We start from the raw sequence: 88,397 nt of genomic DNA on the forward strand, positions 1-88,397 counted from the left end.
CCTCCGCTGCAGCGGAGGCATCCAATGCTGCGGACGCGGATCCAGACGCAGCCGCGGATACGCTTCCGCCTCCGGCAGCTTCCGTCTCGATCAAGCAGACAGGTGTGCCCACCTCTACCGTCTCGCCTGCGCCTACTAGAATTTTCACCAGAATGCCCTTCGCTGTCGAGGGGAGCTCCGCGTTCACTTTGTCGGTCAGCAGCTCGCAGAGCGGCTCATACATGTCTACTTCTTGGCCGGGCTCCTTGAGCCAGCGGTCGATCGTCGCGGAGACGAGCGATTCCGCGAGCTTCGGCATGATGACTTCAATCGTTTGCTTCGGCATGAATTCTCTCCTAACGCCGCTTTAGAATTTGGCCAAGTCCAGCATCGCGGCTTTGAGCTTATCCTTATTAAGCAAGTAGTGCTTCTCTCCCGGCGGATTGATCGGCATTGCCGGCACGTCCGGCGCGCACAGCCTGCGGATCGGTGCGTCCAAGTCGTACAGCAGCTCCTCCGAGATCATCGCTGCCACTTCGGCGCCTACGCCTCCGGTCTTGTTATCTTCATGCACGATCAGCACTTTGCCCGTGCGGGCGGCCGCTTCGAGAATGCCTTCCCGGTCCAGCGGCTGAATCGTCCGCAGGTCGAGAATGTGCGCTTCGACGCCTTCTTCCCGCGACAGTTCTTCCGCCGCCTGCATGGCGAAGTGAAGCGGCATGCTATAGCCGATGACGGTAATATCCGTGCCTTCGCGCATGACGTTCGACTTGCCGATCGGCACCGTATATTCGCCCTCCGGCACATTGTCGGCTATTAGCCTGTAGCACTTCTTGTTCTCGAAGAAGAGCACCGGATCCGGATCGCGGATCGCGGACAGCAGCAAGCCCTTCGCGTCATAGGCGGTCGCCGGAGCGACGATCTTGAGGCCCGGCGTCCCGAAGAAGACGGATTCCGGGCACTGCGAATGGTACAAGCCGCCGAATATGCCGCCGCCGATCGGCGCGCGGATGACGAGCGGACAGTCAAAGTCGTTGTTCGAACGGTAGCGGATCTTCGCTGCTTCGCTAATGATCTGGTTCGTCGCCGGGAACATGAAGTCGGAGTACTGCATCTCGGCGATCGGGCGCATGCCGGCCATCGCTGCTCCGATGGCGACGCCTGCGATCGCGGATTCCGCGAGCGGCGTATCGATCGAACGAAGCTCTCCGAATTGCTGCTGCAGCCCCTTCGTCGTGCCGAACACGCCGCCCTTCAGCCCGACGTCCTCGCCCATGACGAACACGCGGCTGTCGCGCTCCATCTCTTCCTTCATCGCCGTCCGAATCGCTTCGATATATTCCATCACTGGCATATTAGCGCACCTCCCCTGCTTCGGCATCCTCTGCGTATACATAGCGGAAGGCATCCTCAACGGCTTGATAAGGCGCGCGTTCCCCGTATTCGGTCGCTTCGTCGAGCTCCTTGCGGATGTTCGCTTGAAGCTCCTGCTCCTTCTCCTCCGACCACAAGCCGACGCTCTCCAGATAGCTGCGGAATGCCGGGAGCGAATCCTTGGCGCGGTGCGCGTCTACCTCTTCCTTCGTCCGGTAAGCCATGTCGTTATCGGATGTCGAGTGAGGCGTGACGCGGTACGTCATAATCTCGATCAGCGTCGGGCCCTCGCCCGCCAGCGCACGCTCATGCGCTTCGCGGAAGACGCGGTACACCTCGAAGGGATCGTTGCCGTCGACGCGAATGCCAGGGAAGCCGTACCCGAGCGCGCGGTCGCTAATCTTGCCGGCCGATTGCTTGGAGAACGGAATCGAGATGGCATAACCATTGTTCTGGCAGACAAAAATAACCGGGAGCTTCATGACGCCTGCGAAGTTGCAGCCCTCGTGGAAGTCGCCTTGATTGCTTGAGCCCTCTCCGAAAGAGACGATCGACACGGAGGACTCTCCGCGCATCTTGGCCGTTAACGCGAAGCCGACAGCGTGCGGCACTTGCGTCGTCACGGGACTTGAGCCGGTAACAATCCGCAGCCGCTTGCAGCCGAAGTGGCCCGGCATCTGGCGTCCTGCGCTGTTCGGATCCTCCGCTTTGGCGAACAACGAGAGCATCAGCTCTTTGACGGTCATCCCAACAGAGAGTACGAACGCATAGTCGCGATAGTACGGCAGGAACCAATCCTTCTCCTTGTCCATGGCGAACGCCATCGCCACTTGCGACGGTTCCTGGGTAATGCCTGAGATATGAAAATTAACTTTGCCTGCGCGCTGCAGCAACTGACCTCTCTCGTCGAATCTGCGGGCAAGCATCATCTTCTCGTACATCTGAACGACTCGTTCGTCCGTCAAGCCAAGGGCGGCGTGACGGGTATCGTTGGTTACGGAGTTGGTTTGGGTCAAAGCGGCCCCTCCTGTGATTTAGTGTTATAACCTGGTCTTAATACTTGAGACCATTATAACGCTAGCTTCCGCAAAAAGAAACGTCCGATTCGAGAACAGGCGATGAAAGTTCTCTAATCGGACGATAAGTTCCCTAGTCGTTAGCCGTGCCCAGCCGTTCCTTCCAGCGCTGCCATCACTTCCTGCAGCGCTTCCGACAGCGTCGGATGCGGGTGGATCGCTTGGCCGATCTCCCACGGCACCGCGTCCAGCAGCTTGGCGAGCGACGCCTCTGCGATCAGATCCGTCGCGTGCGCGCCGACGAGCGAGACGCCAAGCAGATCGCCGGTCGCGCGATCGGCGACGACTTTGGCGAAGCCGTCCGCTTCGCCATAGACGAGCGCCTTGCCGAAGATACGCATCGGGATCCGCGCCGTCTTCACGTCGAAGCCAGCCGCCTTCGCGTTCTCTTCGTTCCAGCCGACGGATGCCGCTTCCGGCCGGGAGTAGATGCAGCGCGGCACATCGCGGTCGGCGGTGCGCGCAGTCGCGCCCGCACGGCCGAGCAGATGATCAACGGCTACCGCCGCCTCATGCATAGCCGCATGCGCCAGCTGGACGCCGCCAATGCAATCGCCAATGGCATAAATGTGAGGCTCGCCGGTCTGCAAGGTGACCGGATTCACCTTCACGAAGCCGTTCTCCGCGCGCACATCCGTATTCTCGAATCCCATGTTCTCTACGTTGCCTTGCCGACCGATGGAGACAAGCATGCGCTCCGCAGCCAGCTTAACGGAAGCTCCTCCGGCCTCGATCTCGACCGACACCGCCCCTTCAGAGACTGCGCAGCTCCCAGTGTCCAGCTTCGCGCCAGTATAGATAACCACGCCGCGCTTCTTCAGCAGCTTCGCAAGCTCGCTCGATACATCCTTTTCCTCGCCAGGCAGGATGCGATCCGCCGTCTCGACCAGCGTTACCTTGCTGCCGAAGTCGCTTAACATTGATGCCCATTCAACGCCGATAACGCCGCCGCCGACGATGATGGCAGAAGCCGGCAGCGACGGCCATTCGAGCGCCTCGTCGCTCGTCGCGACGTGCGTGTCGTCGTAAGGCAGACCTTCGAGCCGGCGCGGACGGGAGCCGGTCGCAATGATCAAGTGGCGCGGCACGATCGTCTCGGACTCTCCATCCCCAAGTTCAACGGCAACCGCTCCGCTGCGCGGCGAGAAGATGGACGGACCGATAATTCGGCCTGTGCCGCGAACGACTTGAATCTTGTGCTGCGCCATAAGCGCCTGAAGACCTCGGTGCAGTTGCTCCACGACAGCGTTCTTTCGGGACATGACGCCATCCCACTCGACGGCCGTCCCGGCTTCCGGAACCCGTATGCCGTAAGCATGCGCCTCCTTCAATGTGGCGAACACCTCCGCGCTGCGAAGCAGCGACTTCGATGGAATGCACCCCCGATGCAGACAGGTGCCTCCAAGCTTGTCCTTCTCGATCAGGGCGACCGTCTTGCCGGCCTGCGCCGCGCGAACCGCCGCCGTATATCCTCCGGGTCCGCCGCCGAGCACGGCGACATCCACTTCGATTGGCATAATCAGATTCCTCCACATTCCATTCTTCGAACGATCCTAGTCCTCTTAATTATTCTACCTTTTTTTAGCCGCATCGACAAAACGCATTCATGCGGTTCCTCAACGAAAGGCGAGCGAAGCATGCTCTAGCCCCACATTATGGACAGAATACAGGAAAATAGGTATGATATAAAGAACTGAAGGAGGGCCGTTCCCGTGAAGTTGGTCATTACACGTTTGATCGCCATACTGCTTCTCGTTATTCCCGGGATTGCAGCGGCCTACGGTTTCCTGATGATGAAGGACTCCTTATTCGATTATTTCGCTGATCTGGGCAGCGTCGATCTGGCGACGCCCCAATTCGCTTGGCTGAAATTCCTGATCGGATTCGTGCTATTCCTGCTAGGGGTCGGCTTCATCGCCGGCTGGATCTTCTTCCGCGACCGCAAGCACAACTATGTATCGTCCCGCTTCCGCCCGAAGCGGCCTCGTCCTCCTGGCGCCTGAGTCAGCTGTACGAACAGCGCCGACATCCCTAATCCATAGCGGCAATCGATACGAACGCTTTCCCGCCGTCAGGCGAGGAAGGCGTTTTTGCTTGCGCGATATTCCGGGCCTGGCGGCGGTATTCCGAAGGACTGCATTGGAATAACGTCCGGAACATTTTGCTAAAATAACTGAAATTGTCGAAGCCGGCCTCAATTGCCGCTTCGCCTACGTTCATCCCTGACTCGGCCAATCGCAGCGCGGCATGGCGCAGCCTCAGGTGATTGATATAGTCAATCGGCGTCTTGCGCATATACGACTTGAACGTCCGGCTGAAGTGGCCCTCGCTCATTCCCGCGACGACCGCTAGTTCTCCAACGGTCAGCTTCTGCGAGAATCGGGTCTCGATATAAGCCAGCGTCTCCTTCAGCCGTTCGACCGTACGGGTATCCGCAGGCATGTCCGCTTGACGCTCGCTCCATTCGCCGCTGCTCCAAATGTCCGCAAACAGAAGAATGAGCTCCCCCTTAAACCGGGCTTCCCGAGCCGGATCGGCAACGGATTCCATCCCGTACAACCGTCCTAACCGGTCAAGCACCATCGCCCCTCCCTTCGTCTTCGGGGAGAACGGCATCTGCAGCGCAATTCTGCCGCGTCGAAGCGGCTGCAGGAAGCTCGCGGCAATGGCGTCTCTGGCATCGACCAGCCAATCCGCATCGAATACGATCGCCTTGTAGGAACATTCCGAGCCGCCCAGCTCATATGCTCCGTGCAGCTCGCCTCCAGGCACGAATACCGCTTCCCCGGCATGCAGCTCAATCTCTTCCGAGCCGATTCGGAACAGCGCTTGTCCTTCTTCAACGAGTAGAAATTCCGCCTCTTGGTGCCAATGGTTCTCCAGCAACGGCTGTCCTGATTGGCGTTCCATAAAGTAGACGCCGACCGGGAAATGCTTCGTGCCGTGGCTCCGATCCTCGCGCAGATGTCTCAGATCCATGGAAATCGCCTCCGAATATCAGAATTGTGTTAAATTAAAGCGTTATTATGCAAGAGTAAATCAATATTTATCACTATAATGTCATTGTACGCTTTGAATTCAACCTTGCCAAGAAAGGATGTCTTCCACATGAAATTTAGCGATGGCTACTGGATGACCCGCGAAGGATATGAAGTGCTCACTCCCTATGAGATCCATGACGTAAAGGTCCATGCGGACTCGATCACCGTATTCGCGACGCACCGCCATCTCGAGCATAGAGGCAACACGCTGAACGAACCGCTCATGACGATGGAATTCTCCTCGCCCATGAAGGACGTCATCCGGGCGAAAATGTACCATCACAAAGGTCGGAAGCGCTCCGCGCCGGACTCCTTCCCACTGCTTGCGGAAGGGAACGCGCCGGTACGCATCGAGAACAACGAGGAGTTCGTCCGCCTGACGAGCGGCGATACGGCCGTGACCATTACGAAGGCGCATCCTGTCGCGATCTCGTATACGTACCAGGGACGCCCGCTGACCGGGAGCGGCACTCGCCAGACAGGCTATGTCAAGGCTGCCGACGGGAAGCATCACTTCCGCGAGCAATTGAACCTCGCCGTTGGCGAGACTGTCTACGGACTGGGCGAACGCTTCTCCGCATTCACGAAGAACGGTCAGGTCGTCGACATCTGGAACCAGGACGGCGGCACGGCATCCGAGCAGGCTTACAAGAACATCCCGTTCTATGTGACCAATCGGGGCTACGGCGTATTCGTCAACCATCCCGAGCTTGTCTCGTTCGAGGTTGCTTCGGAGAAGGTGTCCAAGACCCAGTTCAGCGTCGCCGGCGAGCAGCTGGATTACTTCATCATCGGCGGCGGTTCGATGAAGAACGTGCTGACGAACTACACGGCGCTGACCGGCAAGCCGGCCTTGCCGCCTGCCTGGTCGTTCGGCCTGTGGCTCACGACCTCGTTCACGACCAACTATGACGAAGCGACCGTGAACAGCTTCATCGACGGCATGGCCGAGCGCGACCTGCCGCTGGCCGTCTTCCATTTCGACTGCTTCTGGATGAAGGAATACCAATGGTGCGACTTCGAGTGGGACGAACGCGTCTTCCCCGACCCTCAGGGCATGCTGGCGCGCCTGAAGGAGAAGGGCCTCCGCATTTGCGTATGGATCAACCCTTACATCGCCCAGCGGTCGCCGCTGTTCGACGAAGGCATGGAGCGCGGCTATCTGCTGAAGCGTCCGGACGGCAGCGTTTGGCAATGGGACATGTGGCAGTACGGCATGGGCCTCGTCGACTTCACGAATCCGGACGCCTGCCAGTGGTTCGGGGATAAGCTGCGCGCGCTTGTCGATATGGGCGTCGATTCGTTCAAGACCGACTTCGGCGAGCGGATTCCAACCGACGTCGCCTACTTCGACGGCTCCGACCCGATGCAGATGCATAATTATTACACGCAACTGTATAACAAGGTTGTCTTCGACGTCCTCGAGGAGAAGCGCGGCTGCGGCGAAGCCGCCTTGTTCGCCCGTTCCGCTACGGCCGGCGGCCAGCAGTTCCCGGTTCACTGGGGCGGCGACTGCGAAGCTACGTACGAGTCGATGGCGGAGAGCCTGCGAGGCGGATTGTCGCTCGGCTTGTCCGGCTTCGGCTTCTGGAGCCATGACATCGGCGGCTTCGAGCAGAGCGCGACGCCGGACCTGTATAAGCGCTGGGTCGCATTCGGCCTTCTATCCAGCCACAGCCGGCTGCACGGCAGCACTTCTTATCGCGTGCCTTGGCTGTTCGACGAGGAAGCCGTCGACGTGCTCCGCCGCTTCACGAAGCTGAAGCTGAGCCTCATGCCGTACCTGTTCGCACAGGCGGTGAAGTCGACCCGCCTTGGCATTCCGATGATGCGCGCTATGGTGCTTGAATTCGGTGATGATCCGGCTGTCGATTACTTGGATCGCCAATATATGCTCGGCGATTCGCTGCTCGTAGCTCCGATCTTCAATGAAGATGGCGCCGTCTCTTACTACCTGCCGAAGGGAACCTGGACGCATCTGCTAACAGGCGAGAAGGCTATCGGCGGCGGCTGGCGCTCGGAAGCATACGATTACATGAGCCTGCCGTTGTTCGTGCGGGAGAATTCGCTCCTTCCGGTCGGCGCGACCGACACCCGTCCGGACTATGAGTATGCGGATGGCGTCTCGTTCCACCTGTTCGAGCTGCTGGACGGCGCTACCGCCGAAGCGGTCGTCACCGATCAGAAGGGCGCAGAGAGGCTGACGGCGACGGCATCCCGCAACGGAAGCGAGATTGCCTTCGAGACGGAAGGCTCCTCCGATGGCTGGCGCTTGGTGCTTCGCGGCGTGAACGCGGTGGCAGCCGTCGAAGGCGGCACGGCCGATACAGCTGCGGAAGGCGTTGTGATCACCCCCGCATCCGCTAACGCGAAGCTTCGCATTCAGCTGTAATTGGCGCCATAATTGACAAAGAGGCTGTCTCTTTAGGTCATTGACCGAGAGACAGCCTCTTTGTATGGGGTAGTACTTAACTTACGAACAGATATTACGGATTGGCCGATGCGGAAGGCGATGCGCTTGGCGATGCAGACGGCTCCGCCGATGCGCTGGCCGAAGGCGCTGGCGTCTCTTCAGCCGCTGTAGCGTCTTCCTTGGTCAGATAGTTCTTGTAGCCGAGCTCCTTCTTCGCCTCATCCATCCAATCGGCAGCACCTGCGTTGATTTGCTCGTCGAGGTACTGGCCTTTCACTTCCGCTTTAGCTTCTTCATAAGTCGGAATAACGGCCTCCTTATGGTCGGTCACTTTGAGAATAACGTAGCCGATCGACGATTCCACGACGTCGGTCATCTCGCCCTTATTCAGAGCGAATACTGCTGCCTCCACCGTCTCGTCGCCCAGCTGGCCCTTGCCGAAGTAGCCGAGGTCGCCTCCGTTCTCCTTCGTCGTCGTGTCGAGCGACTTCTCCTTCGCGAGCTTCGCGAAGTCAGCGCCTTGCTTCAACTGCTTCAGAACGTCTTCCGCTTCTTCCTTCGTCTCCAGTACGATCTGGGACGCTTGAACCTGCTCAGGGCTGGTTGCGAAGGCATCTTTGTTGTTATTGTAATATTCCTGCAGTTGTTCGTCCGTCGGAGCCAGCTTCTGTTCGAAAACAAGACGGAGCTCCAGCTGCGGTACGAGCTGCGATGCTTTGTAAGAATCCAGCGTCATGCCGCTTGATACGAGCGCTTGTTCAAAGTCGGCATCGGTGGCAAAGCCATACTGCTTCTCAACCTGCTTCAGCATCGCGTCAATGTCGGCGTCGGACACTTCCTTGCCTGTCTTCTCCGCCTCAATGCTGATCATCTTCAGCATCATCAAATTATCGAGCGTTGCGCCCAACTGCTCGTCGCCCATCGTCTTCTGCATCTCATCGTACAGCTCGGCTTTCGTAATCTCCTGGCCGTCCAGCTCGCCGACCGCTCCGTTCATCGTGTTGCCGCTCGATTCGCGGACGAGCACCACGATCAGCGCGATGATCGCGATGACGGAGACGATCATCCAAGGCCACGCCTTCATCGGCTGTTTCGCTGGTTGAACGGGAGTTGCTGCGGCTGGCTGTTCTTCTTCCGTATGATTCACCAAGGCTGCCTCTTCAACGGGCTCGCGCTGCGCCTCCTCAGCTGTAGCTTCAACAGGCTTGTCCGCTGTGTTCAGCTCTTCGGACTGGTTCAATTCCAATGGATCTTTCTGAGATTCGCTCATGCTAATAATGTCCCCCTCATGTAATGAAAAAGCTCATTGTTCCACTATATCAAATTCTCCGCAGATTACCTTAATATAACCTAAAAAATAAAAAGCGGACAGAATCCGCTTTTGCTTGTCCCTATTTGACCGCAGAATTCGCAAGCGACGCGAAGCCGGTGATTCGGCATTCGACGACATCGCCCGGCGAGATGACGACTGATCCCGGGGTCCCCGTCAGGATAATGTCGCCTGGCAGCAGCGTCATGACCTTTGACAGGAAGGATATGATGTAGGGAGGGCTATAGAGCATTCGGGATACAACGCTGCGATGCTTGATCGATCCGTTGAGCACCGTCTCCACCTCCAAGTCCTCCCAGGACGGCAGTTCATCGGGCGACAGGAGCTGCGATCCAATGCTGCAGAACGTGTCGAACGATTTGGCTCGGTACATATATCTCGGATTCTCGGCCAGGATGTCGGCGGCGGTCATGTCAAGCGAGCAAGCAAATCCGGCTATGGCAGCTGGGGCATCGGCTTCCGATACGTTTCGGCACCGCTTCCCGATCACGATCGCCAGCTCCGCTTCCGCCGTCACTTTCGCGGACTGCTCCGGCAGCCTGATGACTTCACCGGGCCCGATGAGGCTCGTGTCGGGCTTGGCGAACAAGACCGGGTCGGCGTTTTCGCGGTTGCCCTTCATCTCAGCCAGCTTCTCGATATAGTTCATGCCGACACCGATGATCTTGCGCGGCTGTCGAAGCAACGGAGCCGGCGTCGCAGCCGAGAAGGGAACCGCGTCGTATGCCTCCAACCGCTGCGCTCCGCCCTGTCTAACCCATTCGCGCAGCTGGTCCCACTGGCCGTTCTCGATCATCTCGTGCAATATGCAGCTCCACCCGGCGCTCTCTTGCTCCTGAATGGCCGCTACCGGTACATAGCCGCTGCGCGTCTCGATCGCCGCCGTCTCCCGCCCGTTCCATACGATCGCCGCCGCTCTCATGGCTGTCTCTCCCGTTCTCCGAACCTGCTGTTGATCCAGTTCAGCAGCGCCAAGTCCCGGCCGGGACCGGCGATGAAGCTGAGCCCGATCGGATACCCCGACTTCGAGACGAAGGGAATGGTAACTTGCGGCAATCCCGCGAGGCCCGCGATGCAAGTCAGCTTCATCGTTCGGGAACGCTGAAGCTCAGCCTCTTCTCCGGCCATTCCCAGCGGCGGCGCTTCGCCCGCTGCCGTCGGCACGGACAGCAGCTTGTGACGGCCAAGCAGGGAGACTACGCCTTGGGCAATCTGTCGCTTAATAACATGCAATTCGTTCAGTTTAGAGCCATCCAGCGTGCTGGCCCATTCGAATCGCTCGGCGATCCCCGGCCCGAATGCCGGCTTCGTCTCGCGCACCCACGCTCCGTGCTCGCGCCAGATCTCAATGCCCTGAATCTCGCGGAACAACGCTGCCCATGCGTTCAAGCCTTCCTTCGGCCAATTCGGCTTCGCGACTCGCGCGTGCGCAGCTAGAGAACGAAGGTGCTCCTCCAGAACTTGGCCGGCTTCCGGCTCCGCCAGCGTCCACGCTTCCTCTGGCTGTAGAACCTCCTCGAATGCTTCGCCTTCATCGGCTATCGTCTGGCTGTCGAGCAGGACCTTGCCCACTTGCAGCAGCGTCTTCGCATCCCGGCTCATCCAGCCGACCGTATCGAAGCTGTCCGCCAGCTTAATGACGCCTTCCGCGGATACCGCGCCGTGTGTCGGCCGGAAGCCGAACAGCCCGCAATAAGAAGAAGGAACGCGCACCGATCCGCCGGTATCGGTTCCGAGCGCGAAGTCCGCATCGCCCGCCGCGACCGCTGATGCAGACCCGCTGGAGGAGCCGCCTGGGATGCGGCCAATCGCCTTCGGATTGACGGGCGTGCCGTAGTGATAGTTCTCGCCGAGCAGACTGTACATAATCTCGTCCGTCACCGTCGCGCCGCGCAGCCTGGCGCCGCTGCGGATCAGCAGCTCGACGGCATGCGCATGGCGGCTGGCCGGCGGATGGGTTCGATGCCAATCCGGATTGCCGGCAGTATTCGTATGGCCTTTGATCTGGAAGACATCCTTCACAGCGAACGTTAACTCGTCAAGATTGCCCTTCGCTTCCGGTTCAACCGTCAAATCCTTGCGGATATACGCATTCTGTGCGAACATGTCGGCCTCCTCTCCCTTCTTACCATCCATACGCGGCGCCATCGCAGCGGGGATCGGTTCCGCCGGAGCGGAAGCCGTTCTCTTCCATTCGGATCGCATGCGCATGGCCGACAATCCCGTCATAACCGCCAACCGTTCGCACGGCATGCCCAGCTCTTGCAAGCCTCTCGATCGTCTCCGGCAGCATTCGATTCTCTACCTTCAATTCCTGTGTCAGTTCCCCCCATGTTCTTCCCCACACCCAGCGCGGTTCGGACACCGCCTGCTGCGGATTCATGCCGAAGTCGACCATTCGGGTCAGCAGCGCCGTCTGCGTCTGCGGCTGCCCTTCTCCTCCTTGCGTGCCGTAGAGCAAGTAAGGCCGGCCGTCTCTGCACGCCATCGCCGGCATGAGGGTGTGGAACGTGCGCTTGTTCGGCTCCAGCCGATTGACGTGCTTGGGATCGAGCGAGAAGAAGGAGCCGCGATTCTGCAGCAGGATGCCGGTCTCTCCCGCCGTCACTGCGGACCCGAATTCGAAGTATAGACTTTGGATGAACGATACCGCGTTGCCGTCTTCATCCACCACTGCTGCATAAGCAGTGTCGCTTCCAACCGGCAGGGTGCCGGCGTCTAACGCTCGGTTAGGATCGATCGCTCCCGCAAGCTCGGCCGCGTACTCCTTGCTAAGCAATCGTTCCAGCGGCACTTGAGAAAACGCGGGATCTGTCAAGTAACGATCGCGGTCCAGGAAGCTTAGCTTCAAAGCTTCGATCATCAGGTGATAGTAGTCGAACGTGCCGTGGCCCGCCGCTTGGAGGTCGAAGCGCTCCAGCGCTTGCAGCGCCATTATGCCCGTGAAGCCTTGCGAGTTCGGCGGTACTTGGTACAAGTCGACCCCCCGGTAGCTGCCGCGAATCGGCTCTGCCCAGAAGCCCGCATGATCTGCAAAATCATTCAGCGTCAGCAAGCCTCCGCGCTCGGCGAGATCGTCCGTGATCGCCTTGGCAATCTCGCCTTTGTAGAAGGCGTCCCGCCCCTTCGCCGCCAGCAGGCGCAAGCTCTCGCCTAGCTGCCGCTGCTTGAATCGGCTGCCGACCGTCGGCACACTGCCGCCGGGAAGATAGATGGCCGCTGTACTTGGCTCAGTCCGAAGCACGTCCATCCGGCTGGCTGTATTGTCGTGCTGATCCGGCGACACTGGAAAGCCATCCAACGCGTAGCCGATCGCTGGCTCCAGCACATCGGCAAGCGTCAACCTCCCGTATTGCTTCAAGATGGCGTCCCATCCGTCCGCCATGCCGGGTACTGTCAGCGCGCTGCGCACGCCGCGCCGGGGAATGGCAGCTTCGGATTCGGCTTCGGCCGCGAAGCGGTCGCGGGTCGCGAGCCTTCCCGAACGGCCGCTGGCATTGTATGCGCGGACCGAGCCTTCGCCGCTGCAATACGTGAGCCAGAAGGCGTCGCCGCCAAGCCCGGTCATATGCGGATAGACGACGGCAAGACAGGCGCTCACCGCTACGGCGGCATCGAACGCGTTGCCCCCTCTCTGCAGCATCTTCGCACCCGCAGCCGAAGCCAGATGGTGCGGACTGACCACCATCGTCTTCGCGCCGATCGCGGGTTTGTGGATCGATTGGCCGGACATCACATTCCCTCCTCATGACAGTGCGAGCGCCATCGTTCGTTTTAAGTGCTAATAAGGTAATCCTACTGTAATTAACGAGCTTTGGAGGGTCAATTGATCTGAGAGCAGATTTGCATGATCACGAATGTAAGCGATTTCATCTATTTCCGTGAACAAAGAATATACCAGAGAAAGCGGCCTCTATTTTATTCGTTGGAATGATTTTGCGGTGACGAATGCTTGGTAAATATATCTTAATTGTGATAATATGTATAATACAACTTACTGAACATGAACGGAGACTCCACATGCGAATCATGCATAATCTTCTCGGATTGAACAGTTCAAACATTGCAAATAGAACAAATGGCAAAGCGTCCAAAGCATCCGAGAAGCTTGCTTCCGGACTAAGAATAAACAGAGCGGCAGACGATGCAGCCGGACTTTCCGTCTCGGAAAGCATGCGAGCGAAAATTAGAGGTCTGAATCAAGCGGAGCGAAATGTCCGGGATGGAATTGCGCTCTTCGACGTTGGAGACGGCGCTTTGGATGAAGTCTCAAATATGCTTGTTCGCATGAAAGAACTAGCGGTTCAAGGATGTAATGACACGCTTTCAGATTCAGATCGACAAGCATTGAGATTGGAATCGGACAAGCTCGTCAATCAGATAGATGCGATAAGCAACGATACTGATTTTAATACTTTTAAGATATTTCAGCCCGGCGATCCTGTAACCAAGACGATAACCGTAAATCAATCTGTTGGTGCCTTGATATCTAATTACTCCATCGAAAACCCCACGATAAAAAACATCATCGATCATGCCTCTGTAAACGTAGCCGATGTTCAAAATTTTGATATCACCACAAGCGACGGAACAGACATGACAATCTCATTCGATTTAGGCAAGGCCATAAAGGATAATGTTGACCCGAACTTTGATAGTTTTGCGCATAATATGTATGAGGCTGACGGTACGATTACTCAAGCTAACAAAGACAAATTCTTAGACGAATTTGTCAAAGGCTTGCAAGCTGGATTTGATGCCCAAATGTCGCCATCCATCAACATAGGCGGACATTATGATGCTAACGACAAGATGGTGCTTACCTTCGAAAATATAGCAGACATATCAATGTATTGCGATACGGCATCCAGCCAAAGTTTCGGACACGGTTTTTTGCACAGCATGTTTGACTCTAACAGTTTTCAACAAAGTACAACGGCATCAACCACTACCATAACGGAATATGAGAAGAAACGTCTCCATGTTCAGATGGGAGGACAAATTGAAGAGGGTAAAGACTTGGAATGGGATGCATTAAGTTCGCAAATCTTAGGGGTCGATGATCTAGATTTAAGTACGAGGGCAGGGTCTCAAGAGGCTTTGGACAAATGCGATAAGGCGATGTCATTTGTCGTTAACATTCGGACAACGATGGGCGCTTACACCAATCAACTGGAGCATTCCATGAACTATGTCAATAACTACAACGAGAACCTTACATCCTCAGAGTCCAGAATAAGGGATACCGATATGGCCAATGAAATGATGGAGTTTACGAAAAACAATATTCTTACTCAAACTGCCCAAGCAATGCTTAGCCAAGCGAACCAAACACCTCAATCGATCTTGCAATTATTGAAATAACGTCGATTACCCTTCATCATAATGGGGATCTCTAAAAGTTTGCTCACTTTAAGAACAACTCACCTAAGAAAATGGTTTTTAATTGAAAGATAGCGGCGTCAGGGTACTATCCCTGCGCCGCTATTTCACGTTTTTGGTCCATTGCTGCTTTCTCAAGCAGAAAGCGGCGGAATCCCCGGTTGTTCTTTATTAGCCCAAATAAACTCTCCGGTTCGATCATCCGATAACTCATGGCCTTCCTCACTGCGAAGCTTCTCTCGCACCTGGTTTGTAGTGTATATACCTCAGACTGACGCTAATCTCTCGATTCCCAGCCGCTCTCGTACAGTCGCTCTTGAACGGCAGCCCTCGCAGTTCTCGCTTCGATAATGCCGGCCTCGCCTGCTGCTTCACGGCGGCTTTGCCCCAAACGATCGAATTACGATTGGCGTTTGCCTCGCTTGGTGCCGTCCACAAAATAGTGATCTAACTTCACATAGCCTGATTCCACAAGAAGTTGGAGAACAGAGGTGAAGACGCTTCGAGGATAGACTTCATCCGCCCTGAACGGAACCGGTTGATGGTGCGAAAGTCCAGCCGTTGCCTGCCGGCAATCCACATGAACATAACGTTTACTCTTTTGCGTTTGAATGGTAATTTTTCTTTAAACGGCGATACAAAAAAAAGGGCATGTATCTCCTGTATAGGAGCGAAGCGTTTGCCTTTACCGACGTGAAATCCCCTTGTTATGGGTTCAAATTCAAATTTCACGGCGGCAACAGCAACCGGAAGGAGATACATGCTCTCAAAATTTAATCGCTATTCAAGAAGTAGGGGCCATCCCTAAGTCATCTATGCTTTGAGACAGGTGAAATAATAAAAACCTGTTACTGTAAGGGGAGCTTTTTTATGTCCATAAAAGAACATACAGCTTCAGAAAAATACGCTATCATTCAGGAGATCGAACATGGTTGTATTGGTGTTAAAGCTGCCATTAACAAGTTCGGTATCAGCAAATCAACTATCGCCAAATGGCGACGTCGTTATCGGGTGTACGGATATGAAGGACTAGAGGTTCGTACCCATAACCGCAGTTATTCCGCCGAACTTAAGCTTCAAGCGGTGAATCAGTTTCAGGTCAACAAGTATACGGATGGGTTGAGAAGTATGGAACTGGTGGCCAGGACGCTTTGCGGGACGGCAGAGGGCGTAAGAAGGCGCCAGATAAACCGCAAACGCGTACGGCCTTCGTACAATTGCAAGAAAAACTAAACGGCCTCAGTCCCATGGAATTCAGGACGAAGGCCGCTTAGCTGATTTTTAATTTTTGTACTGTCTACTTGACGGGGTGCAGTTCACTTTTGGGACAGCCCCTTTTTTACGCTAATCCGTCACTCGTCCTTCTTTCACGAAACTTTGTGTTCGATGCGCAGCTTGTCGGCGACCATCGCGATGAACTCGCTGTTCGTCGGCTTCGACTTGCTGATGTTGATCGTGTAGCCGAACAGATGGCTGATCGAATCGATGTTGCCGCGCGTCCAAGCGACTTCGATCGCATGGCGTATCGCGCGCTCGACGCGGCTAGGCGTCGTCTTGAACTTCTCGGCGATCGCTGGATACAGCGTCTTCGTGATGGCGCCAAGAATCTCGATGTTGTTGTACACCATCGTGATCGCTTCGCGCAAATACTGATACCCCTTGATGTGTGCTGGAACGCCGATCTCGTGAATAATGCTCGTGATATTGGCGTCCAGATTCTTCGGCTTGCCGATCGGAACGATATTCGAGCGGCTAGAGCCCATCGCAGAAGACGAAGATGTAGATGAAGTCGTCGATGTTGCCGTGCCAGCCAATTGGCGAATCCGGTTGGCGAGTACATCCATATCGAACGGCTTAAGTATGTAGTAGGAAGCTCCGAGTTGTACCGCTCGTTGCGTAATGTTCTCTTGACCAAATGCGGTCAGCATAATGATCTTCGGACTTGGGGTTAGATTCAGCTCGCGAAGCTTCTCCAGTACGCCAAGGCCGTCCAAATGAGGCATAATGATATCCAAGATCATTACGTCCGGAACAATTCGATTTTCCTCCAATTGGCGGATGACTTCTTCTCCGTTGTACGCCACTCCGATGACCGTCATGTCATCCTGTTCTTCGATATACTCGGACAACAAGTTCGTGAATTCCCGGTTGTCGTCAGCCAGAAATACTTCAATCCGCTGCAAGGCTGGTCCTCCCTTTCTGTTACAAATAAGATGGGTTCGGTAATTGATAAGAACGCTCGAAGTCTCCAGACGTTCCTATGCTAACCGAATTCGACACGGCGAATTCAAATCCTTCTGTCCTGAAAATTTTTTCTTTATTTTTTTGACCTAATCGCATATAATAAATAATTTATGTCAACACACGTGTTTTTTCGAATATTTTCGACAAACTGCACCATTTCCGCTTGCTTGCCAAAAGGCAAACACCCAAGGCATTAAACCGCCTTAGATGTCGCCTGTTCCGGCTGAAGCATAATTCCCGCGTCCTGCAGCATCCATTCGATGAAGCAGCCGTAACCCGAAGTCGGATCGTTCACGAATACGTGCGTCACCGCGCCGATCAGCTTGCCGTTCTGCAGAATTGGACTGCCGCTCATGCCTTGAACGATGCCGCCCGTCCGCTCAAGCAGCTCCGGATCGGTAATCCGGATCACCATACCTTTGGTGGCGGGCGTCGATTGCTTAGACACATGGACGATTTGAATTTGGAATCGTTCAACCTTCTGACCGTTCACGACCGTCAGTATCTCCGCAGGGCCCTCCTGTATTTCTTCTGCGAATGCAACCGGGACAGGATCGACATGAAGTCCGTGATCCGGAAGACGCCCCATTTTACCGAAGATACCGAATGCCGTATTCCTCTCGACGTTGCCAAGTGTCTTGCCTTCTTTGTTAAAGATCGCGCGTTTCTCGCCAGGTTCGCCGCTTTGGCTCTTGGAGATCGACAACACGTTGGATTGCAGAATTTCCCCGCTTCCGACGCTAATAGGAGTCTGCGTATCCATATCGGTAATGACGTGGCCTAGTGCGCCGTACACTCCTTGATCCGGCGCGTAGAACGTCAGCGTTCCGACGCCGGCCGCGGAATCGCGAATGTACAATCCAAGCCGCCACGCCTGATCTTCTTGATCGAACACCGGCGTTAACGACGTCCGGAACATCAGTTTCCCTCTCCGAACATCAAGCTGCAGCGGATGACCTGATTTGCCGGCTTCCTCCGCCAGCTTAGCCACCTTCTTCACGTCATTCAGCGGTTTGCCGTTAATCGCGACAATCAAGTCTCCGAGCTTTAATTTGGCCTTCTCGCCCGGCGATTCGCGCACATTGGAACCGGTCTGGACGAGATGATGCCCGACGACCATAATGCCTGCCGCCTTCACCTTCACGCCGATCGTCTGTCCGCCCGGCACGACCCGAAGATCGGGCACAACCTGAAGCTTGACGGTCTTAAAGGGAATACGGCCGAACAGCTTGAGCTTCAGCTCCGTCTTGCCGCTCTGAAGCGGTTTGATGGACAGCGGACGGTTCAAGTCAACCGGGAAAGTCGATCGGCTGTCCCCGTTCACGGCAGCGACCTCCGGATCTACACTGCCCTGGGCATGAACCGGCATTGCAAAGTGCAGGTGCCTTGCTTGTCCCTGGAACATCCTCAGCTCGTTAGGGAATGCCGCATAATGACGAAGCGGAGCGGAGGTGACGATCAGGCACAAGATAATGACGAGAAGAATGCCGAAGCTGCGTCTTCTGGAGTTTCGGTTCAAAGTCCCACGCTCCCTTACAGTCTTTCCGGCATCGAATACCGCCGGCAACGTACCTATAAGGTAACCGCGGCCCTCCCCTTTTATGTTCCCGAATAGTTCCTTGAATACGGCTTTTTTCGCGTCATTACGCGTTTTTTTGCCGCTGAGCCAGCAACAGCATTTCCTGTGCGTGATGCCGAGTTTTTTCCGTAACTTCCACGCCGCCGAGCATGCGGGCAAGCTCTTCAATCCGTTCCTCGTCCCTAAGCTCCTTAACCGAAGTCGAAGTACGTCCGTCGTTAGTCACCCGTTTGCGGATCTCGTACGAATAATCAGCCATGCAAGCCACCTGAGGCAGGTGGGTGATCGCGAACACCTGACAGGATGAGGACAGCCGCGACAGCTTCTCGGCGATCGCTTGAGCGGCCCGGCCGCTGACCCCGGTATCCACCTCGTCGAACACAAGCACGGGAATGCGGTCGATGCTTGCGAAGATCGCCTTCAAGGCCAGCATCACGCGCGACATCTCGCCGCCGGATGCGATCTTGGCCAGCGGCTTCGGCGGTTCTCCCGGATTCGTAGACAGCAGAAATTCGGCTTCATCCCATCCGGTCGGCGACAAGCTGCCGCGCTCTAGCTTCACTTCAAATACGGAGCGTTCCATTTGAAGCTCGCGGAGCTCGCGCTCGATCGCTTCGGACAGCTGCTTCGCCTCATCGCGCCTAACCATGGTCAACTGCTCGGCAAGCGTCTCCAGCTCCGACTGGAGCGACTGCTCGAGCTCCGTCAGCTCCTTCAGCTTCTCCTCGCGATTATCGAGCCGTTCGGTATCCGCTTGAATTCGGTCCCGATAAGCCATAATATCAGCAACGGTCTCGCCGTATTTGCGACGGAGCCCGAAGATCAGGTCGAGCCTGTCCTCAATCTGTTCGAGACGCTCGGGATTGAACTCGATTCCTTCGCGGTAGCTCCTTAATTGAAAGACAACGTCTTCAGCCGCATAATAAGCGGATTGAAGCTGCTCCAGCAACGGCTGCAGCACGGAAGCATCGACCTTAGCGATCTCCTCCAGCTTAGATACCGCCCGGGAGATGGCAGCGAGTCCCTTCGCGCCGTTCAACAAGTCATAGGCTTCCGTCGCCGTCTCCGCCAGCTTCTCCGCATGGGCAAGCCGGCTTCGCTCTTCCTGCAGCGCTTCATCTTCACCGAGCTTCAGGTTCGCCTCGTTGATCTCCTCCAGCTGGTACCGGTACAGATCAAGCATCTGCATCTGCTGTCGAGAAGTATCCTCCAGCTCGCGCCGTTCGCGGACGACTTGCTGGAATTGCCGGTATTTGTCCTGGTAGGACAGCTTCAGGCTGGCAATAGAGCCGCCCGCGTGCTGATCGAGCCATTCAAGGTGGCGCTCGGTTCGAAGCAGCGATTGATGCTCATGCTGGCCATGAATATTAACCAGATGCTCGCCGACTTCGCGCAGCATCGTAAGCGTAACCGTCTGGCCGTTAATCTTCGCAGTCGACTTGCCTTGTGCTTGGAGCTCCCGCCGAATGAGCAGCGCTTCCTCCTCGTTTGCCTCTACGCCGATCCGCTGAAGCGTCTCCCAGACGGGATGCCCGCCTGGCAGGTCGAAGACCGCCTCTATGTCGGCGCGGTCGCAGCCGTGCCGGATCATATCTGCGGAGCCGCGCCCTCCCGCGATTAGTGCTAGCGCGTCGATCACGATCGACTTGCCGGCTCCGGTCTCGCCGGTCAACACTTGAAATCCTTCGTGAAACCGTACGGATACCTGTTCGATTACTGCCAAATTGCGAATAGACAGCTCTTGCAGCATGCCAACCAATCCCCCCGACAGATCGCGCCATCTCCGAACGAACATGAGGATGGCCGCTCTTTTTACCGTATCATATCGTTGATTTTGCTTACCAGTTGCGGACCCTGCTCCTTGGAGCGGCAGATCAGCAGCGTCGTATCGTCACCGCTGATGGTGCCCATGATCTCGGGCCAATCCATGCCGTCAATAAGCGAAGCGATCGTATTCGCCGTGCCGGGGAGGCACTTAACGACCACCAGATTCTCTGCCGCTTCCGCTTGAATGAAGTGATCCATCAAAGCGCGCTTTAGCTTTAAGGCCGGATTGTACCGCTGGTCCTGAGGCATCGAATACTTGTAGCGGCCGTCCTCCAGCGGAACCTTGATTAACTGCATCTCCTTGATATCACGGGAGACAGTCGCCTGTGTGACGTGGACGTTCTCGCTGCGCAAAGCCTCCACGAGGTCTTCCTGCGTCTCGATCTCCCTGGAACCGATCAATTCCCTGATTTTCCGCTGTCTTTGACCCTTCATCCGTTGTCATCCTCCACTTTGAATCGCACTAATCGAACCCATTGTTCTCTTGGATGGGCAATGAGAATCCCTTCGCATTCCGGGAACAGCAGCGCGTATACGAGCAGCCGGTCCCGCAAGCCGCTGGCCGTCCATTCGATCGGCATGCGGCTCCTCTCCGTTCTCACCAAATAATATTGGTTGTCCTTCACGGCAATATAATCGAAATAAAGCCGGGTCGACTGCATGGTGCCGTCGTCAATCCTCACGCCAAGCGGTATGCGATGCTTGCCTGAGACCGCATCGTATCCGTGCCGTTCGAGCAATTCAACCGTCTCATCGGGCTCCACGCTCCCCGACCGGGCCAGCTTCCGAAGCCGATAACCCGGCGGTTCGTGGAGCCAGCGGTAGATCCGGTGTCCGATCCACCATAGCAACAAGAAGACCGCCGTTAGAAAAACAAACCAATCGCCGAATTTCGCCATCTCCGCCACCTCTTCCAGAGAGAAAGGAGCGGCTTCATGCAGCCGCGAGAATAACTACTTCTAGGCGATGGGCGTTTTTTCCTCTCTAGGTTCAAACCAAAAAAACCGGAGCATGTCGAAAAGAAGCGAACCGATCTCGTTTCGGCCGTTCTTCGGCAGCTCCGGGTTAAGTGGCCCGAAGGGCAATGCTCTGGTTTACGACCCGCTTCCGCGGAAAACGCCGCCGGCTTCCTGAACGACTTGCCGCGCTAGCGCTTCAATCGACGCAGGATCGGCGGGCGCCGCCGGAAGTGCGGCGGGATCGCGAAGCGTCCAATACGCCAAAAATTCAATGTTGCCTTCGCCTCCCGTTATTGGAGAGAAGGTAAGGCCCTGCAGGCCAAAGCCCAGCCCGTCCGCGAAGAGGAGCACCTCCTTGACCACGGAGACGTGAACCGCGGAATCGCGAACGACCCCGGACTTGCCTACCTGATCCCGTCCCGCTTCGAACTGCGGCTTGATCAGCGCGACCGTACCGCCTCCGGGCTTCAGAAGCGGAGCGAGCGCCGGCAGAATCAGCTTCAGCGAGATGAAGGACACGTCGATCGTCGCGAAGCTCGGCGGCGGCCCTTGCAGCTGCTCAGGCGTCACATGGCGGAAATTCGTCCGTTCCATGACGCAGACCCGCTCGTCTTGGCGCAGCGACCAATCGAGCTGATTGTAGCCAACATCCAGCGCATAGACGAACGCAGCGCCGTTCTGCAGCGCACAGTCGGTAAATCCGCCGGTCGAAGCGCCGATATCGAGCATCGTCTTGCCCTGAAGATCAAGGCCGAAGTGGCGAATCGCCTTCTCCAGCTTCAAGCCGCCGCGGCTTACATAGGGATGCGGAGCGCCCTTCACGATGATCGCCGCGTCTCTTGGCACCTTCGTTCCCGCCTTGTCAATCTTCTCCGAGCCGATCAGCACAAGCCCCGCCATAATGGCAGCCTTCGCCTTCTCCCGGCTCTCGAAGTATCCTTGCTCTACGAGGAGAACATCCAAACGTTCCTTAGCGTTAGCCGTCATCGAGAATTCGCTCACGTCGCTTTCTGGCGCACGCGAACCGCCATGGCGCGAATCTGCTGCGCTACATCTTCCGCCGTCAGTCCCACCTCGTCGCGCTGCTCCTTGATCGAAGCATGCTCGATGAACCGGTCCGGCACGCCGGTTAATCCGATCGACAGGTGATGGATCTGATGAGCGGCGTAGAACTCAAGCACCGCGCTGCCGAGACCGCCTGCGATCGCTGTCTCTTCGAGCACGAGCAACGGCAATCTCTCCTGCGCCAGCGACAGCAGCATCTCCTCATCGAGCGGCTTCACGAAGCGCGCGTTAACGACCCGAAGATTGATTCCTTCGCGCTTCAGCAGCTCTGCGGCTTCTTCCGCCACTTGAACCATCGGTCCGATGGCGAGCACAGCCGCGTAATCGCCTTCGCGCACTACCTCCCAGCTGCCGATCGTAAGCGGCTGCGGCTCCTCGTCCATCGGTACGCCTCGCGCGTTCACGCGCGGGTAGCGGATGGCGATGGGGCCGTCATTATAGTCGACTGCGGTCTTCATCATCCGGCGCAGCTCGTTCTCGTCCTTCGGCATCATGAGCACGATGTTTGGAATGTGCCGCAGGAAGGCGATGTCGTAGACGCCTTGGTGCGTCTCGCCGTCCGGTCCGACGAAGCCGGCTCGGTCGATCGCGAAGATGACGTTCGCATTATGGCGGCAAATATCGTGCACGACTTGATCGTAGGCACGCTGCAGGAACGTCGAGTAGACGGCGAATACCGGTTTAAGCCCCTCCATAGCAAGAGCCGCGCACATCGTTCCAGCATGCTGCTCGGCGATGCCGACATCGAACATCCTCTCCGGGAACCGCTTCTGAAATCCGAGCAAGCCGGATCCTCCTGGCATGGCCGGCGTGACGGCGACAATTCGTTCGTCCTTCTCCGCCAGTTCGATCAGCGTGCTGCCGAACACTTCCGTGTACATCGGCGGTCCTACCGACTTCACGACTTGACCGGATTCAATCTTATACGGCGAGATGCCGTGCCATTTGTGCGAATCGGCTTCGGCAGGCGTATAGCCTTTGCCCTTCACGGTCAGCACGTGAATCAGCACAGGGCCGCTCACCTTGTCAGCTTGGCGGAACGTCTCCATCAGCTTCTCGATGTCATGGCCGTCAACCGGACCGAAGTAAGTCAAGCCGAACTCTTCGAAAAGCATGCCGGGCACGACCAGATACTTCAGGCCGTCCTTGAACCGCTCCGCCGTCTTGGCGAGCTTGCCGCCAACGGCTGGAATTTTGCGCAGCAGCGATTCGAATTCTTCCTTCGCCTTGCGGTAAGTCTTGTCTGAGCGAACTTTGCCAAGATAGTTGTGCAGCGCTCCGACGTTCGGCGCGATCGACATCTCGTTATCGTTCAGCACGACGGTCAAATTGCGCTTCTCATGTCCGATGTGATTCAAGGCTTCGAGAGCCATGCCGCCTGTCAGGGCGCCGTCGCCGATCACGGCGATGACTTTATTCTTCTCGCCCTTCAAGTCGCGGGCGATCGCCATGCCGGCCGCTGCCGACAGAGACGTGCTGCTGTGACCAGCTTCCCAGACGTCATGCTCGCTCTCCGAGCGCTTGACGAATCCGCAGAGCCCGCCCTTCTGCCGCAAGGTGTCAAACCGGTCCATGCGGCCCGTCAGCATTTTGTGAACATATGCTTGGTGCCCGACGTCAAACAAGAACTTGTCGCTCGGACTGTTATACAAATAATGCAGCGCAATCGTTAGCTCTACGACACCCAGATTGGGCGCCAGATGGCCTCCTGTCGCCGATAGTTTCTCGATTAGAAATTGACGGATCTCCTGCGCCAATTGCGGCAGCTCCGATAACGAGAGCTTCTTCAGGTCCGCCGGACTGTCGATACGATCGAGCAGCAAATGTGTCACCGCTTTCCCTCAAGCAGGCGCTATCCTGGCAGCCGCCGCTCGCGCGAGACTTGCCGGTGCGTCTTCTTGATGATGGATAATACGCCTATTATAGCATAACCGGATTTTAAAGCCCAAGGGTCCGCCATCCAGTTTCGGGAGGCTTCGACGGCAAGGGCGAACGATTGTCCGGATGTCCCTCGATGCGTCGGGGCGATCTTGGCTTGTAACGCGCGGGCTTTGTTTGATCCCGGCGAAATCTGGAGCGGCAACTTCGTCAGCAGCTCGGGCGTACGAATCTATTTGGACGCGTACTGCGAACGCCTGCAGCTCGGACTGGAATGCGATGGCTTCGTTGCTCACGGAGAGATGCTGACGCGCGACCGCTTCTCATTCGAGCGAATGCGCGTTCGTTCGATGCAAGGGTATCGATAAGCACCGTTCAGCTGTGACGAGTTGGACAAGAAGCCGGAGGCTTGCCAGCGTTTCATGCATGAGACTGCAGGGCAGGTTGGGTCCAACAAAAATTGCCTCCGTGACCCGATTCTATCGGGCGGCGGAGGCAATTGAGGAAGTGTGCGCTGAGTGATGGCGCGGCAGCAGTCTATTCTAGTGATCCCGATTCATGATCGATCGGGCCATGTCGGCCAGCAGATCCGTGCGTGCGAGCGCTGCCGACGCAAGCGCTTCGATTGCTTCGTTCGTCAGATCGTTCACTCGCCGACGGCTCTCCTCCAAGCCGATCAAATAAGGATACGTCACTTTGCCCTGCCGTTCGTCGCTTCCGAGCGGCTTGCCAAGCTTCGCTTCCTCGCCTGTCACATCCAGAATGTCGTCCTGGATCTGGAAGGCAAGCCCGACATTGCGTCCGAACAATCCGAGCGCTTCCAGCTGTCGATCGCTCGCTTCTGCCGCGTGGCCGCCTGCCCGCAGCGCAAATGCGATTAGGTCGCTCGTCTTGTGCAGATGAATGCGTTCGAGCTGCTCAAGAGAGGTAATCCCCTGCTCGCCTTCCATGTCGTCCGCTTGGCCCCCAACCATGCCCGGCAAGCCTGCATAACGGGCCAATTCGGACACAACAGCGAGCGCGCGTTCGGCTGGAACGCCTAAAGCTGCAGCGCGCGACGCTTCGTAGAAAGCATGCGGCAGCAGCCCGTCTCCAGCTAGAATTGCCATCGCTTCGCCGAATACCTTGTGATTCGTCAGGCGGCCGCGGCGGTAGTCGTCGTTGTCCATCGCCGGCAAGTCGTCGTGGATCAGCGAATAAGTATGTACCATCTCCACCGCAACGGCGAATGGCATCGCCTTGCGGTGAATGCTCTCGTCGCCGGCTGCGCACTCGGCCGCGGCGAGAACGAAGATCGGGCGAAGCCGCTTGCCGCCCGCTTCGAGTGAATAGGCCGCCGCTTCCCGAAGCCGCGGCGAGATGTCCCATTCAGCGGGAATCGCTTGCCGCAGTGCGGCTTCCACCCGATCCCGCTGCAGTTGCATGTATGTGCCAATCGCTTGGTGCTGCTTCACTTCGTGATTAGTCCCCTTTGTCCGCGGCGGAATCCTCGCGAGCAGGCGCGAAGGGCTTGTGTCCTACGCCATTCTCATCCTCCACCAGCATCTCAATGCGCCGCTCAACCTGCTCGAGCTTGCGCCCGCATAGCCGGGAGAGCGCCATCCCTTCCTGATACAGCTCGATGGCTGTCTCCAGCGGCACGTCGGAGCTCTCCAGACGGGTCACGATCCGTTCGAGACGCTCCATCGCTTCCTCAAACGAGATGGCGTTCTCTCCTTCGCCGAGAACCGGCTTGTCCATTCCCGCTTCATTCGTCTCCGGATTAGCTTCCATTCGCGATCTCCTCCCCTTGAAGTCCCCATACTTGGCAATCCAGCTTGCCGTCCGCCAGCCGCACCTTAATCAGGTCGCCTGGCTGCACCTCGCTAATGCTGCGGATGAGGCGCTTCTCGTCCTCGTCATATGCGAGGCTGTAGCCGCGCGCCATAATCTTCAGCGGGCTCAGCGCATCCAACTGCCGCAGAATCGCGCCGAAGCCCTTCTGGCGCTCGCGGAGCAAGCCGCGCATCGCCAGTTCCAGTGCGCGCGCGGCGCTGTCCGCCCGCTTGCGCGCATAGGCCGTCTGCTCCGCGGGGCTGACCGCGGACAGCCGGCCATTCAGCCGCGCGAGCCGCTCACGCGTCCGCGCGAGGTGCCCTTCTGCGCGATAGCGAAGCCGGTCGCGCAGTCGGTCCAGCTGCTCGGCTCTCGCGAGCAGCGCCCTTCGCGGCTGCGTGAAGAAGGGCGATCGCGCAGACCGCTGCCAGCGCTCGCGCTTCGCTGCGACAGCCAGCCGCAGCGACTTCGCCATGCGCAGCTCGAACGAGCGCAGCTCCTGGCGCAGCTCCATAGCGTGCGGCACGGCGAGCTCGGCTGCCGCAGTCGGCGTCGCCGCCCGCAGATCCGCCACGAAGTCGGCGATCGTGAAGTCCGTCTCATGACCGACAGCCGAGATGACGGGAATGCTAGAGGCGCGGATCGCCCGAGCGACGATCTCTTCGTTGAACGCCCACAGCTCTTCGAGAGAGCCGCCTCCTCGGCCGACAATGATGACGTCGACTTCAGCAAGCCGGTTCAGCGTCTCAATTGCCTTCACGATTGACGGCGCAGCCGCCTTGCCTTGAACCGAAGCCGGATAGAGCAGCACCGGCACGGACGGTTGACGCCGCTGCAGCGTGATCAGTATGTCCCGCACGGCAGCTCCAGTCGGCGAAGTGATGACGCCGATCGCCTTCGGATAGCGCGGAATGGACCGCTTCGCCGCCTGAGCGAACAGCCCTTCCGCCTCGAGCTTCCGCTTCAGCTGCTCGAATGCCAGGTACAGGCTGCCGACGCCATCCGGCTGCATCGCCGTCACATAGAATTGATATTGCCCGTCCCGCTCGTAGACGGATACGCCTCCCCTGGCCAGCACCTTCATGCCGTCCTTCGGCAGGAACGGCAGGCGCTGGTTGTGGGAGGCGAACATAATGCTCTTCAGCCTTCCGCTCTCATCCTTAAGCGTGAAGTACATATGACCGCTGGAATGACGGGTGAAGTTGGAGATCTCGCCCCGTATCCATATATCCTGAAGATGAACGTCTCCCTCCAGCTTCATCTTGATGTAGCGGTTGATCTCGCGGATGCTGAGCACCTTCGCCGGTTCCATCGTATCACCCCACCACTGCTGATCTTGCCGATAGCCCGCCCGACCGGCCGCCGGATTCGCCCAACTAAGCGGCTCGCCGAGCTTGATGCTAAGATTGTCCGTCACGCCCGATCGGCTTAACCGCTTCAGGCCACCCAACACTGTCCCCTTCTACTGGCCGGACAACGCAGTTCACCTGCCTGCGGGCCAGACAATACCCTGCATCTGCTGCGGGTTAGCCGACGCCGTGCGCCCGCTTCGCTGCCTTCAGCGTATTCTGCATCAGCATCGTAATCGTCATCGGCCCGACGCCGCCCGGTACAGGCGTAATCCAGCCTGCGACGGGAAGAACATCTTCATAGTCAACGTCTCCGCACAGCTTGCCGTCTTCCTGGCGGTTTATGCCGACATCAATGACGGCTGCGCCCGGCTTCACCCAATCCCGCTTCACCAGCTTCGGCACGCCGACCGCAGCGATGACAATATCGGCTTCACGCGCGACAGCCGGAAGATTCGGCGTTCGCGAGTGCGCGATCGTCACCGTTGCATTCTCTCGCAAGAGCAGCATCGATACCGGCTTGCCGACGATATTGCTGCGGCCGATCACGACCGCGCGCTTGCCTGCAGGAGAGACGCCGGAGCGCTTCAGCAGCTCGATGACGCCTGCAGGCGTACACGGCAGCAGCGAGTCGTCCCCAATCATCAGGTTGCCGACGCTGACCGGATGGAAGCCGTCTACATCCTTGTCTACCGAGATCGCGTCGATTACCGCTTTCTCTTCAATATGTTTCGGCAGCGGAAGCTGCACGAGGATGCCGTTAATCTCTGCTTCGCCATTCAATCTAGCAATCAGCGCCAACAAGTCGGCCTGCGAAGTGTCAGCCGGCAGACGATGCACTTCCGAATAGAAGCCAAGGTCTTCGCAGGCCTTGGCTTTGTTGCGAACATAGACTTGCGAAGCTGGATCCTCTCCGACCAACACGACTGCCAAGCCGGGGCGGATGCCCTTCTCTAGCAGATCGGCTGTCTCCCGCTTGATCTCCTCGCGAATCGCATTCGATATGCTCTTGCCGTCGATGATCTGTGCGCTCACTTAAGCATCTCCTCCCCGGTCCCCCATGTCCGAAGCCTTCTCCGCAGGCGCGTGCTGCACCTGCTTCTCTCGAATCATGCGCCCGAGAACGCCGTTGACGAACTTGCCGGACTCCTCCGTGCCGAAGTGCTTGGCCAATTCGATCGCTTCGTTCACGACGACCTTCGGAGGCACATCCGGACGGAACTGCAGCTCATAGGCGGCCAACCTCAGAATCTGATGGTCGACACGCGACAGCCGATCAACCTGCCAGCCCGTCAGTGCGCGCTCCAGCGTCCGATCGATGTCCTCTCGCTTCGCATAGATGTCCGCAACCAGCTCCCGCGTGAAAGCGTCGACAGCCGCAAGTCCTGCTACATCCGCTTCGATCTCATTGTCGTGACGCGCTTCTTCCATGACGGCGTCAACAGCAGCTTGCCCTTCGACTCCGTTCATGTCCATCTGGTACAAGCTTTGTACCGCAATCTCCCTTGCCAATCTGCGCTTCATGAATCCTCCGATCCGATTCCTTCATCCGATTACTTCTTGCAATTATAGTGCCCAATCCAACCCGTTACTCGCTCAACGCGGCCAAGGCCAGCGGCTGGTCAGCCAATCGGTCACGCGCTCCAACGGCAGCAGCGGACCGCGCTTCTCGTCCCGCAGCTTGCCGAACCAATAGCCGATCGCGACAAGAAACCCGCAGAACAGCATGTCCCAGAACCCGGCGAATAAATAGATAAAAAAGAAAAAGAGTCCAGCGACAACGCCGGCGGACCTGCCGCCGTACGTCTCCCACCAAGATTTCCACATGGCGGCGCCCTCCTATTCCACGCGGCTCTTGAACGTGGTCGGCGCTTGTGTCACGTTAGCGATGTAAACCGATACTTCCGCAACGGGGATTCCGGTTGTCTCTTCTACCTGCTGGGCGATCGATTTCTGCATCTCTTCGGACAGGGACGGAATGGCTGTCTCGCCGTCGATGAAGGCGCGAACGACGATCTTGAGACCCGAATCGGCAGCATGGACCCGTGCTCGCAGGTCTTTGACCCCTTTGGTGCGCGAGGCCGCTTTGAGCGCGATGTTCTCCACCGTCTCGACGGAGATGCGAATCTCCCCGTGATCCGTCCTCTGATTAATGGACGGCGCGCTGCTTCCATCGCGCTTCACCGATACGATAAAGAATCGCAGGCTGAAGAGCAGGAGCAAAGCCGCGATCACGATGACCGTCGTCTGCACGCTTACGCTTCCTCCATCGACGTTCGCGACGGCATCCGTCAGGAAGTCTCTCTCGACGCCTCCGCTAGCGACAACGATCGCCACGATCGAGGCGATTCCGATCACGAGACTATACAAGAACAGCAACAGTCGATCCAATACTTTTATCAACGGACGTCTCCTCCAGTCATGACAAACAAATGACCCCCGACCTGCGAAAAAGCGCCTGACAACCGTCCCCTCTGGAGAGGACGGCCATCACGGCGCCGGCATCCGCAGCCGGAGGCAATGCGTCTCGCCGGGACAAGTCCCGAAACGTCCGCCTTATCGGACACGCGTATGCGAATCGTCTTCTTCTGGTTTGTCCGCCGCCTTGAACTGTACATCGTGAATATGTACGTTCACTTCGACGACGTTAAGTCCGGTCATGGTCTCGATCGACCGCTTGACGTTGCGTTGGATCTCTGCGGCGATCTCGGGAACCTTCCGTCCGTATTCCACGACGATATTGACATCGATGGCGGCTTCGCGCTGCCCGACCTCAACCTTGACGCCTTTGGACAAGTTCTTGCGGCCCAGCATCTCGGCGATCCCGGAGGAAATGCCGCCGCTCATGCCTGCGACGCCTTCGACCTCGACGGTTGCAAGACCCGCGATTACTTCGATAACTTCTGGAGCGATTTGAATGGTGCCCATCTCGGTCCGTTCATACTCAGGTACCAAAGTCTCCACTTCTCAAATCCACCTCCTCATGCGATGGATGTCCGGCAAGGACATCCATTTCACTATTCATACTATAGCATTACGCAAGATTTATGACAAACCTCATGCGATTCGATTATCGTTCGGCTTCGGACCCATGCGGCGCATGGATGTCATATTCCTCCAGGAACTTGATATCGAAAGTTCCCTTGGCGAATATCGGGTGCTCCAGCAGCTTCAGATGGAACGGAATCGTCGTCTTGACGCCTTCGATCATGAATTCGCTGAGCGCGCGCCGGCCGCGGTCGATCGCTTCCGCACGTGTCGGAGCCCATACGATCAGCTTCGCGATCATCGAGTCGTAATGCGGCGAGATCATATATTGCGGATAAGCGCCGCTGTCCACCCGGACGCCAGGTCCTCCCGGCGGGAGATAGAAGCCGATGCGGCCCGGAGACGGCATGAAGTTGCGGTCCGGATCCTCCGCGTTCACGCGGAATTCGATGGCGCAGCCGTCGAACCTTACTTGCTCCTGCGTGAAGGAGAGCGGATGCCCTTCGGCGATCGAGATCATCTCTTTGATCAGGTCGATGCCGGTAATCATCTCGGTGACGGGATGCTCGACTTGGATTCTCGTGTTCATCTCCATGAAGTAGAACTGGCCGTCCGGTCCGAGCAGGAATTCAATCGTGCCCGCTCCGGAGTAGTCTACCGCTTTGGCCGCGCGCACGGCCGCTTGGCCCATTCGCTCGCGCAGCGCCGGCGTCATGATTGGGCAAGGCGCTTCTTCGACGAGCTTCTGACGGCGGCGCTGCACAGAGCAGTCGCGCTCGCCTAAATGGCAGACGTTGCCGTGCTTGTCGGCGATAATCTGAATCTCGACATGCTTCATGCCCGTCAAATATTTCTCAAGGTAGACGCCGGCGTTGCCGAACGCCTTCTGCGCTTCCTGCTGCGCCGTCGATATCTCGCGGATGAGCGACTCTTCGTCCTCCGCGAGACGGATGCCGCGGCCGCCGCCGCCGGCCGTCGCTTTGATGATGACCGGATAGCCGATCGAGCGTGCGACGCTGACGGCTTCGTCCAAATTCTCGACCAATCCATCGCTGCCGGGAATGACCGGCACGTCGGCTTCCTTCATCGTCTGCTTCGCGACAGACTTGTCGCCCATCCGGCTGATCGCATCGGCGGAAGGGCCAATGAACGTAACATTGCACGATTCGCAGATATCCGCGAAGTCGGCGTTCTCCGATAGGAATCCGTACCCCGGATGAATGGCGTCGCATTCGGTCAGCGTCGCGACGCTCATAATGTTGGTCAAGTTCAAATAGCTGTCTTTGGAGGCGGTCGGCCCGATGCAGTAGGCTTCGTCGGCCAGACGGACGTGTAGCGATTCGCGGTCCGCCTCGGAATAGACCGCTACGGTCGCAATGCCGAGCTCGCGGCAGGCGCGAATGATGCGAACGGCGATCTCGCCGCGGTTCGCAACCAAGATTTTTTGAATTTTCAAGGCTTGAAATCCCCCTTTGATGTCGCCGGAATTGCTGCTAACTTAGGAAGATTCGGCGATTATTCCGGCTTCACGAGGAACAGCGGCTGGCCGAATTCGACGAGCTGGCCGTTCTCGACCAGAATCTCCACGATCTCGCCCTTGACTTCCGCTTCCAGAGGATTCATGAGCTTCATCGCTTCCAGAATGCAGACAACCGTCTTCTCGGTCACGCGGTCGCCCGTATGCACGAACGGAGAAGCGTCGGGGGACGGAGCCCGGTAGAACGTCCCAACCATCGGGGAGACGATCTTGTGAAGGCCTGCGCGGTCTGCCGCTTGGCTTGGAGCGGATTCGGCAGCTGGCGATTCCTGCAAAGCAGCAGGCGCGGGAGCGGCAGGAGCCGGAACGTATGTATGCGCGATCGGCGCCGACTGCACGTTAACGACCTCCGTCTTGCCCGGCTTGCGAATCGCCAGCTTGGCTCCTTCGTTCTCGAGTTCCAATTCGTGAATGGACGTTTGATCCACCAATTTGATCAGTTCTTTGATTTCGCTTAATTTGAACATTTGTGCGGACACTCCTTGATTTTGGGGTTCCCGTGTACGGCATTATCCAATCTTAGGTATAACGGAACTATTATAACATAGATGAGTTATACGTCCACTGTCCCATCTGTCTATCTTTTCTCATTGCCAAGAGGCGGGATAAACATACTTGCGATAACCGCACAATGCAGAAGAGCCCGGTTGCCCGGGCTCTTGGCTATTGCTCTTAAGGATTGGAAATGTACTGGACGGAGACTTGGCCCGGTCCGACATTGAGCTCCTTCATCGCCGTCTCGACGATGGTGACGGCCTCTTGCTTGTCGAGTTTGTCCGCCTGTACGACGACTTTGTAATTGTTATTCGTCTCTTCAACGACTGCGTTGCCGTATTCGCCGTTCAGCTTCGTCTCAAGGCTGGTGATTCTCTCTTCCGTATCTTCGAGATGATCCAGCTCTGCCCGCGCGTCGGCCGCTTCCTCGAGCGAATATTTGCTCGTATTGCCGATGATGGCGTTCAGCCGCTCTTGCTCTTGAGAGATCTTATTGAGACGATCCAGCTGTATTTGATCGAAGTAGGCTCTACCGGTCTGGCTGTTGTACTGCTCCAGCACGGCCTCATCGCCCGGGCTCAGCGCGGAATCGCCGTCCTCGCCGTTCGCCGCCGCCCCTTGGTCCGTTCCGTCTCCTGTCGAGCTCTCAACTTCGGATACTTCCACATCGCCCGCATTGCCCGTAATGCCGTCCTGCACTTCGTAGCCTGCGTTGTCGGCTGTCTTCGTCGCCGAAGGCGCGTCTTCCGTGAACAGGTAGTACGCAGACAGAATGACCATCAAACTCAGCATCGATACCAGCCAGATCGTTTGTCTTCTGTTATTCATACATTCTCTACCTCCTGTTATGAGTTGATATTGCTGATTATTGCTTGCGAGGAACGACGGAGATTCGATGCGTAGGCACATCCAGTCCCTTCGCCACCGCTTCGACAATGATGCGCTGCACGGTGGCGTTCTCCGCGCCTCGCGCGACGACGAGCACGCCGCGAATCTCCGGGCGCAGCTTCTTGACGACGATCGGCGTCTGCGAGCCGCCAGACACTTCGTACATGGCGACCTGGCCCTCTCTCGTAATCTCGGTGATGTGCCGCTTGGCGCCGTTGCGGTCCGTCTCATCCGTCAGTTGCTGCATCGTCTTCTCGTCCAACTGGACGACTGTCTCCTCGGTCGACTCCACGCTCACCATGACACTCGCCGTTCCAACGCCGACGATCTGCTCCAGCATCTCCTTCAGCCTTGTCTCCAGCGACGACTCAATGTCCAGGAACGGATCCTTGACTTCGCCGTCTCCAGCGGCGAGAAGGGCCGCCTGCTGCGTATCTTCTGACGCGCCTGCTGACGGGACTGCCGGATCCTGCGTCGGAGGGACGGTCTTGATATTCAAGAACGAAGCGATCAGCAGCAAGGCGGCGCCGATAAGCCCGATGAGGATCAGCCACCGGAATGCCTTGACGCGGCGTGGGCCTCCGGGACCTCCTCCGATATACGACTCCAATTGCTGCAGCCACTTGGCCATGCTGCCCACCCTCTCTCTTCCTTGGCCGAATCAATTAGCGGAATCGGAAGCTGCCTTCCAGACGATCACCCGCTCCGGCGCAACTCCGAATCGGGTCTGCAGCAGTGCGGCCACGCGGCCGGACAATTCGGCGTCCTCCGCCTTCGCGCCTTCGCTTGCGGCAGCCGGGACGTTGTCCGGCTTCTCGGAGCCGCCGTCTCCTGCGCCGGCATCGGTTCGCGCTCCTGCGCCTGCACCCGCATCTGCATCCGATCCCGCCATCTCATCGATTCGAATGTCCACCGGCGCGACCGGCTCGACATCGGCGATCGGGGCGCTGTCCTCTTCCGATTCAGAGATGCCAGCGTTCATGCCGGCTTCAGCTTCGGACATGGTCAGCTCGACCCGGGATACCCGCGGAACTCCCGATCCATCCGGCTCCGTCTGTACGTCGACGCTCCTGACAGCCCCGAATCCCGCCTCCTCCACGGCGGCCCGAATCTCGGCTGACAGCCGCGCCGTCGCCAGCCGCGCTGCCTGCTCGTTCCATGCCTCGCTTAGCCTTTGACCTTCTGTCTCGATCTGTGCCAGAGCTTCTTCGTCCCTTCCGTAAGACAGCTGAACCGCGCCGATGTTCGCGGACAGCTTCTCGCTGAAGTCGCTTCTGAACCAGGACAGGACGGGAGTCGCGACGGTCAAGAGCACGAGCAGGCCGGCCACGAGCCGAACGTATCGCTGCATCGTCTGATTCGGCAGGATAAGGTCGACGAGAGACACGAGCAGTACGACCGCGACGATACGTCCGAGCCAGGCGGCCAGTTCCGCCATCATGTCGATTCCCCCTTTGGCTTCGTCAACGCAGCATAATCGAAGCGTTGCCAGCCGTCAGGATGATCGTGACCGCCAGGAAGAACATGAGGCCGACCGAAGCCAGCGCGGCGAACACGAAGATGAGTGTCTTGCCGATCGTCTGCAGGCATTGGACGATCGGCGTATCGCCAAGCGGCTGGAGAACCGCTGCCGACACGTTGAAGATGAACGCCAGCGTCAGTACCTTGACGGCAGGGAACGCGCATAGGAACAGCAGAATGACTACGCCTGCCAAACCAACCGCATTTTTGACCAGCAAGCTTGCTGACAGCACGGTATCGGCCGCGTCCGAGAACATGCGTCCGACCACGGGCACGAAGTTGCCGGTAACGAATTTAGCCGTCTTGAGCGCGATGCCGTCGGCAATCGCTCCCGTCGCTCCTTGAATCGAGATGACGCCGAGGAACACGGTGAGCAGAACGCCCATCAGCCCGACCGCAGCGCTTCGGAGCAAATTCGCCAGCTGCGTCACCTTGTAACGGTCCGACAGCGTGCTGACCAAGTGAAGCACCGCGGAGAAGAACAAGAGCGGGAAGACGACCAGATGAATCAAAGTTCCGACGGTATGGATCATGAACACAATGAGAGGATGAAGCACAGCCACCGTCGTAACGCCGCCCGTGCTCGCCAGCAGCGTCAGCAGCAGCGGCACCATCGCCATCATGAACTGAACCATGTTGCCGATCGCGTCCGCCGCGTATTGGGTCGCTGACCGAAAGCTGTTGACGGCGATGATGAGCAGCACCATGTACGCGACGGCATAAGCGACTTTGCTGACTGTATTGCGTTCGAACGCGTTCTGCATCGTCTCTAGAATCATCGTGAACACCGCGAGCATGACAATTGTCACGACCAGCTTGCCGCTGTACAGCACTTCGTGCAAGAAGAACCGAAGCAAGCCGATCAACGCGCTGCTCGGGTTCCAGCTCTCCCCGGAAGGGAACATCAGCTGCTGCAGGCTTGGCGCTTGCCCGTCCGGGAAGTAGCCTCCGTATTCGGAGCGAAGCTTGTTCCAGAACTGCTCGATCTGCCCCATGTCGACGTCTCCCGCCTGCTGCCGGGCCAGCTCGTCTGTCATTCGCGCCGCGTCCGTACCGGGCGCGGGCGACGGCGTCTGCGCCGGATCGGCGAAGGCGGTCAGCGGCAGCATCGACAGCAGAAAGGCGGAGAGCAGCAGCACGAGGGAGGCAAGACTTGCTCTGCGTTGCGAATCTTGCCGGAGGCGCAAGTCCCTCCCTCCTCTCCTCTGCCACGGACGGGCACGATCGGTCACACCGGCAGCAAGTTGAGCACTGTCTCGATAATGACGCTGATGATCGGGACCGCCATGACCAGAATTAACATTTTGCCGGCAAATTCGATTCGGGACGCGATGTTCTCCATGCCGGCGTCCCGCACGATCTGGGCGCCGAATTCGGCGACGTACGCGATGCCGATGATCTTCAGCATCGTCTTCAGATATACGGAAGGTATGCCCGAGCGATCGGCCAGGTTCTCCAGCACCGAGACGACGCTGCCGATCTTGCCGATCATGGCAAGGAAGATGGCTACGCCGACGAATGCGGAGAGCAGAAACGCAAACATCGGCTTCTGTTCCCGAACGACGAGAATTAGCACGGCTGTCAGCAGCCCGATGCCTACGATCTGGAGAATTTCCACCTTCCTCACCTGCCAAGAAGTTCGCTAGTCGGACCTGTGACTTCCGCTACTGGAACAGGAATATCGTCTTGATCTCCTGGAACAATTCATTCAATAATCGCACCACCATAAACAGCACGACGACGAAGCCGATGACGGTGACCCAATGCGCCATATCTTCCTTGCCCATCTGCTTCAGCACCGTATGAATCATGGCGACGATTATGCCGATGCCGGCGATCTGGAATATCGTGCTGACGTCGATGTTCATCGTTCCGCCCCCTACTACAGCATCAGGATGACGACCAGGGCGGCCCCAAGCACCCCAAGGCTCCGGCTCAGCTTCTCGTACTTCTGCTGCTCTTCTCTGGCTGCTGTCTCTTCCGCCTGCAGCTGCAGCATCGCAAGCCGGACGTGCTTCAATTGGTCCTCCTTGCCGCTGCCGCCGAGCGTAGCGCCGAGACGAAGCAGCGCCTCCCGTTCTCCCCCTCGCATCGAGGTGGACGGCCATCCGTCCGCGAAGGTCCGTTCCCAGCACTCCCGAACAGTGACGCCTGTTCCCGAGCGAAGCGCGGAGGCGACCTGAGCGAAGAGCGCGGAGAGGGGCTTTGGAATGGCTTGCGCGACTCGCTGCAGCGCCTCGGGAAGTGGCGTCTGACCGTAGCCGATCTCGGTCTCGAGCCGTTGCAGCGCGTGGAGCAGGTGCCGGATCTGGCGAGGCCTCTCCGCGAATCTCGCGCCTTGCGCAAAACCGATCATCGTTCCGGCGAACAGCACGAGAGCCGCTCCGATCAGCTTAAGCATGACCGCCTCCGCCGCTGTCAAGCGGGTTCGGCAGCGAGCTTAGCGGCGGATTCGGCGAGCGAATCGGCGGCATCGGCCTTGCTCTGGCCGCGAGCTCGGGCGATGCGCCGGGAGCCCTCCCCGCTGCCGGCGGAACGGCTGCAGGCGCTTCTCTCGGAGTATCTCTTGGCGCATCCCTCGGCGCGGCCCATGGCCGCATTCCGTGGCGACGGCGCATCGCCTCTTCAGCTTCCGCCGAGTTGAATACGCTATGCTCCACGCGTCCGCCGCTGCGGGAGAGCAGCACATAGGCCCCGAACATCCCTTCGTCGGCCAATGCCGCGAGTGCGGGGCGCTTGAAGACATCGGCCAAATCCGAGGCATGCGCCGTCGCGATCACTCTGACGCCGGCGTGGAGCGCTTCCCGCAGCGCCTCCGCGTCCTCCGGCCGGCCAATCTCGTCGGCGACGACGACTTCCGGCGACATGGAGCGGACGAGCATCATCAGACCCTCCGCTTTCGGGCAGGCATCGAGCACATCGCAGCGCGGACCTAAGTCGAACGTCGGTACGCCTCGCTCGCAAGCGGCGATCTCCGAACGCTCGTCGACGATCCCGACTTTGCGTCCACCCCAGCTGCGGGCGATCGGATCATTCCAATCCCCCGAGCTGACGGCTCTCGCCAGATCGCGGAGCAGCGTCGTCTTGCCCTGCTGAGGCGGCGATAGGATCAGCGTATGGCGAACTGTGCGCGCGCTTCTATCCAGCAGCATCGGAAGCAGCTTCGACGAACAGCCGGTTCGCGCCCTTGCGATCCGCACATTAAATCCCGTAATGTCGCGCAGATGACGAACGCTTCCGCCCTCCAGCACGGTTCGGCCGGCCAGTCCGATCCGATGGCCGCCGGCAACGGTCACATAGCCTCGCCGCAATTCTTCTTCCACTGCATACAGCGAATGATCGGTAAGAGATTCGAGCAGCGCGCGGCAATCCTCTCTTGTAGGCTTGTAGCCGGAGCGGTAATCGCCTCCGGCGGTTCCATCGGGTCGGATGAAGGCGAAGCGTCCTCCGTAACCGATCTCTAGCGGCCGCATCTCCCGGATCCGGATCTCTTCCAACTCGCCCTTGACGGACTCCGGAAGCCCGGCGAGCAGCGTCCTGACGGGCAGCGGCATAAGCTCGAACAAGGCGTGCAGCATCGGGATATCCCCCTTCCCCGAGAGTAGTCCATAGCTGTACCATATGTATGCTTGGACGCTTGTTTTATGCCTGCTTGGCCTCTGCCAATCTACTTCTTGAAGATACCGATCAATAGACACGAGACGCCTACCGTCACCCAAATGAACTTCACGGGAGACAGCTTGTCCGCCAATCCCGACAGGCCGATCGTCGTCGTCGTGAGCAGCACGATCGGTCCTACAAGCGCCAGCATGGAATTGACGGCAAGCGCCTTCTGCACTTCGTTGAACTTCAACATGACGAGCGCGGCGGTCAATTCGATGCTGCCGGAGACGATTCGGAGCAGCGCCATGCTAAATACGGTCTTATCCATCCGTCTCCCCCCTTTCACCCCAAGTTTGTCCGTGTTCTACTCTATGCGTCCTTATTGGACAACTTGCCCACTTTTCACCCGGACGGTCTGCCGTCTCGCGGGGCACCCGCCTACCTCGCCGCGCATATATTGACTTTGCGAAGCTTACCGAACGCCATGGACGGTAAACTCAACCTTCATACGAGGAGAGCTGCATCATGGAGATCAGAATTGGCGCCTCTTGGCCGGCCGCATTGCAAGATCCGAGCGAATCCCGAACGTTCAAGCCCCGGTCCTCGGGATTGACGATGGTTATCGACAAAGGGCTCGGTCCGCAAGCCTTCGCGGATATGCTGGCTACCTCAGCGCCATTTATCGATTTCGTCAAGATTGGGTTCGGCACTTCGCCGCTCTATCCCATCCCCCTGCTTCAAGAGAAAATTAATTCGGCGCGGCAGGCGGACATCGCCGTCTTTCCCGGCGGGACGCTGCTGGAGGCTGCCGTCCGGCTGAACGTCGAAGGCAAGTTCTTCGAGACGGTCCTCGACCTAGGCTTCGACGGCGTCGAGGTGTCGGACGGCACGATCGAGTTAAGCCGGAAGAAGCGCGATCAACTCATTCGGGAAGCGACACAGCTCGGTCTTCGGGTGTTCACCGAATACGGGAAGAAAGCGACCGGTTCGCGAGTCGTGCTGGACGATCTGCGCCGAACGGCGGAGACGGACCTGCAGTGCGGCGCGGAGCTGGTGACCGTCGAAGCGAGGGAATCGGGCCTCGGCGTCGGCCTGTTCGACGAGAGCGGCGGCTGCCGGGAGGACGAACTTCGTTCGCTCGTGAACAAGCTGCCTTTCGCGAAGAACTTAATGTGGGAAGCGCCTCGCAAAAATCAGCAGGTCGATCTGCTCATGATTCTCGGATCGGATGCGAATTTGGGCAATATCCCGCCGCACGAGGCCATTCCGCTGGAGACGCTGAGGCGCGGATTGCGGTCGGATACGTTCGCGCTCCATCGCTCGATCTCCGATTATGTCATCTGACCGATCGGACGCCTGATACGGCTGCAATGGAACAAGCCTCCCGTTCTAAGCGGGAGGCTTGTTCCATATCGATAAGAGAGAGGGTTCTCCCCTCGCTCACTCTGCCGGCAGCGGCGAGGATTAGGGGCGTTGCGGTTCATGAACGGGGATATTGTGCTTGTTGCGCTAATCGTCATCGGATTGATCGGCCGCTCACCGATCATTACGACGGCAGCTTGCGTGCTGCTGATCGTCAAGCTGGTTCATCTGGAGCGCTATCTCCCCTCCATCGAACGAAGGGGACTGGAATTCGGCCTGCTGTTCCTGACGCTCGCCGTGCTGGTGCCGTTCGCATCCGGCAAGGTGCAGGCGAAGGATTTCCTCGCGATGTTCACGAGCTGGACGGGCTGGGTCGCGCTGTTCGGAGGAGCCATCGCTACTTACTTGAACGGCAAAGGGCTGGAGATGCTCAAGGTGGACCCGCAATTGATCGTCGGGCTCGTCATCGGCTCGATCGTCGGCATCGTGCTGCTGCGAGGCGTGCCTGTCGGCCCATTGATGGCAGCCGGCATCACGGCTTTCATTCTGAAAATTCTCCAGCTCTTCACGGAGAAGTGAAGCCGGCCGCCGCACGTTAAGCTGCAAACGAAAAACCCGCAAACGACAGGCATTCCAGCCTTCGCTTGCGGGTTATGTTCGATTGGAAGCTATTAGATCGGGAAGCGATTAGCGGCGATCTTGAGGGCCGCCGACGAACGCGGCCTCCGCCGTATCCAGCCCGTAGGCCGTATGCAGCGCTCGCACGACGTCTTGAAGCGACTCGGCGGCAATAACGCAGGAGCACTTGATCTCCGACGTGCTGACCATCTTGATGCTGACGCCCTGCTGCGAGATGACCTCGAACATCTTGGCCGCGACGCCTGGATTCGACACCATGCCGGCGCCGACGATCGACACCTTGACCAAGCCCTCTTCGTAGGTTGCTTCACGATATGGCACGATGCTGCGAATGTTCTCGATTACTTCCAGCGCCTTCGGGCGATCAACGAGCGATACGGAGAACGAGAAGTCGGCCTTGCCGTTCAGCACTCCGCTTTGAACGATAATATCCACGTCGATGCCTTCCTTGGCCAGCGCGCCGAACACGTTCGCCAGCACGCCTGGCAGGTCCTCTACTCCGAGAATGCTGATGCGCGCCACGTTCTTGTCGAATGCGATGCCGCTGACGACAACTCCTTGTTCCATTGCCGGTTCCTCCCTCACGAGCGTTCCTTCATTCTGGGTAAAGCTTGAGCGAACGACGAGATGCACCTGATTGTGCTTCGCGTATTCGACGGCCCGCGGATGCAGAACGGCGGCGCCGAGATGGGCAAGCTCCAGCATCTCATCATATGAGATTACGTCCAGCTTGCGAGCGCATTTGACGACGCGGGGATCGGTCGAATAGATGCCGTCCACGTCTGTATAGATCTCGCATACGTCGGCCTTCAAAGCGGCAGCCAGCGCCACCGCGGTCGTATCGGAGCCGCCGCGTCCGAGCGTTGTAAGCTCGCCGTCTTCGGTCATGCCTTGGAAGCCGGCGACGATCGCAATCTCGCCTTCCTCCAGCGCAGAGAGCAGCCGCTTCGGCGAAATATCCGTAATTCGCGCCTTGCCGTGAACGGATTCGGTCGTGATGCCCGCTTGCCAACCCGTGAACGACTTAGCCGAATGGCCGAGATTGTGAATGGTCATCGCCAGCAGCGCGACGGAGATCTGCTCGCCTGTCGTGAGCAGCATGTCCATCTCCCTCGCAGGCGGTTCTGCGTTCAATTCCTTGGACTTATCGATCAGATCGTCGGTGGTATCCCCCATCGCGGACACGACAACGGCAACCCGGTGGCCCTGCAGCTTCTTGTCGATAATGCGCTGCGCCACGCGTTGCATCCGTTCTGTGCTGCCTACGGAACTGCCGCCGAACTTCATTACGATTAATGACAACGCGGTCTCACTCCCCGATAATACTTCTGCATACAGCAGTATATTATAGCACAAGAAGAATGGCCCAGGAATAGAAAAACACTATCGCTTCACCGCAGCAGCGCATGTACATTTTGTGGCAATAAAAAAAATCCTCGCTCCAGCCATAAGAGGCTAGAGCAAGGATTCCGTTCACCTGGGACTCCCATGTTACGCGCGCGAGACGTATTTGCCTTCGGCGGTGTTGATCGTCAGAACGTCGCCTTCGTTAATGAACAGCGGCACTTGAACGGTCAGGCCCGTCTCCAGCTTGGCGGCCTTCGTCGCGCCGGTAGCCGTGTTGCCCTTGATGCCGGGCTCGGTCTCAACGACCTTGAGGTCGACGGAGTTCGGCAGGTTAATGCCGATGATCTCGCCTTGGTAGCTGGCGATGTTAACGGTCATGTTCTCGGTCAAGAAGTTGATCTCCCACTCAAGCTGCTTCTTGTCGAGATTGAACTGATCATAGGTCTCGTTGTCCATGAACGTATACTCGCTGCCGGAGTTATACAGGTATTGAACCGCGCGGTTCTCGACATGGGCGCGAACAACGTTCTCGCCGGCTCGGAACGTCTTCTCGACGACGTTGCCGTTGCGCAGGTTCTTCATCTTCGTGCGGACGAAAGCGGCGCCTTTGCCCGGTTTAACGTGTTGGAAGTCGACGACGGAACAGAGGTCCCCATCCACTTCAATGGTCAAGCCTGTCTTCAAATCGTTAACGGAAATCACTGCAAAAATTCCCTCCTGTGGAAAACGTGGCTCCCTTAATCCAGAACGATAAGTTCTTTCGGCGAGCTAGTAAGTATTTTAATCCCGTCATTCGTCATAACGACGGCGTCTTCGATGCGAACGCCCCCAAATCCGGGGAGATAAATGCCGGGTTCGACCGTGACAACCATGCCGGGGGTTAAAATCGTGTCGGAGTTGCGGGACAATCTCGGCTCTTCATGGATCTCCATGCCAATGCCGTGACCCGTACTATGACCGAAATATTCACCATAACCATACCTTGTAATGATATCTCTCGTCAAGGCATCGGCTTCGCTGCCCGTCAGGCCAGTGCGCAGATGCTCCAGCGCATACAGCTGCGCCTCTAGGACGATGCCGTAAATCTCGCGGTGCTTGTCGGTCGGCTGTCCGACAACGACCGTGCGCGTAAAATCTGAGACATAGCCTTTGTAATAGGCGCCGAAGTCAAGCGTAACAAAATCTCCCTTGCCGATGACGCGATCGCTCGCGACCCCGTGCGGAAGCGCAGAGCGTTCGCCCGATGCGACGATCGTATCGAACGAGGTGCCGGTCGCGCCATGGCTGCGCATGAAGAATTCAAGCTCAAGCGCTATGTCGGACTCCTTCGCGCCCGGCTTAATGAACTGCAGGATGTGCTGGAACGACTTATCCGTCAGCTCCGCCGCTTCCTGGATGATCTTAAGCTCGTTCTCGTCCTTCACGACTCGAATCTGTTCAACGATTCCGTTCGAGACCTTCAATTCGATCGGCTGAACCTTCTCTTTAAGAGTCGAGTAGGAGGCGAAGTTCAGATCCTGTTCTTCGAACAGCAGCGTGTTAACTCCCCACCCGCGAAGCAGCCCGGCGACGTCCTCGTACACGTTCGTTCCGTGCTCGACGATCTCAAAGCCGACAGCCTGCTGCGGGGCTTGTTCGCGATAACGGAAGTCCGTCAGCAGTACCGCTTCGTTAGCGGTAATTAGCACCACGCCGGACGAACCGGTAAATCCGGTCACATATTTGCGGTTGATCGCGCTAGTCAACAGCAGCGCTTCCTGCCCAAGCTCAGCCAGCTTGGCGCGCAACTTCTTCACTCTGTCGTTAGGCATGTCTCTTGTCCCCTCCTAGTTAAGCGGTCGTCGGCGAAATGCCGAGATGCCGGCACAAGGCCAGCAAGCCTAGCTCGTAACCGAGCGGACCAAACCCGGCAATCTGTCCGATGCATGCCGAGGCGGTCAGCGAGACGTGACGGAACGCTTCCCGCTTATGTATATTGGACAGATGCACTTCGACAGCCGGAAGGCCGACGGCGGCGAGCCCGTCGCGCAGCGCGTAGCTGGTATGCGTCAGCGCGCCCGGATTGATCAGAATGCCGTCATGGCGGCCGTAAGCCGCATGAAGCTCGTCAAGCAGTGCGCCTTCGTGATTCGATTGGAAGAAGTGCAGGTCAACGCCCAGTCCGGCGGCAACCGCGCGCAGCTCTTGCTCGATCTCCTTCAGCGTCTTAGCGCCGTATACGCCGGGTTCGCGAATGCCGAGCATGTTCAAATTAGGTCCGTTCAGCACAAGAATATTAGGCATATCCCGCTCTCCTTCGTCCGTAGTCCGCTACCTCCGGCAGACGGAACGCAGCGCTTCGTCTACCGGCAATGATCGCCAAATCATTGTATCATAGCGGGAGGCGGAGAGGCTAGAGCATCAGGAGGAGGGCTGCGGCTCCCTGCCGCTCTTGCCTGGCTTGCCGATCGGCTCGCGAGCCGCTTCGTCGTTGAATTCGAACGCGATGCTGTATCCGATGAACAGCCCCCATATGATATAGAGGCACAGCTCGGTAATAATCGTCGGCCAACCCAGCGTCTGAACCGGCTCCGCCAAGCCTGTCCGCGGGCCGAGGACGAGGAACAGCAGCGCCCACCAAGCGGCGCCGAACGCGATGCCGGGCCATGGTCCGCGCAATCGGCCGAGGAGCAGCCAGTAGACGAGGGCTGCGACGACGGACATGGCGATGAACAGCAGCAGGCCGATCCATTGCCAACCGGCGCTTGCCAGCACGTTCCGCCGAACGAAGGGGTCGGCCAGGAACGCCTGCGGAACCATCGTGAACTTGAATCCCGCGGCCAGCCAGCGCGCCAATCCCCAGAACAAGCCCGCGAACGCGCCTACAATGACGGAGAAGTAGAATGGATTCGTCTTCTCCGCATATTCTCTTCGGTCATGACGATGCTCTCCCCCATGCTCCCGATGCTTCCGATGATCCTGTCGAACTGCTCGGCGATGAGCCTGACGTCCCTCGCCGCGAATCTCTTCGTTGTCATGCATTTGTTGCAGCGCCGCCTTTCCCTATAGATGTACGCCGGGTTAGTATAATCCCCTAATCGAACGAATAACCGCCTTCCGGAAGAGCGAGAAGCCGTTTCCTGTAGCAATGAGTACGCGAATCCTGTAAAATACAATTATAGATACGCTACTTAAGAAGGTGATAAGCTTGGCACAACAACCAAACGCAGCTTACGGAGGACAGGCCGTCATCGAAGGCGTCATGTTCGCCGGCCGCCATGTGAACGTCACAGCTGTTCGCAGGAAGAACCAGGAGATCGCTTTCTACGAAGTGCCGCGCACAAGCGGCCCGAATATCCTCAAGTGGCTGAAGAAAGTCCCGTTCATCCGCGGAATCATCGGCATTGTCGAATCCGCTGCGAAGGGATCTCAGCATCTGAATTTCTCGGCGGAGGCTTATGCGGAAGACGAATCTTCCCCCGAGGAAGCCGAAGCAGCGAAGCAGAAGGAGAAGTGGAGCCTGTCGATGATTCTCGGCGTCGCGCTTGTCGGCGTCCTGTCCTTCATTATCGGCAAGCTGGTGTTCGTATCGGTGCCGGCGTTCCTGGAGAGCGAGATATTCGGACGTGCATTCGACAATACCTTTCTGCATAACCTTCTGGAAGGCGTCATTAAGATCGGTCTCTTACTCTTCTATCTATGGATGATCTCCAAGACCCCTGTCGTGAAGCGACTGTTCCAATACCACGGAGCGGAGCATAAAGTCATTAGCTGCTATGAAGCCGGCGACGAGTTGACGGTCGCGAACGTGCAGAAGCATACCCGCCTGCATTACCGTTGCGGAAGCAGCTTTATCATTTTCACCGTGCTGGTCGGCGTTATTCTGTACTCGTTCCCGATCTTCACGTGGGATTCGGTATGGGAGCGGATCTGGATCCGCATCGTCCTGCTGCCGGTCGTGCTCGGCATCTCCTATGAGGTGCTGAAATGGACGAACGCGCTTCGGGACATTCCGGTGCTGCGTTATCTCGGCTATCCCGGACTGTGGCTGCAGCTGCTGACGACGAAGGAACCGAATGACGATCAGGTCGCGGTCTCCATCGCCTCGTTCAACCGAATGAGAGAGCTTGACCGGCAAATGGCGACGACGGTCGTCTGAGCTTAAGGTGAGAAGGAACTTCATCCCGGAAGGAGTGATCGCATGCGCAAACGTTTCGGCCCGCTGACTTTTGTTCTGCTCGCGCTATTCTTGATCGGGGTTGGTGCCCAAATCTGGAACGGTTCTACCACCTTGCTAATACCGGTCATTCTGGTCGCCATCGTGTTCCTTCTGTATAAGTTCCCTCCCTCCCGCTTCCGGCGCGGATTCCGGGCCCGTTCCGAATCAGCCCGTTACCGCCAGACGGCGAAGAGCCAGGCTCGCCACCGGCGGGAAGCGGACAAAGCGAAGCGCCGCACCGCGACGTTCCGGGTCATCGAAGGCACGAAGCCGCGGGATGACGAGCCGCCAACTTATCATTGATGGAGCAGCGCTAATAACCTAAAGAAACTCCGATCGGCGATACGGCCGGTCGGAGTTTCTTGGTTTGGCGCTTTATTCCAGATTAGCCGTCTGAAGCTCCTGCAATTCGCCGGCCAAGCGTTCAATCATCTCGACGAATGCGGACAGCTCTTGCGCGCCTGCCGCCTGTTCCTGGGCATAGGTGGTCGTCTGCAGCGATTTGTCCTTGACCTGAGCGACTACGGACGAGATGGATCTCAGCTTGGCATCCACCTGCTGGAGGGCGTCCTTCGACTGCGAAGCCAGCTTGCGAATCTCGCCTGCGACGACTTGGAAGCCAAGCCCTTCTTCGCCTGCTCTCGCCGCCTCGATCGCAGCGTTCAGTCCGAGCAGATGCGTCTGGTCCGAGAATTCCTTCATCAAGTAACCAAGCTGCTTAATGTTCAGAACTTCGCCGTCGAGCTGCTGCAGCTGCCGATGCGACTCTTCTTGCGTCACGGCGGTCTGCTGCGTCGTCAGGGCGATTCTGCCGCTATTCACGCTTAATTGATTGATCATCTCCATCAATTCCTGAACAGCCGCGCCGATTCCGCTTAACAGCTTCGTTTGATTGTCTGCGAGACGCTGAATCTTCATTTTCTCATCATGCTCATACGCTTCCAGAACCAGCTGCGAATCCAGATTAAACATCTTCGTCAGCGAATAGACGATGCTCGCCCAATCTTCGGTGACAGCTTGCAAATGGGCGGCCGACAAATCCAAATATTTCATGTAAGTGCCCAAATACCAGTCGGTCGTCAAGCCGATGCGAGAATGAACATGGCCGATGAATAAACGTCTGCGGATGTATTCTTCGTCGAGAACGCCATCCGCCATCGACAAGTAGTACCAGCGCTGTGTCTCCTTTAGTCGTTCGACGGTGCTATGGCGCTCAATGATTGCAAGCAGAGTCGGGGTCGACGTAATAAACTCGTACAATTCCGAGACAAGCCGATCTACGATCATCTCGAAAACCTCTCGATGGCTCTTCAGCAATGCCAAATCCTGCTCCGTTATGCCGATATAATCGGTTTGCTGTCTACGCTGCTGTGTCAAATCAATCAATACGCTCGGCACCTTTCTCCATGTGGGGTAGTCAACCTATTATAATCTTCCTCTCTGCTATTTGAGAAGGTAACGATTAACATCGAATGGTTCCGGTCTTGCGATCCCATCGCCGGAAGAACCGCAATCCGGAGTCGACGCCGGATTGGTACAGCTTCTCGCTCGTCTCCCGGCTCATCCCGAAGTCGGTCGTGCTGACGCCAAGCGTTGAGATCTTGATCGTGCGGATGCGGTTGTGTTGCTCAATGTACCGTTCGTCGTGCGCGCTAAGCATCGTCTCGAACATCGCTTGGAACATCGAGATCGGTCCGCCAATCCGATGCGCCTTCATATCGCCCCGGCCAACCATCTGGAATCCGATCACAGGACAGACGCTGCCCGGATCGGCCGCGTGGTCCCGTTCGAACACCCATAACGGAAAGTTGCTCAGCAAGCCGCCGTCCACGACATACGTATAGCGAATAACCGCCTTCTTGCGGCGCTTGAAGTAATTCATCCGGTTCGTATGCGCGATAATGACCGGGTCGAAAAAGTAGGGGATGCTCGTGCTCATGCGGATGGCTTGGGCGATCTCCAGACGGCGCGGATCGATGCCGTAATCAGCGATATCATCCGGCAGAACGAGCAGTTTGCCGTTCGTGATGTCCGATGCGATAATCCGCAGCTTGCCGGGAGGCAGATCGGCGAACGTGCGGACATTCTTGGCCGCGAGCAAGCCCCTCACCCACTGCTCCAGCGCATCGCCGGAATAGAGGCCTTTCTTCAAGAACAGGCGCAGGGCAGGACCGATATATTTGATGTTGAATATAGGGGCTCGCCGCAGAAACGACGAGAAGGATGTCGCCTGTATGATCCGCTTCATCTCTTCTGCGGTATAGCCTGTCGCCAGCAGGGCCGCTACGATGCTGCCGCTGGACGTGCCCGCGACATTGTGGAACGACACGTTGCTCATCTCCGCCGCCCGAACCGCACCGACGAGCGAGATGCCTTTGACCCCTCCGCCCTCGAATACGCCATTCACCTTCACCCGCATTCCCCCATTCGCGCGCAGCGTTCGATGAAGCATATGCGAGCCGGCTTGCCCATTAACACAACCGCGGCGAAGCCGGTGAACGAAGAGAGCGCCTGCCGGACTCGGCAAGCGCTCTACCATTTGCATTTTCGGATGATAATCTTATTCGTTGTCCAGGTCCGAGCGAACCCGAAGCAAGTCCTCGACCCGGCCTGCATCTCGGCGGAAATATTCCACGAGCGTCTCGATGCAGGTGATGGAGTCCCAGCTTAGATGGTGCTCAATCCCTTCGACGTCCCGATAGATGTTCTCTTCCTGAACGCCGATGACCTTCAGGAAGGACTCCAGCAGATGATGCCGGTCCACGAGACGTTTGCCCATCTTCTTGCCTTTATTCGTCAGGACGAGACCGCGATACTTCTCGTAGATCAGATAGTCGTCTTTGTCAAGCTTCTGAATCATCTTCGTTACGGAAGAGGGATGCACCTCGAGGCCTTCGGCGATATCCGATACGCGGGCGTAGCCCTTCTCGTCGATCAGGCGGTATATGCGCTCCAGATAGTCTTCCATGCTCGGGGTCGGCAAGACCGGCTCCCCCTTTCCAGCGGTCGTTTAACTATAATATCATACCTCTCGCCGGGAAGAGGGGCAAGTCTAAATCTGGCAAGCTTATTAGAACTTCAGCCACTCCGGCGTCATCCCGTTCAGCCAAATCGTAATATAGGTCATCCGGTCCGTGAAGAGCAGAATGCCCATGACGATCATCAAGGCGCCGCCAATCTTCATGAACGTATTCGAATATTTAAGAATCCAGCGCGTAGAGCCGATGAAGAAGGCCAGTATGAAGAATGGAACGCCAAATCCGAGCGAATAGGACGCCGTCAACTGCGCCCAGGTGCCGGGCTCGCTGGCTGCGAGCATCAGGATGGACGACAGAATCGGACCGACGCAAGGCGACCATCCCGCGGAGAAGCCGACCCCGAAGATGAAGGAGCCGATATATCCCGCCGGCCGCCAGCTGACGTTCATTTTGCGTTCCTTCATGAGTAGCTGCGGCTGGAAGACGCCGAGCAGGAACAGTCCCATCAGAATAATCAGGACGGCCGATATTTGGCGAATCGGGTCCTGGTATTCCCGGAACGTCGAAGCGAACACGTTGGCCGTGTAGCTGAGCGTGAAGAAGACGAACGAGAAGCCAAGCACGAAGAAGAACGAATGCGCGAGCGTCTTCAGGCGGACGTCGCGGCTGGAATCCGTCTTCAATTGGCTGACCGATATGCCGGTTATGTAAGATAAATAGGACGGGTATAAAGGCAGGCAGCACGGCGAGATGAAGGAAGCCAATCCTCCCGCGAACGCGATGCCGATATTGAGATTGCTCATGCGAATCCTCCTTGCTTACACTTTGTATCTTCGTACGACGAGCGAGCCGAGCAGAATGACGATCAGCAGCAGTACGATCGTGCCGCCGGGCGCCAAGTTCCAGAAGCCTGCCATCCATAAACCGGCGAGGACGGCGGCTTCGCCGATGACGACGACGATCGCGATCGCCTGGCGGAAGCTCTTCGACAGCGCAAGTCCGCAAGCAGCCGGTATCGTCAGCAGCGCGGAGACGAGCAGCGCGCCGACAATCTTAATCGACGCGCTGATGACGAGCGCCGTTAGAATGCTGATCAAGATATTGAAGAACTTGACCGGCAAACCGCTGACAGCTGCAGCGTCTTCATCGAACGTAAGCAGGAACAGCTCCTTGCGAAGCAGCATGATTACGCCCAGCACCACGACGGTGACGATCGCGATTACGATCAGATCGCTATTATTTAACGTGTAGATGCTGCCGAACAAGTAGGACGTGACGTCCAGATTATATCCCTTGCCCAGCGTGAATAGAATCGAAGCCAGCGCCACGCCTCCCGCCATGATGATGGCGATAGACAGCTCCGCGAATGTCCGGTATGTGCGCCGAAGCGCCTCGATGGCGAACGATGCGATGATCGCGAAGACGAGGCCCATCGCTACCGGATAGACATTGATCAGGAAGCCGAGCGCAACGCCTGCGATGCTGACGTGGGACAGCGTATCGCCGATCATCGCCAGCCGGCGCAGCACGAGAAATAGGCCCATGAGGGGGGCCGTAATCGCAATGAGAGCGCCGCCGAGCAGCGCGCGCTGGAAGAATTCTGCCGTTAATAAGTCCAAGTCGAGACTACCCTTCTTTCCGCAGCGTATGCAGCAGGTCGGTTTCTGCGCAATCCTCGAGATCGTGGGAATGCCGGACGTGGAACGTCAGCTTGCCGCACGACTCCTTCGGCTGTTCGCCGAGATAAGAGCGCACCATCTCCATGTCATGCGATACCATGAGGAACGTAATATTGTGATGCTGGTGCATATGGCGAAGCAAGTGGAAGAAGTTCTGCTGCGTCTCGGTATCGATGCCCGACATCGGCTCGTCCAGAATGAGCAGCTTCGGGTTGTTGATGAGCGCCCGCGCGAGGAACACCCGCTGCTGCTGTCCGCCGGACAGCGCGCCGATCCGCTTGTCGGCCAAATTCTCGATGTGCAAGGTGCGCAGCGCATCGTCCGCTCTTGCCGCATCCTCCTTCGACACCCGCTTCAGCAGCTTGCGCCGACCGTACATGCCCGATAGAACGACTTCCCGTACCGTAGCAGGGAATAACGGGTTAAATTGATTGCGCTGAGGCACGTAGCCAATGAGATGCCAATCCTTGAACCGCTCGATCGGCGTTCCGAATAGGCGAATCTCTCCCTGCTGCGGCTTCAGCAAACCGACGATCATGCGCAGCAGCGTTGTCTTGCCGGCTCCGTTGGAGCCGATCAGGCCGATAAAATCGCGCTCATGAGCGGTGAACGAGACGTTGTTCATCACCTGCTGCGACCCGAACGAGAAGCCGACGCGGTCAAGCGCTATAATCTCGCGATGGCACAAGACAGGTGCCGCCGCTTCTGCTGTATTCATAACGCCTTCCTCCTTCGCCTGCCGGATGTCCCTTGCCGGCGTATCTTCTGGCGTATCTTCTTATTGTAAAGCCTTCCGCAGGTTTTGCAAATTGCGCTGCATGATCGTAAAATAGTCGTCTCCCGCCTTCTCCTGCTTCGGGGTGAGCCCTTCCAGCGGATTCAGCACATCCGTGCCGACGTTCGCTTCACTCGCGAGCGTCTTCGCCAGTTGATCCGACACCAGCTCTTCGAAGAAAATCGTCGTCACGCCCTTCTCCTTCACGAACTTGGCGATATCGAGCAAGTCTTGGGCTCTAGGCTCCGCATCCGGCGCAAGGCCCATAATCGCCACCTGGTTCAAGCCGTAATCGCGGGATAGATACCCGAACGCTTGGTGCGAGACGACGATGTCCCGCTTCGTGACCGCGGCGAGCCCGTCCGTGAATTGCTGGTCGAGAGCTTCCAGCTTCTCCTTCAGCGCTTGATAGTTGCGGTCATAATCGGCTTGATGCGCCGGATCGATCGAGACGTACGCGTCATAGATGTTCTCCGCCATGATCAGCGCCGACTTGGGACTAACCCACGTATGCGGATCGACGTCATGCTCGTCTGCGTGCTCTTCTGTCTCCTCGCCGGCATGCTCCTCATGCTCGGGATTGCCGTGAATGAGCTGAATCCCGTCGCTCGCCTCCACCGTTTTCAAGGCGCTGCTTGAGCCGACTCCGTGGAGGAAATCGTCCACCCAGCCTTCCAATCCGGCGCCGTTGTAGATGAACAGCTGCGCCTGCGACGCTTCCTGCAGATCCCGGCTCTTCGGCGTCCAGTCATGGGGCTCGACACCCGTCGGAATCAAATTCGTGACGCGCACGTCCTCCCCGCCGATCTGCGTCGCCATGAAATACAGCGGGTAGAATGTCGTCACGACGTTAACTCTGCCGTCTTTAGCCTGCAAATTATCTCCGCTGCTGCCGCAGCCTGCTAGCAATAAAGCCGCCGTAACCGTCACCAGCAACGGGAGCATCCAACGTTTCCTATACAACTTGATACAACTCCATTTTCTTAATCGTATTATTTACGCTTTGGAGTATACCCCTACCTTTTGCTCTCTGTCAAGAGTGTCGGTAACAGGGAGAGCTTGCGATTAAGCAGCAAGAGCGCCAGGCCGGCAGCTAGCCGAGCCTAACGCTCTCATTGGATTCGTTCTGTCAGAAAGGTTATTTCACGATCGCGCCGTTCGGCATGCCTTCGGGAACGGTCGCCAGCGTCAGTTGATCCCCTTCCGACGCTGCAAGAATCATACCGTGCGACCATTCGCCGCGCAGCTTGACCGGCTTCAGGTTCACGACGCAGATGACTTTGCGCCCGACGAGCTCCTCCGGCTTGTAGAACTTCGCGATGCCGGAGACGACTTGGCGCTGCTCATAGCCAAGGTCGAGCTGCAGCTTCAGCAGCTTATCCGCCTTCGGAATTGCCTCGCACGCGAGCACCTGCCCGACGCGCAGCTCGATCTTGGCAAAGTCCTCGATGCCGATCTCGTCCTTATGCTCAATCGACTTCGCCTGCTCAGCGGCCGCCGGCTTATCGGACCCGGCAGACTCGGCATCGAGCTTCTTCGAGGCGGTCTCCGCAGCATCCGCAGCAGAGGCGGATGCTGCCGACCCGCCCATCGATTCGGCGATCCAAGCGATCTCGTCCGACATCTCGAGACGAGGGAAGATCGGCTCTCCCTTCGCGACCCGCGTGCCCGACGGAAAGCCGCGATACGTACGGACGCTCTCCCAAGCTGTTGCCGCCGAACCTTCTGCCAGGCCAAGCTGAGCCCAGATGCGGCGTGGCGTAATCGTCAGGAACGGCTGCAGCAGAATCGACGCGATCCGCAGCGAATCCGCCAGATGTCCCATCACGGAGGCAAGCTCCGGGCGGCTCGCTTCTTCCTTCGCCAGCACCCACGGCTTCGTCTCATCGATATATTTGTTCGTGCGGCTGACGAGCGTCCAGATCGCTGTCAGCGCAATCGAGAATTCCATATCCTCGAGCGCCGCTTCCGCTCGATCTACCGCCTCCGCCGCCGCCTTCTCCAGATCGGCGTCGAACGCTGTCGCAGCGCCGTTGCCGTATTCCGGAATGATGCCGTCGAAATACTTGTCGATCATGGCCACCGTCCGGTTAAGCAGATTGCCCAAGTCGTTCGCGAGATCGTAATTGATCCGCTCCACGAAGCTCTCCGGCGTGAACGTGCCGTCCGAGCCGAACGGCACTTCGCGCAGCAAGTAATAGCGCAGCGCGTCGAGTCCATAGCGGTCGATCAGCGTCACCGGATCGACGACATTGCCTTTGGACTTGGACATCTTGCCATCCTTCATCAGCAGCCAGCCATGCGCGAACACCTTCTTCGGCAGCGGAAGGCCAAGCGCCATCAGCATGATCGGCCAGTAGATCGTATGGAATCGAACAATCTCCTTGCCAACGATGTGTACGTCCGCCGGCCAGAACTTCTCGTACAGCGACTCATCGTCCGATCCGTAGCCGAGCGCGGTAATATAGTTGGACAGCGCGTCGATCCAGACATAGACAACGTGCTTCGGATCTCCCGGCACCGGTATGCCCCAGTCGAACGTCGTGCGCGAGACGGCCAGATCCTCCAGCCCCGGCTTGATGAAGTTGTTGATCATCTCGTTCTTGCGAGACTCCGGCTGAATGAAGGCCGGATTCTCTTCGTAGAAGGCGAGCAACCGGTCGGCGTACTTGCTCATGCGGAAGAAGTAGCTCTCTTCCTTCACCCGTTCGACCGGACGGCCGCAATCGGGGCACTTGCCATCGGCCAATTGGCGCTCTAGGAAGAACGATTCGCAAGGCGTACAGTACCAGCCTTCATAGGAGCCTTTGTAAATATCCCCCTGCTCCAGCAGTTGGGCGAAAATCTTCTCCACCGCCTGCTTGTGCCGCGGCTGTGTCGTGCGAATAAAGTCGTCGTTCGAGATATCCAGCTTCTTCCATAGATCTTGAATGCCGGACACAATGTCGTCGACGAATTGCTGCGGCGTCTTGCCGGCCTTCTCCGCTGACCGCTCAATCTTCTGACCATGCTCATCCGTTCCTGTTAAATAGCGTACTTCATATCCGCGAAGCCGCTTGTAGCGCGCCATCGCATCGCCTGCCACCGTTGAGTAAGCGTGTCCGATATGCAGCTTGTCGCTCGGATAATAGATCGGCGTCGTCAAATAGTACGTCTTGCCCTTGTCCGCCATGCCCCTTCAACTCCTATTCGAATTCGTCTTTAAAATACAAAAAAAGCCCCGTCCCGCATGGGACGAGAGCTCTGCTCACGTGGTACCACCCACATTCCCTCCGCCGTCTTCCGGACGAAGGCTCATGCGCCTGCCTCTTGCCGGCAGGCCGATCCGTTAACGCCGGACACACGCGCCGCTCCCTTGCCGTTCGATCACCGCTGTATCACGGCCGCTCACCAGCTCGAAAGCGAATCCTCCGGGACCATTTTCCCAAGCGTCCTGTACCGGTTCTCAGCTTCTCCGGCTCTCTGCGACAGGGTTAGCCTCGTACTTATCCCTTCATCGGAACAACCCATATTCTACAACCATTGGAGACAATATACCGAACAACGGTGCATGCTGTCAAGCGGCGCCATTCCCGCCCGAATGCTCCTTGCGCGGCGGCACCGGATCGAATCCGCCGGGGTGGAACGGATGGCACTTGCAAATCCGAATGGCGGCTAGATAGGTTCCCTTGAGAGCGCCGTGCACTTCGATCGCTTCCAACGCATAAGCCGAGCAAGTCGGCGCGAAGCGGCACGTCGGCGGTTTAAGCGGAGAGATGAATTGGCGGTAGAACCGAATAGGAGCTTGAACGGCTCGCCTAATCATCGGGATTCGCCTCCGATCGCTTGAATGAGATGGCGCTTGGAGTGCGCCTGCCTACTTCATTCTGAACTCTCTCAGCCGGTTCGTCAAATGAGCGAAAGGCTCCTAAGCTCCGAGACTAAATAATGGCTCATTGGGAGACAATACAGAAAGAGGCGTCCAGAACCGCCGCCGGCGTCCGAACAGCCTCTCTCTTCTCATGCTTTCTTCATTCAGGCAGATTCATTTAGGCTTGCTTCATAGGAATAAACAAGAGATTTACCGGCAAATTAGAGCCTAGCGCCGTCAAGAACCGGATATCTACCGTCTCGGGATTCGGGCCGGTACGATACAGTACGCAGGCCTGATTAGGGTTCAGCAGCAAGCTTGTATTGGATACCATAACGGCGGAACCGTTGATGTCGAATACGCCGGAGTACACGCCGCCGCGGCCGTTCACTGCGATCAGCGTATTCGCCGCTACCTCGACATTCATGTGATACACGACGCCGTAGTTGCCCGAATTGTTCTCGTTAACGCCGCCGGTCATATCAATGCCGTCTAGCGCAGGATCGTTCACATGATCCCCGAACGGCACTCGCTGAGCAATCGTTCCCAGCGTCTCTGTAACCGTCACTTCACGGTCGGCGCCATAGAAGGTGCCGCGAATATGCCTGCCGTCCCGAGGCAGAACGGTGAATTCCTCCGACTTCAAGACTTCAAGCGGATCACGGCCGTCTTGCTTCACCGCGAATAACGTAAATTTGATCGGTGCCGAAGCATTCATATCGGCATATGCGGAGAAGACATCGTTATACTTTAACGGGCTTGCCCCCAACTGCGGCAAGATCAGCTTCGTCTCGCCGGGAGCCAACGTCGTCAGAGCCGTCTGGCCAGCCTTCTTCGACTCCAAATATCTCGCAGCAGCCTGCTTGCCGGTCCACAAGCCAAACGAGTTCGGTCCCGCCTGGCCGTTGGACCCGAGGCTTACCGATGCGTTATACAGGCTCTCGTTCGTCGCGGCCAAATAGATCGTGAGCGGATCGCTGTTAATATTCTGATGGTACAAGAATAGCCGAAAGTCTCCGTTCATCGTATCGCTGTACAGGATGCCTTCCCCGAGCACGTTCTCCGGGCTGTCCGAAGCGATTAGGTTGCGCCGGGAAATCTCGTACGTGTAAGGGACTTGCGAATATCGGAGCACGCTCGAGCCATCCAAATTATAAATCTCGCCAACCGGCGTGAAATTCTGATCATACTCTTCTTTGGTGTACATCACGTCCGAAGAGATCGTGATCTTCTTCGAGTATACCTCCGAGGATAGACCATGCTTGTCGACAACTCGCAGGGTGACGGTCTGTTCGCCGGGTTCGAAGAACGCCGGCTGATTATTGGTCCATTCCCTCGTCACGATCGCATTCTCGTCATCGGACGATAGATTCGTATAGAGAATAGGTTCCCCGATCATGTATGTATCCTTCGAAGTCATGAACAAGGCTACCGGCGGATCGTTCGGCGGCAGCACATTAACAGTAACGGCATAAGGCTCGCTCCACTCGCCGTTCTGGCCTTGAACCCAATGGGTGATCGTATGCAAGCCGGGATCCATAAACAGCGTCTTCAGTCCCTCCTCGCCGTCTGTCTCCCAACGTTCAGCCGTTATCGAGCCGGCATTGTCGGAGAGACTGGCATAGACGAGAGTCGTCTGTTCGGCGAAGATCTCTGTCGGGCTGACCGAGAAGTCGGCGGTCACCGTCTCATCCTCAGCCCAATTCAGGAACACTTGGCCTTTCGCTGCGCTTACGATCGATCCCGTTGCATTCGCCCAAGCGCGAACCGGAATCATGAGGCTGCCGTTCTTGATAAATGGCTTTCCGGTGAAATTCGCAGCGACTCCGTTCACCTGGTAGCTGGAAGAACCGCTCTTCCAACGAATCTCCGTGTCGCCTTGTTTGACAATCGATTCTCTCGTCTTCGTATCATAGCTGACAGCATAACCGAACCTGGCGCCCAGCATGCTGATCGGCGCGTAAGACGTTCCCCCGACGATGACCGTCGGCTGCGCGGCCGGATAGGATACACCGTCGAGCGATACGTTGGCTTTGTTCACGAACATCGTCAACGTATGATTTCCCGCCCTCGATTCTGCAGCTTGAACCTGCGTCCAAGTGCCTGAAGCAGCAAGCAATGACAGCGATAAGAGCAGGGTGATGCGCTTCTTCATTGGTACATCTCCTTTGGACCCATCGAGCAAAAAAGGCTATAGTGCGATAGGTTTAATCATCAATACTTATAACGTCATTCGGCTATTAAAAGTTGCGTTTCTTCATAGTCCTATTCAGCCGACTTAAGCACACGCAGCCGCCTGGGAACAAGCCCTGGCGGCTGTGTATGCTTGTATGAATCATTGGGCTTGCAATTTAAGCTTGTCCGCTATAGTCAAGCAAACCAACGGTTCACCACGAGCACCATGACGACAAACGATACGACGCTTCCTGCCATATACAGAAAGCCCTGACGCTTGCGTTGCTGGAAGAATCGAAGAACGCCGACGCTCAGAAGGCCTCCCACCAGCAATATAAATACGATGCCGACGATGAACAGCCCTGCTGATACACCCGACACGTCTGTTAATTCGCTCAAAGCTAGAATCCCCCTCATATCCGCTATTTCAGCCGTCCGAGCTTCGGAGCGGCGCTTGTCTGAAATATTATAACGGAATCAGGTAGGAATAAACAATTCAACTTCGCGCCGATTGGCCTTCCGGCGCCGAAATCGGACGATGATTCGCCCTTCTCTCCTGTAAGCGCGGCCGGATTCAGGAACGACGAGACAAGGGAAAGAGACAAATTGCTTGCGTTCCAACGATAGTCCCGATATTGTGAGCCGGTCGGCAGCAGCGAATAGACGCAGATCCCGTTGAGTGACGTGAGGAGGCAGTACGATCGTGACGGTTAAATGACTGCCGCCCTTAGCCGTACTGGTCTGCAGACGCTTGCCGCGGCCGCTTGGCTTCGCAGGCTGATCGCTGTTATCGAACATCGTCCGAATGAACTGATTCAACCAGGAGCCGTCTCTCTGCTTGGTCATCTGTTCGGCCAGCTTCCATGGAAAGTCCGGCCCGAACCAGTTCTTCAGTTCCTTGAAGTCGGGTAATGACCCGTTATTGAAAAAAGATGGCATTCGTCTCGACCTCCGCGGCATCGATCTCGGCTCGTAACAGATTATGCCTGCCCGCGAATTCGGTGTTAGCCGATTGAAGTCGGGGCTCTATCGCCGTCCGGCCACGGCGTTCATGAACCTCTAGGCTCCCGCCTTCATACAATGAACCATGACCCAGCAAAGGAGTCGTTGCAGCCATGCCATCTATCGTCGGGGCTGTTAAAGTGGTCAGCGTCGGTTCCGGTGCGATCGTTCAATTCGGCGATTGCCTGCTGATCAGCCCGTCCAGCACCTCCAAATCTTATGCCGGAGCGGGTTCATTCGTCACCGGCGATCTTCCGGTCACCAACAATGCCGTCAGCGGAACCCTTACGAATGATCCCGACGTAAGCGATGCTTCCGCGTCCAAAATCATATGATTCAGTGGAATGTTTATCAGCAAATCACCATTCAGCAGCTTCGCGTCGGCTCTGTGAGCAACTCCTCCGTCCTTCAGATCGGAAGCGCGGGCAGCATCCAGTCGCTGTCACAGCTGTACAACACCGGGGGATACACCGAGCCTGCACCTCAACTGGGAGGAGAATTCCCCAACCTGCAGGCCGAAGTTCCAGAGGAGAGCACGCAGCTGTCGCTTGTGCCTTTTCCCAATCCGAACAGACCTTAAGACGGGAGATCGCTTGCTGCGTCTTGTCTCCCTTGGTCCGGTGAACATGGTTAAAGGAGCGTATCGCCATGACCCAGACTTGGTATGGTCCGCCGCAGCCGTTCGATTGGCAGGCCTGGTTCGAACGATTCCGGCAGCTTGAACAGCAGTTGCAGCAGGCTGTGTCCCAAATAGAGGATATGACGCGGGAGATCGCCGAGCTCAAGAGCAAACCTCCGGTTCATGTCGAATATCATTTCGATCAATTAAAGGTTAGCCGGCTGGAAGGCACGCTGAATATCGGGCTATCGCCGCAAGGCTTGCAGAATATGGAGCCATTCGACGTATCCGGGGCAGGCAATTGGTCTCCGCCTTATGCGCCCGTCCCCGGTACGGTACCCGGAACGGCGCCAGGCGCCGTATCGGGAGATGCAGGGTCGGCGCCAGGAGCCGCAACAGGGCCAGCGGCCGTCCCTCCGCCGTCGGATGCGACGGCTCAACGCATTCGCGGCTTGCAAGCCGAAGCCGCGAGCGAAGTGGAACGTACCATCCCTTCCGCTCTTCATGAACTGGCCGATCAATTGCAAGTGCCGATCAACGAACCGCATCTTCGAGCCATTATCGACGACATCAAGAAGCAGCTCAATCATCGAGTCCATTATTACGCCAGAACGACGCCTTACCCGGAGCAAGGCACTGATGAGGAGCGCACGAATTGGAGCCGAAGCGTGCTCGGACGTACCAAACGAGACGTCGAGGCGGCTATCGCGCAATATTTGCGAAGCTTGGTGCAATCGCAATCGGAGGGGGAACGGGAGAAGCCGTGAGAGCGCCATTCGAGTTGAACGTCAGCAACGGTCCGGTGCAAATAGGTGTCATTCGAGTGACCGGTATCGCCAGCTCTTCATCCATGCTGCTGGGCGATACCGAATCGATCACACAATATTCATATTTCGATACGCCGCCGGAGTCGGTCATTATCGGACCAATGGTTCCGCTTCCTCCGCCTCCCGAAGAGGATGCGACATGACGCTTCCCGATCGGGTGACGGCTATCGGCTGGTTCGGCATGAATACAATGTCCAATGCTTCGCAGCTGCAATTCGGAGACACGTTCGGCAGTGTCCATCTGCAGAACCGGGTTCTGGCGATTCAGCGGGCCATCGCCCGATTCCCTAGAGACGAGCTCCGCTTCGCCTCGTACCCGTTGTTCTTCCTGCCGAACCCCGTTCCTGCGGATCCTAATCCGACGCCGATCTTCTCGGCGTCAACAACCGGCACGATCGAGATCGGGGCCGTGCGGATAATGGCATCGACCGCCTCATCGTTCATTCGCGCCGGCAACGGGTACGGTCCGCAGTATGCGGACACGAGAATCCACCATTTCCGCCACTTCAACGACCCCAATACAGCCGCCCGACTGGGCAATTGGCCGGATCAGGCCGCACAACACCAAGACGCGTAATATTAGCTCGAATGCTCGCTAGCCGGCGTTATTTGACCGAGCTTCAGCGACAGCTGAAGCTGCAGCCGGTCTTCCGGGTCATCGAGCGAGATGCCTAGAATGCTTTGGATTTTGTCCAGCCGATATACGACTGTATTGTAGTGGGCGTATAGTCTCTCGGATGTCAGCTTGATGTTGCCATTGCATCGGAAGAACATCTCCAGCGTCTCCGCAAGTCTTCCGCCGCCGCGCTTGTCAGCCTGCTGAAGAGGCGCCGCGAATCGAAGCAAGAACTGGTCTCTCTCCTCGCAAGACGGGATCAAGTACAGCAAGGAATAGACGCCGAGGCGGTCATATGTCATCGCTTCTCCGCTCAAGCCGCACATCTTCGCCACTTGACGCGCGCACCTAGCCTGCGACAAGCTGGACGGCAGCAGCGCCGGCCGATCCGCCGTCCGGCCGGCGAACAAGCGAAGCCCGGGGTCATCCATCATCATTCGAAGCGCGCCCAACAGCTTCTGAAGCATCTCATTCGTCCATGCGTCTGACGGCTTATCGATGGCTTCTGCTTGGAGGAGAGGAACGATCAATGCCAGTTCGCCGTCGATCGAGGCGGCCAGAACGCCTTCCGGCAGCTTCATCCGGTCCTCCCTAACCTTTCGGACTTGCTCTTGAAGCTTCTCTTCGTTAAGCGCGCTGCCATCAGCGCCGCCCACGACCGCAGCGCACACAGGAGCTTGCTCTGGCAGCGGGCAGCCGCATACGTTCGCGCGCTGCCGCCAGTCGCTCGCAGATGCGATTCTTCCGGACAACCAGTCCTGCAGGAATCGGTCCAAATATTTCTCCTCCACGTCGCGCACCGCTTCCGCATTGGCAAGCTCTAGTCCCGCCAGGACGGATAGACGTTCCGCGCTGAACATATCAAGCGGAGCGAGCGGCCGGTTCCGCTCTACGACGACGAAGACCGCCGGCTTGGCATCCCTGCCTTGAAGCGGACACACGTACCCTCTAATCGAATTGGCCAGCATGACGAGGCCTCCAGCCACGCCTCTGCCGGCTTGCCGGAACGCGAGCGACTGCACGAACGGCCACGTCTGCGGCGTGTCGTCCCCTCTTAAGCCAATCGACATCCAAGGCTTCTCCTGATCGCGGACGAGGGCAACCGGGTTGCCCACTTCTTGTTCGATAGCGTCCAGAAGGGGATACAGCCCGCCTCCATCCAACAGCACGCGCGACATCCGATAAACCCGGCTTTGCAATTCGGCCAGCAGGGCTGATTCCTGTATCAGCACCCGGTCCGCGACGGCGCGCACAACTTCCCCGGAAGCGAGACCGGGAGGAAGCGCGATCAGCGGAACGCCAAGCGCATCCGCTTCCGCCAGCCATACGGAGGGGAGTTCCCGTTCGTGGCCGCTTGCCAGAATGCCGAGAGCGGATGCCCCCCTCCGGGCAAGATCGGCGATCAGCCGGGGGAAGCGATCCTGCTCCTCCCGGAGCATGGCTTCGCTTGCGATCGGAACATCGCCGGGCATTACGCGAAGCGCCGCCTCCGGCGATTCCATCGCTAATGCGCCGGCCACAAACGAATGGATTCCCTTCTCTCCTGCCGCAAGCTTCGCCTTCCCGAATACCGGCAGCTCCATCATCGCCTTGACCGTAACGGAAGATTGCTCTGTACGGCTGCCGCTTAACAGATCCTTCTTAGGCATCGCGACCATGACTATTCCTCCCCAGACTTCGACGCTGCGCCTGCAGTTCTAACGCCGCATAATCGCACAATCCCGGCGAAGTAAGTTTTCATTACATGCAATATAGAATTGCGGTCATTTCTTGTTATATGTAATATATTATAACACTTTAACCCAAAAGTCTTTATTGATATTTTCTGAAATCACAATTTTTAACCTAAAATCTAGAGAGTTTTAGCGCAACCACCATTTAAATGTCATTTTATATAACATATCTTTGATTTAGACGACAAATACAAAAACCGCCAAACCCGGTCAGGTTGGGCGGTTCAAATTCAACTCAATTAGTCGTTCGATTTGACGGGGCTTCCGCAATCGGGACAGAAGCGCGCATCCTGCTTCAGCTCCGCGCCGCAATTGTCGCAGACCAGCATCGCTTCCGCTTCGACGACCACGGCTTCCGGTTCAGCCTCTGGTTCTTCTTCCTCCGCAGCCTCGATCACCTCGACCGGAACGGGAACAGGGTCCGGGAACTTATGCCCGCAGGACGGACAGAACTTCGTGTCGTACGGAACCTCTTGTCCGCAGACGCATTCCTTCTCATTGCGCAGCTCGCGAATCCGTTCCTCGAGCCCCGCGATCTCCTTCTTGATGCCGGAGATCTCGTCGCACTCGGGAATGACGAGCCCTTCCGCCAGCGACAAATCCTTTTTCAAATATGCCTCATAGACCGCTTCTCCGATTCTCGCGTATCGTCTCTCGATCTCTTTGCGTTTCCCCGAGATATGCGTATGCAGCTTCGTGATCTCCACCGTCTGCTGCGCTTTCTCCGTAGCCGTCGACACACCTTTGGATACGGTCTCCGTCAATTTCTTCAGAAAACTCATGTCTGCCGCCTCCCAATTAACACGCTGATTGCCTTCTCTTCGTTGTCGTCACGGTTCCGGGCGCTTCATATGAAGGCTGCTCATGGACAGGTAGACGATCAGAATCAACAAGCCGAACAGAATGGTGAATACCGCTCCATCAGACCCTAACCCTTCTCTGACACCGTCAATCAGCCGGAACGGATTGAATACCGCATCCCAGCTGTTCAGCCGAATGACCCGGCCCAGATAGATGCCGAATCCTCCCAGGAACGAGACGACGAGAACGAACAGCCAACCGGCCGTTCTGCCCGCATAGGTACGAACAAGCGCATGAAAATGATACATCGACAGGTAGCCTAACAGCAAGCCGCACCATGAAAATAACACAAATACGATCAGGTCGTACCATACGAGCAGCGATCTCTCGCCGATGTACCAGTTGTAGGTCGGATCATTGATGAGATGAATCAGATCCGTCGTCAAGTACGGGGCGTTCGGATAGAGAAGCACCCAAGCGATTCCGAGAACCACAATCCCAATCGTCCTAGCCGCTCCGCGAACACCTCTGTGCAATCCCGCCGCCAGCATCGACACGATCAGCGGCAGCCACGCCAGGAACAAGTTCCACAGCAGGAAGCCGAATCGCAGCGTCTCCAACTGGTACGCTCGAACGATGAGCAGCAGGACGCACAGCAGGCTGTTGCCGCACAGGACGAGGAAGATCGGAGCCTGTACGACAGAGGGCCGCGGGCTCGGTGCCGAATGTTTAGCCGATCTTGGTGTCGTCGTCGATGTCGTTCCGATCGAACGATTCATGCGCTGCTCCTTTCCTTATGGGCAATGTTACTCTCGTCTTACGCTTTAATATGCGCCCCGGATCCGGTCATGCACCTTGTCCGCATAGAACGCCCGAAGACGTCCCTTCTCTTCCGAGGAGAACGACGGCGTCCGCTGCGCCGCGAGGTTGTCTTCCACCTGGGCGACGTTCTTGAAGCCCGGAATGACACAGGTGATCTCCGGGAAGTCGAGAATCCAGCGAAGGGCGGCGTGCGTCATGCTGCCGCGGCCTTCGGCGATCCACCCCAGCTCGCGCGACAGCGCCACGCCCGTCTCGAACGGCAGGCCCGCGAACGTCTCGCCGACGTTGAACTGTTCGCCGTTGCGGTTGAAGCTGCGATGATCGTCCGCGCTGAAGCTGCTGTTCTCCGAGAACTTGCCCGTCAGCAGACCGCTGGCCAGCGGCAGGCGGGCGAGCAGGCCGACGCCGCGTTCCGCCGCCTTGGGCAGCACTTCGGCAATCATCTTCTGTCGGAAAATATTAAAGATGATCTGAAGCGCCTGTACGCCCGGACGCTCCAGGCAGATGAGCGCCTCCTCTGCCGTCTCGACGCTGACGCCGTACGCGCGGATCTTCCCTTCCGCCTGCAGCTTATCGAGAATGTCGAACACGGCTCCATCCCGCAGAACGCCGGTCGGCGGGCAGTGAATCTGATAGAGATCGATCCGCTCGCGCTCCAGCCGCTTCAAGCTCGCTTCGCAATAAGCGCGAATCTGCTCTTCCGAATAGTTCGCCGGATCGTGGATGTCCCCCGCGCGGCAGAACTTCGTCGCAATGTGGATACGGTCTTCCCGGCCCTTCGTCGCCTTGGCCAGCAGCCGCTCGCTGCGCCCGTCTCCATAGACGTCGGCGGTGTCGAAGAAGTTCACGCCTTCATCCATCGCCTTCGCCAGCCCGCGAAGCGATTCGGCCTCATTCGTCTCTCCCCAAGCCCCTCCGATCGCCCATGTTCCAAAGCTGATCTCGCTTACTTGCAATCCCGTGCGACCCAACGGCCGGTAGTTCATGTCTTCTTCATCCCTTCGGTCTCATATGGAAGCGTCTCTCTTCTCCCATTCTATCAAAGATACCGCTCCGGATGCCAATCGTTCCCGCTTGCGCAGATATTTGCACACCGCACTGATATAAGTCGCGTGCGACCAGGTGAGCGGCGCGACCGAGAGAGGCTCGCCGTTCAGCGGATGCAGCTGCTCCGGCAGATTGCCGCCTTGGAGCGTATGGCGCGTCACCCGCTTCAGCACGGCCATTGGCTCTTCCAGTTCCTCGAGCCGCTTCGCCGTCTCGATCCGGAAGCTCGCCGCCCACAGCGTGCAGATGATCCAAGGGTTGCCCGGCACGGCTTCCACGTCGTCCGTCTGCTGGAAATAATAATCGTCCGTATAGCGCGCGATGCCCCCGACTTCCGTACGTACGGCGAGCCCTTCCGCGATCGCGTTCATCGTCCGCGCGACCCGATCGTCGTCTGCGGGCAGCACGCCGAATTCGAACAGGCCGAACAGGCTGCTCTCCAGCGTCATGTCCTTGACCCACGTCCCGTCCCGCTGGACGAGCCCTCTCGCGAACCGTCCGGACTCTTCATCCCACAGGTGATTGAGCACCCCCATCTTCATCCGTTCGGCGACATTGCGGTAGCGATCGCTGCGCTCGTAATCCCCGAACAGGTCGGCGAAGCAGGCTGCCGACATGAGCCCGCCGTACACGGACGCCGCCGTGTACGTCCAGATGCCGTAGCGCTCCTCCCACAGATCGTAGCTCGGCAGCGGGAGTCCCAACGACGGCTCGACGAAGTCGCATAGGAACGAAGCCGCCTTGCGCACGAGCGTCGGATAGAGCGCCTGCGGCAGCTCGATCTCGCCGAGCCGCTCATAGTCCTTCCAGAGCGCGAACAGAACGAGCGCTGTCTCGTCCTCTTGGATCGGCAGGCGCGGGTTGCCCTCCACGACATACGGGTGCCAGCTGGAGCCGACGGTTCCGTCCGGATTGTACTTATGATACAGATACCCTTCCGGCGACAGCGCCCGGCTGCAGAACTCGAAGAACGGCGCGATCGCGCCGTGATAGCCTGCCATCGACATGGCGTCGGCGATGAGCGCTCCGTCGCGCGGCCACATATAGCTGTAGTGGTCGCGGTTGTACTGAAGAATGTCGGTGTCGTTCGCTGCCAGTATCGCCCCCCGTTCGTCAATCTGGGTACGCACGATGAGCAGGCTGTGCTTGAACAGCCGGGCGACTTCCGGCGGCAGATCGGCGAAGCCGTCGCCCGCCTTCGCGAGCCAGTTGTTCCAGTAGATAACGATACGGCTGAGCAGCTTCTCCGGATGGCTCTCCAGCACGTATTGATCCAGCCGCTTCACTTCCTCCAGATTCTCTCCGACCGCCATCCAGTAATAATACGTACTCTCGCTGCCCCCGGGCACATCGGCTCGGAAGCTGATTGTGCTGTCGACGGAGCCTTGCGCGATGGCGTTGCCCATCAACTCCCCGTCTTCCGCGTCCCGCCAAGTGCCCTCTGCGGAATGGAACCGCTTGATGCCGGTGGAGAACTGGTAAATCCCGCCATCCGGCGATCGGCCGTTAAACATAAAGTATGAGGATCGCTTGTAGTGGAAAACGGTGCGGTTGCCCGGATAATAAGCCGCCGTATCCCCGACTTCGTTGCCGTCAATCATCAGGTCTTGGTGGAAGAACAGCCGGACCTCCTTCGTCTCGCCCGTCAAATTGCGGACGACGACGCGCTTGAGGTAGATGCTCTCGCGTTGATGGATACCGTCGTTGATAGATAGTTCAAGGCCAAGCTCCTCGTTCCGCGCCGTCACGTTCGTGACGAGCGAGTTCTCGATATAGCCGAGCTGAATGTTCCAGCTCGGATGATCCAGCCAGACGAACTTGCCGCCGCACCAGACGCCGAACCGGCACAGCTGCCCTCCGATATGATTCAATTGGCCAACGTACGGGAAGTACAAATCCCTCAGGAAGCCGTTCTTGTCCAGATTGACCAGCATCTTGCCATTGCCGAGCACTAGATGTCGAGCCATCGCGTCATTCCCCTTCCGTATGAACGAGCTCCTGATACAGCTTCTCGTATTCGCGCGCGGACGCTTCCCAGCCGACATCCCGCTTCGCGCCATTGTCGACGATTCTCTCCCAGGCCGCTTCATCCTTATAGAACGCCAGCGCGCGGCGAACGGTGAATAACAGATCATGAGCCGATGCCGGACCGAAGCTGAAGCCGGTGCCTTCGCCCGTGAATTCATTGTAGGGCTGAACCGTATCCCGCAGCCCCCCGGTCTCCCGGACGATCGGAACCGTCCGGTATTGCAGCGCGATCAGTTGGCTGAGCCCGCACGGCTCGAAGCGCGACGGCATCAGGAACATGTCCGAACCCGCATAGATTCGGCGCGCCAGCCCCTCGTTGAAGCCGAACCAGACGAACAGCTTCTCCTTGTGCCGGACGCTCGCCTCATACAGCTTACGCTCCAGCTGGAGGTCGCCTGAGCCGAGTATGACGAGCTGAATCGACTCAGCCATCAGCCCCGGCAGCGCTTCTAGAATCAGGTCGAAGCCCTTCTGCTCCACAATGCGGGAGACGACGCCGATCATTGGAATGCGCTCGTCCGCCGGCAGGCCGAATTCCTCCTGCAGCGCCTTCTTGTTGCGCCGCTTCTTAAGCAGCGAGAAGCGATAATTGACTGCGAGATGCGGGTCGCGCATCGGATCGTACACGTCGGTATCGATACCGTTGACGATGCCCTTCAGGTCGCCTGCACGCTGGCGCAGGACGCCGTCCAGCTTCTCTCCATACTCAGGGGTTTGAATCTCCTGCGCATAGGCCGGACTGACCGTCGTCAGCTTGTCCGCATAGCGCAGCCCCGCCTTCATGCACGATGCCGCCCCGTAGAACGCCATGCCGTCCTCCGTGAACAGCTCGTCGCCGGCCGACAGCAGATCCTTCAGCTGGTCGCGGGAGAAGACGCCTTGATACTGGAGGTTGTGAATCGTGAAGACGGTGCGAATTCGCTTGAAGGCGGGAATGTGCGAGTAGCGGGTCCGAAGCAGCATCGGAACAAGGCCCGTCTGCCAGTCATGGCAATGCAGAATGTCAGGCAGCTCGTCCTTGCCGAGCCGGAACAGCGCTTCGATGGCCGCAAAGCCGAAGAAGGCGAACCGCTCCGCCTCTTCGTCTCCGTATCCATACAAGTAGCCCCGTTTGAAAAAGTATTCGTTGTCGACAAGCAGGAACCGCACCCCGTCCACGAACGTCTCCAGCAGACCGCAATATTGCGTGCGCCAGCCGAGCGTTACGTCGAAGCTGCCCTTATCCGCCGCTTCGTCTGCAATTGCTGACGGAATCGCCCCATATTTGGGCAGAACGACCGTAACGTCAATGCCCCGTTTGGCAAGCGCCTTCGGCAGCGCGCCGACGACATCCGCCAGCCCGCCGCTCTTCACTAACGGCGCCGCCTCGGATGCCGCGAACCAGACCTTCATCGAATCCCTCCTCGAGCTTGCTAGATCACGTTGCGCTTGACAGCCAGGAATGGCGTATCCGAGGAGCCTCGCAGCCGCTGCAGCGGACGAATCTCCACTTCCTTATCGAGGATGCAGTTCTCCAGCATGCCGCTCTCGCCGATGATGCCGTTCTGCATCACGATGCTGTTCCGCACGACGGCGCCTTCGCGCACCTTGACGCCCCGGAACAGAATGCTCCCTTCAACGGCGCCTTCGATCTCGCAGCCGTTGGCGATGAGCGAATGCGACACCTCCGAGCCTCCGAGGTAGCGGGTCGGCGGCTCGTCTTTGACCTTCGTGTAGATCGGTCCCGGCTGGAAGAAGAGGTCATTCCACACCTCCAAGTCCAGCAATTCCATGCTGTGCCGGTAATAGGCCGGTATCGTATTGACTACGCCGAGATAGCCTTCATGCAGATAGGCGCGGACGTTGAGCTCGCCGAGCGCGGACATGATCGCATGCCGGACGAGATGGTCCTTGCCTTGGGCAAGCGACGTCTCGACCAGCTCGAGCAGCAGCTCCTTGCGCAGGATGTACATCTCCATCGAGACGACGTCGCTGGCCAGACGCCCGTAAGGGTCTTGCATGTCCGTGATTCTCCCCTCCTCGTCCACGAGCACCTTGCGCGCGAGCCCTGTCCGCGCGTTCGGCCAGCGTTTGCAGACGACGGTGATGTCCGAACCCTTGCCGATGTGCTCTTCCAGCACGCGCCCGAGATCGATGTTGCACACCATATGGCTGCGGGCAATGACGACATACTCAAGCGGGCTGCGCGAGAAGTAATCCCGGTTCCGGAAGAGCTGATAGAGGTCTCCTTTGCCGAAGTCGGTCATGTCCTCAATCGCGGGCGGGAGCACGAATAAGCCGTCCTGCTTGCGATGCAAATCCCAATTGCCGCCTGAGCCGAGATGGTCCATCAGCGAACGGTACTTCGTATGCGCGAGCACCGCCACCTTGGAGATGCCGGAGCCCACCATCGAGGACAGCACGAAGTCGACGAGCCGGTATCGGCCGCCGAACGGCACTGTCGCCAGGCACCTGCCGGCGGTCAGCGCCCCCATCTCTTCCTGCTCATGTATTAAGTTAATCACACCCATCATTGGAAGCTTCATAGAGGCTCCACCTCCAGCATCGCGGCATCCGGCAGCGACGGCCTCGTTCGCACGACGTCGCCGCTTCCGACTACGTCGATCTGCTTCGAATCAGCGCTTCCGACAACGCAGCCCTCTCCGACGACGGCCCCTTCGCCTACAATCGCTCGAATGACGGCCGCGCCTCGTCCGATGACGGCGCCCGGCATAATGACCGAATCCTCGATCAGCGAGCCGGCTTCCGCTTTGACCCCATGGAAGAGGACGGAACGATTCACGGCGCCTTCAATGACGCAGCCTTCATTGATGAGCGAGCTTCGAACGCTCGCGCCCGGAGCCATGAACTGCGCGGGACGGTTCGGATTAACGGAGAAGATCCGCCACTTCCGGTCGTTCAAGTTCAAAGCCGGTTCAGCGGCCAGCAGATCCATGTTCGCTTCCCACAGACTCTCGATCGTGCCGACATCCTTCCAATAGCCTTCGAACCGATAGGCGAACAGCCGCGCTTGTTCCCGCAGCAGCTTCGGGATGACATTCTTGCCGAAGTCGCCTTCAGACTGCGGATCTGCCTCGTCCTCGATCAACGCCTGCCGCAGCGCCTGCCACGTGAACATATACACGCCCATCGAAGCGAGGTTACTCTCCGGCCGCTTCGGCTTCTCCGCGAATTCGGTCACGCGGCCCTCCTCATCTACGCTAAGGATGCCGAACCGGCTCGCGTCTGCCCACGGCACCGGAATGACCGCCAGCGTCGCATCCGCGCGATTGCGCTTGTGCGATTGCAGCATGAGTCCGTAATCCATCTTATAAATGTGGTCGCCGGAGATGATCAGCACGTAATCGGGGCTGTAACGCTCGATGAAGCCGATGTTCTGGCAGATGGCATTCGCCGTCCCCTTGTACCAATCTCCGCCCCTCTGGCGAACGTACGGCGGAAGCACGTGCATGCCGCCCTCCCGGCGATCGAGCCCCCAAGGACTCCCAATGCCGAGATATTGATTCAGCTCGAGCGGCTGGTACTGCGTCAGCACCCCTACCGTCTCGATGCCGGAATTCGCGCAATTGCTCAGCGTGAAGTCGATAATGCGATATTTGCCCCCGAAGTGAACGGCCGGTTTGGCCACATCCTTCGTCAGCACGCCCAAGCGGCGTCCTTCCCCGCCGGCCAGCAGCATCGCGATACATTCATTGCGGCGCATAGATCCGCCCCTCCCCGTTCGATTGTAAGCATTCGGCAATCCTCGCGTCCGTCATTCGGCCGCGATCCGTTCCGGCTCCAGCACTAGCGCGCTCAAGGCAGGAAGCGGAAGCTCCAAGCTGAACGGCCGTCCGTGAAGCGGCGTTCGCACCGCCTTGATTCGTCTCGGCATCCGGCACCCGGAGCCGCCATACCCCTCTGAATCGCTGTTGAAAATAATGCAGTGATTCGCGCTTGTCGGGACGCCGATCCGGAATACGGGATAATGGCGGCGCGAGAAGTTGCAGACGACGATCAGCACGCGCCTGCCGTCCCGCGACTTGCGGATGAAGCTAAGCACGGACTGCTCGGCGTTGTCCGCGTCAATCCACTCGAAGCCTTCAGGCGAATGGTCTTGCTCCCAGAGCGCCGGCTCGGCAGCATACAAGCCAAGGAGATCCTTCATATAACGGCGCAGCGCATCGTGGAGCGGATAACGCAGCAGCGGCCAATCGAGCCCGGCTGCATCCTTCCATTCGTCGAACTGGCCGAATTCGCCCCCCATGAACAGCAGCTTCTTGCCGGGATGCGCCATCCAATAGCCGTAGAATAAGCGGAGATTGGCGAACTTATCTTCATAGGCGCCGGGCATCTTATTCAGCAGCGACCGCTTGCCGTGGACAACCTCATCGTGCGACAAAGGCAGAACGTAATTTTCGGAGAAGGCGTACAGCATGGAGAAGGTAAGCAGGGAGTGTCTGGCGGAACGTTCGATGGGGTCGGTCTCCATATAGCGGAGCGAGTCGTTCATCCAGCCCATGTTCCATTTGTAATTGAAGCCGAGGCCGCCGAGGTATGTCGGTGCGGTGACGCCGGGCCATGCGGATGAATCCTCGGCCATCATCAGGGTGTCGGGGTAGTGCAGGAAGACGGTCTCGTTCAGCTTGCGGAGCCATTCCAGCGCTTCGAGATGCTCGGTTCCTCCGTGGCGGTTGCAGGCGCGCAGGCCCGGCGGCTTGTCGAAGTGGAGATCGATCATGCTGGCGACGGCATCGACCCGGAGGCCGTCGATATGGAAAACGTCGAGCCAGAACATCGCATTCGAGATGAGGAAGCTCTGCACCTCGGGTTTGGCGAAGTCGAAGGCAAGTGTTCCCCACTGCGGCTTCTCTGCGATTCGGCTGTCCGCCGGCTCATATAGAGGCGTTCCGTCGAAAAGGCGCAAACCGTGGTCGTCCTTGCAGAAATGGCCGGGCACCCAATCGAGAATAACGCCGATGCCCTTCCGGTGGCAGCGGTCCACGAGCGTCTGCAGCCCTTCCGGCGGCCCGTACCGGCTCGTAGCCGCGTAATAGCCGGTCGCCTGGTACCCCCACGATCGGTCGAGCGGATGCTCGGCAAGCGGAAGCAATTCGATGTGAGTAAATCCCATCGATCCGACGTAGTCGACGAGCTCATCCGCCAGTTCGCGATAAGAACGGAACTGCTCGGGCGCGTCCATTCGCCACGAGCCGAGATGCGCTTCATAGACGAACATCGGCCGTTCGTAAGGGGGATCCTCGCGCTTGCGGGTTCGCCAAGCTTCATCCGCCCATTCGTACCGGCCGAGGTCGGAGACGATGGAGGCGGTGCTCGGACGAAGCTCCGAGCGGAAGGCGAACGGATCGGCTTTGAGACGGGTCGAGCCGTCGCCGCCTACGATCTCATATTTGTAGGCGGCGCCTTCGGTAAGGCCCGGAATGAAGCCGGCCCAGACGCCGGTTGAGCCGATGCGCTCAAGCGGGTGCCGCTCGCCGCGCCACTCGTTGAAGCCGCCGGCGACGCCGACTTGCCGGGCATGAGGCGCCCATACGGCGAAGCGTACGCCGCGAACGCCTTCTTGCTCAAGTATATGAGCGCCGAACGTGCGATAGGCTTGGAACAATTGGCCGCGATGGAACAAATACAGGTCATCCGGGGAGAGGATCGAGGATTGAACGGTCATGCCAGGGCACCTCCAATCGCAGCGAATTGAGCAGGATGCGGCATCGTGGTGTTTGCGTTAACCGCCTCATGATGATTTGTTAGTATTCCTAACACATTTTGTAGGTATATCCCTTATTATAGTGGAAATACCACCCTTTTTCATCTACATTTTCAAATTTATTTTCGCCGCATGCCGTTGCAATTCCAAAAAAAGGAGCCGTCACTCGGCCCCTTTAACAACATTCGACATATTATTTAACAACAATCTGCCTTGCGCTACTCTTTGAAGAAGGACACTTGTTCCCGCAATTCCCAAGACTTCGTCCGGAGCGTCTCCGAGGAAGCGGCGATCTCCTGCATGACGGCGGTTTGCTCCTGCGAGGCAGAGCTGACCTCCTGCGCTCCCGTGCGGATCGACTCGGCAATTCGGGCAACCTGCGTCGCTTCCGAGAGCGTTCCGATCGCTTGCTCGGATTGCTCTGTCAACCGTCCTGCGATCGCTTCAACAATCTCGCTGACGCGATAAGCTTCCTTGGCGACCGTCTCAAGGGACGCCATCGATTGCTCGCCGATGCTCGCCTCCCGCTGGGCGACTGCCGCCTGCTTCTCGATGTGGCCTGCGACGCTCGCCACTTCGCGCTGGATCTGCCCGATCAACTCGCGTATATCCTTCACGGCGCTGCTGCTCTGGCCGGCGAGCTGCTTCACCGCTTGGGCGACCACGACGAACCCCCGCCCTTCCTCGCCTGCGCGAGCCGCTTCGATCGAAGCGTTAAGCGCCAGCAGGTTCGTCTGATCCGCGAAGTCGGCAACCACGCGGGAGATCGAACCGATCTGTTCGGCATACTCGCTAAGCCGCCGGACGACCTCCAGCGTATTCGTGTTCAGCCCGGCTAGCTGGCGCATACCTTCCACCAGCGATAGGAATACCTTCTCGCTCTCCTCGACCGACTCGTTCATCATGCGCGCGCGAATGCGGGCAGCTCCTGCCTGCTCGTCTGCCTCGTGCACCGCGGCGGACAATTGTTCTACCGAAGAGCGCATCGCCATCGCGGACGCCGACTGGCGTTCCGTCCCAGTCGTGATCGCCTCCGCTTGATGCGCGATCTCTTCGATCTGTCTTGCCGCCTCGCCAATCGCTCCTTGAAGCTCCGCCGCATGAAGATCAGTCTGGTGCGAATTGCCGCGGATGCCGCCGATGATCGAGACGAACCGCTTCAGCATGGCATCGAATGCCCGGCTGAGCTTGGTCAGTTCATCATCCGAACGGCCAATCATCACTTCCACGTTCAGGCTCCCTTCCGCAGCTTGCTCAGCCGCCGCTGTCAAGGACAACAAGGGCCGAAGAAGCCATTTGGAGAATATATACCCGAACAGCCCGGTCCAGAACACGCCGACGAAGAGCGTCAGGATTACGAACAGCCAATTCGGCATGAAGTCGAACCATCCTTGCAGCACAAGCAAGAAAAACGCGCTCGTTCCATAAGTAATTGACGAGACCGCGGTAATGCCGATAACCATCTTCTTGACGATGCCAAACTTCACCATAACTTGTCCTCCCGCGATGCATTCTCGATGAGCGAAGCCTGTCTAATTCTTCAGCTATCATAGCATCGCGGAAGCTTCTTCCAGTGTGATCAATATCACACTCCAGCAAAAAAACCGCACGGCAAGCGTGCGGCTGGTCGGTAAATTTGGCTGGTTAACCGAGCGGAGCTAACCTCCTGCGAAGCTCTCATGAATCAGATCGCCGTTCACGCCCATGGCGGCGCGGCTGCCTTCTGCGGCGGCGACGATCAGCTGGGCCGGGGCGATCACCGCCGCATCACCCGCAGCGAATACGCCTTCCACGCTCGTTCGTCCATAGTCGTCCGTCTCAATCCCGCCGCGTTCGTTCAGCTTGCAGCCGAGCGACTCGCCGAGCATCGAGCTCTGTACCCAATCGGTTGCGACGAACCCGCCGCTGCGCGGCACAGAATCCCCATCCTCGAAGACGACCCGCTCCAGCATCCCGTCGCGATGCTCCAATGCCTGAACCGGCGCCTTGCGCCAGACGATTGCGTTCGCCTTCATCTCCCGCTGCCACCGCTCCCGCAGATGCACGCCGTTCGTGCACAGCAACAAATCCTTGCTCCATTGATGTGCCGTCTTAGCCAGATGATAGGCGCTGTCTTCCTTCTCCGCGATGACGACTAGCGGCCTGTCCCGCTGCTCCCAGCCGTCGCAATAGGGGCAGCTGAACAGGCTGCTGCCGTAGCATTCGCGAAGGCCGGGAATGGAAGGCAGATACTCGCGCAGGCCGGTGGCCAGAATGATTTTCCGCGAGCGGACGACTTCTCCTTCCGACGAATGAACCGCGAAAGCGTTCGGCTCCTTGCGGATCTCGGTCACCGCGTCACGATAGAATTGCACGGACGCGTATTTGGCGATATCCTCATGCGCTGCTTGCCGGAGCTGCTCCGGGCTGGCGCCGTCCCTCGTCAGGAAGCCATGGGTCTCCCGCGTGACCGCGTTGCGCGGCTTGTTGTTGTCGAACAGCGCCGTCTTCCTCCGGGCTCTGCCGAGCACGAGCGCCGCGCTCAATCCGGCCGGTCCGCCGCCGATGATCGCGCAGTCGAACAGCATGGCTGTCTAGAATGCCGGAAGGTTATCCAGGTTGTTCTCCGGACGGCCATCCGCATTCGACCGCAGATGCTCATCGCCGTCGCGTCCGCGGAAGACGTTGACGTTCGCGATCTGCCCTTCTTTGGCCATCGCTTGCGCTTGCTTGTAATCGACCACTTGGCCGGACGACAGCTGAAGTTCGACGATGTCTCCGTCTCCGTTCTTGCGAACCGCCGTGACTTCCGGCGGATTGGACCCGTTATTGTTCATCTTGTTCATCCTCCTTCCATTTGGCGTATCTTGCCCATGGAAGGGATAATTATGCATGAAGGCGGATGTCGCCTGCTCTGCTGCTAGGAATTTATGAGCTCGTAACGTCTGCCCGCTTCCGTTCGGAACCGAACAGTGCCGTCGGCGGCCTTCTCGATTGGCACTCGGCAGGCCTCGTCGAGGCGATCCAATGCATCATTCTCCACGCAGATGACGGCAAAGCCCTCGGCGCCGCGCAACGAGCAGACGGAGCCGTTCAGCGACAGCAATTCTGCGCTGGCCAAGCGGCCCTCGCGCCATTGCAGGCTGACCTCGAAGCCTCCGCGGGCGCGAAGTCCTGTGACAGAGCCGCTTGGCCATGCGGACGGCAACGCAGGGAGCAAGGTCAGGCGGCCGTCATGCGATTGGAGCAGCATCTCGGCGATGCCGGCTGTAGCCGCGAAGTTGCCGTCGATCTGGAACGGCGGATGCGCGTCGAACAGATTCGGATAGACGCCTCCGCCATGCGGCGAACCGCCCTCCTCCCCGACGAGCGTCAACAAGTTGGAGATCAGTCGGCGAGCCCGGTCGCCGTCGCGGAATCGGGCCCAGAGCGAGATTTTCCACCCTAGACTCCAGCCTGTCCCCCCATCTCCGCGCCGTTCAAGCGACCGCTTCGCTGCGGCGAACAGCTCGGGCGTCCGGTCCTTGGTCAGCTGGCGCCCGGGATAGATGCCGAACAGGTGCGACACATGGCGATGATGAATGTCCTCGTCCTCGAAGTCGCGGTACCATTCCTGCAGCTGTCCATGCTTGCCGATCTGCATCGGGTGAAGCCGATCGCGGGCCGCACGCAGCTCGGCGGCGAACGCTTCGTCTGCGCCGAGCTCTGCCGCAGCTTCGATGCAGTTCGTGAACAAATCCCAGATGAGGGACAGATCCATCGTCGACGCGACGCTTACCGCGACGAGTTCGCCGTTCTCCGGGCTTCTGAATTTGTGCTCCGGGGAGGTTGACGGCGAAGTGACGAGGCAGCCGTCGGCATCCTCCTGCAGCCAATCGAGACAGAATAAGGCCGCGCCTCTCATCAGCGGATATGCTTGCTCGCGCAGCCACTGGCGGTCTCCGCCGAACGCATAATGCTCCCACAGATGCTGGCATAGCCAAGCGGCGGACATCGGCCAGAGCGCCCATACCGGATCGCCGCCGACCGGCACCGTGTGGCACCAGATGTCGGCGTTGTGATGCGACGTCCAGCCGCGCGCGCCGTAATGGACCTCGGCCGTTCGCGCGCCGTTGGCCGCCAACCTGCCGATCAGGGATAGCAAGGGCTCATGGCATTCGCTTAAATTGCATGTCTCCGCCGGCCAGTAGTTCATCTCCGCATTAATGTTCAGCGTCCAGTTGCTGCTCCAAGGCGGCCGCGTCTCCGCATTCCAAATGCCTTGCAGATTGGCGGGCTGGGTGCCTGGACGCGAGCTTGCGATCATCAGGTAGCGGCCATACTGGAACAGCAGCTCGACCAGACCGGGATCGTTCGCGCCACGCTCGGCGATTCGGCGGTCCGTCGACAGCGCATCCGGCTCGCGCAAGACTGCCTCAGAACCGCCTCGTTCCGCCGCTTCGGCCTTCCCGCCTATATCCAGAACGACCCGGTCGAACAGCGAACGGTAGTCGGCAATATGCGCGGCTCGCAGCTCTTCATAGGATCGCGTTAGAACCGCCTCCAACCGCTCCGCGGCCAGCGCATCCGCATCGGCGTCCGGAGCGCGGTCGTATCCGCGAAAGCTCGTGGCGGCGCTGAAGAGAAGCGTCGCCGAGGTCGCGCCGGTCACATAGAGACCGCCGGCATCGACTTCCGTCCTGCCGTCCTGGCAGACCGCGGCCAGCCGTCCGGCGAACCGGATGCCGCCGCCCTTGCTGCTGCCTGAGCTGCCGGCAGTCACTCCGCCCGTGCCGCCGACCGAGTTAACGCCGCCGCCTTCGCGCGCCAACCGATCGTCCGGATCGTCATTCGGATCCAGATACTCCGGAACCGCTCCTTGAATCCATAAGCGGCCATTCGCTGCCGATGTGCGGTACTTCAGCGGGCTGTCGAGCCGCGCCGCGAAGCTGAGCGCTCCCGGCGCGCTAGCCGTCAGCCGCACGACGATCACTTGATCGGGATGCGATGCGAACGACTCCCGAACGTAACGGACGCCGCCGACCGCATATTCGACGCGCGACACCGCTTCCTGAAGATCAAGCTCCCGGCGATAACCGCGCACGCCGGAATCGCCGTGCTCGAACGCAAGCGTCAAATGGCCGAATGGCATGTATGCTTGCGTATTAGAGCTTAACATCTCCCGGCTGAGCTTATCGGCTTCGACATAGCGCCCCTCTGCCAGCAGCCTCCGCACCTCAGGCAGCACTTCGCGGGCGCGCGGATTGTTGCAATCCTTCGGTCCGCCCGACCAAAGGGTATCTTCATTCAACTGAAGACGCTCGGTCGCGACGCCGCCATAGATCATCGCTCCCATCCGTCCGTTGCCGATTGGGAGCGCCTCGGTCCACTGATTGGCGGGTTTGAAATATTCCAGCTTCACCCGCGCTTCACCTCTTCCGCTCGATGATGCTCACGCCCTTCGCCGCAAGCTTGACGCTGCCGGACACGGCTTCGTCGGTCAGCAGATCGACACCGCCGGCTTCGCTCAATTCGACGACCGCTTCTTCAGCATTATGATTAAGCAGGAATAGGAACGACTTCCCATCCTTAACGCGCTCCGCCGCCTCGACGCCTGCCGGCAGCTTCGCCAGCGGCGCAATGCCTTTGCCCGCTGCCAGGTTCGCCATGAAGTCTTCCATAAACCGCTGATCGGGGCTCGTCGCCACATACCAAGCTTGGCCTTTGCCATAACGGTTCACGGTCAGCGCGGGCATGCCCTTGTAGAAGTCGGAGCCGTATGTCGCCAGCACTTCGGCGCCTTCAGCATGAATCAGATCGCACAGCAGGCCGCACTCGTATTCGCCGTTCAAAGCGCCGATTGGCGACTTCATGACGACTTGATTGCGGGCGTCCGGGAACAAGGCGTCAATCTCCTCCGCCCAGATGCCGAGCACCTTGCGAAGCTCGCCAGGGTACCCGCCCAACGTCACGATATCGTTCTCGTTCACGATGCCGCTGAAGAACGTCGTCACGAACGTGCCGCCGGCTTCGACGAACGACTCAACTTTCAGCGCATAGTCCGATTTGACCATATAGAGAACCGGCGCGATGACGATGTCATAGCCGCTCAAGTCGGCCTCGACGCCGATCATGTCCGTCTGAATGCCGAGCTTGAACAACGCGTCGTAATATTTGTGAACCTCATGCACGTAATTGAGCGCAACGGTCGGTCCGCTGGTCAGATCAAGCGCCCATCGGTTCTCCCAATCGTAGACGATCGCAACCTTCGCCGCCGAGCGCGAATCGAGCAGCCGGTCGCCCAGCTTCTGCAGCTCAGCCCCAAGCTCCGCCGCCTCGCGGAATACGCGCGTATGCTCGTGGCCGACATGCTCGATAACAGCGCCATGATACTTCTCGCACGCGCCGACCGAACGACGCAATTGGAAAAACATGACCGTATCCGCGCCGCGGGCCACCGCTTGATAACTCCACAGCCGCATAACGCCCGGCCGCTTCAGCGAATTATACGCCTGCCAGTTCTGCTGGCTTGGCGTCTGCTCCATCAGCATGAACGGCTGTCCTTGCTTCAGCCCGCGCATCAGATCGTGGGTCATCGCCGTATAGCTGAACGGCGTATCAAGGGACGGGTAGTTGTCCCACGAGACGACGTCCAGATGCTTCGCCCACTCGAAGTAGTCGAGCTCCGGGTAGAAGCCCATCAGGTTCGTCGTCACCGGAACGTTCGGCGTGTGCTTCTTGATCTCTTCATACTCGATCTTGTAGCACTCCAGCAGGCTGGCGGACATGAACCGGCGATAGTCCAGCGAGATGCCTTGGAAGTTCGTCCGGTTGCCGTTCCACTCTTCGCTGATCGCATTCGGAGGAACGATCTCGTCCCAATCATAGAACGTATGCCCCCAGAACCGCGTATTCCACGCTTTATTCACTTCTTCCAGCGTACCGTAGCGCTGGCGCAGCCAGTCCCGGAACGCCGACGCGCAATTGTCGCAGTAGCAGTAGCCGCCGTATTCGTTCGAGACGTGCCAGATGAGCAGCGCGGGATGATCCTTGTACCGCTCTGCCAATTTGCCCGCGATAAGCCGAGAGAAATGCCGGAACACCGGGCTGTTCGGGCACGAATTGTGCCGTCCGCCGAACTTGCGCTTGCGGCCGTTAAAGTCGACGCGCGTCACTTCCGGGTACTTCTTCGCCATCCATGCCGGATGCGCGCCCGTGCTCGTCGCCAAGCAGACGCCGACGCCGTTGCGTTGCAGCCTGTCCATCGTCTCGTCCAGCCAGTCGAAGTCGTATTCGTCTTCGCTTCGCTGCGTAAGCGCCCAAGAGAACACATTGATCGTCGCCACGTCGATGCCCGCCAGCTTAAACATACGATCGTCCTCGGCCCATGTATCCGCTTCCCATTGCTCGGGATTGTAGTCCCCGCCATACCAAATCTTCGGCAATTTGTCGTTGATCAAGAAGGACACCTCTTTTAAGGAATATAAGGATATCCTTATTTTAAGACATCGCTCGATACGGTAAAATATAAACATTGGGCATATGAATATAAGAATATGACAAAGGAAGTGAAGCCAATGCGCAGGTTCGTGCTGCCACTCCCTCTCGGCAAGACGCTTCCCTTATTCGTGGAGACGGTTGGGACGACGATCGAAGCGAATCGAATCGTCCGAACGGAAGGCTATCCTCATTATCATTGGCTTCAGACGGTAGACGGCGAAGGCCGATTCACGGTTGGCGATCACGCATTCCCGCTCCCGGCCGGATCCGGCGTGCTCGTTCCGCCCGGCGTTCCCCACATCTATGAATCGGCTGGCGGCCGCTGGGATACCGCCTATTTGACGTTCGGCGGGCCTGCCGTCCCGAGCATCCTGCAGTCGCTTGGTCTGACCGAGCCCGCGCCGATCCATTGGGAGCCGGATGATTCTTCGCCTATGAACGGGATGATCGATGAGATGATGGACCGATTGGAGAGCGATCTCGATCTGTTCGGGCTGAACGCTTCGGCGGACGCCTATCGCTTCCTGCTGACGCTGCGGCAGCATTGGCGTTCGGGCAATCGTGCCGCGATCATCCGCGGCTCCGAGAGGCTTCGGCCCCTTCTCGATTGGATGGAGGAACATTATTCGGATGCGGAGGTAGGACTCGAGGAGATGCAGCGGGTGCTCGATATGCCGATCAGCACGATGAACGTACTGTTCCGCCATACGTTCGGCGTGTCGCCGTACGCCTACCTCATTCATCTGCGCCTCCGCAAGGCGAAGGAGCTTCTGATCGGATCGCCAAGCCTTACCGTCAAGATGATCGCCGAACGCGTCGGATTTCGCGATGCGAGCCACTTCGTCGCAACGTTCCGCCGCAAGACGGGCTTGCCGCCAGAGCAATTCCGCAAGCTGTATGAGTGAAGACTTAGGAATCGGCGCTATTCGGCGCGATCGAGCTATAACCTTTTCCGACTCTATGATAGGTTTATCCCCGTGACTCAGTTGGTCCGCATCATCGGCCGATCATGAGTTAAAGGGAGGCGATACATCGTTGTTAAGCGAGGTATAATATAGATAGATCTAACGTGCGGGATTGTTTACTAAGGATAGTCATCACTCATCAGAAAGGGGCTTAAATAGCTATGGGAGATGCGCAGATAGCGCTCAGTAATTCTATGGTATTTGCTGTCGCGGCTATTGTAATCCTATACATGATATACTTGTTCATACTACGAGCGGTTGAAAAAAACGATAGAGAGATTACTCCAGAGGCAAAACAGCGGAACAGAGGAGCTTTTTTAAAGAAATTTATCTTTACATTCTTATATTCGGCGATGACTGCTTGTTTAATCTACCTAGTGGTTAGCGATACAATAACAGGCGCCGTTATATATTTCGCAGCTTTCTTCATCATTGGATTGCTGAGACCAGAGAGAGCCTACAAACCAAAGTCCAGACAATCAAAGATTGTTTCTGCAGCGATCATTCTATTGTTGATGTCTTTAACAGCGATCTGGACTGTCAGTATCAGTATTAAAGTCGGCGCTTGGTTGATTTTACTTGCCATGTATTTACTTGAGAAGATTGAAAAAAAAGAATTGGATCTCGAAAAACACGAGCATTGATGATTAATAAACATAACGGTTGTCGCAAGATATAGGGTTGCCACGACATAACATTGGCAATTGCAGCTGCAACCAGAAAGGAGGGTTGTCCGCCAAAGGGGACAGCCCTCCTTCTCTCACTACAACAATCCAGCCCGCGCGGTCAGCGAGTCGTCTCCCGGCTGCCGGCCAGCAGACGCTCCACTTCCGCCAGCTTCGGCAAGCCTTCCCAGTCGCCGCGATATTGCGTCGCGAGCGCGCCCATGAGATTCGCCCGCTCCAGCGCTTCGCTCAAGCGGGGCTCGTCCCCATCGCCCGCATTCGTCAGCCATGCCGACAGGAAGCCGGCAGCGAATGCATCGCCTGCGCCTACCGTATCGACGACATGCTTCACCGTGTGCGGCTTAACGCGCACGGCTGCGAGGGGCGTGAAGCCGATAGAGCCTTCTTCGCCATGCTTCAGCACGACAGCCGACGCCCCCATCGTCAAGAAGTGAGCGCCGTAGTCCTCCTCCGATCGCGAACCGACGAGAAATTCCGCTTCCTCAAGACCAGGCATGAAGATGTCGCACAGCGGGATCAGGGAGAGCAGCGTCTCGCGCGCCTGTTCTTCGCTCCACAGCTTGCGGCGCAGATTGGGATCGAAGGAGATGGTAAGCCCCATCTCCCGAGCCAAGGTCATCGCCTTGCGAACCGTATCCGCGGTGGACGGTCCAAGTGCTGGCGTGATGCCCGTCACGTGCAGATGCTTGGCGCCTTCGAACCAGCTGCGATCGACATGATCCGGCGTCCACCGGCTGACGGCGGAGCCTTTGCGATAGTAGTACACATTCGGATCGCCGTAGCCTTTAAACTCCTTGAAGTAGACGGCTGTGGGGCAGCCGGTGTCGCGCTCGGCCTGCGAGACATCAACGCCTTCCCCGGCTAGTGTCGCGAGCACGAAGTCGCCGAATGGATCCGTACCTAATCGGCTGATCCAACGCGCGCGCAGCCCCAGTCGGGAGAGGCCGATCGCGACATTCGACTCCGCGCCCGCGAGCGAACGAGTGAACAACGGCGCATAAGCCAGCGGTCCGTCGCTCATCGGCTGGAACAACACCATGCTCTCTCCAAACGTTACAACATCGGCAGGACGAATTCCGCTCATGGTCAGTTCGCTCCCTTGACCTCGGCGACGAACGATTGCGCCAGCTTCGTCAGCTCGTCGAACTTGCCTTCCTTCACCAGCTGCTTGTCAACCAGATTGCCGCCCAATCCAACCGCGATAGCTCCCGACTCTAGGACGGTGCGAATATTCGACAGGTTCACCCCGCCGGTTCCGATCATCGGAATGTGGTTCAGCGGAGCGCGCACTTCCTTCAAGTAGTTGACGCCAAGCGCCCCCATCGGAAATACCTTGACCGCGGAAGCGCCGGCCTTATAGGCGCGCACCATCTCGGTCGGCGTCATAGTGCCCGGCCATACGTCAATTCCCTGCTTCACGCCGTAATATACGACTTCTTCGTCCAGATTCGGCGAGATAATATATTCCGCGCCGGCAGCGACGGCTTCCTTCGCTTGGCTCAGGTCAAGCACCGTACCCGCGCCGATGCGCATACGTCCTTCGTACTGCTCCCGGAACCGCGAGATCATGCCGAGCGCTCCGTCCGTGTTCAGCGTCACTTCAAGGAACACGATGCCTCCATCCGCCAGCGCTTTCGCCGTGGCGTCTCCGGATTCCGCCGAGATTCCCCGGATAATGGCAACGATTCTCTCCTGGGATAAGGATTGCAATAAGTTCGTGGACATCTGGTTTCTCCCCCTTCGGCCAAGCCTTCTGATCATCAGCCAAGCCAACGTTAGAATGATACGCGCATTCACTTGCCGCAATCGCTTGCACCTTAACCGCTGAATGCGATTCGCTCGCATGAAGCTCCAACGACTACCAGTGTACCACCATGTGCCTTAGCTTGAAAAGAAACGTTTCCCTAAACTTCTTTCACAATCGACTCCATATTCAACACGCCTGAAGAGGATTGCTCCGCCACCCTGTCGGCGGACGGCTTGGCCTGCTTATACCGCGCTGCCATGCGCTTCGTGCGAGAACTGGCTATTATACAACTCGGCATAGAAGCCGCCCTGTTCAAGCAATTGCTCGTGCGTGCCCTGCTCGATAACGGCGCCGCGGTTCATGACGAGAATGAGATCGGCGTCGCGAATCGTCGACAGCCGGTGCGCGATGACGAAGCTCGTGCGTCCTTCCATCAAGGAGGTCAGCGCCCGTTGAATGTGGATCTCGGTCCGCGTATCGACGCTGCTCGTCGCTTCGTCCAGAAAAAGAATCGCCGGATCGGCGAGAATGGCCCGCGCGATCGTCAGCAGCTGCTTCTGGCCTTGCGAGATGTTCGAAGCTTCTTCGTTCAGCACTGTATCGTACCCGTCCGGAAGCGTCCGAATAAAGTGATCCGCGTAAGCCGCCTTGGCGGCTTCGATCACTTCCGCTTCTGTCGCGCCTTCTCGTCCGTACGCGATGTTGTCCCGGATTGTGCCATTGAACAGCCACGTATCCTGCAGCACCATACCGAACAAGCTGCGCAGATCGCCGCGCTTCAGTTCGGTGATATCCTTGCTGTCGATCGTGATCGATCCGCCGCCGACCTCGTAGAACCGCATCAGCAGGTTCACCAGCGTCGTCTTGCCCGCTCCGGTAGGTCCCACGATCGCGACCGTCTGCCCGCGTTTGACCTCGATGTTCATGTTCTCGATGAGCGGCTCATCTTCTTTGTAACCGAACCTCACGCCGCGGAACGCGACGTCGCCTCTCACGTCGGCGGACGTCAAGCGTCCTTCCCGCTCCGGCACTTCATCCGGTTCGTCGAGCAGCTCGAATACCCGCTCCGCGGAAGCAATTGTCGACTGGATGATGTTCGCGATATTGGCGGTCTGCGTGATCGGCATCGTGAACTGTCTGGCGTATTGGATAAACGCCTGAATATCGCCGACGCTAACGGATCCGCGGGTGACGAATATGCCGCCGACGACGCTGATGGCCACATAGCCGATATTGCCGATCATGCTCATGAGCGGCATCATGATGCCGGATACGAATTGCGCGCGCCAGCTTGATTGATACAGCTTGTCGTTAATCTCTTCGAAGACCGCCTTCGATTGGCGTTCCCGGCCGAACGCTTTGACGATCGCGTGTCCGGTGAACATCTCCTCTACGTGTCCGTTCAAGCGGCCAATCTCCATCTGCTGTCCTTTGAAGTAGCGCTGGGAACGAGAAGCGATCGCCTTGACGACGAGGAAGCTGAGCGGCAGCGTCAGCACCAGAATAAGCGTCAGCCACGGGCTGATCGTCAGCATCATGACAATGACGCCGATCAGCGTCACGATCGAGGTGATCAACTGCGTCAAACTCTGCTGCAGCGTATTGCTGATATTGTCAACGTCGTTGACGACCCGGCTTAGAATCTCTCCGTGCGTTCGGGAATCGAAGAACTTGAGCGGCAGTCTGGCAAGTTTGTCGTTGACGTCATTGCGCAGCTGATTCACCGTTCGCTGAGCGACGCCGGCCATCAAGAACTGCTGAATGTAGGCGAATACCGAGCTGATGACATACAAGCCGGCCAGCAACAGGATGATCTGCCAGATCCCTTGAAAATCGATCACGGCACTCGCGTCTCCGCCCGCCTTCGCCAGAATCCAATCGAACAGCCGGTCAGTCGCCTTCCCTAGAATCTTCGGGCTTAAGATCGAGAAGACGGTGCTGATAATCGCCGTCGCGAAGACGCTGATCAGCTTGAAGCGATGCGGCCGCAAATAGACGAGCAGCCGCCGGAGCGAGCCTTTGAAGTTCTTGGGCTTCTGGCCGGGCATGCCCATCATGCCGGGACCCGGACCGAAGCCGGGGCCGCCGCCTGGTCTTGGCCCGCCGGGCGGTCTGCCGCCTTGCGGCGCTCTCGGTTGCTGGCTCATGCGATCTCCTCCTCCGATAGCTGCGACGATACGATCTCTCGGTATACCTCGCAAGATTCCATCAATTCTTGGTGCGCTCCGATGCCTACGATCTCGCCTTCGTCCAGCACAATTATCCGATCTGCATCCATAATCGTGCTCACTCGCTGGGCGACGATAATGACCGATGCATCCGTCGTCTCAGAACGGAGCGCCGCCCCAGCTTGGCGTCCGTCTTGTAATCGAGCGCCGAGAAGCTGTCGTCGAACAGATACACCTCCGGCCGCCGGACGAGCGCGCGAGCGATCGACAGCCGCTGCTTCTGCCCGCCGGATACGTTCGTTCCGCCTTGCGCAATTGCCGATTGGAAGCCGTCCGGCATCTGAGAGATGAATTCAGTCGCTTGAGCGATGTCGGCGGCATGCCGAATCTCTTGGTCAGACGCATCGTCTTTGCCGTATCGGATATTGTCCTCGATTGACCCGCTGAACAGCACCGCCTTCTGCGGAACGAGCCCGATCTTCGCGCGCAGCTCCTCTTGGGAATATTGGCGGACATCTACGCCGTCGATCCGGATGCTGCCCGATTCGACATCATAGAACCTGGGGATCAGATTCACGATCGTCGACTTGCCCGACCCGGTTCCGCCGATGATCGCGGTCACCTCGCCAGGCATCGCTTGGAACGAGATGGCTTTGACAGCCGGCTGCTCCGCGCCTGGATAGCTGAACGTGACGTTGTCGAATTCAACGGCGCCGCCTCCGGATCCCGGCTTCTGCCGCAGTCCGTATTGGTTCGTATCCCGGATGACGGGCTCCTGCGCCAGCACTTCGTTAATCCGCACCGCGGATGCGGAAGCGCGAGGCACCATGACGAACATCATCGACAGCATTAGCAGCGAGAACATAATCTGCATCGCGTATTGCAGGAAAGCCATTAAGTCGCCGACCTGCATATCCCCTTGGCTGATGCGGAGGCCGCCGAACCAAATGATCGAGATCTGGGCGAAGTTCATAATGAGCATCATAGCCGGCATGAGGAAGGCCATGATCTGATTGACGCGAATCGCCGTGTTCGTCAGATCGCCGTTCGCTTCGCGGAAGCGGCGCTTCTCATAATCGATCCGGTTGAAGGAACGGATGACCCGGATGCCCGTTAGATTTTCACGCAGGACAAGGTTCAGCTTATCCAGCTTCTTCTGGATCTGGCGGAACAGCGGAATGCCGCGGCTCGCGATCAGGAAGATCGTCAGCGTCAGCACCGGAATGACGACTGCGAGCACCAGCGTCAGCTTGGCGTCTTTGGACAGCGCCATGAGAAGGCCGCCGATGCACATCATCGGCGCCATGACCATCATGCGCATCATCATGACCAATACTTGCTGCACCTGATTCACGTCATTCGTCGTCCGGGTAATGAGCGAAGCCGTTCCGACTTGGTCGAACTCCTGCAGGGAGAAGCTCTCGACGTGCGAGAACAGCTTGTTCCTCACATTCCGTCCGAATCCGGAGGAGACGCGTGCCGAGTAGTAGCTGGCGGCGACTGAGAACAGGGCTCCGCCAAGCGTCACCAGCAGCATGAAGCCGCCGATCCGCCAGATATAGGGAAGGTCCTTCGCAATAATGCCTTTGTCCACGATGTCGGACATCAGCGTCGGCAAGTAGAGCTCGGACAGCGACTGAAGCAGCACGAGCGCCATAACAAGAACGACTCCCCAACGGAAAGGCTTCAAATACCGGAATAGCTTCAACATCGATCGATCAACTCCAATAGTTACTTTCTGTCCCATCATCTAACTATAGTTTGCGAATGTGAACTCAGGATGAACCGCAGGCAGAACTGGCGGTTCAATAGATGATTCCGCCGGCCCGGACTCACTTCAGCGCCCCATGCAGGATCAGATCCGCGAGCTGCTCCGTCTTCACGTTCGCAAGCCCCGCTTGGAGATCGCCGCTGCGCCCGATCGGCGTTACGACGGTCAGCACTAACGTCGCCAAGTCAGCAGCCGGAATTCGCAATTGCGCTTCGTCCGGCTTCAGAAGCTCGCATACCGCGGCATGCACAAGCTTCTGCGACTCCAGCCAGCGCCGGCGGCGGTCGACACCCCCGCTCTGGCGGCGGCCCCCTTCACGTTGCTTGACGGTGTTCGGCTTGGACATGAAGGCCAGCCGAATCGCGTTCAGCACCGCTCCCGTTCGTTCGGAGTGAGTGCGAATCGCTTCGATCGTTCGGGTCAAGCGATCGGCCAAACTGGCTTCATGCGTGATTGCCTCCAATTCAATCACCAGCTGATCCGGTTTGGCCACTTCTTCGAAGCAAGCCGCCAGCACTTCGTTCTTGTCGGCGAACGCGCGGAAGATCGTCGGCTCGCTGATGCCAGCCGCGCGCGCGATCTGCAGCGTCGTAACGTTCGGGCCTTCTTCCACCAACAGTTGAAGCGCCTTCTGCACAATCTGGGCCCGACGTTCTTGCACACTCATGCCTCGAGCCCGTTTGCGCGATGGTTGGGATGGTTGGGATGGCTGCGTCGATTGCGACGTTAGCGATGGCCCGGATGGTCGGTTATTGTTGTTCGTATCCATACGCCCATTATAGTAGTGAACACTCACTAGGTCAAATTAAAAATAGGTACCGCCCTTGACGGAATTACTCGATTTATCGAACTTCTCCCGCCGTTGCGCTCTATGCGGATGAGCTACTCGATATTATCGAGGCTCTCCTCTCGAGATCCTTGCCCATTAGCCGGCAAAAAACTTTCATGCCCGTAAAGGCCACAGGCTATGATGAAATAGGTTTCGTGCAGTGTGCCACGGACGATACTGGCGAGTAAGGGGCCAGTTCAGTTCGTGTTTTTTTTCGGTGACCTAGAT

Annotated in this window: 85 protein-coding genes and 6 pseudogenes; 17 read left to right on the forward strand and 74 right to left on the reverse strand. The window is 58.0% G+C overall.

All coding sequences use genetic code 11. The annotated features are described in order from the left end of the window. From H4Q31_RS03420 to lpdA, 4 genes are all read right to left on the reverse strand, one after another. Window positions 1–325, reverse strand: a 325-nt coding sequence (locus H4Q31_RS03420) for a biotin/lipoyl-containing protein (protein WP_311771679.1), incomplete at its 3' end; no start/stop codon positions are given. A 21-nt stretch (window positions 326–346) separates the two neighbouring features. After that, on the reverse strand, window positions 347–1,333 hold the full coding sequence (locus H4Q31_RS03425; protein WP_185177668.1) for an alpha-ketoacid dehydrogenase subunit beta: 987 nt from the start codon (window positions 1,331–1,333) through the stop codon (window positions 347–349). A 1-nt stretch (window position 1,334) separates the two neighbouring features. Beyond that, a complete protein-coding gene (locus H4Q31_RS03430; RefSeq protein ID WP_281064869.1) occupies window positions 1,335–2,369 on the reverse strand; it encodes a thiamine pyrophosphate-dependent dehydrogenase E1 component subunit alpha in 1,035 nt (344 codons plus the stop codon). 140 nt (window positions 2,370–2,509) lie between these two features. Continuing rightward, window positions 2,510–3,946 carry a dihydrolipoyl dehydrogenase gene (gene lpdA / locus H4Q31_RS03435; protein ID WP_185177669.1) on the reverse strand — a complete coding sequence of 479 codons (1,437 nt, stop codon included), beginning with the start codon at window positions 3,944–3,946 and terminating at the stop codon, window positions 2,510–2,512. A 195-nt stretch (window positions 3,947–4,141) separates the two neighbouring features. Between lpdA and H4Q31_RS03440 the strand changes: the two genes are divergently transcribed. Beyond that, window positions 4,142–4,432 carry a DUF2627 domain-containing protein gene (locus H4Q31_RS03440; RefSeq protein ID WP_185177670.1) on the forward strand — a complete coding sequence of 97 codons (291 nt, stop codon included), beginning with the start codon at window positions 4,142–4,144 and terminating at the stop codon, window positions 4,430–4,432. A 28-nt stretch (window positions 4,433–4,460) separates the two neighbouring features. Here the strand turns inward: H4Q31_RS03440 and H4Q31_RS03445 are convergent, their stop codons facing one another. Further along, window positions 4,461–5,408, reverse strand: coding sequence for an AraC family transcriptional regulator (locus H4Q31_RS03445; RefSeq protein WP_185177671.1), 948 nt, complete (start codon window positions 5,406–5,408; stop codon window positions 4,461–4,463). Between the two features lie 129 nt (window positions 5,409–5,537). On the opposite strand from H4Q31_RS03445, the gene yicI reads away from it, so the two are divergent. After that, the gene (gene yicI, locus H4Q31_RS03450) at window positions 5,538–7,862 is read left to right on the forward strand and encodes an alpha-xylosidase (RefSeq protein ID WP_185177672.1); all 2,325 of its coding nucleotides are present in this window, start codon (window positions 5,538–5,540) and stop codon (window positions 7,860–7,862) included. Window positions 7,863–7,956: 94 nt separating this feature from the next. On the opposite strand, the gene H4Q31_RS03455 is transcribed toward yicI, so the two are convergent. From H4Q31_RS03455 to ggt, 4 genes are all read right to left on the reverse strand, one after another. Beyond that, a complete protein-coding gene (locus H4Q31_RS03455) occupies window positions 7,957–9,153 on the reverse strand; it encodes a peptidylprolyl isomerase (protein ID WP_185177673.1) in 1,197 nt (398 codons plus the stop codon). A 121-nt stretch (window positions 9,154–9,274) separates the two neighbouring features. Next, window positions 9,275–10,135: a fumarylacetoacetate hydrolase family protein gene (locus H4Q31_RS03460; protein ID WP_185177674.1), complete on the reverse strand. Its 861-nt coding sequence runs from the start codon at window positions 10,133–10,135 to the stop codon at window positions 9,275–9,277. Next, on the reverse strand, window positions 10,132–11,319 hold the full coding sequence (locus H4Q31_RS03465) for an amidase (RefSeq protein WP_185177675.1): 1,188 nt from the start codon (window positions 11,317–11,319) through the stop codon (window positions 10,132–10,134). The genes H4Q31_RS03460 and H4Q31_RS03465 overlap by 4 nt, the downstream gene beginning before the upstream one ends. Before the next feature lie 19 nt (window positions 11,320–11,338). Then, window positions 11,339–12,946 carry a gamma-glutamyltransferase gene (gene ggt / locus H4Q31_RS03470; protein ID WP_185177676.1) on the reverse strand — a complete coding sequence of 536 codons (1,608 nt, stop codon included), beginning with the start codon at window positions 12,944–12,946 and terminating at the stop codon, window positions 11,339–11,341. A 287-nt stretch (window positions 12,947–13,233) separates the two neighbouring features. On the opposite strand from ggt, the gene H4Q31_RS03475 reads away from it, so the two are divergent. Further along, the gene (locus H4Q31_RS03475) at window positions 13,234–14,577 is read left to right on the forward strand and encodes a flagellin N-terminal helical domain-containing protein (protein ID WP_185177677.1); all 1,344 of its coding nucleotides are present in this window, start codon (window positions 13,234–13,236) and stop codon (window positions 14,575–14,577) included. Window positions 14,578–14,952: 375 nt separating this feature from the next. On the opposite strand, the pseudogene H4Q31_RS22045 reads toward H4Q31_RS03475, so the two are convergent. Continuing rightward, window positions 14,953–15,204, reverse strand: a pseudogene (locus H4Q31_RS22045) (transposase); the annotation flags it as partial. Between the two features lie 261 nt (window positions 15,205–15,465). Here H4Q31_RS22045 and H4Q31_RS21905 point away from each other — a divergent pair. Together H4Q31_RS21905 and H4Q31_RS21910 are read left to right on the forward strand one after the other, a co-directional pair. Continuing rightward, window positions 15,466–15,624 (forward strand): annotated as a pseudogene (locus tag H4Q31_RS21905) (helix-turn-helix domain-containing protein); the annotation flags it as partial. Between the two features lie 107 nt (window positions 15,625–15,731). Beyond that, window positions 15,732–15,869 (forward strand): annotated as a pseudogene (locus H4Q31_RS21910) (hypothetical protein); the annotation flags it as partial. A 93-nt stretch (window positions 15,870–15,962) separates the two neighbouring features. Here H4Q31_RS21910 and spo0A read toward each other — a convergent pair. The 7 genes from spo0A to dxs all read right to left on the reverse strand — a co-directional run bounded on the left by spo0A (window position 15,963) and on the right by dxs (window position 24,092). Next, complete coding sequence (gene spo0A, locus H4Q31_RS03485; RefSeq protein ID WP_185177679.1) at window positions 15,963–16,778, reverse strand: sporulation transcription factor Spo0A; 816 nt, start codon at window positions 16,776–16,778, stop codon at window positions 15,963–15,965. A 254-nt stretch (window positions 16,779–17,032) separates the two neighbouring features. Then, window positions 17,033–18,358, reverse strand: a complete 1,326-nt coding sequence (gene spoIVB, locus H4Q31_RS03490) for a SpoIVB peptidase (RefSeq protein ID WP_185177680.1) — start codon at window positions 18,356–18,358, stop codon at window positions 17,033–17,035. 124 nt (window positions 18,359–18,482) lie between these two features. Continuing rightward, window positions 18,483–20,168 carry a DNA repair protein RecN gene (gene recN / locus H4Q31_RS03495; RefSeq protein ID WP_185177741.1) on the reverse strand — a complete coding sequence of 562 codons (1,686 nt, stop codon included), beginning with the start codon at window positions 20,166–20,168 and terminating at the stop codon, window positions 18,483–18,485. A gap of 62 nt (window positions 20,169–20,230) precedes the next feature. Next, window positions 20,231–20,680 carry a transcriptional regulator AhrC/ArgR gene (gene ahrC / locus H4Q31_RS03500; protein WP_185177681.1) on the reverse strand — a complete coding sequence of 150 codons (450 nt, stop codon included), beginning with the start codon at window positions 20,678–20,680 and terminating at the stop codon, window positions 20,231–20,233. Next, window positions 20,677–21,144, reverse strand: a complete 468-nt coding sequence (locus tag H4Q31_RS03505) for a hypothetical protein (protein ID WP_185177682.1) — start codon at window positions 21,142–21,144, stop codon at window positions 20,677–20,679. Before H4Q31_RS03505 ends, ahrC begins: the two co-directional genes overlap by 4 nt. Window positions 21,145–21,339: 195 nt before the next feature. Further along, window positions 21,340–22,191: a TlyA family RNA methyltransferase gene (locus H4Q31_RS03510; protein WP_185177683.1), complete on the reverse strand. Its 852-nt coding sequence runs from the start codon at window positions 22,189–22,191 to the stop codon at window positions 21,340–21,342. An 11-nt stretch (window positions 22,192–22,202) separates the two neighbouring features. After that, entirely contained in the window at window positions 22,203–24,092 is a 1,890-nt protein-coding gene (gene dxs, locus H4Q31_RS03515) for a 1-deoxy-D-xylulose-5-phosphate synthase (RefSeq protein WP_185177742.1), read from the reverse strand. A gap of 207 nt (window positions 24,093–24,299) precedes the next feature. On the opposite strand from dxs, the gene H4Q31_RS03520 reads away from it, so the two are divergent. Continuing rightward, a complete protein-coding gene (locus H4Q31_RS03520; RefSeq protein WP_185177684.1) occupies window positions 24,300–24,515 on the forward strand; it encodes a hypothetical protein in 216 nt (71 codons plus the stop codon). 174 nt (window positions 24,516–24,689) lie between these two features. Here H4Q31_RS03520 and H4Q31_RS03525 read toward each other — a convergent pair whose 3' ends face one another. From H4Q31_RS03525 to H4Q31_RS03615, 19 genes are all read right to left on the reverse strand, one after another. Then, window positions 24,690–25,601, reverse strand: coding sequence for a polyprenyl synthetase family protein (locus H4Q31_RS03525; protein ID WP_376698205.1), 912 nt, complete (start codon window positions 25,599–25,601; stop codon window positions 24,690–24,692). A gap of 7 nt (window positions 25,602–25,608) precedes the next feature. Beyond that, window positions 25,609–25,887 (reverse strand): exodeoxyribonuclease VII small subunit, encoded by a 279-nt coding sequence (gene xseB, locus H4Q31_RS03530; protein ID WP_245347250.1) that lies wholly within the window; start codon window positions 25,885–25,887, stop codon window positions 25,609–25,611. Between the two features lie 22 nt (window positions 25,888–25,909). Next, on the reverse strand, window positions 25,910–27,274 hold the full coding sequence (gene xseA / locus H4Q31_RS03535) for an exodeoxyribonuclease VII large subunit (RefSeq protein ID WP_185177744.1): 1,365 nt from the start codon (window positions 27,272–27,274) through the stop codon (window positions 25,910–25,912). A gap of 214 nt (window positions 27,275–27,488) precedes the next feature. Continuing rightward, window positions 27,489–28,346: a bifunctional methylenetetrahydrofolate dehydrogenase/methenyltetrahydrofolate cyclohydrolase FolD gene (gene folD / locus H4Q31_RS03540; RefSeq protein WP_185177686.1), complete on the reverse strand. Its 858-nt coding sequence runs from the start codon at window positions 28,344–28,346 to the stop codon at window positions 27,489–27,491. Next, window positions 28,347–28,835, reverse strand: coding sequence for a transcription antitermination factor NusB (gene nusB / locus H4Q31_RS03545; RefSeq protein ID WP_185177687.1), 489 nt, complete (start codon window positions 28,833–28,835; stop codon window positions 28,347–28,349). A gap of 72 nt (window positions 28,836–28,907) precedes the next feature. Next, complete coding sequence (locus H4Q31_RS03550) at window positions 28,908–29,138, reverse strand: DUF2273 domain-containing protein (RefSeq protein ID WP_185177688.1); 231 nt, start codon at window positions 29,136–29,138, stop codon at window positions 28,908–28,910. A gap of 12 nt (window positions 29,139–29,150) precedes the next feature. Further along, on the reverse strand, window positions 29,151–29,714 hold the full coding sequence (gene amaP, locus H4Q31_RS03555; RefSeq protein ID WP_185177689.1) for an alkaline shock response membrane anchor protein AmaP: 564 nt from the start codon (window positions 29,712–29,714) through the stop codon (window positions 29,151–29,153). Window positions 29,715–29,867: 153 nt separating this feature from the next. After that, window positions 29,868–30,275: an Asp23/Gls24 family envelope stress response protein gene (locus tag H4Q31_RS03560; RefSeq protein ID WP_185177690.1), complete on the reverse strand. Its 408-nt coding sequence runs from the start codon at window positions 30,273–30,275 to the stop codon at window positions 29,868–29,870. 106 nt (window positions 30,276–30,381) lie between these two features. After that, entirely contained in the window at window positions 30,382–31,755 is a 1,374-nt protein-coding gene (gene accC / locus H4Q31_RS03565) for an acetyl-CoA carboxylase biotin carboxylase subunit (protein WP_185177691.1), read from the reverse strand. Between the two features lie 59 nt (window positions 31,756–31,814). Then, complete coding sequence (accB, locus tag H4Q31_RS03570) at window positions 31,815–32,303, reverse strand: acetyl-CoA carboxylase biotin carboxyl carrier protein (RefSeq protein WP_185177692.1); 489 nt, start codon at window positions 32,301–32,303, stop codon at window positions 31,815–31,817. Between the two features lie 205 nt (window positions 32,304–32,508). Further along, window positions 32,509–33,159, reverse strand: coding sequence for a SpoIIIAH-like family protein (locus H4Q31_RS03575; protein WP_185177693.1), 651 nt, complete (start codon window positions 33,157–33,159; stop codon window positions 32,509–32,511). A gap of 37 nt (window positions 33,160–33,196) precedes the next feature. After that, entirely contained in the window at window positions 33,197–33,850 is a 654-nt protein-coding gene (gene spoIIIAG, locus H4Q31_RS03580) for a stage III sporulation protein AG (RefSeq protein WP_185177694.1), read from the reverse strand. Window positions 33,851–33,880: 30 nt separating this feature from the next. Beyond that, on the reverse strand, window positions 33,881–34,660 hold the full coding sequence (locus H4Q31_RS03585; protein WP_185177695.1) for a stage III sporulation protein AF: 780 nt from the start codon (window positions 34,658–34,660) through the stop codon (window positions 33,881–33,883). 22 nt (window positions 34,661–34,682) lie between these two features. Next, window positions 34,683–35,849: a stage III sporulation protein AE gene (spoIIIAE, locus tag H4Q31_RS03590; RefSeq protein WP_185177745.1), complete on the reverse strand. Its 1,167-nt coding sequence runs from the start codon at window positions 35,847–35,849 to the stop codon at window positions 34,683–34,685. Window positions 35,850–35,968: 119 nt separating this feature from the next. Continuing rightward, entirely contained in the window at window positions 35,969–36,358 is a 390-nt protein-coding gene (spoIIIAD, locus tag H4Q31_RS03595) for a stage III sporulation protein AD (RefSeq protein ID WP_185177696.1), read from the reverse strand. Between the two features lie 46 nt (window positions 36,359–36,404). After that, entirely contained in the window at window positions 36,405–36,608 is a 204-nt protein-coding gene (spoIIIAC, locus tag H4Q31_RS03600; protein ID WP_123040916.1) for a stage III sporulation protein AC, read from the reverse strand. Window positions 36,609–36,622: 14 nt separating this feature from the next. Continuing rightward, complete coding sequence (spoIIIAB, locus tag H4Q31_RS03605) at window positions 36,623–37,141, reverse strand: stage III sporulation protein SpoIIIAB (protein ID WP_185177697.1); 519 nt, start codon at window positions 37,139–37,141, stop codon at window positions 36,623–36,625. Next, complete coding sequence (gene spoIIIAA / locus H4Q31_RS03610) at window positions 37,134–38,318, reverse strand: stage III sporulation protein AA (protein WP_185177698.1); 1,185 nt, start codon at window positions 38,316–38,318, stop codon at window positions 37,134–37,136. Before spoIIIAA ends, spoIIIAB begins: the two co-directional genes overlap by 8 nt. Window positions 38,319–38,407: 89 nt before the next feature. Further along, a complete protein-coding gene (locus H4Q31_RS03615) occupies window positions 38,408–38,671 on the reverse strand; it encodes a YqhV family protein (RefSeq protein ID WP_185177699.1) in 264 nt (87 codons plus the stop codon). Between the two features lie 197 nt (window positions 38,672–38,868). Here H4Q31_RS03615 and comA point away from each other — a divergent pair, with 197 nt between their 5' ends. Both comA and H4Q31_RS03625 read left to right on the forward strand, forming a co-directional pair. After that, window positions 38,869–39,687, forward strand: coding sequence for a phosphosulfolactate synthase (comA, locus tag H4Q31_RS03620; RefSeq protein WP_185177700.1), 819 nt, complete (start codon window positions 38,869–38,871; stop codon window positions 39,685–39,687). A gap of 138 nt (window positions 39,688–39,825) precedes the next feature. Further along, window positions 39,826–40,284, forward strand: coding sequence for a DUF441 domain-containing protein (locus H4Q31_RS03625; RefSeq protein ID WP_185177701.1), 459 nt, complete (start codon window positions 39,826–39,828; stop codon window positions 40,282–40,284). Window positions 40,285–40,392: 108 nt separating this feature from the next. Here H4Q31_RS03625 and H4Q31_RS03630 read toward each other — a convergent pair whose 3' ends face one another. From H4Q31_RS03630 to H4Q31_RS03650, 5 genes are all read right to left on the reverse strand, one after another. Further along, window positions 40,393–41,646 (reverse strand): aspartate kinase, encoded by a 1,254-nt coding sequence (locus H4Q31_RS03630; protein ID WP_185177702.1) that lies wholly within the window; start codon window positions 41,644–41,646, stop codon window positions 40,393–40,395. 189 nt (window positions 41,647–41,835) lie between these two features. Further along, window positions 41,836–42,393 (reverse strand): elongation factor P, encoded by a 558-nt coding sequence (gene efp, locus H4Q31_RS03635; RefSeq protein ID WP_185177703.1) that lies wholly within the window; start codon window positions 42,391–42,393, stop codon window positions 41,836–41,838. 35 nt (window positions 42,394–42,428) lie between these two features. After that, on the reverse strand, window positions 42,429–43,502 hold the full coding sequence (locus H4Q31_RS03640; protein ID WP_185177704.1) for a M24 family metallopeptidase: 1,074 nt from the start codon (window positions 43,500–43,502) through the stop codon (window positions 42,429–42,431). 19 nt (window positions 43,503–43,521) lie between these two features. Continuing rightward, entirely contained in the window at window positions 43,522–43,974 is a 453-nt protein-coding gene (aroQ, locus tag H4Q31_RS03645; protein ID WP_185177705.1) for a type II 3-dehydroquinate dehydratase, read from the reverse strand. A gap of 117 nt (window positions 43,975–44,091) precedes the next feature. Beyond that, window positions 44,092–44,712: a YqhR family membrane protein gene (locus tag H4Q31_RS03650; RefSeq protein WP_185177706.1), complete on the reverse strand. Its 621-nt coding sequence runs from the start codon at window positions 44,710–44,712 to the stop codon at window positions 44,092–44,094. A gap of 166 nt (window positions 44,713–44,878) precedes the next feature. On the opposite strand from H4Q31_RS03650, the gene H4Q31_RS03655 reads away from it, so the two are divergent. After that, window positions 44,879–45,829 (forward strand): DUF1385 domain-containing protein, encoded by a 951-nt coding sequence (locus H4Q31_RS03655; RefSeq protein WP_245347241.1) that lies wholly within the window; start codon window positions 44,879–44,881, stop codon window positions 45,827–45,829. A 42-nt stretch (window positions 45,830–45,871) separates the two neighbouring features. Beyond that, complete coding sequence (locus tag H4Q31_RS03660; protein ID WP_245347240.1) at window positions 45,872–46,192, forward strand: hypothetical protein; 321 nt, start codon at window positions 45,872–45,874, stop codon at window positions 46,190–46,192. A gap of 72 nt (window positions 46,193–46,264) precedes the next feature. Here the strand turns inward: H4Q31_RS03660 and H4Q31_RS03665 are convergent, their stop codons facing one another. The 12 genes from H4Q31_RS03665 to H4Q31_RS03720 form a co-directional block, all read right to left on the reverse strand. Continuing rightward, complete coding sequence (locus H4Q31_RS03665) at window positions 46,265–47,275, reverse strand: globin-coupled sensor protein (RefSeq protein WP_185177707.1); 1,011 nt, start codon at window positions 47,273–47,275, stop codon at window positions 46,265–46,267. Between the two features lie 76 nt (window positions 47,276–47,351). Continuing rightward, on the reverse strand, window positions 47,352–48,302 hold the full coding sequence (locus H4Q31_RS03670; RefSeq protein ID WP_185177748.1) for a patatin-like phospholipase family protein: 951 nt from the start codon (window positions 48,300–48,302) through the stop codon (window positions 47,352–47,354). A gap of 147 nt (window positions 48,303–48,449) precedes the next feature. Continuing rightward, the gene (gene mntR, locus H4Q31_RS03675; RefSeq protein ID WP_185177708.1) at window positions 48,450–48,872 is read right to left on the reverse strand and encodes a transcriptional regulator MntR; all 423 of its coding nucleotides are present in this window, start codon (window positions 48,870–48,872) and stop codon (window positions 48,450–48,452) included. An 87-nt stretch (window positions 48,873–48,959) separates the two neighbouring features. Continuing rightward, on the reverse strand, window positions 48,960–49,670 hold the full coding sequence (locus H4Q31_RS03680) for a cytochrome c biogenesis CcdA family protein (protein ID WP_185177709.1): 711 nt from the start codon (window positions 49,668–49,670) through the stop codon (window positions 48,960–48,962). 15 nt (window positions 49,671–49,685) lie between these two features. Next, a complete protein-coding gene (locus H4Q31_RS03685) occupies window positions 49,686–50,486 on the reverse strand; it encodes a metal ABC transporter permease (protein WP_185177710.1) in 801 nt (266 codons plus the stop codon). Between the two features lie 7 nt (window positions 50,487–50,493). Continuing rightward, on the reverse strand, window positions 50,494–51,171 hold the full coding sequence (locus H4Q31_RS03690; RefSeq protein WP_415782722.1) for a metal ABC transporter ATP-binding protein: 678 nt from the start codon (window positions 51,169–51,171) through the stop codon (window positions 50,494–50,496). 153 nt (window positions 51,172–51,324) lie between these two features. Beyond that, window positions 51,325–52,290 (reverse strand): metal ABC transporter solute-binding protein, Zn/Mn family, encoded by a 966-nt coding sequence (locus H4Q31_RS03695; protein ID WP_376698206.1) that lies wholly within the window; start codon window positions 52,288–52,290, stop codon window positions 51,325–51,327. Window positions 52,291–52,459: 169 nt separating this feature from the next. Continuing rightward, window positions 52,460–54,493 carry a methionine--tRNA ligase gene (gene metG, locus H4Q31_RS03700; protein WP_185177712.1) on the reverse strand — a complete coding sequence of 678 codons (2,034 nt, stop codon included), beginning with the start codon at window positions 54,491–54,493 and terminating at the stop codon, window positions 52,460–52,462. A 384-nt stretch (window positions 54,494–54,877) separates the two neighbouring features. Continuing rightward, complete coding sequence (gene yidD, locus H4Q31_RS03705) at window positions 54,878–55,126, reverse strand: membrane protein insertion efficiency factor YidD (RefSeq protein ID WP_209703543.1); 249 nt, start codon at window positions 55,124–55,126, stop codon at window positions 54,878–54,880. Window positions 55,127–55,349: 223 nt separating this feature from the next. Next, on the reverse strand, window positions 55,350–57,326 hold the full coding sequence (locus tag H4Q31_RS03710) for a stalk domain-containing protein (RefSeq protein ID WP_185177713.1): 1,977 nt from the start codon (window positions 57,324–57,326) through the stop codon (window positions 55,350–55,352). Window positions 57,327–57,541: 215 nt separating this feature from the next. Beyond that, a complete protein-coding gene (locus H4Q31_RS03715) occupies window positions 57,542–57,745 on the reverse strand; it encodes a hypothetical protein (protein ID WP_245347238.1) in 204 nt (67 codons plus the stop codon). A gap of 78 nt (window positions 57,746–57,823) precedes the next feature. Beyond that, the gene (locus tag H4Q31_RS03720; RefSeq protein ID WP_185177715.1) at window positions 57,824–58,285 is read right to left on the reverse strand and encodes a hypothetical protein; all 462 of its coding nucleotides are present in this window, start codon (window positions 58,283–58,285) and stop codon (window positions 57,824–57,826) included. 176 nt (window positions 58,286–58,461) lie between these two features. Between H4Q31_RS03720 and H4Q31_RS03725 the strand changes: the two genes are divergently transcribed. The 5 genes from H4Q31_RS03725 to H4Q31_RS03745 all read left to right on the forward strand — a co-directional run bounded on the left by H4Q31_RS03725 (window position 58,462) and on the right by H4Q31_RS03745 (window position 60,371). Next, the gene (locus H4Q31_RS03725) at window positions 58,462–58,683 is read left to right on the forward strand and encodes a spore germination protein (RefSeq protein ID WP_185177716.1); all 222 of its coding nucleotides are present in this window, start codon (window positions 58,462–58,464) and stop codon (window positions 58,681–58,683) included. Further along, on the forward strand, window positions 58,683–58,928 hold the full coding sequence (locus H4Q31_RS03730) for a spore germination protein GerPB (RefSeq protein ID WP_376698207.1): 246 nt from the start codon (window positions 58,683–58,685) through the stop codon (window positions 58,926–58,928). Before H4Q31_RS03725 ends, H4Q31_RS03730 begins: the two co-directional genes overlap by 1 nt. A gap of 68 nt (window positions 58,929–58,996) precedes the next feature. Continuing rightward, window positions 58,997–59,734, forward strand: a complete 738-nt coding sequence (gene gerPC / locus H4Q31_RS03735; protein WP_185177718.1) for a spore germination protein GerPC — start codon at window positions 58,997–58,999, stop codon at window positions 59,732–59,734. Next, window positions 59,731–59,937, forward strand: coding sequence for a spore germination protein GerPD (locus H4Q31_RS03740; protein WP_311771680.1), 207 nt, complete (start codon window positions 59,731–59,733; stop codon window positions 59,935–59,937). Before gerPC ends, H4Q31_RS03740 begins: the two co-directional genes overlap by 4 nt. Next, complete coding sequence (locus H4Q31_RS03745; RefSeq protein ID WP_185177719.1) at window positions 59,934–60,371, forward strand: spore germination protein GerPE; 438 nt, start codon at window positions 59,934–59,936, stop codon at window positions 60,369–60,371. The genes H4Q31_RS03740 and H4Q31_RS03745 overlap by 4 nt, the downstream gene beginning before the upstream one ends. 2 nt (window positions 60,372–60,373) lie before the next feature. Here the strand turns inward: H4Q31_RS03745 and H4Q31_RS03750 are convergent, their stop codons facing one another. The 16 genes and pseudogenes from H4Q31_RS03750 to H4Q31_RS03815 all read right to left on the reverse strand — a co-directional run bounded on the left by H4Q31_RS03750 (window position 60,374) and on the right by H4Q31_RS03815 (window position 79,963). Then, window positions 60,374–62,068, reverse strand: coding sequence for a PucR family transcriptional regulator (locus tag H4Q31_RS03750; protein WP_185177720.1), 1,695 nt, complete (start codon window positions 62,066–62,068; stop codon window positions 60,374–60,376). 314 nt (window positions 62,069–62,382) lie between these two features. Beyond that, window positions 62,383–62,925 (reverse strand): zinc ribbon domain-containing protein, encoded by a 543-nt coding sequence (locus H4Q31_RS03755; RefSeq protein ID WP_185177721.1) that lies wholly within the window; start codon window positions 62,923–62,925, stop codon window positions 62,383–62,385. Window positions 62,926–62,973: 48 nt separating this feature from the next. Then, window positions 62,974–63,723, reverse strand: coding sequence for a DUF1361 domain-containing protein (locus H4Q31_RS03760; protein WP_185177722.1), 750 nt, complete (start codon window positions 63,721–63,723; stop codon window positions 62,974–62,976). 45 nt (window positions 63,724–63,768) lie between these two features. Next, window positions 63,769–64,752 (reverse strand): aldo/keto reductase, encoded by a 984-nt coding sequence (locus tag H4Q31_RS03765; protein ID WP_185177723.1) that lies wholly within the window; start codon window positions 64,750–64,752, stop codon window positions 63,769–63,771. Window positions 64,753–64,773: 21 nt separating this feature from the next. Further along, window positions 64,774–66,780, reverse strand: a complete 2,007-nt coding sequence (locus tag H4Q31_RS03770) for a glycoside hydrolase family 15 protein (RefSeq protein ID WP_185177724.1) — start codon at window positions 66,778–66,780, stop codon at window positions 64,774–64,776. A gap of 4 nt (window positions 66,781–66,784) precedes the next feature. After that, on the reverse strand, window positions 66,785–68,233 hold the full coding sequence (gene glgA / locus H4Q31_RS03775) for a glycogen synthase GlgA (RefSeq protein WP_185177725.1): 1,449 nt from the start codon (window positions 68,231–68,233) through the stop codon (window positions 66,785–66,787). Window positions 68,234–68,253: 20 nt separating this feature from the next. Further along, window positions 68,254–69,366 carry a glucose-1-phosphate adenylyltransferase subunit GlgD gene (gene glgD, locus H4Q31_RS03780; protein ID WP_185177726.1) on the reverse strand — a complete coding sequence of 371 codons (1,113 nt, stop codon included), beginning with the start codon at window positions 69,364–69,366 and terminating at the stop codon, window positions 68,254–68,256. Continuing rightward, entirely contained in the window at window positions 69,363–70,544 is a 1,182-nt protein-coding gene (locus H4Q31_RS03785) for a glucose-1-phosphate adenylyltransferase (RefSeq protein ID WP_185177727.1), read from the reverse strand. The genes glgD and H4Q31_RS03785 overlap by 4 nt, the downstream gene beginning before the upstream one ends. Before the next feature lie 51 nt (window positions 70,545–70,595). After that, a complete protein-coding gene (gene glgB, locus H4Q31_RS03790; RefSeq protein ID WP_185177728.1) occupies window positions 70,596–72,506 on the reverse strand; it encodes a 1,4-alpha-glucan branching protein GlgB in 1,911 nt (636 codons plus the stop codon). 257 nt (window positions 72,507–72,763) lie between these two features. Next, complete coding sequence (locus tag H4Q31_RS03795; RefSeq protein ID WP_185177729.1) at window positions 72,764–74,035, reverse strand: methyl-accepting chemotaxis protein; 1,272 nt, start codon at window positions 74,033–74,035, stop codon at window positions 72,764–72,766. Window positions 74,036–74,203: 168 nt separating this feature from the next. Continuing rightward, window positions 74,204–75,112 (reverse strand): NAD(P)/FAD-dependent oxidoreductase, encoded by a 909-nt coding sequence (locus H4Q31_RS03800; protein WP_185177730.1) that lies wholly within the window; start codon window positions 75,110–75,112, stop codon window positions 74,204–74,206. Window positions 75,113–75,118: 6 nt separating this feature from the next. Continuing rightward, window positions 75,119–75,361, reverse strand: coding sequence for a DUF3892 domain-containing protein (locus H4Q31_RS03805; protein WP_185177731.1), 243 nt, complete (start codon window positions 75,359–75,361; stop codon window positions 75,119–75,121). Between the two features lie 83 nt (window positions 75,362–75,444). Beyond that, window positions 75,445–75,777, reverse strand: a complete 333-nt coding sequence (locus tag H4Q31_RS21915) for a glycoside hydrolase family 95-like protein (RefSeq protein WP_376698208.1) — start codon at window positions 75,775–75,777, stop codon at window positions 75,445–75,447. Between the two features lie 6 nt (window positions 75,778–75,783). Continuing rightward, window positions 75,784–77,070, reverse strand: a pseudogene (locus H4Q31_RS21920) (glycosyl hydrolase family 95 catalytic domain-containing protein); the annotation flags it as partial. 60 nt (window positions 77,071–77,130) lie between these two features. After that, a pseudogene (locus H4Q31_RS21925) lies at window positions 77,131–77,925 on the reverse strand (glycoside hydrolase family 95 protein); the annotation flags it as partial. A gap of 7 nt (window positions 77,926–77,932) precedes the next feature. Next, window positions 77,933–79,963: a beta-galactosidase gene (locus H4Q31_RS03815; protein ID WP_185177733.1), complete on the reverse strand. Its 2,031-nt coding sequence runs from the start codon at window positions 79,961–79,963 to the stop codon at window positions 77,933–77,935. Window positions 79,964–80,080: 117 nt separating this feature from the next. Between H4Q31_RS03815 and H4Q31_RS03820 the strand changes: the two genes are divergently transcribed. After that, window positions 80,081–80,908: an AraC family transcriptional regulator gene (locus H4Q31_RS03820; protein ID WP_185177734.1), complete on the forward strand. Its 828-nt coding sequence runs from the start codon at window positions 80,081–80,083 to the stop codon at window positions 80,906–80,908. A 221-nt stretch (window positions 80,909–81,129) separates the two neighbouring features. Next, window positions 81,130–81,612, forward strand: a complete 483-nt coding sequence (locus tag H4Q31_RS03825; RefSeq protein WP_185177735.1) for a hypothetical protein — start codon at window positions 81,130–81,132, stop codon at window positions 81,610–81,612. A 142-nt stretch (window positions 81,613–81,754) separates the two neighbouring features. Here the strand turns inward: H4Q31_RS03825 and H4Q31_RS03830 are convergent, their stop codons facing one another. The 5 genes and pseudogenes from H4Q31_RS03830 to H4Q31_RS03850 all read right to left on the reverse strand — a co-directional run bounded on the left by H4Q31_RS03830 (window position 81,755) and on the right by H4Q31_RS03850 (window position 88,001). Next, window positions 81,755–82,738 (reverse strand): sugar kinase, encoded by a 984-nt coding sequence (locus tag H4Q31_RS03830; RefSeq protein WP_185177736.1) that lies wholly within the window; start codon window positions 82,736–82,738, stop codon window positions 81,755–81,757. Window positions 82,739–82,740: 2 nt separating this feature from the next. Next, window positions 82,741–83,379, reverse strand: coding sequence for a bifunctional 4-hydroxy-2-oxoglutarate aldolase/2-dehydro-3-deoxy-phosphogluconate aldolase (locus H4Q31_RS03835; protein ID WP_185177737.1), 639 nt, complete (start codon window positions 83,377–83,379; stop codon window positions 82,741–82,743). 264 nt (window positions 83,380–83,643) lie between these two features. Beyond that, on the reverse strand, window positions 83,644–85,548 hold the full coding sequence (locus H4Q31_RS03840; protein ID WP_185177738.1) for an ABC transporter ATP-binding protein: 1,905 nt from the start codon (window positions 85,546–85,548) through the stop codon (window positions 83,644–83,646). Continuing rightward, window positions 85,545–87,280: pseudogene (locus H4Q31_RS03845) on the reverse strand (ABC transporter ATP-binding protein). The gene H4Q31_RS03840 and the pseudogene H4Q31_RS03845 overlap by 4 nt, the downstream one beginning before the upstream one ends. Window positions 87,281–87,401: 121 nt before the next feature. After that, entirely contained in the window at window positions 87,402–88,001 is a 600-nt protein-coding gene (locus H4Q31_RS03850) for a TetR/AcrR family transcriptional regulator (RefSeq protein WP_185177739.1), read from the reverse strand. Window positions 88,002–88,397: the final 396 nt, after the last annotated feature.

The sequence above is a fragment of the Cohnella lubricantis genome (genome assembly GCF_014212015.1).
Classification (GTDB): Bacteria; Bacillota; Bacilli; order Paenibacillales; family Paenibacillaceae; genus Cohnella; species Cohnella lubricantis.

What these genes read in the sequence shown, in the direction of transcription:
- spoIIIAB (WP_185177697.1), bottom strand. Translation starts at nt 37,141, where the DNA reads ATGCTTAAGCTGATCGGAGCGGCTCTCGTGCTGTTCGCCGGAACGATG.
- H4Q31_RS03765 (WP_185177723.1), bottom strand. Translation starts at nt 64,752, where the DNA reads ATGAACTACCGGCCGTTGGGTCGCACGGGATTGCAAGTAAGCGAGATC.
- H4Q31_RS03465 (WP_185177675.1), bottom strand. Translation starts at nt 11,319, where the DNA reads ATGTTCGCACAGAATGCGTATATCCGCAAGGATTTGACGGTTGAACCG.
- H4Q31_RS03720 (WP_185177715.1), bottom strand. Translation starts at nt 58,285, where the DNA reads ATGCCATCTTTTTTCAATAACGGGTCATTACCCGACTTCAAGGAACTG.
- gerPC (WP_185177718.1), top strand. Translation starts at nt 58,997, where the DNA reads ATGACCCAGACTTGGTATGGTCCGCCGCAGCCGTTCGATTGGCAGGCC.
- H4Q31_RS03475 (WP_185177677.1), top strand. Translation starts at nt 13,234, where the DNA reads ATGCGAATCATGCATAATCTTCTCGGATTGAACAGTTCAAACATTGCA.
- H4Q31_RS03745 (WP_185177719.1), top strand. Translation starts at nt 59,934, where the DNA reads ATGACGCTTCCCGATCGGGTGACGGCTATCGGCTGGTTCGGCATGAAT.
- H4Q31_RS03585 (WP_185177695.1), bottom strand. Translation starts at nt 34,660, where the DNA reads ATGATGGCGGAACTGGCCGCCTGGCTCGGACGTATCGTCGCGGTCGTA.
- H4Q31_RS03805 (WP_185177731.1), bottom strand. Translation starts at nt 75,361, where the DNA reads ATGAACAATAACGGGTCCAATCCGCCGGAAGTCACGGCGGTTCGCAAG.
- H4Q31_RS03760 (WP_185177722.1), bottom strand. Translation starts at nt 63,723, where the DNA reads ATGAATCGTTCGATCGGAACGACATCGACGACGACACCAAGATCGGCT.
- H4Q31_RS03510 (WP_185177683.1), bottom strand. Translation starts at nt 22,191, where the DNA reads ATGACGGCTAACGCTAAGGAACGTTTGGATGTTCTCCTCGTAGAGCAA.
- H4Q31_RS03795 (WP_185177729.1), bottom strand. Translation starts at nt 74,035, where the DNA reads ATGGTGAAGTTTGGCATCGTCAAGAAGATGGTTATCGGCATTACCGCG.
- H4Q31_RS03425 (WP_185177668.1), bottom strand. Translation starts at nt 1,333, where the DNA reads ATGCCAGTGATGGAATATATCGAAGCGATTCGGACGGCGATGAAGGAA.
- spoIIIAE (WP_185177745.1), bottom strand. Translation starts at nt 35,849, where the DNA reads ATGCTGCCGCTGACCGCCTTCGCCGATCCGGCGCAGACGCCGTCGCCC.
- H4Q31_RS03725 (WP_185177716.1), top strand. Translation starts at nt 58,462, where the DNA reads ATGCCATCTATCGTCGGGGCTGTTAAAGTGGTCAGCGTCGGTTCCGGT.
- H4Q31_RS03445 (WP_185177671.1), bottom strand. Translation starts at nt 5,408, where the DNA reads ATGGATCTGAGACATCTGCGCGAGGATCGGAGCCACGGCACGAAGCAT.
- xseA (WP_185177744.1), bottom strand. Translation starts at nt 27,274, where the DNA reads ATGGAACCGGCGAAGGTGCTCAGCATCCGCGAGATCAACCGCTACATC.
- H4Q31_RS03615 (WP_185177699.1), bottom strand. Translation starts at nt 38,671, where the DNA reads ATGGATAAGACCGTATTTAGCATGGCGCTGCTCCGAATCGTCTCCGGC.
- spoIIIAG (WP_185177694.1), bottom strand. Translation starts at nt 33,850, where the DNA reads ATGGCCAAGTGGCTGCAGCAATTGGAGTCGTATATCGGAGGAGGTCCC.
- H4Q31_RS03680 (WP_185177709.1), bottom strand. Translation starts at nt 49,670, where the DNA reads ATGAGCAATCTCAATATCGGCATCGCGTTCGCGGGAGGATTGGCTTCC.
- H4Q31_RS03755 (WP_185177721.1), bottom strand. Translation starts at nt 62,925, where the DNA reads ATGAGTTTTCTGAAGAAATTGACGGAGACCGTATCCAAAGGTGTGTCG.
- nusB (WP_185177687.1), bottom strand. Translation starts at nt 28,835, where the DNA reads ATGAAGCGCAGATTGGCAAGGGAGATTGCGGTACAAAGCTTGTACCAG.
- recN (WP_185177741.1), bottom strand. Translation starts at nt 20,168, where the DNA reads ATGCTGCAAGAGCTGTCTATTCGCAATTTGGCAGTAATCGAACAGGTA.
- glgB (WP_185177728.1), bottom strand. Translation starts at nt 72,506, where the DNA reads ATGACCGTTCAATCCTCGATCCTCTCCCCGGATGACCTGTATTTGTTC.
- H4Q31_RS03800 (WP_185177730.1), bottom strand. Translation starts at nt 75,112, where the DNA reads ATGCTGTTCGACTGCGCGATCATCGGCGGCGGACCGGCCGGATTGAGC.
- glgA (WP_185177725.1), bottom strand. Translation starts at nt 68,233, where the DNA reads ATGAAGGTCTGGTTCGCGGCATCCGAGGCGGCGCCGTTAGTGAAGAGC.
- H4Q31_RS03710 (WP_185177713.1), bottom strand. Translation starts at nt 57,326, where the DNA reads ATGAAGAAGCGCATCACCCTGCTCTTATCGCTGTCATTGCTTGCTGCT.
- yidD (WP_209703543.1), bottom strand. Translation starts at nt 55,126, where the DNA reads ATGATTAGGCGAGCCGTTCAAGCTCCTATTCGGTTCTACCGCCAATTC.
- yicI (WP_185177672.1), top strand. Translation starts at nt 5,538, where the DNA reads ATGAAATTTAGCGATGGCTACTGGATGACCCGCGAAGGATATGAAGTG.
- H4Q31_RS03770 (WP_185177724.1), bottom strand. Translation starts at nt 66,780, where the DNA reads ATGGCTCGACATCTAGTGCTCGGCAATGGCAAGATGCTGGTCAATCTG.
- accB (WP_185177692.1), bottom strand. Translation starts at nt 32,303, where the DNA reads ATGTTCAAATTAAGCGAAATCAAAGAACTGATCAAATTGGTGGATCAA.
- metG (WP_185177712.1), bottom strand. Translation starts at nt 54,493, where the DNA reads ATGGCGGACAAGGGCAAGACGTACTATTTGACGACGCCGATCTATTAT.
- ggt (WP_185177676.1), bottom strand. Translation starts at nt 12,946, where the DNA reads ATGTCCGGCCAATCGATCCACAAACCCGCGATCGGCGCGAAGACGATG.
- H4Q31_RS03840 (WP_185177738.1), bottom strand. Translation starts at nt 85,548, where the DNA reads ATGAGCCAGCAACCGAGAGCGCCGCAAGGCGGCAGACCGCCCGGCGGG.
- spoIIIAC (WP_123040916.1), bottom strand. Translation starts at nt 36,608, where the DNA reads ATGAACATCGACGTCAGCACGATATTCCAGATCGCCGGCATCGGCATA.
- H4Q31_RS03650 (WP_185177706.1), bottom strand. Translation starts at nt 44,712, where the DNA reads ATGCATGACAACGAAGAGATTCGCGGCGAGGGACGTCAGGCTCATCGC.
- comA (WP_185177700.1), top strand. Translation starts at nt 38,869, where the DNA reads ATGGAGATCAGAATTGGCGCCTCTTGGCCGGCCGCATTGCAAGATCCG.
- H4Q31_RS03690 (WP_415782722.1), bottom strand. Translation starts at nt 51,171, where the DNA reads ATGAACAACGTCTCGTTCACCGCTCATGAGCGCGATTTTATCGGCCTG.
- spoIIIAA (WP_185177698.1), bottom strand. Translation starts at nt 38,318, where the DNA reads ATGCTGCACGCCTTGTTCGAGCTTATGCCGCTGCCCGTCAGGACGCTG.
- H4Q31_RS03825 (WP_185177735.1), top strand. Translation starts at nt 81,130, where the DNA reads ATGGGAGATGCGCAGATAGCGCTCAGTAATTCTATGGTATTTGCTGTC.
- H4Q31_RS03455 (WP_185177673.1), bottom strand. Translation starts at nt 9,153, where the DNA reads ATGAGCGAATCTCAGAAAGATCCATTGGAATTGAACCAGTCCGAAGAG.
- lpdA (WP_185177669.1), bottom strand. Translation starts at nt 3,946, where the DNA reads ATGCCAATCGAAGTGGATGTCGCCGTGCTCGGCGGCGGACCCGGAGGA.
- xseB (WP_245347250.1), bottom strand. Translation starts at nt 25,887, where the DNA reads ATGGACAAGCCGGTTCTCGGCGAAGGAGAGAACGCCATCTCGTTTGAG.
- H4Q31_RS03820 (WP_185177734.1), top strand. Translation starts at nt 80,081, where the DNA reads ATGCGCAGGTTCGTGCTGCCACTCCCTCTCGGCAAGACGCTTCCCTTA.
- H4Q31_RS03460 (WP_185177674.1), bottom strand. Translation starts at nt 10,135, where the DNA reads ATGAGAGCGGCGGCGATCGTATGGAACGGGCGGGAGACGGCGGCGATC.
- H4Q31_RS21915 (WP_376698208.1), bottom strand. Translation starts at nt 75,777, where the DNA reads ATGCTGCTCCAATCGCATGACGGCCGCCTGACCTTGCTCCCTGCGTTG.
- glgD (WP_185177726.1), bottom strand. Translation starts at nt 69,366, where the DNA reads ATGAAGCTTCCAATGATGGGTGTGATTAACTTAATACATGAGCAGGAA.
- H4Q31_RS03550 (WP_185177688.1), bottom strand. Translation starts at nt 29,138, where the DNA reads ATGTGGAAATCTTGGTGGGAGACGTACGGCGGCAGGTCCGCCGGCGTT.
- H4Q31_RS03625 (WP_185177701.1), top strand. Translation starts at nt 39,826, where the DNA reads ATGAACGGGGATATTGTGCTTGTTGCGCTAATCGTCATCGGATTGATC.
- aroQ (WP_185177705.1), bottom strand. Translation starts at nt 43,974, where the DNA reads ATGCCTAATATTCTTGTGCTGAACGGACCTAATTTGAACATGCTCGGC.
- H4Q31_RS03830 (WP_185177736.1), bottom strand. Translation starts at nt 82,738, where the DNA reads ATGAGCGGAATTCGTCCTGCCGATGTTGTAACGTTTGGAGAGAGCATG.
- H4Q31_RS03660 (WP_245347240.1), top strand. Translation starts at nt 45,872, where the DNA reads ATGCGCAAACGTTTCGGCCCGCTGACTTTTGTTCTGCTCGCGCTATTC.
- H4Q31_RS03785 (WP_185177727.1), bottom strand. Translation starts at nt 70,544, where the DNA reads ATGCGCCGCAATGAATGTATCGCGATGCTGCTGGCCGGCGGGGAAGGA.
- ahrC (WP_185177681.1), bottom strand. Translation starts at nt 20,680, where the DNA reads ATGAAGGGTCAAAGACAGCGGAAAATCAGGGAATTGATCGGTTCCAGG.
- H4Q31_RS03505 (WP_185177682.1), bottom strand. Translation starts at nt 21,144, where the DNA reads ATGGCGAAATTCGGCGATTGGTTTGTTTTTCTAACGGCGGTCTTCTTG.
- H4Q31_RS03750 (WP_185177720.1), bottom strand. Translation starts at nt 62,068, where the DNA reads ATGGTCGCGATGCCTAAGAAGGATCTGTTAAGCGGCAGCCGTACAGAG.
- H4Q31_RS03575 (WP_185177693.1), bottom strand. Translation starts at nt 33,159, where the DNA reads ATGAATAACAGAAGACAAACGATCTGGCTGGTATCGATGCTGAGTTTG.
- H4Q31_RS03835 (WP_185177737.1), bottom strand. Translation starts at nt 83,379, where the DNA reads ATGTCCACGAACTTATTGCAATCCTTATCCCAGGAGAGAATCGTTGCC.
- H4Q31_RS03640 (WP_185177704.1), bottom strand. Translation starts at nt 43,502, where the DNA reads ATGCCTAACGACAGAGTGAAGAAGTTGCGCGCCAAGCTGGCTGAGCTT.